The sequence below is a fragment of the Marivirga sp. genome (assembly GCF_051117495.1).
Taxonomy (GTDB): domain Bacteria; phylum Bacteroidota; class Bacteroidia; order Cytophagales; family Cyclobacteriaceae; genus Marivirga.
In genome coordinates, this window is sequence record NZ_JBNPEF010000018.1 from 57,672 (window position 1) to 143,296 (window position 85,625).

Consider the following 85,625-nt stretch of genomic DNA (forward strand, 5'->3'; position numbering starts at 1 on the left):
AATGTAGCATTTTCTAAAATTTTTCCTTTTGCTTCTAACAATTCACCTTTAGCTTCAATATGAAGAATATATTCCTCTCCAACAGTAAGTTCTATTGGACTATTAGATTTATAGACACTGTCTTCATTATAATAAACAAATTCCTCAATTAAATTATAATCACTATCCAGCAGACTCACTTCAGCTTGTGTGAACGGAGGCATTCCAGCAGTATCATAGTAATTCAAGCTTTCCGATATTTTTACTTTCTGAAAAGACTGCTCATTTATTAATTTACCTTCAATCACCAACTTTGGTTCTGACTGTTCCAAATCCAAATCAATTAATTCTTGACAAGACCAGCTTAATAGAATGGCCAAAAGAAGGCTTAATATTTTAAATTTATTCGCTTTCATTAGTTAAAAGAAAAATTATAGGTAACAGATGGAATAATACCGAATAAAGCAGTTTTTACTGCAGCTGGTCTTGTGCTGGTAATCGGTCCATCTTGTGATTCATTAAAATTGGGGTCATTATTGTTGACCTCCCTGAATTCTATAGAAAATGGATTCTTACGATTATAAACATTATAAAAGGAAACATTAATCTCGTGATTATAACGCTTCCATCTGCTTTTCAATTGGTAAGTCAAGCCTAAATCCATCCGATGGAAATCCGGCATTCTACTAGTATTTCTTTTTGAGTCATCATAATAGGGTATGTTTTGTCCATTCATGATATACCTCCCCTCAGGAAAAGTAACTGCCGCCCCACTTGCATAAACCCAATTACCAGAAAAAGATAATCTTTCAGAAAATTTGTGTGACACAACCAAAGCCACATCATGAGGTTTGTCATATCGTGCCAAATAGGGGTCTCCACTGGCCACACCTTCAATTTGTCTTTGGGTTCTTGATAAGGTATAACTCAACCATCCCGTTGTCTTCCCAATATTTTTTCTGAGCATAAATTCTGCTCCATAAGACCAGGCAATGCCATCCGCCACAGCTGTTTCAATTCTATCATTTAAAAGTACATCTTCTCCAGGTAGAAAATCCACCACATTTTGTAACCATTTATAATATCCTTCTACCGATATTTCCCATGCGTTATCCTTCAGATTTCTGAAATAGCCAATTGCCACTTGATCTCCTATAACAGGCTTTATGTGATAATCAGCTGGAATCCATCGATCAGTAGGAAAACCGGCAGTTGCGTTGGTCGCAACTTGCAAATATTGTCGCATTCTATTGTAAGAAGCTTTTAAACTCGTTTTAGAATTCATCATATAACGAATACCTAATCTAGGTTCAAAACCACCATAGTATTTCACTAATTCTCCATTATCATATACGTCAGTTCTGATTTCATTTTCCGGCCTTTTTCTTTGGCCTTCAGCATAAATAGAAACAGAATCAGGCCCCACTTTTGCAAAAGAGGAGTATCGAATACCATATTCCATACTCAATTTGTCTGTTATGGTATGTTGATTACTTATATAAAGTGCAGTTTCAACAGCATAATCATTTTGAAGGTTGAAGTCTTGCACATTGGAATCTTGAGACCTTATTTCCGCTGGCGCAAAAACATGGTAAATAGCATTGGCTCCGAAAAAAAGCGTATTATTATTATTTAAAAAATAGTCGAAATCAAATTTTAAATTATACTCTTGTAAACCTGAATTCCAGTTAAAACCGGAGCCAGCAGTATTAACATCAAATCCATAATCAAAATTGCTATAAAGCATGGTTGTATTCAAAAATAGTTTATCATTAAAAAGATGGTTCCATCTTGTTGAAACTGTTGCATTACCCCAATCGAAACCGAATAAATCTTGAAAGCCTAAATTGTCTCGGCCAAAATAACCAGAAACAAAAATTTTATCTTTGTCGCTAAATCGATAATTAAATTTGGTATTGAAATCATAGAAATACAGGGTGTTATTTCTGATATTCTCATCTTGAGCAAAGGTCAAAAAAAGATCGGCATAAGTTCTCCTTCCCGATAATAATAAAGAAGATTTATCTTTCACAACTGGAATTTCTGCGGTTAATCGGCTACTAATACTCCCAATCCCACCGGAAGCTTCAAATTCCTGATTATTCCCCTCTCGCATTTGAATATCCAAAATAGAAGAAATTCTACCCCCATATTTGGCAGGAATGCCCCCTTTGTAGATTTCCACATTTTTAACTGCATCCGGGTTGAAAACTGAAAAGAAACCTAATAAATGGCTGGCATTATAAACCGTTGCCTCATCAAGTAAAATAAGATTTTGATCTGAACTTCCACCTCTTACAAACATTCCTGATGTACCTTCTCCAGCGGTGGAAACGCCCGGTAATAATTGTAAACTTTTGACTATATCAACTTCCCCAAAAAGTGCAGGCATAGATTTAATCCGCTCAATTTGCAATTTTTCTGTGCTCATCTTGACCGAGCTGACATTTTCATCACTCCTTGTTGCAGAGACCACAACCTCCTCCAAACTTGAGGTTTCTTCCTCTAGGTTGAAATTGATTGATTTATCTTCAGTAAGATTAATCTTGATTTCTTTTGAAGCATAACCTACATAACTTGCTTTTAAGGTATATTCTCCTTGTGGTAAGTCAAATGAATAATAACCATATACATTGGTAGCCATGCCATTTCCTGGCTGGTCTTTGTCCACAACCGTAGCGCCAATTAATACTTCACCTGAACCTGCTTCTTTTACATAGCCACTTATAGTATATTTTTGGGCAGGTAGCTGAAAGGCAAATAAGATCAGTAATATTAATAATTTGAATTTCATAAAGGTCGATAGTAGATAGCTTACACTGACCGAAAAACGATAGGTTCCTACTTTTGTTAGTTAATTCATGAAAACTTAACAATAGTTTATATGAATGGAGTAATATGAGGACAAACAAAAAACCGATGGTTCATAATAACTTACCATCGGTATTAAATCCAGATTAAATTATAAAAGAGCTTTTAGTCTGCAGACTGAATTTTCTCATCTATATATTTAACAGCCTGATTAACAGTAGATAATTTTTCAGCATCCATATCCGGAATTCTGATATTGAAATTTTGTTCGAATTCCATTACCAATTCCGCATAGTCCAATGAATCTATTCCCAAATCTTTGATAAAACTAGCATCGGCAGTCACTTCTGAACTGGCAATCCCTAGTTTTTCAACCAATATGTTTGTAATAGTTTTTTGAATTTCTTCTTTTGGCATTTTGATTATTTTTTCCACAAATATAACTTTTTAAAGGGTAATCACTAAAATTTTAATACAAACTCTGTACCTGTTCCTAACGTTGATTGAACTGATATATTACCTTGATGTTTTCTCATTATTTCTTTAGATAAACTCAACCCAATTCCAGAACCGTTTTTCTTGGTAGTAAAGAACGGAATAAAAATTTTCGTTAAGGCTTCTGGTTCTATTCCTGCTCCATCGTCTTTCACACTGATAACGACTCTTTTTTTGGCATCGAGGTTGGAAGTGATCCAGATATTTTTTTCATCCTGTGCTGAATCGAACGACTCTGAAGCATTCTTCACTAAATTGATAATCACCTGCTCTATTAATTCACGGTCAATTGAAATTTCAGGAACTTTTTGATCAAAAGACTTATGAATTTTTATTGATTTCCCTTTTAATTCTTTGCTCATTAATAAACAAATCCCTTCTAAAAGCACATTGATGTTTTCACTTTTTAATTTTGGAGTGGGCGTATGAGTTAAATTTCTAAACTCATTTAAAAATCTAATTAAGCCTTCACTTCTGTTTTCAATGGTTTTAAGTGAATACATTAAATCCTCCATGTCATCTTTTTGGATAGCAACTTCTTCTTTATCATTGGCTTTATATTCGCTCAGCATTTCACGAGTTGTACCTGTTAAGGAAGAAATAGGTGTTACGGAATTCATGATTTCATGGGTCAATACTCTGATGAGGTTTCTCCAAGCCTCCATTTCTTTTTCATCTAATTCTGTTTGAATATTTTGCAATGACACCAATTTGAAATGCTTATCATGTAATTGAAGTTCTATAGCATAAACAGATAATTGTCTGCTCTCCTCACCTATATTGACTTGAATTAATTTACTTCCTCCTGTTTTGAGTTCGCGGAAGGTCTCCACCAATTCCTCACTTACTTTTGACAATTGCTTAATATTATTGACTTGATAAGAAGTATTCAATAATTTTTTAGCGGCAAAATTATATAATTGAATATCTCCGGATTTATTAAAAGTAATAATGCCAATTCCTACATGCTGAACAATATTGCGGAAATATTGGTATTCTGCTTCCTTTTCTTTTTGCCTTTCTTTAATTGAATTGATGATGGCCTTATATTGATTTTTGAGATCCTCGTTTTTTTCTTCCGGCTCAAAATCTATCTCATTCTTTTTCAACTGATCTAAAAAACGATTGATGGACAGTTCATTGGCCGCTTGTTCTTTAAATAAAGCCCTGGATTGAATCACAATAAGCACCAAAAAAACCAATCCCAAAAAGAAAGATTCATTATGAACAGAAACAATTGCCCATACAAATATTGTCAAGATCAACAATATCAACCGAATTAAAAACCTTTTGAGAAGTGGATTATTGAAGGTCATATTTGCTTAATCTTCTATATAAAGAGGCCCTAGTCAGCCCTAATTCATCCGCTGCCTTTGAAATATTACCTCCATGAATCTGTATTGCTTTTTGAATGGTTTGTCTCTCTACATCCTCCAAATTAAAGCTATCATCCATTGTTGATGATTGCTGTGTATTTGAATTACCGCCTTTTGATAGAAAGAAAAAATCATCCGCTTCTAAAGTGGAATTATCCGCCATGATTAAAGAACGTTCTATGGCATGTTGTAATTCTCTGATATTACCTGGCCAATGATATTTCTGTAGTAACCTTAAGGCATTTTGGCTGATCTTCATATCACCTTTTTTATATTTTTTGGCATAAATTCCAATGAAATGTTCTGCCAACAAAGGGATATCCTCAATCCTTTCTCTCAATGCCGGCAAATGAATCTCTACCGTATTGATTCTATATAGTAAATCTTGTCTAAAATCCCCCTCATTTACTCTAGCATTAATATCCTCATTAGTTGCACAAATCAAACGGGTATCAAATGGAATTTCTTCATTGCTTCCTAAACGGGTTACGGTTCTGTTTTGTAAGACATTCAATAATTTTGCTTGAAGCGGTGCACTAAGATTTCCTATTTCATCCAAAAATATGGTGCCTTTATCCGCTATTTCAAATCTTCCTGCTCTGTCAATTTTAGCATCAGTGAAAGCGCCTTTCTTATGACCGAATAACTCGCTTTCAAATAATGAATCGGTCAATGCCCCCATATCAACGCTCACAAAAGAATTATCCTTGCGGTTTGATTTCTTGTGTAAAGCACGGGCAATTAGCTCCTTTCCTGTTCCATTTTCGCCTAAAATCAAAACATTGGCATCTGTGGCCGCCACTTTATCTATTATAGTGAAAACATTCTGCAGGGCTTTACTTTCCCCAATTATGGATTTAAAGGGTGCGTCTATAGATTCCTCTAATTGTTGCTTTTCTTGTTCTAATCGGCTTACCTGATTGTAGGAATTTTTCAGCTGTGAGGCTGCGTGAATAGTCGCCACTAACTTTTCGTTCTGCCAAGGCTTCAATACAAAATCCGTTGCCCCTTTTTTCAAGGCATTTACGGCAGTTTCCACATCTCCAAATGCAGTGATTAAAATCACCACTGCTTTAGGGTCCCTTTCTTTGATTTGTTCCAGCCAATACATTCCCTCTTTTCCACTGGTAGTGTCTTGACTAAAATTCATATCCAATAAAATGACATCATATGTGGCTTGATTTAAAAGAAAAGGAATCTTACGAGGATCTTTTTCGATGATCACTTCTTTTACATGCTTTTTTAATAGCATTTTGGCCGCGAACAAAACATCCTCATCATCATCTATTATTAAAACCTTATTTATTTCTTTTTCCATAATTTTTTGATTGTATTGATATTAGATAAAAACAATGCCAAAGACCAAAAACGTCTCAAGTGTTCACAATTTAATAAATCATCAGCAAACACTGTTCATTATCGTACAAAATTGTTACAGAAACGAACGATTTTAGGATTTAATGGAGAATATTTTTTCTTTAGGGAATGATAATGGTAGCTTTGCAGTTTATAAAAGCAAATTACAAAAGCAAAAATTATGTCAACAGCAAAAAAAGGCGACAAAGTAAAAGTTCACTACACAGGAAAATTAACTGACGGTACCGTTTTCGATAGTTCTTTAGAAAGAGAACCAATTGAATTTGAATTAGGTGCAGGTCAGATGATTGCCGGTTTTGACAAAGCGGTAGATGGTATGGCAGTTGGAGATAAGAAAACTGCAGATATCCCTAGCGCAGAAGCTTATGGTGACAAAAGAGATGATATGATGGTTCCAGTTCCTCATGACAAGGTTCCGGAAGAAATAAAACCAGAGGTGGGCATGCAATTATCAATGCAACAGCCTGACGGTCAAGCTTTACCTGTTTTAGTAGCAGAAGTGAATGATGACCATATAGTTTTGGATGCTAATCACCCATTAGCAGGAAAAGACTTAAATTTCGAAATCGAATTAGTTGAAATTAGCTAATCAGTATTTTAACAACATTAACTTAAAGCCCGATTGATTCGGGCTTTTTTTATTTACCTCACACTACTCTTTAATATAATCTTAGCAAATAAATTAGGAAATAACCTTTTCACTAACACACCAAATCTCTCCGCTCCTCCGATTACGGCTTCCAGTTTATTTTTTTCAACTGCTCTGATAATTCTCTTGGCACATTCTTGTGCAGTCATTCCATTGGCTTGAGCATCATCCATTTCGCCAGTGGGCTTTCCGTCAGAGCCTAAAGCATTAACCGAAACATCCGTTTTGATAAAACCAGGACAAATCATGGTGACTTTGATATCAGATTCATGAAGTTCAGTTCTCAGGGAATCAAAAAAACCGTGCAGTGCATGTTTAGCTGCGGCATAAGATGAGCGCCAAGGCGAACCAAATTTTCCCACCAAACTGCTGGTTACGACAAAATGTCCTGATTTCTGATTGACCATGTGCGGAGCCACAGCTTTTGTAAGGGCAATCGTACCGAAATAATCGATTTCCATTATTTTTCTATCCACTGATAAATCCGTCTCCAGAGCCATTCCTCTTTGGCTGATGCCGCCATTATTGAACAATATATCAATCCTTCCATAGTGATCCAATACCTCTGCAACTTTGGAATCAAATGATTTCATATCGGCCAAATCAAGCGGCAGAATCATAATATTTTCAGGTTTGGATGATTTTGCTCTCACTTCCTCTAAAACTTCCTTACGCCTTGCAGAAATTACCACTTTTGCTCCTTTTGCTATAAGTTCATAAACAATGGCCTCTCCTATTCCGGAACTTGCACCCGTTACCCATGCTATCTTATCTTTTACTTTTGTCATTTTATATCAATCATCAAAACACTAAAGCGAATTTACATTTTATCAGCTTCAAATCTTTGGAAAAACCAAAAGAAATTTAACTAATATTTTAGTATATTTTAAAATTATTATACCTTCAAGCCTTCGATCCGAAAATCAAAAACAAAAATGAAGAATATTATCTATTTTATTTCATCCATTATTATCATTTCCTTTTCGTCCTGTGGTGGGGGGTCTGAAAACGGTAAGCAAAAATCAGTTATCAATATTTCCATAGATTCTGCAATGGTGGATGCCAAAGGAGAAATCATTGATACAAAATATGGACTGCAGTCATTTGATTTTGATGATGAGAATAACTTCATGTTTAAATTTAACACCAATAACCGACATGGCTTGGAAATTATTGATATGAATAAAATGGAATTGGTCGATTTTATTCCATTTGAGATTGAAGGGCCTAATGGGACTGGTTCCAATGTAAGTAATGTAAAATTCGTTACAACAAACAAAATTGCGATACAAAACTCAAAAGACATCTTGTTATTTGATTATAATGCAGAATTAATAAACCAATATGAAATAGCGAACAATCAATTTAAAGGAGACTCAATGCCAGCTGGTTATCGAATGGAAACCACTGGCCTATTTGTTCCTTCAAAGAAAACTTCAATTAACTTAGTAAATAAGGTTTTTAGCTACCTTAGAGGCTTTGCTAAGCTAGATTTGAAGAAAAACACCAGAGAGATTTATTGGATGGATGATTTAAAACAGCTTGATGCATATCGCGTATCCTTGACAACTGGTGGGAGTGTAATGAATATTAGAACCAAAGTATATTCGCTTTTCAATGATAATAAATATATTATGTGTAATGATATGTTAAATGAACTTCATTACTATGATATGCAACTTGATAGTGTAATTCACAAAACATACCATAGCCAATTAAGCGGCAATAAAAATGAAATTGCTGGTAAGATTGAAGTTGAATCAATGGAAGAATTAGGGAGAATCATGTCTTCCAGAAAAAAAAGTAATTCTTTTGGAGAAATTGTCTATGACAAAACTAGAAAACAGTATTACCGCTTTTCATCATTTTCAACTACTCCAGACCAAGAGGAAGAAAACTGGAATATCATCTTGACCATTTTTGATGAAAACCTTAATCAAATACATGAAATAGGGAATATTGAACTAGATAAAGTACCAGAAACCTATTTTGTGAAAGATGGAAAAATCTATATTTACAAAAACATGGAAGATGAAATGGGGTTTGTGATAATCAGTCTAAATTAATTACCTAAATCTTCCCTTCGTGCAAATCCCAAATAGGAAAACACATTTCATAATCATTCCAATTAATGTCTCCATAATCAATAGTAAAGCTTTTAAACAATTCTTTATCCAAATATTTTTTAGTCATAGGGTTTTTGGAATTCTTTAGAAAGTTACTAAAGTCTATATCTCTTTCAATTCCATCTGAGAATTTAAGTTTAATTGTATAATCTCCTTTATATTCCGCATTTTCAATTGACACTACCATATTTCAAATCTTTTTTGTAATTCGTTCTGACACTACTGGTTTATTATAAACAAAGAAATCTATCCATTTTCTAACAATATCATCTCGATAAACCTCAACTAATTTTTTGAACTTTTTCAAGTTTTGAGAATCTAATGGGTCTTTTCCTGAAACATCTGAAATTCTCACTTCAACAAATTTTCCGTTTTTATATATTAGTTCCGCTTTCCTTTCCTTGAAATTTGCAATGTACGTGAATTGGCTCATGTTCATTTGAATAAAACAGAATTATTAGTCCTAAATATTCATATAATTTTGGCATGTTTTTGTTCTAATATAATAAAATACACTCTACTATGTAAAATAATTTCATTCAGTAGCCTTTATATTTAAATGTTACCCATTCATTATCAATGTTTTAAACCTTGATGTTAATTTACTTTCTTAGCTTTTTGAAAAAATTAATTACAAATAATTTAATTACTCCTAATACCTAGTCACAAAAGCATCAGGAAAACGATCATTTATTTTTGCTTTTAGCTTATCTGCCTTTTTTCTGTTTCTGTAATCCCCTAAAATGATGGCATACACTTTCGAGTCATTCAATTCTTTAATTTCTACATAAATTTTAGCTCGGTATGACTTTTCAACATTTTCAGAAAGTTTCAGCATATTATCAAAACCTTGAAAGCTTCCAATCTGGACTCCATATCCTGAAGGCTCTTTTCTTTTTACTTTGATTTGGAAGTGGGTGTCCCTATCAATTTGCTGATCAATTTGAACCGGTCTATTGCTATTGGTTCTGCCATCACCTGCATCAACCACTTCTATTTGTACTTCTGCCAAACCCTGATTGACGAATTTCAATTTTTCTGCAGCAGAACGAGATAAATCTATCACTCTACCGGAAACAAAAGGTCCACGGTCATTTATCCTCACTTCTACGGTTTCCTGGTTTTCAAGATTGGTTACTTTTACAATGGTGCCAAAAGGCAATGTTTTATGGGCTGCGGTTAAGTTTTTATGCTTATATTTTTCACCACTGGCTGTCTGCTTTCCCTCAAATTTATCTGCGTAATATGAAGCCGTTCCCTTTTGGATTTGAGCAATAGAAGATCCAAGCGTAAATAAAAACAATGAAAAAATAATAAATAGCTTTTGTAGCATTTTGAGTTCTTTTTTTGTGTGCATGAATTTAATGTTTGTAAAACTATTTTCACAATAATATTTAAACGCTTATTTTGCCAAAGTTTAGAAAAATAAAAAATTGATTTCAGAAAAAGGACTTTTACGCCTCACAATACTATTTGCAATACTCTGCTGGCTATCATTGGTGCTGGCTGATTTATTCTTGCTATTTGCTGAAATCAATGGTGCCAATGCTGGTATCACTGAGGAAATCCCTCAATTATTGCTTTCCCTTTACATTATTTTCTTCTATTTCTTTTTCAAAATTAGAATTCAAAAGGCGGAGAGCATCAATTTTATAGATTTGCTATGGCATGTTTTTTCAACAGGGCTCATTGTTTCCCTAGTACAACTTTCAGTCAGTTTATTTTTCTATTTATTAAGTGATAGCAAATTATTGCAAAACCCGCTGACGGTAAATTTCTTTTACCACATAAACCTCGGTGCCATCATAATATTCTTGGTTTCCACCTTTATTGTTTGGAAAAGGCTCATTCTTTATCAAAAAAACAAGCGCTTATTAATCATTTGGCAAGTATTTGAATATTCTTTATTGGCATCATTGCTTTACAGCTTTTTTCAAACGGGCACTCAACAATGGTTATTCAATGGCCTATTAGGAGTTTTCATACTTTATGGTTTGGTTTTATCATTCAACCTTAAGTGGATTGCCTACCTCAACTTTAAGCAAAAATGGAGAAGCATATTGCTATTGGCCCTAGTGATTTTGTATCTCTATTATTTTATCAATAACCTTTTCGGTTTTTCTCAGGAGTTCAATTTGGTTATGGACTTACTGGACAATATTTTTATTCTGGTCATTGCGGGCTTTATCTTTATTTATGCATTAATATCCATTTTGGTTATTCTTTTCAACCTACCTACTTCCTCTGTATTTGAACAAAAAATTAGCGAAGTATTAAATTTCCAGCGTTTAAGTCAATCAATTCAAAAAGGAGATAGTGAAAATCAGGTTTACGAAGTTTTATTGGAAAGCAGTAATAACGCGGTTTTCTCAACCAGTGCATGGTTAGAGATTTATGAAAATGAAGAAGCTAGTAGAATTATAAAATCCAATATTTCCGATTTAAAAATCACGCAAGTTCGGAAAAGCATACAGGATAGTGGGATTTTTTCATATTTGAATAAGCATAAGGCGAATAATTTTAAAAAAGATTTAAATCTCACTAAGCTTACTTCTAACTTAAATGACCCTGATTATGGTTCTGTTTTAGTCATGCCTTTAATTATACAAGATCGCCAAATTGGGCTATTGGTAGTTTTAAAGGATGTTTCTGATGGTTTCAATAAAGAAATGGTGAATATCATCAGTTCATTTGTAAACCAAGCATGTATTTCAATAGAAAATTTTGAGTTGTTAACTGAGGCATTAAAAAATGAACGATATAGAGAAGAATTGAAAATTGCCTCTAAAGTACAAAAAAGTCTTTTACCCCATTCATTAATTTCAGATACCGAATTTGAAATGCATGCATTTTATGAATCTGCCGATGAAGTCGGGGGTGATTATTACGATTTCTTTAAAACAGCCGATCATAAAACTGCTGTGATTATTGGGGATGTATCCGGAAAAGGAACTTCCGCTTCATTCAATATGTCTCAAATGAAAGGGGTTTTTCACAGTTTGGTCCAATTTGATTTAGATTCTAAAACTTTTTTCACCAGGGCAAACCATGCTTTAAGCCATTGTCTTGAAAAAACCTCATTTATAACCGCAGCTTATTACACCATTGACTCAAATGAAAAGAGCATCACCTTTTCTAGAGCAGGACATTGTCCCGGATTATTCTACAGCCATAAAGAAAAGAAAGCGGATTATTTCCATAATAACGGAATGGGGCTCGGCATAGTCCGAAATGATAGTTTTGAGAAATTTATTGACATCACCAAGATACATTACAATAGCGGGGACATCCTATTTCTATATACTGACGGAATAATTGAGGCAAAAAATACTGCAGGTGAAGAATTCGGTTATGATAGGCTTTGTGCCTATTTAGAGCAAAATAGCGATAAAAATCCTAAAGAAATTCAGGATGGTCTTATTAAATATTTATATGATTTTATCGGTACGGAAAATCTGGATGATGATTATACTGCTTTAATAATTAGATTTTTATAACATGGCAGTCAACCTACTGAAAATAAGCACGTAATAAAGTTTGTATGATAAACATAACAACCAAAATAGAGGGAGAAGATCACATTTTAAAAGTAGAAGGGGATGTAGATGCCAGTTCTAGCATTCACTTGGATGAAGCTTTGACCGAATTGGCAAATGATGATGCCGTTAAATTCATTTTAGTGGATGGAACGGATTTAAATTATATTTCATCTGCGGGACTGGGTGTTTTTATGTCATACATAGATGATTTTAAAACTAAAAACATCAAAATGGTTATATATGGCCTGAGTGATAAAGTTTTGAATGTATTTCAAATATTAGGCCTAGATCAATTAATGGTAATAATGACCAACAAGCAGGAAGCGAAGGAGAAGTTACATGAAGTTCAATCTTAAAGTATATTGTGAAAAAACGCGCCTAAAGGATATTCGGGAGTTTATAACCGAAAAATTGAAGGCCTATGTTCATGATGATTTGGAAATCAACCAAATGGTTTTGGCGGTGGATGAAATCTGTGCCAATCTGATTATCCATTCCAATTATTGTAATGCCAATGAAGCCATCAATCTCGAAGTTTTCGTAGAGAAGGATGGGGTTACCTTTGAGATTTCGGATGAAGGCGAAAAATTCGATATCAAAAAATACAAAGAACCTTCCATTCAAGAAGTGGTGCAAACCAAGAAAAAAGGTGGAATTGGCTTAATGCTGGTCAGGCGGATCATGGATAAAGTAGAATTCACTAATAAAGAAGAAAAAAATACCTGCATTTTGCATAAAAGATTTAAATCTGAATAAAACTTATTGATTATCCCGCTCATTTTACCCAATATTTTCCTGTGTGAATCCATTTGCATAAATTGCCATCTAAAATTCACTTAAGCCAAATGAGGAACATTAAAGGACTATTAATCCCAATTCTTTTTATATTCATCAGTTCTTGTAAAACAACCCAAAAAACTTCCATATCGGAGGTTGGCAAACCATTGTTTACGGTAGATTCTATAGCCGTTTATCCCGATGAATTCATCTATGCCTATGAAAAAAGCAATAGAAATAAAGGAGAAGTTGAGCCTATTGAAGATTACCTTGATTTATACATTAACTTCAAATTGAAGGTCACTGAAGCCAAAGCGGAAGGTTTGGATACCACCAAAGCTTATTTGAATGAACTGAACGGATATTTAGAAGAAATCAAAAAACCTTATCTTACAACAGAAAAGGTAAATAAAGAATTAGTAAAAGAGGCCTACGATCGATTACAACAAGAAATTAATGCTAGCCATATTCTGATAAGAGTGGATAAAGAAGCAAAAGCTGATGACACCTTAAAAGCTTTTCAGAAAATAAGTGAAATAAAAGAGAAATATGAATCGGGTGAAAGTTTCGAAGCTTTAGCTCGTCAATACTCGGAAGATCCATCTGCACAAAGCAATAATGGACTTTTAGGTTGGTTTACAGCCTTTCAGATGGTTTACCCATTTGAATCTGCCGCCTTTGAAACCGCTCCAGGAGAGATATCTCCTATCATACGCACTCAATTCGGATATCACATTGTAAAGGTAAACGATAAAAGAGAAACATTGGGTAGGATAAAAATTGCCCATATCATGAAGCGATTTCCTCCGCAAGCAACTAAAGAGGATTCCCTACAAGCAGAGAAAGAAATCGAAAAGATTTACACAGAACTACAATCAGGTGGCAATTGGTTTAGTCTTGCCACAAAAGAATCGGAAGATTTAAATACAAAAGATAATGGAGGAAGTTTACCTTGGTTTGGAGCCGGAAATTTACCTCCTTCTTTGGAAACGGTCGCTTTCGAACTAGAAGAAAAAGGAGATATTTCTCAACCCGTAAAAAGTCCTTATGGATGGCACATTTTGAAATTAGAAGACAAAAGAGGCGTGGGAAGTTTGGAAAGCATGCAAGAGAGTTTGAGTAGAAGGGTCCAACGAGACCAAAGATCCGATTTAAAAGAAGTGGAAGTCATTAAAAAATTAAAACAGGAAAACAATTTCAATAAAAATGTTGAAGCCTACAGCTTATTAAAAGAAAAAGAAGAATTGAGCATAGAAAACTTCAAAAAGAAAGAATTGGAAATGAGACTTTTCTCAATATCAGGAAAAAAATATTCCATCAATGACTTTTTAAACAAATATGATTCAACTAAAGAATTTAATGCTGAACTTGAGCAATATGAAAAATCCTCATTAATTCAATACGAGGAAAACAATTTAGAAATTAAATACCCTGAATATAGACTTCTAAGACAAGAATATAAAGACGGCTTATTACTTTTTGAGATTATGAATCAAAAAATATGGAGTAAAATTGGACAGGACAGTTTAGCGCTTAAAAAGTTTTATGAAGAAAATAAAGGGCAATACAAAAGCAATAAGCAAATGAAAGTTGCCCGCATTATATTTTCAGACACCTCCGCAATAAAGCCATTCAAAAATCCAATAAAAGGAGCTTATTTTCCGTTGACACAAGAGTTGGAATATGACTTAAGCAAAAAATTGAATACGCAATTAAAAATTAATGACAGTATTGACCAAAAATATTATATAAGTTTAAAAATCCCTAAAAACATAAAGGAAAGCGATTCCTTAAAGCTCTTTGGAGATTTAAATCAAACATTTAGCAATAAGGAAGTGGTGAATCTTACCTATTCCGATGAAAATAAAATATATTTGCAATTGCTTTCAGAAGCTAATGAACTTTTGGCACAGTATAATAAAAGTATTGAATCAGCATCAACCGATATAATTGATGTAACGGAAGATTCAAAATGGAAAAATAAAAACCAAGATGAATACTTCAAGAGTGTGACTCAAAAAGGAATGATAGAATTGAATTATTCTTTAGAGAGTTTCCCTTCAAAGCAAAAATCTTATGAAGAAGCTCGGGCAGATGTTATGGAAGATTATCAGAAACACCTTGAAGAAAAGTGGCTCAATCAGCTGAAAGAAAAATATGAAGTCTCTGTAAATGAGACGGTCTTAAATAAAATTAAAACTGAAATTGAGGAATAAATTATTAATCATATTGTCCGTTTGTTTTTCTGTTTGTTTTATGGGTTGTGATTACATTAACCTTAAAAATTTTGAATCAGAAGAAGAAAGCGAAGAGGAAATTCAAGTGCCGGTAGCTAAGGTTGGAAACTCCACACTTTACCAAAAAGATTTAAATGGTATAGTAGGAAACGAAATAAGCCCAAAGGACAGCGCCAACTTGGTTAATAGATATGTCAACTCATGGATTAAAAAACAATTGCTCATTTCTGAAGCTGCAGAGAAAATTAATTTTGATCAAGCCTCTATCGAAAGGAAAGTATTGGATTACCGCTATGCTTTAATGGTTCATGAGTACAAAAAATATTATGTAGATAATAATTTGGATACCCTAGTAAGCCAAGAAGAAATTGAGAATTACTACAACGAAAACAAAGATAATTTTGAGTTAAAACAAAATATCATCAGGGGCTATTTCATTACCGTTACTAAAGATGCCCCTAAAATAAACCAACTCAAAAAATTGATTAATTCAGACAAGGCTGAAGATTTTAAGGAATTAAAATCATACTGTTTTAGATTTGCAGAGACTTATTTTCTAGAAGATTCAGTATGGATAAATTTTGATGAAGCTATAAGAAACACCCCATTTGTAAGTGTCACCAATAAAGTTGACTTTTTAAAATCAAACAGTTTTGTGGAAGATTCAAATGATGAAAATTTATACTTCTTAAGAATAAAGGAATACAAAATATCAGATCAAATTTCACCTTTGGAATTTGTCAGAAATGATATAAAACAAATTATTTTAAATAAAAGAAAGGTGGCCTTGGCCAACCAATTAGAAGAGGAAGTTTTTGAAAAAGCGAAGAGTTCAAATAAATATGAAATTTACAAACAGTAAAAATAAATCCATAGCACTTTTAGTGGCATTTTTAATGATGCCATTTTTATCTAATGCCCAATCCGAAGGAGAAGTGGTAGATAAAATTATAGCTAAAGTTGATAATTATATTATTCTAGAATCCGACTTATCACTAGCCTATAAAGACTTCTTATCAAGGGGCAACATGACCAGAAGCCCAGAAGCCAGGTGTGAGGTCTTGGAGAATCTCATCATCAATAAGTTGATGTTGGCCAAAGCTGAGATAGACTCTGTTACGGTATCGGAAGCCCAAGTAGATGCACAAGTTCAAAACCGCATGAAAATGATGGTGCAACAAATAGGGTCGGAAGAAAAGATAGAAGAATACTACGGGAAATCCTTGGAGGAATTTCAAGTTGAGATCAGGGGTGATGTAAGGGAACAAATGATAATTGGCGAAATGCAACGTACCATTACTTCTGACATTGAAGTGACACCAAGGCAGGTGAAAAACTTCTTTGACAATATCCCAAGAGATAGTCTTCCATTTTATTCAACTCAAGTTCAGGTAGGGCAAATAGTGAAAAAGCCTACCATGAGTAAAGATGCAAAAGACAATATTAAAGCTAGATTAAACGGATTGCGAGATAGAATACTGGAAGGTGAGAATTTTGAGGATATAGCCAGATTATACTCACAAGAACCAGGGGCAAAACAATCAGGTGGGAACATTGGTTTTTTTGAACGAGGGCAATTGGCACCAGAATACGAGGCAACTGCTTTGAGGCTTAAACCGGGTGAAATCTCTAAACCGGTTGAAACAGATTTTGGATTCCATATTATAGAATTATTGGCGAGAAGGGGAAATGAATTCAATACACGTCATATTTTAATATTGCCAAAATTTACTCAAAAAGATATGGATAGGACTGTAAATTTCTTGGATAGTATCAGAACCTTAATCATCAACGATAGTATTACTTTTGAGGCTGCGGCCGCTGAACATTCTGACGACATGAATACTTCTTCAAGTGGTGGTTATTTTATGGAAAGTGAAGAAGGCGGTACCAAAATTTCTGTAGATGAGCTGGATCCTAATGTGTTCTTTACTATAGATACTATGGAAGTGGGAAGCATAACGAAACCGCTTATATTTAGACAACAAGATCGCTCTGAGGCTGTAAGAATATTATATTATAAAGATAGAATCAGACCTCATAGAGCTGACATTAGGATAGATTATCAAAAAATTAAACAAGCGGCTTTAAATAAAAAAAGAAGTGAAAAATTGGCAAAATGGTTTGAGGAATCAAAAAGTGATGTATTCATTGTTTTGGATGACCACTATAAAAACTGCCAAATTCTTAACTGATTAATATGGAGAAATTTGAAAATGAAGTAGAAGCAGCCAATGCTTTACATGAGAAATTTGAGAATTTAAAAAAAGAGATTTCTAAAGTAATTGTTGGACAAGACGATGTTATAAAATTAGTGATCAGTTCATTTTTTTGTCATGCTCACAGCCTTTTAGTGGGCGTTCCAGGATTGGCCAAAACTTTATTGATCAATACGGTGGCTTCTGCCATGAACTTGAAATTCAATAGAATTCAGTTTACCCCGGATCTTATGCCTTCCGATATAATAGGTGCAGAAACACTGGATAAAGACCGTAATTTCAAATTCATTAAAGGTCCAATATTTAATAATATAATTCTGGCAGATGAAATTAACAGGACTCCTCCAAAAACGCAAGCCGCTTTATTGGAGGCCATGCAAGAAAAAAATGTGACCGTTGCCGGGGAAACCTATGTTTTGCCAGATCCCTTTTTTGTATTGGCTACACAAAACCCGATTGAACAAGAAGGGACTTATCCACTTCCGGAAGCGCAATTGGATAGATTTATGTTCAATATCACTTTGGACTACCCTTCCTATGAAGATGAGTTAAACATAGTAAGAAATACTGGACAAGAATTAGAAGGGGTAAATGCTGTGATGACTTCGGAGGAAATACTTTATTTCCAAAAATTAGTAGATAAAGTGCCAGTTACCGATAATGTTGTAGAATTTGCGGTAAAATTAGTGCACAGCACAAGGCCTAACACTGAGAAAGCATTCAATATCACTAATGAATACTTAGAATGGGGAGCAGGACCTCGTGCTTCCCAGTTCTTGATTAAAGGAGCAAAATGCAATGCATTATTAAACGGAAAATACTCTCCTGACATTGAAGATGTAAAAGCGGTGGCAATTCCAGTTCTTCGTCATCGATTGGTGAAAAATTTCAAGGCTGATGCCGAAGGCATGAGTATTGAAAAGATTATTGAAGAGCTTATTTGGAAAGTGGAAAATAATTAATCTCTTAATTATTTCTGCTTAATCGTATTTATACTTTTCTCGAATACTGTAATGTTTTCAACTAAGGTTTAAATGCTTGGTGTGCCACTAACCTTGGAATCTACCACCGGTTGGTGGCACACCTACCGGAAACCAGAGAGCAACTAACTTCTTTCAGTAATTCTATATAACCCAATGGCTAAAGCATTCACCACATTAATGGAAGAATTTTCTCCAAACATAGGGATGTGATAATGATGATGACAAAGCTGGAGTAGTTCTTCCGAAATGCCTTGTCGCTCAGAACCAACCACCAATACTATTTTTTTTTGAACATCAGCCTTAAAATTATAAAGGGACTGACTATTTTGGGTTATTTCCAATGCAATGGATTGATATCCAGCATTCATTAATTCAGTGATTTCGCCTTTCCCATCCTTTTTGAATTCATAGTGCATCGTTTTGTACGTATTCCGAGAAGCTCTCTTGACCTTGGTTGTCAAGTCAATTGCATGTTCACCCACAAAAAATATCTTCTCAATCCCAAAAGCATCGGCCAAGCGCATGATCATCCCGGTATTTTCCGGGGTACGGATATTTTCGGCCACTATGACGATTTTTAAATTATGCCTTGCATTCTGTATATTTTCATGTTCTTTTTGAATCATTGTCAATTCCTCTAATAAGAATGACAAAATAAAGGTTTTTCAAAATCAATTGGGTATAAAAGCTGACGATTTCCCATGAATTCTTTTTACAAATGTCATAATGTCAGATAAAATATCCCCATTGTCTATTGGCACATCCATTGTTATGTATTGTGAAAAATGAATTTAGAATTAGAAAAATAAATAGATCATGGGAAAAATTATTGGAATTGACTTAGGTACTACCAACTCCTGTGTGGCGGTAATGGAGGGTAATGAACCCGTTGTCATCCCCAACAGTGAGGGTAGAAGAACTACTCCTTCAATTGTAGCGTTTTTGGATGAAGGGAAAGGCGAACGAAAAGTAGGTGATCCTGCAAAACGTCAAGCTATTACCAACCCTGCCAATACAATTGCATCAGTGAAAAGATTCATGGGTAAGAAATTCTCCGAAGTATCGGAGGAGAAAAAAATTGCTTCTTACAAAGTTGAATCTGGAAATAACGATACAGTTAGAGTAAAAGTAGGAGACAGAAATTATACTCCTCAAGAATTATCTGCAATGATTCTTCAGAAAATGAAATCGACTGCAGAAGATTATTTAGGACAAGAAGTAACAGAAGCAGTTATTACAGTTCCTGCTTACTTTAATGATGCAGAGCGTCAGGCAACAAAAGAAGCTGGACAAATTGCAGGTTTAGAAGTAAAAAGAATTATCAATGAGCCAACTGCTGCGGCTTTGGCTTACGGATTAGATAAAAGAGATAAAGATCAAAACATTGCCGTTTACGATTTAGGTGGTGGTACTTTCGATATCTCTATATTAGAATTAGGTGATGGTGTTTTCGAAGTAAAATCTACTAATGGTGATGTTCACTTAGGTGGTGATGACTTCGATCAAGTAATCATTAACTGGTTGGCTGATGAATTCAAAAATGAGCAAGGCATTGACTTGAAGCAAGACCCAATGGCATTGCAAAGATTGAAAGAAGCTGCTGAGAAAGCTAAGATTGAATTATCAAGCTCTACTGAGACAGAAGTGAACTTACCTTATATCATGCCGGTAGATGGCGTGCCTAAGCACTTGGTTAGAAAATTAAGTCGTTCAAAATTCGAGCAATTATCTGACGATTTAGTGAAAAGATCAATGGCTCCGGTTAAGAAAGCTTTAGAAGATGCTGGTTTATCTCCTTCTGAAATTGATGAAGTAATCTTGGTAGGTGGTTCAACGCGTATCCCAAGAATTCAAGAAGAAGTAGAGAAATTCTTTGGCAAAAAACCTTCTAAAGGTGTAAACCCTGATGAGGTTGTAGCAATTGGTGCTGCGATTCAAGGTGGTGTTTTAACTGGTGAGGTAAAAGACGTATTGTTATTGGATGTAACACCATTATCATTAGGTATTGAAACTATGGGTGGAGTCATGACTAAATTGATTGAATCAAATACTACGATTCCATCTAAGAAGTCAGAAACATTCAGTACGGCCTCTGACAATCAGCCTTCAGTGGAAATCCATGTATTGCAAGGTGAAAGATCTATGGCAAAAGACAACCGTTCAATCGGTAGATTCCACTTGGATGGTATTCCACCAGCACCAAGAGGGGTTCCTCAAATTGAGGTAACATTCGATATTGATGCCAATGGTATCTTGAATGTATCGGCTAAAGATAAAGGAACAGGAAAAGAGCAAAAAATCAGAATCGAGGCTTCTTCAGGATTGTCCGAAGAGGAAATCGAAAAAATGAGAAAAGAAGCGGAAGCCAATGCTGAAACCGATAAAAAAGAGAAAGAGAAGATTGACAAAATCAATCAAGCTGATTCTTTAATTTTCCAAACTGAGAAGCAGATGAAAGAATTTGGCGATAAGCTTTCTGAAGGCAACAAAACGGCCATCAACGATGCTTTAGCTAAATTGAAAGAAGCACATAGCAGTCAAGATGTTGAAGCAATTGATAGCTCAATGGAAGGCTTGAACACTGCATGGCAAGCAGCTTCACAGGAAATCTACCAAGCACAGCAAGCGGCTGGTGGTGCTGAAGGACAGCCAGGCGGAGACGCTGGGCAACAAGCACAAGGCGACAGCAGTGAAGGAGTAGATGACGTGGAATATGAAGAAGTAAATGATGATGATAATAAAGATTCTAAATAAGAATCAGTAAATCATAAATTTTAGCGAAAGCCTCTTGGAGAAATCCGAGGGGCTTTTTTTATTACCTCTATTTAAAAACTAAAAAAATAATCCTTCTTTTTTAGTTGAATCCTTGCATATATATATATATATTTAAGTTTGGTTTTTTCAACTTTAAAATTGTAAATATTATGAAAAAACTAAAATTAGTAACATTAATGATAGCATTAATGGGAATTTCGTTTGGATCATATAGTAGTGATCCTTGTATCAAAGAAGCAAAGCTTGGTGAAGCAGGTACTGATTTAGAAGGAAGTTGTTATGACAGTGGAAGTAGTTGTACAGCTGATATTTGTCAAAATGTAATTATTAAGAAAGAAATAGGTTAACCAAAAATAATGAGGCTTGATTTAAAGCCTCATTTTTAAATCCCCATTATGAATATAAAAATACTTTCCCTTATAGCAGTCCTTTTCTGCTTAGGATGTAGCTCAAATCAAGATTTCGAGCATAAAAGCAAATTATTAACTGACAAAGTAAAAGTTAAGATCCCTATTGATAACAATACTTCTTTTTCACCTTTCACAATGCAATATTTAGGTGAGGGTAATTTAGATTTATTAGCTGTTAGTAATACTTACACAAATTCAATTGATTTGTACGATTTAAATAATAGAAAGCTATTCAAAAAAATATCAATCAATGATAGCAATCGCCAATATTTAGACAACTTTCATGGTTTTTACTTTTCAGATCCCAATACTCTAATGGTTTATAAAAGAATGTCTATTGCTAGCATTCTATCTATTTCACTAAACGATAATTTTGAACCAACGGAAAAGAAAACCATTACTGCTAAAAATGCCTATAATGGCTCTACATTTTTAAATCATGCAAGCATGACGGCTTCTCCCTCCATTTATTCCGATAACAAATTCCATTTTACCATTCTTCCGCTTGGAATGCATGAAAGGTTTGGGTTAGATATGGAAAGAGAACCAGTTGAAATGATTTATGACATAAACATGGATAGTGCCTATTTCTATAACGTGCCTTGGCCAGAGGTATACAATACAAACAATTTTGAAAGCCCAACCAATATTTCATTTAGAACTAAAGGACACAACAATCATTTCGTATATTCTTGGCCAGCATCTGATAGTTTGGTAGTGCGAAAACCTAATGGCAAATACATGAAAGTTAATGCCAAAAGTAAATATTTCGATGAATCTCCCTATTATGATAATCGAAGCTTGAAGAATGGACAGAATATATCACAGCTTGAGAGTAATTATTATGTAAAGGTGCTATATGACCCTTTTAGAAAATTATATTATAGATTAGGAAGAATCGGTTTAAATAATGTTGGTAAAATGGATAACCCAACCCATTACAAACAAGAAATTACCATCACTATTTTAAATGAAGACTTTAAAATTATAGATGATGTAAGACTTCCAGGAAATCAATATCTAATCAAAGATACTTTTATTGGAAAAGAAGGCCTTTACATATCCAATCATAATGCCTTTAATGAAGATGTATCAGAAGATGAAATGAGTTTCACAATTCTAAAGGTAGAAAATGAGAATTAATTTATTTCTAATAGCTTTTTTGCTTATTTCAGGCTGTTCTAAAAAAGCAGAACTATCAAATGGTGACAAAGATATGTACTCCACAAATTTTACTAAATGGGTAAATGAGCATACAGTAAAAAACGATAAAATAGCGGTATTGAATTATGGACTTTGTCACTATTGTGATAATAAAATCAATCAAGTCTTAATCAACAGTAATTGCTTGAAAAACAACGACATATCATTTGTGCTAGCGACAGATAAAAATCTCCCTACTATGCTAGATACTCTTAATCAACAGTATACAAATAGATTCTATCATTATAAAAATTATATAAAAAAACCAGTTGTTGGGGAATTCCCAAGAATCTATGAAATAAATGATAGAAATGGTAAACGAATACTGACCTTCACAGAATATTCCTCGGTGGATTTTGCAAATGAGCTTGATCACTTATGTACAATCAGGTACAATAAAAAGTATATCATGAACGAAAGAATATATTATAAAGGCATGCCAATCCCTGGTGATGAGGGCTTTATGATGATTGATAAGAAAAATGGCATCTCTTATGAAAATATAGATTGTGTGGATAAATACTATTTAAATCGTAATGAAATTATTCAATAAATACATCATATTACTCATTAGCTTTATTCTATTTTCTGCTTTACTTGCTTGTGATTCACCTGAAATTCATGTTAAGGTTGACGACCGGCTTATACCTTATCCATTTTATGGAAAAATTAAGCAAATTGATGAAAGTGAATATTTGATTTATTACAGTCAATTCACATCAGGTCTGATCGTTTATGATATAGAAAGGGAAATCATTAACAATGATATTTTATATGAAAATTACTATTTAAAGAACGGTCACTTTCAAACATTTACTTTATCTGAAGACTATAGATTATTTATGACCCCAAAAGGAATTAGTGATATAATAGAATTCAATATTTATGGCATCAAAAACCATCATTATTGGTCTAAGGAGCGAAGTTTTAATCATTTTTCAAACTATAGAAACCATCCGATCTTCTATAAAAATGAAATCTTTCAAACGTCAATAGATTCTCTAAAAAATAGAGATAAAGGCTATCTGATTGAAAAAATAACAGATATTAAAAATAAGAGCACTAGACAAATTAAAATACATTATCCCAAAAATAATAGCGATTTGCCAATAGCTGGAATGTTCCCTTCAAAAATAAGAGTAGGTCAATCAATAATCTACAATTTCCCTAATTATTCTGCTTTTTTGATTTACAATTTAAATGATCAATCTATTGAAGAGAAGGAATTATTTCTGGAAAAAGAGCTAAACGTATCAAAAGAAATACTTGATGATGACTATGTAAGTGAAATAGATTTTTATAAAAATTCAGATTTAATAAGGAAAGTGGTTTATAATAAAATCACCAAAGAATTTATGTTAGTACTTAAAAGAAATGGTTTTAAGCAATATACAATTGTTAAATTAGACGAGAATTATCGCCAGATAGGTGAAGAGCAACATTTATCAACTTCTTGTTATTGGGAATCATTAATTCCAAATAAAAATTCCTTCATTGCAATTGACAATGTGAAAAGTCTAGAAATGGAAGGCTTCATTTTTAAAGATGTAAATACTTTCACTTTATGAAAAACTTAATATTTCTCTTTTTACTATTTTCTTCTGTTACTCAGGCTCAAAGTATAGTGGTAGGACCAGAAGCAAGGGGTATTGATGTAAATAATATTCTTGATTATGATGATGGTGAAGCTTATTCAGGTGAATCTGAGGATATATTAAATTATCTGGAACAATTAGGGATCGAGTACAATAATGAAAAATACATTATTCTATACCCTTGGGGTAACGATGCTTATAGCGACCATCATTTCACTCAGTTTCTTACTGCAGAATATGATTATAGAGATTTAATTTTTATATTCATTTATACAAACCCTTTTATTAAATTAAACATAGAAGATATAATTAGCAAGCAAAATAAGTATTTGTATTTAGATAATGATAATCTATATAGACATCAACAGTTTTACAATTACACTCCAGTAGTCATTCAATTTCATGAAAACAAAGTATTTCAAAAATGGCACATGAGTTTTAAACACGCTTTACCCATAAAGAGAGATATTTTTGTGGAATTGAAATAAAGTGTCCTTTCGAAAAATTATAAATTCTTATTTAATTTATTTATAAAACAGTGATTTCTTTAATTGTTCTCAAATGTTAAAAACTAATGAAAATTCCCTGCTTATAATCCTGAATTTAATAACTTTCTCACTCCTTACCTCCTGCCAAAAATCGTATCAAAAAGCAGAAAACTCACAAACTAACTTTGAACTTGAAATTGCAAGTACACTGACTTTTGATTTAGATAATACCAAAACTGCCTACAACAGGGGTGTACAAGTATATCCAAGTCAAAATCCTCAATATTTGTTATTCTTCCATTCTAATGGAAAATATACTTCCATCTATGATTTAAAATCGCAGGATTTATTAAATGAAATCCACTTTGATTTTGAAGGGCCTAATAGTGTCCCCAAAAGTATAAACTATGCCTATACTCACAATTTTGACTCCATCTTTTTATTTGATCCATTACCTCAACAAATTTATCTTGTAGATTCTGCCGGCAATAATATTGATCAATTCGATCTCCAATTAGAAGATATGATGCATTATACATATCCAGATGGAATTCATCCTGCATATTTTAAAAAGGGCAAACTTTTTCTACCAACATATCCCTCTCCAATGGAAAATGCTACCTCTTCAGATTATGGCATGATTGAATTTGATATTGATAGGAAAGCTTTTGGCACCCAATACAATTTATCTGAGAAATACGATGAAGGTTTTTGGGATAAGCATAGCTATAGAAATGCTGTATTTACCTATAATGAGGATAAAGATGCAATAATCATGAGCTTCCCCAATGATGAATATATTTACGTGACAGATGCCCAAGGTAATAAGTCAAAGCATTTTGCTGGCTCTTCTGAAATGAAAACCCTAAAACCTCTGGCCAATGAGCTTTACAATGATGATGGGAAAACCTATAGAATGCAGGCTGAACAGGGCTTTTATTCAGGACTAAAATATGATAGATGGCGTAAAGTGTATTATCGTTTTGCTTATAATCCCATTAATAAATTTGCAGATCGAACTACATTAGGAAAAAATGCCTCTATTATTATTTTGAATAATGAGTTTGAAGTAATTGGGGAAAGCCCCATTAATGCTAAAAAATATTCATTTGGCATCAATTTTATCAATGAGGATGGCTTATATTTCTTCAATAATTATCAATATGAAAAAGAAGATGACAGCCAATTTTCTTTTGATTTGTTTAAACTTAAAAATGCAACACCATGAAATTTATATTGATCTTTTTAAGTATTATCATTTTTCAAACAGAGTACACACATACTGCCCAAAACAAGGACTTTATGGTAAAATATAAGTTTGAAAAAAAAGATAATGGGAAAACCTATATGCTTGGGCATATAACACAATAAAAATGGCATCAATACCAATATGATTGTTGAAGGTCACAGAATTGGTACTGTTCCACAAATGGATGGCACTTTTGAATTAGAACTTCCGGATAAAAAAGGTGAAATTTTAGTTTGGAACTCCAAATTTAAAGGCAAATGGAAATTTGAATACGAGGTGGAACTAAGCCAGGATAAGGATTTTACTATTGGCGATAATTAGACAAATTTATTCATGAAATAAGCATAAATCTAGAGTCCTTAATTTACCAACCGAGGGATGAATAGATTTATGAGAATTCTCCCTTAGGGATCCCAATGGGGCATGTGGTAATTTAAAAGCAGAATAAACAGATGAAAGATGTGGTTATTCAAGAAGAAAGAATTGTAAAAGCTTTAGCTAAATAGTTAAAAACCTTTCTCTATAAATTAAAACAATGCTATAAACATTACATATGTGTCGATTAACAGTTTATTTTAATCGATAAATAAAATATTGTCCGCAATTTTCGGTTATCAAACTGTAAACAAAACAGGTAAATATTATGAAAAATTTGTGGAAAATTTTTGGATTAGTCGCATTAGTACTTTTTTATGGCTGCGACAGAATTGAAAGCGGGAACGGAAGAGCATCATTTTATTTGACTGATGGTCCGTTAGAGGCAGAAAATGTATCCGAGGTTGTAATTAGTATCTCAAAGGTGGAAGTTTTCGGTCCTGAAGGTTGGACTACCGTAAAGGAATATGAAAATCCGGAAGCTATTAATTTACTGGAACTTCAAGGTGGTGAAACTTTCTTTTTGGACGAAAAGGAATTAACCAGCGGTTTATATGACCAAATACGTTTAGGCCTTGCTGCTTCTGCAACTTCAGAAGCTAGTCAAAACCCTCCTCATTATGTAAAATTCAATGATGAATCTGTTGAGGAAATTTTTATCCCTAGCGGAAATCAAACAGGCTATAAAATAGTTGGGGATTTTACGATTCCTGATGGAGGGGTAACTTCTATTATTATAGATTTTGATGTTAGAAAATCTGTGGTGAAAGCAGGTAACTCAGGTCAATTCATTTTGAAGCCTACGCTAAGATTAATTGAAGATGCTGATGTAGGCTCTATTGAAGGAAGTGTAACAGGTGAATTTGATAGCAATTTAGTAGTCTATGCCTATAATGATGGCGAATACAGTGAAAATGAAAAAGAACCAGATGCTGATGGGGTTGTTTTTGCCAATGCTGTAACAAGTTCGAATGTAGATGCTGAAGGAAATTATAATTTATCCTTTTTGCCATCAGGCACTTATGATATAGTAATTGCTTCTTTTGATGCTGAAGGTAATTTTATAGAAGTAAAAACCCAAGAAAATAATGTGGAGTTAGAAGCTGGAGTTAAGTTAGATTTAAATATTGAACTTACGCTTTAAATCAATTCTTGTCTATTTCTATTATTTAGAAGAACAACAAAAAAGCCATTCATCCTAATTGATGAATGGCTTTTTTTATGAAAAAACAATCTACTTTTATCCATTTGATTTAGCTTGAACAACAGTATCAACTTTTTTTCTGAATTCCTCATCTTGCTGATAAGCCATCATAATTTGTTGATACTTCTCTTGGCTAATATCGTGCTTGTCCAATGCGGCAATCATTTTCGACTGCGTTTCCTGATTATTGGCCATAATTTCCTGAGCAGCGGCATTAAAGGCCTCCATTTCTTCAGGGCTGGCTTCCTCATCAGACTGACCTTGCTGAATAGCTACAATCTCATTGAATCTTTCCAATTCTAAATCATTCTCTTCAATGATACCCATCGCTTTCTTTTCAGCCTCTTGTTGAACTTTGGTCACATCCAAATTCGCCTCTACAAATGTCTCAATTTCTTCATCGCTATAATCTGTCGATACTTCCTGTTGTTGTGGCATTGGCATTTGCTGCTGAGCAAATACTACTACTGCAAACAATGACATTATAGCGGTTGCAAAAATTTTTCTCTTCATCATTTTATGGTTTTGTTCAAATATAATTTTACACCCAAAGCAACGAAAGAGAGGTATATTGTTGCCTTGAATTGTGAAATTTTTAAAAGTTCTTTATATTCTGAAATAGAATGTTAGAATTCTGAAATCAAGTTTCTGACTCAAGCAGCCATTTTGGGGTTTCTGGTGCTTGGTATTGCTCCATTTTAGTTAACAAATTATCAATACTTTCATCGCTCAAAAGCATTCTTCTATTTATATCCTTCAAAAAGTCTTGTGCTGTCATTTGAGAAAGCATATCTAAAAGTGGTTGATAGAAATTTTCCATATTCAATAAACCTACTGGTTTTTTATGTAAGCCCAATTGTCCCCAAGTCAGGATTTCGAATAACTCTTCCATAGTGCCAAATCCTCCTGGCAGAGCTATAAAACCATCTGCCAAATCATGCATTTTTAGTTTTCTTTCATGCATAGAACTAACCACTATCATTTCAGACAATTCGGTATGCGCAACTTCTTTAGTTTGCAAAAAATCGGGTATAACGCCAATCACTTCTCCCTTTTCACTGAGAGCGCCATCCGCAACGGCACCCATTAAACCGATTTTTGCACCACCATAAACTACACCTATATTTTTTTGAGCTAAAATTTTACCTAAAAGAAATGCTTCCTCACTATATTTTCCGTTTTTACCTGCGCTTGAACCGCAGAATACTGTAATTCTTTTCATGTCTAATGATAACTTAATTTTAAGTGATATCAAATGATTTTTCGTTGCTTTCCATAATCCAAAAGGCCTTGATAAGGATCTCCTTTCAAATTTAATAGTCGTACAAATGCTGGCTCTGTTTTCATACCCGATTCCTTTAAGCTGATAATTTCTTTTTTGAAGTCTTCACCTCTAGCATTTAATACCTCATACTCAATTAACATATGCTGAAATGCTATTTGTTGATTGGGAGGCTTTCTTTGTGCAAATATTTCTACAGGAAAATTGTCCATCATAAACCGCACTATAACAGTAGGTTCATCCTGAAATATTTTTTCCATCGTAGAAAATTGGGGATAATTGCTAAAATGTTTTTGAATATCATCTTTAAACACCTGCTTATCTTCGAATGAGCATACAATATCTAAATCACTATCCTTTATGGCTATGTCAATTGGAATGGTCCCAACTAAAAGTGGATGAAAATTTGCCAGTTTATCCATGACTTTATTTTCAGCCAACACTTCATAAGCTTCTTTTTGAAGAAGGCTTCCATTTTTAAGATAATCAATGGACTTGAAATTCATTTTTGTTGTTTTGATTTAACAATTATGTATTTTGTTAAATATATAAAACAGTTTTACTTATTGTTGTTTGAAATTAACATTTAATCAAATGAAGATAAGCGATAAATATAGGGTAAGCACTCCAAAGCTTTGTGATTTCATGGTGGGTGATCAATATATTTTCGAAATAGGTGGGGCAAATAAAACCAGCAAACAAATAAAAGGATTGCCAAATTCTTATGTAGCAGCAGATGAAATTAGATAAAACAATCCCTTTGTTGTTGTTTGGGTTTTTTTATTAGTTGAGATTTATCCTTGCTTTATTAAATCTTCTTTTTGTTCAGAGACTAATTTATATAAAAATTCAGGAGCGAAATCGGCTCCGCAATCCCAGTAAATTGTCCATCTATCTTTTTGGAAATTTTTGAAATAATTTATATTCCTCAATGGCTCAAAAACCTTTCCCCAGATTTCATTTTTCAAATCAACAATACCCGACATGCCATCATCAAAAACGAGCTCTATTTTATATTCTTCAACATATTCAGCTTTTTCTACCTTTCTTACCATTTTATTAAATTCATTAGTTAAGCGGTTTTATCTTATTTAAAGGTTCACGCTTTTCAAATAATGCTTCTTTATTTAAATCCAACCATTCGTAAACTAAATTTAAAGCTTTTCTGGACATTTTACCGGTTAATTCTCCATCTTCAATATTAATGATAGCTTCATAATCCTGATATTCTACATGAAAATGAGGAGGATTATGGTCATTATAATACATTTTAATGATTATACCGAAAAATCTAGAAATCTCAGGCATATAGGTTCTATTGATTACTTGAAATTAAACTAATTACTACACCTTAAACAACATCCTCTCTCCCACTCCTGCTTCAATTACACCACCATTCTCATAAACTTTATTCCCATTTACAAAAGTGCTATGAACAGATGAAGGAAAAGTATGCCCTTCAAAAGGAGACCATCCGCATTTAGCTAAAATATTATTTTTGGTTACTGTATATTCCTTTTCTAAATCCACTAAAACACAATCTGCATGATAGCCTTCACGGATATAACCTCTCTCATCTATTCTGAATAAAGTCGCCACATTATGAGAAGCTTTCTCAACTATCTTTTCAAGGCTGATTTTTCCTTGCTTATAAAAATCAAGCAATGCCATTAAATTATGCTGAACCAATGGTCCACCAGATGGCGCTGAAAAATATTTGTTTTGTTTTTCTTCTAAAGTATGGGGTGCATGGTCAGTTGCTAAGACATCAATTTTATCATCCAACAAAGCTTGAAATATGGTTTCTCTATCATTGGCAGTTTTTACAGCTGGATTCCATTTAATGAAAGTGCCTTTTTCTTTATAATCAGCATCAGAAAACCATAAATGATGTATGCAGGCTTCTGCTGTTATCTTTTTCTGCTCTAAAGGAATGGAATTATCGAATAATTCGGTTTCTTTTCCAGTCGAAATATGCAGTACATGCAACCTAGAACCATGCTCTTTTGCCAATTTTACTGCCAAGGAAGAAGATAAATAACAAGCTTCTTCAGATCGAATGATAGGATGCATCTCAATTGGGACATCCTCTCCATATTCTTTTTTGAATTTTTCAGTATTAGCTCTTATTGTTGCCTCGTCTTCACAATGCGTGGCTATCAGCATCGGTACTTTTGAGAAAATATTATTGAGGGTTTGCTCATTATCTACCAACATATTTCCAGTTGAGCTACCCATAAAAACTTTCACTCCGCATACTTTCCTTGGGTCTGTTTTTAAAACCTCCTCAATATTATCATTGCTGGCACCCATAAAAAATGAATAGTTGGCAATAGAGTTTTTAGCTGCAATCTGATATTTATCTTCTAATAAATCCTGAGTCAAAGCATTAGGTACTGTATTCGGCATTTCCATAAAGGAAGTAATGCCACCTGCCACAGCTGCTCTTGATTCTGTGAAAATATTGGCCTTATGTGTTAAACCTGGTTCTCTAAAATGCACCTGATCATCAATTAAGCCTGGTAAAAGGTATTTTCCATTGGCATCAATTACTTCATCTGCCTCCTCAGCATTGATGATGGAAGCAATTTTTTCGAAGCGACCGTTTTTCATCAGCACATCTAACTGCTGAATTCGCCCTTCATTTACTATATTTGCATTGACAATCAGAATGGTTTTCATAATTCAGTTAATTTTTTTCTAAAGAACAGACTTCATGTCGCAAGATACCGCATCCTTTCAAGATTTTAAACTCAATAAACAATTATTCAATGCCATTGATGATTTGGGTTATCAAAAACCTTCTGAAATACAAGTTAAAGCTATTCCAAGGATTTTAAATGGGCATGATGTAATCGGCATAGCCCAAACTGGCACAGGAAAAACAGCTGCTTTTGTCCTTCCCATGTTAATGAAATTGAAATATGCGCAAGGACACGATCCAAGGGCATTGATCATAGCCCCTACTCGAGAATTGGCCATGCAGGTTTATGAAAATATCTTGGAATTAGGGAAATACACTGATTTGAGAACTGTCTGCCTGTACGGTGGAATTGGCCCGAAAAAACAAGCCGAGGAAGTTGCCCAAGGATGCGATATTATTGTAGCCACTCCGGGAAGATTATTAGATATTTATAATGCTGGGGTTTTGAAGCCAAAGCAAATAAAAACTTTTGTGTTGGATGAAGCAGATCGCATGATGGATATGGGCTTTATGCCTCAAATTCGCAAAGTATTAGAGCTTTTGCCGATGAAAAAGCAAAATCTATTTTTCTCTGCCACATTCCCTGAAAAGGTTGAAAAATACGCTTATGAATTCACTGATTTCCCTGAAAAGGTAGAAGTAACTCCTGAAAATATGACTGCTGAATTAATTGAGCAGTCAATGTATCATGTCCCAAATTTCCTTACTAAAATCAATTTATTGAAGTATCTGCTTGACAAAGAAGAATTTAGCAAGGTATTAGTTTTCGTCAGAACCCGAACCAATGCCAATAATGTATTCAATTTTGTTGAACGAAAAATCACAAAAGACTCGCGCGTTATTCATGCCAACAAAGCGCAATCTACCCGAATTAATGCCATCAAAGATTTTAAAGAGGGTAATATAAAAGTGTTAGTAAGTACAGATGTGAGTGCAAGAGGAATTGATGTAGATGAGATCAGTCATGTAATCAATTTTGAGGTGCCCAATAAATATGAGGAATATGTGCACAGAATTGGCAGAACAGGCAGAGCTGAGCATCATGGAATTGCCATCAGTTTTGTCGATCCTTCTGACATTTATCATATAGAAAAAATTGAGGAGCTAATCAGCCAAAAGATTACCGTTAAAGAGCTTCCCAAAGAAGTGGAATTAATGGAAACCATGCCCTCAGAAAAAAAGGATATGGAGCAGGAAATTGACCGCCAGAAACATTTAGAAAATCCTGACTTTAAAGGCGCCTTTCATGAGAAGAAAAAGAAGAACCTGAGCGGAAAAGCAAGGGATAAGGCTTTTGGGAATAGGCCGAAGGATAAGCGGAGGAAGAAATGATTTGTTGATGTGTTGATGATTCAATATGCTGATGAATTGATTTTCTGACTGTATCTCCCTTTTTAAAGTTGAGTTATAGAAATAAATGGAGATAAGTTGTAGGCTATCTCATATGCTATCTTTAGATTTTTTCAGGTTTATCTGTCGATTTTGAGTTGTAAATTGATATAGTAGAAATAGAATTTTAGCACTGGATTGAGCAAATACCTTTTTTCAATTGATTTTTGTCAATTGTCTATTTATTAGAAATATCAGGAGAAGTTAGAATTTGTGATAAAGCAGTCTAGATTCTAAGCTCTTGATTCTTAAAGTCTAACAAATGAGTAAGTGGAAAACATTATTTACTGAATATAAATATATCCTAAGTTTAGGATTTGTCTTTGCCTATTTCTCGAGTTTTGGGCAGACCTTCCTGATTTCGCTTTATGTACCTGACATTGAAAGTTGGTTAGGGCTCAACAACACTACAATGGGAAGTTTATATGCAGCAGCGACAGTTGCTTCAGCTTTTACATTGCCCACTCTGGGAAGTCTATTTGACCGAATGAAGTTGGGCAGTTATATGGCCATGATTTTGATTGGTTTAATGACTGCCTTGCTGGTTTTATCTTTCTCTATGCATATCATCATGGTTTTTGTAGGTCTTTATATGTTAAGGCTTTTCGGACAAGGACTGATGAGCCATACAGCGGTTTCAACCATGTCAAGATACTTTGACACCAATAGAGGAAAAGCCATTGGGATTGCAACCACAGGTCATCCGTTTGGAGAAGCTACCATGCCGGTTGTCATTACATTAATAATTGGATGGCTAGGATGGCGAGGCTCATTGCAGTTAAATGCCGCCATAGTTTTAGCCTTTATCATGCCCTTGGTTTATTGGTTATATAGTAAAAAGAAGAAAGAAAAGGTTCAATCAGAACCTGAAGTGAATTTGGGTAAAAGCAAAGTCAGCGCTTGGAAAATCTTGAAGCATAAGGCATTCTTAATCATTGCCCCTGCTGTTTTTGCTTTGGGATTTACTAACACCGCTATTTTCTTTTTCCAATTGAAATTGGGAGCGGCAAAAGGCTGGAGTGCCGCTTGGGTTTCTTCTTCATTGGCGGCCTTTGCAGGAGCGAGTGCATTAGGTATGTTTATGGCTGGCCCCTATATTGACAGGCTGACTGCCAAAAAACTTTTCCCATTTGTGCTTATTCCTTATGTTATAGGTGTTTTGACTTTATTGGTTAGCGATGCTCCCATTATTTATCCTTTAGCATTAGCGCTCATGGGTTTTGCGAATGGTTTCGGTGGAACAGTAAAGAATGCACTATTCGTGGAAATTTTCGGGGCGGATATTATCGGAAAAGTTAGGAGTTTATTTGTGACCGTAATGGTGTTGAGTACTGCCTTAGGGCCTTTGTTTTTTGGAGTTTTGGTTGATCAAGGCTATACTTTTAATGAGGTTTTTCTAAGAAATGCCGTTGGGATTGCCGTAATTATTCTTTGGAGTTTCAGGGTAAAGAAGATATGAATATTTAGTTTAGTAAGCTATGCTAATACCTGGAACCTATCCAAATAAATTTATAAAATGCTATGCTAGGGGCAATTCCTGACATAGCATTTTACTTCTATTCTACATAGAAAACTGACAGCTCTTGATTCCGATTAAAATATTACTAATTTACTAGTTTATAAATAGGGATGTGACTTGTCAGGTTTGCTTAAATTATTATTAATGTTTTCCGGTCGGTGTGCCACCGACCAGGGGTAGATTCCATGGTTGGTGGCACACCGACCATTTAAATCTCTGTTATACACCTGACAGTATTCGATAAATGAACAAACTTGACAAAGTAGGAATAAAATTAAAACAAATTCATAAATTCATTCACAATCTGATCTTGGAATTTTTTGTTTACGCCAATCGCTAATAATACTGAAAGAACCAGTCCTATGGTGGCATAAAGGAAATCTCTTCCCACTATTTTGCTTGCACTTCTAAAATTTTTAATTCTTTTCTTATATCTTTTTTTGCTTACGGCAATGGCTACTTCTCTACCACCTAATAAACCTATAAAAACCCAGGTTGTACTTATAGGCACTGTACTAATTACTTTAAAATAGTAAAGTAAGATAGCATATACGAAATCCACTATAGTGGCGGCTCTAATATCCGTAACCCCTGCTTTTTCATTTACAATACTTTGTATTTTATCTCCTTTAAGGAAAAATAAGATCCCCAGACCTATAAATATAAAGCCGGCAAAGCCTATAAATTCATAAATATTTAAGCTCCTCGGAAGAAAAACGGCAATATTGGCGGCATCTTGGGAAATCCAAACTGACCATAAGGCACCACTTATAATCCATTGAACTGGAGTCCAGAATTTAGCGGGCTTCTTACTTTTGAAATATTTTGATACAAACTTGGAAACAATAAACCAGACAAATATGGCGGAGATAAAAGCCAATCCATATCCTGTCAAACTTTTTCCTATCATGGCCCCAATAGAAGATGCCTGGGTTGAGAAGGCACTTAAAAGCAAAAAGGTGGTGGAAACCGGCATTCTAAAGCGGGTCAGCACTAGCAATAAAATTGGCGCGGCTAATTGTAAAAAACTAAATGAAGTGGGCGCTTTATCAAATCCTTTGGTCAATAATCTTTGACTACTCACATCTCCATCAAAAACAATCCAACTGTACAATACGGTAGCTAAAAAAATTAGGCCCATGAAAAGCCATAAAATCCACCAAGGTTTTTTACTATTAGAGGCAATGAATGTACCAATGGTTTGAATACTGTCATTGGCAATAGCTGAATAGGCGGCAAGTCCAAAGCCAACCCACATGGCAATTTGCGGGTATGGGGTAATAAGTCCACAAACAAAAGTAAAAATTGCAATCAGCGTAATGAAAGCCTTTTCTTTTTTTGCTATTTCAAAGGTTTTGTAGGTTACTTCAGAAACGGTATTTCTGTTATACTTTAAGAATGGTTTTTTAGCCATAAAAAATTTGATTCAAAAATGCCTGATGGCAAAATTATGTTTCGGGTACAAAGCTAATTATTCTTAATGAAACAATGAGTTAAAAAATTGTTAACTATATTACTTTAATGTTAACAGTAGTGATAATAGCTCAAATTTAATAATTGAGTAAATAAAGAATGTTAAGTTTAAGTTAACTGAAAGCCTATTTTATTCTTAACAATTGTTTTACTTTGCAAATGCCAATACTCAACTCTAAGCTGTTAATTTTGCACTTTAAATTACACTCAAATAAAATAAAAAAATCAAGACTCCAATATTAAATACTGAAAATAAATGGCAATCAACCTTAAAAAGGGTTGTGTTAATAGTATTTAATATATTCTTATTCTTATTAGCAATAGATTTTATTGGTTATTCTTTTCGATTATTGAATAAAGATATTGCAGAATCAATCATAAACCTTACTTCAAACCCATTTATCAGTCTTTTTATTGGTTTGCTTATTACGGCCATCATCCAAAGTAGTAGCACTAGTACTTCCATGATTGTGGCCATAGTAGCTTCCGGCTCAATTGAGTTTTCTGATGCTATCCCAATGATTATGGGAGCTAATATTGGTACTACATTGACCAGTACTTTGGTCTCCTTAAGTTTTATAACCAATAGAGATGAATTTAGGAAAGCTATTGGAGCTGGAGTAGTACATGATTTCTTCAATATTCTCGTAGTTGCCTTATTATTTCCTTTGGAGTATAATTATGGAATATTGACAAATCTGTCATCTGGTGCGTCCAATTTTATTTTAGGTGCTGATTATGTTGGTCAGGATAACGAATTTAGATATTTTCTATTGACCAAACCCGTTGTGCTTTTTATTGGAAATTTGTTACCCTACCCTATAGTTTTGGCAATATCCTCATTTGTTTTGTTAGCTTTCTCTGTTAAATTTTTAGCTCAAACATTATATAAGTCAATCACAGGGGGTTCAAGGGAATTTTTACAAAAATATTTCTTTGGTAGCCCATATCGATCATTTTTCTGGGGAATTGTTTTTACGGCTGGTGTACAAAGTAGCTCCGTAACCACTTCCGTTATTGTTCCTTTCGTGGCAACCCGTAAAATCAGCCTTAAGCAAAGCTTTACTTTTATTTTAGGTGCTAATATCGGAACAACTATTACAGCATTGATTGCGGCACTTTTTAAATCAGAAGCGGCCGTTAGCATTGCCTTGGTTCATTTATTCTTTAATTTGATTGGGGTATTGATCTTTCTACCATTTCCAATTATTCGAAATATACCTGTTAAAATGGCTAAATCATTTGGCAGGCTTGCCATGAAATTCAGGTTAGCAGGATTTGTTTATATCATCATTACCTTCTTTTTGATTCCTTTTGCCTTGATTTCAATTAATAGGAATGAAGGAAATGATGACAACCAAAAAGAAAAAAGGGAAGAAAAACTTGATGATTTGCAGAAAACCGATTCATTGAAGTAATTCGCCTATCACTTTCAATTTTTCAAATACCTTTTCCGTATGAGGGGCGTCTTTCAATTCATCAGTCAAATCTTGTCCAGACCAATGTTCATAATGGGTTCCGTTTTTCCATAGTTTGGAATCGGTAACATCATAAATAATTCCCTTATAAGCAATCCATATCTCATCTTTGTCCTGACCATTTCTTAAAGAAAGCTGTTGAATGCTATATTTCTTCATTTATTATTTTATATGGATTCATACATTAAGTTATTCAATATCTGATCATTTTTCTTTAGTAGCTCGACTCTAAGGATTCTTCTTTAGTTGCATGCAAGTTCAATTTTGTCAAGTTAAAACCTATGTTCTTGATTTGTGCCTGTTTCTATATGAACAAAACAATCTTATATTTTTTAGAGCTGTGAATACACAGCTTCTGGCGACAATTGAGTAATAGGAGAAAGTTGGCCTAAGTACTATTTAATCTCAAATCTAATCAATACAAAATTTTATTACATGAAATATTAGTTAATAATTCAGAATAAAAAGCGGAATCATCTACAAATGATAAAATATTATAGCTCTTAACTAAACTTAACCTGCCTGTAAAATAAATAGATTTCAAAAATGAAAATGTAAATTTTACAAAAAGTTAAAAAGACCTACTTCTGTAACTTTGATGTGTATTAAAATTAAACACTCAGATAAAAGTCAACTATTTTTGCAAAGTATAAAAAATTATAAAAATATGTCAACTTTAGTTTCACAGACTGAAAAAGTAACCATTGAAGAACAATCTGATGTTCAGGCAGCCATGATCACTTTCCATGGGAGTTTAAAAAGTGAAGAGTACCGCGCGGCCATGTTGGCCAATTACGATTTATGCAAACAACCTCAAATTAAAAATTGGTTGCAAAATAATTCGGATGCCAGTGTGCTTTCTTTGGAGGATCAAAAATGGGTTTCTGAAATCTTGATTCCTCAAGCCGCTCAAGAGGTAGAAAAAATTGCCGTAGTGGTTTCAAAAGATGTATTCAGAAAATTTGCCGCCAAGAATATTTTAGAGAAACAAAAAGGCAAATTAAATTTTCAATATTTCAATAGCCTACAAGACGCCAAGGCTTGGTTGAAGTCTTAAGGTTTTAAATAAAAACAGGTGATAGTTTAGGTTAACAAAAAGGCAGGAGTGGTTCCCTGCCTTTATTTTTTCTTTTTAAATCGGCTTAATGTTTTCTTTACAAAGCCTGAAAAAAATTTACTTTGCCCAAATATGAAACCGTAAAAAAGCAGTATCAAAAAATAAACCGGGAAAATTAGGATATAATAAATAGTAGTAAATACCCAATTCCGCTCTTCTTTTGTAGCTATTAATGACAAAATGGGTTCTTTTAAAAACATCACTGTAAATCCTGTGCAGGCAAATACCAAGAGTACAATCACTACTTGCCATCCTGACTTTAATTTCCACCTTTGTTTTAGTTTTTCAAACATTTACTTTGGAGTTTGCCAAAGTTAAAGTCAAACGATAGCAAAGTGAAATAAAATCAAGAATTAATTGACCGTGTCTTTATTAAGTAAATTCCCACTAATGGCCAGAAGATTAATTTCGGCTTGCTTAGCTAAAAATATGGCATTTAGCAATCTGCTTTCGGCTTCAATTGCATTGAGTTGGAATTCCCTCAATTCAATGGCATTGGAGCGCCCAACCCTATATCTTTCAATGGCTATGGTCGCATTTTCTTTTGCTACCTCCAAATTATCTTTTTCCAATTCAATCAAATCTAGCTTGTTTCGATAACGTACGTAAGCAGAAGACAAGTCACCAGTCAATTGATTTTCCAGTTCCGAGATAGCAATGGCATTATTATCAATGGCTATTTGAGTGGTTTGATTTCTTCTAGCCCGGTCTAACCTGTCAAAAATCCTCCACGACAAACTCAAGCCATAATTAACACCAACGGATTGGTTTTGAAGTAAAAAGCCAGCCTGTGAGTTAAAATTGGTATAGCCATAACCCAAATTGAAATCAAGCTGAGGCAATAATTCCGTCATTACAGACTTATTTTGCAATTGCAGAATATTTTCTTGTTGCATCAATGCCAATAACTGCTTGTTCCTCACAGTCAAATCATCAATTAACATATTGAGCTGGAGACTTTCATCAATCTCCATACTGTCAGTCGCCAATAGTTCTTGATTTGGATCCTCTCCCAATAGCAAATTAAGTGCTACCCTAGCCTGTTGTTTTATTTCCTCTTGATTTAATAAATTACTTTTATCTGTATTGAGATCCACTTTTGCAGATAGCAGTTCAGTTTTAGAAAATTTACCAACTTCATAATTTGCTTCAGCAATTTCTAATCTCTGTTCGGATAATTCCACCGCTGATTCCAGAACGGAATATTGATATTGTTCAAAAACCAATGCAAAATATGATTGTATGATATTGCCTAAAGTATTTTCTACAACTGCTTGGGTTTCAAATCGGCTTTGATTTCTTTCTATTTGAAGACTTTTATAATCCAAAAACATTTTCGTTCCGTCAAATAAAGTCCAAGTCAAATCACCTCTCACATTAAAATTATTTGAGCGTGCTCCATCCAATTCATTGGTGTCTCCGGTTCTAAATTGTTGTTCTACATTTTCAACATCGAAATTTCGAGCCCCGGTTACATCAATTACAGGCAAAAATCCCGCATAAGCATAGTTAGAATTAATCACAGCCTCTTTTTCAGTATTCTTGGCAGTCCTGATGGAGAAATTCTTCTCCATACCAATGGAAATAGCCTCATTAAGGCTGATATCTTGGGCATTAAGTGAAAGCCCAAAAAGCATCAAAAAAGTTAATACTCTATATTTTATCATAAAAAATTAAGATTCAATTCGAGAAACACGCGCTCGTTTACTTGCGAAATACGAATAAATTGATGGTATAACATATAGCGTTAGACCCGTTGCGAAAATTAGGCCACCGATAATGGCTATACCCATTGAAACCCTACTTTCAGAACCAGCACCTAGAGCCAATGCAATAGGTAAAATTCCTAAAATAGTAGATAATGCGGTCATCAGGATAGGTCTGAATCTAGATTTTGCCGCTTCCGTAATGGATTCATTTAATCCTAAGCCCTGAGCTTTTTTCTGATTGGCAAATTCCACTATCAAAATGGCATTTTTTGATACCAAGCCAATCAACATGATAATACCGATTTGACTAAATATATTTAAGGTTTCACCAAATAACCACAGAGATAAGAACGAACCTCCAACCGCCAATGGAACCGTAAAAAGAATAATTACCGGATCCCTAAAGCTTTCAAACTGTGCCGCCAATACCAAATAAATTAAGATGATGGCAAAGCCAAAAGCAAATAATAAACTAGAGGAACTTTCAAAATAATCTAATGATGCTCCCGATAAAGATGTGCTATAGGTTTCGTCCAAGACTTCAGCTGCGATGGCATCCATGGCCTCTACTCCATCTCCAATAGTTTTACCCGGAGCTAAACCTGCTGATAATGTTGCGGATATATATCGGTTGTATCTGTAAAGCGATGGCGGGGTTGAACTCTCGCCCAATGTTACCAAATTATCCAATTGAAGCATTTGACCATTTTCAGCTCTCACGTACAAGGATCTCAAATCAATAGGAGCGTTTCTATCATTCCTTTGAACCTGACCAATTACCTGATATTGCTTTCCATCCATTATAAAATAATCAAAGCGCTGCCCACTTAAGCCTAATTGCAATGTTCTAGCAATATCGATTACAGAAATTCCCAGCGATCTGGCCTTTTCTCTATCAATTTGTATATCAATTTGAGGTTTGGTGAACTTTAGATCCTGATCTACCACAGTAAAAGTAGGATCATTGCTAGCTTTCTCTATAAATTCTGGCAAGGCAGCTTGTAATTTATCCAGAGAAGTAGCCTGAATAACATATTGAATGGGTAATCCACCTCTTCTGCCCCCTATGGTTTGTTGTTGAAAGGCAAATGCTTTGGCAGCAGGGAACTCATTTAATATTGGAGTAAACTCATCATAGAGCTGTTGCTGGCTTTTTTTTCTTTTATCTGCATCCACTAACATAATTCGCATAAAGCCTGAGTTTGTACCTTGCGTGCCAAAGCCTGGAGAGGTTACTGAAATCAAACCATCAGTTGGTAGGGTGTCCATAGTGACCTCTACCAAATTATTGATATATTCATCCATATATTCAAAAGTGGCACCTTCAGGTCCCGTGGTACTTACGGAAATCATCCCTCTATCTTCAAGAGGTGCTAGTTCAGAAGGAAGCGTTTTAAACAGTCCGTAGATTAAAGCAACCGCACCTAAAAACAACATGATACCCATCCATCTTACTCTCATGAAGGCATCCAAACTTCTTGCATATCCATTATTTAGCCATACAAAGAAAGGCTCTGTTTTTCTGTAGAACCAATTATGCCTTTCTCTTTTTTTCAAAATTCTGCTGCTCATCATCGGAGTTAATGATAGTGCCACAAATGAAGAAATCATTACGGCTGTGGCCACTACCACTCCAAATTCGCGAAATAGTCGTCCAGTAATCCCTTCCAAGAAAATTACGGGCATAAATACAGCGACTAAGGCTACTGTAGTGGCAATTACGGCAAAGAAAATTTCTATAGCTCCTTTTTTGGCCGCCTCCATTGGCTCCATTCCATCTTCCACCTTGGTATATATGTTTTCAAGCACTACAATGGCATCATCCACCACTAATCCAATGGCTAAAACTATACCTAATAAGGTTAAAACATTGATCGAAAAACCGGCCAGGTACATAAAAAAGAAAGTACCAATTAAAGCAACTGGAATAGTGGCTATCGGAATAACAGTAGTTCTCCAATCTCTTAAGAAGGCAAAAATGATAAAGATTACTAAAAGAAAGGCAATAATGATGGTTTGCTGAACCTCATTGATGGACTCCCTAATATATTCTGTTTGATCAAATCCAATTCCTAAATTGATATCTTCTGGAAGATCTTTTTTGATATTATCAACCCTCTTGTAGAATTCATCTACTATATCGATGCTGTTAGAACCAGGTTGTGGAATTAAGACGACTCCCACCATTGGAATTCCATCTCTCTTTAAGACAGTTCGCATGTTTAAAGGACCTAATTCCGCGTATCCGATATCAGAAAATCGGACAAAACTATTATCGCTTTCAGCTACAATAAGATCATTAAAATCTTTTTCGGATGTCAACTGACCCTGCGTTTTCACTACCAATTCAATCATATCACCTTCAATACTACCAGAAGGCAATTCCACGTTCTGACTTTCAACTGCATTTAAAACATCCAAAGGAGTTAATTGATAAGCGGCTAATTTGATGGGATCCATCCATAAGCGCATTGCATAACGCTTTTCACCCCATATTCTCACCTCACTAACACCCGAAATGGTTTGCAATCTTTCCTTAAAAGTGTTTTCAGCTATGGCTGATAATTCTAAAAGACTTCTTTCTTCACTGTTGATATTCAGGAAAACAATAGGATCGGAATCCGCATCTGCCTTGTTTACAGTAGGCGGTTCGGCATCTTCTGGTAATCTTCTCCTTGCTCCGGAAACTTTATCCCGCACATCATTTGCGGCCGCTTCTAAATCTTCACTCAAGTTAAACTCGATTGTAATTCTACTTCTGCCTTCTGCACTGGTGGAGGTGATTGTCCTGATACCGGCAATACCGTTGACCGCTTCTTCCAATGGTTCAGTAATCTGAGATTCAATTACATCCGCATTAGCACCTGCATAATCTGTCGTGACCGTAATAATAGGTGGATCTACCGAAGGATATTCCCTTACTCCTAAGAAGTTAAAACCTATAAAGCCAAAAATCAATATAACCAATGATAGCACAATGGCTAAAACGGGTCTTTGAATACTTACTTCTGATAATGATGCCATATCTCTATTTTTCCAGCTTCTTAATGTCTATTTCTGCTCTATCCTTCAACTGAGGAACACCCGCAATTGCTACCGTATCTCCCTGATTCACTCCCTTAAGTATCTCAACTCTATTGGCAGTTCTAGCGCCCAGCTGAACATCTTGAAGATGTGCTTTACCCTCTTTGATAATAAAAACAGTATGACCATCTGCTTTCGGCATAATAGCAGTAGTTGGGATCAATATTGCATTTTCCCTGTTTTCTAGACTTAAATTGATCCGGATGAACTGTCCTGGAATCAAGGTGTTATTCGGATTCGGTGCTTGAGCCCTAGCGGATAATGTACGTGTAACTGGGTCTATTTGTGGCTCAATGGCATAAACTGTAGCTTCTCTATCTTTATTTTCGGCTTCTGATGTAAAAGTAATTTTACTTCCTTTTTTAACCAGGCCACTGTATCTGCTTGGTACTGAGAATTCCACTTTTATGGGATCAACATTATATAAAGAAGCAATTTGAGAAGTGGGCGTAATATAGCTCCCCTCACTTACATAGCGAAGTCCAATATATCCCGAGAATGGGGCTCTGATCCTTGACTTATCAATTTCAGCTTGCAAAGCATCCATTTCGGCCTGGGTAGTTTTGAGATTAGTAAAAGCAATGTCATATTCCTCTTTGCTTATGGCTTCCTTTTCCAAAAGTTGTTTTTGCCTTTTTTCGGTTTCAGCATTTAACTGAGCAGTAAATTTTAGACGCTGCAAATTGGCTTCTAGATCGGCTACATTGGTTTTTACCAGTAATTTCCCCTCCTTGACATATTCGCCTTCCTCAAAATAAATATTATCAATTTTACCAGATATTTCACTAGCCAATTGAACGGATTCATTGGCCAATAAAGATCCAGTTAGCACAATGTCATTTTCAAAAGTTTCGAATTTTACCACTTGAGCATCAATGGAAATTTTTGTATTGCTTTGTGCAGGTGCCTGATTTTCATTTGCATTTTCTTTTTCTGAGGATAAAACGCTAGGGAAAACCAAATAAATAATAATTGCCAAAACGGCCACGGAGGCTATAATCCGAATTATAATTTTGTTCATGATAAGATGTTAAAAAAATCTAAGCTTAATTAATGTATAAACATACAAAGAGTTAAAACTTGCTGAAAGCGATAAGGTTACTGAAAGTTAAGGCTTTCTCTCAAACGGTAGGAAATGGGGATGATTGGGTATAAAAAACCCAACTCAATGAATGAGTTGGGTTTTGAAAATTTTAAGAGTAATTTTTCTTATCTAAAAATATAACGAAGTCCCACTCTAGCTCTCCATCTTGACGCTCTATTTACAATATTGTATCTCTCTAAACCTAAATCAGGTTCTGTAAAAGTGAATTGTGGAGTTGTCCCATCAGCTTCATATCCTTCAAAGTTCAAAAGTTCGTAGTTAAATGGATTATTGTAAACTACACCCCAGTCGCTATTGATTAGGTTTGCAAAGTTGAAAACATCAAACTCAAACTGGAATCTATGATTTTTACCTCCAGCATCAAAAGCAAAATTTTGAATGAATTTGAAATCGATTTGATTAACAAAAGGAGCTCTTGCACCATTTTTCTCTGAATATTGACCTCTTCTTGTAGAAAGGTAGTCATCTTCTTCTATGAAGTTATTTAATGCCTCCCATTGCTGAGCAGCAGATGGTCCACTCTCAATATCCACTAAAGAAATATCTGACTGATTAGCAGGAATATAAACTAAGCTGTAAGTTCTTCCAGTACTTCCTCTTTCATTATTGATATTTCTTGCATCTGCATTTCCTGAACCATATGTATAGGAATAAGGTTGTCCAGACTCACCATTATAAAAAATACTAAAAACTGAATTGAAATTATTATCACCACCCCAATTAGCGTTATAGTTTAAACTTGCAATTACTCTGCTACCGATTGAAAAATCAGTCCTTCCGTATTCAGCAAAATTTCGTCCATCAACATTAAAAGCACCTCTCCATTGAGAAGAGTTTTGAGAACTTGTGCCTTCAAAGATTGCAAATCCATCACCATATGTATAGGCTACATTTGCAAATAATCCAAAGTCAAAATTCTTTTGAACCTGACCAGTAACAGTGTAAGTATAACCTTCGTTAGTATTGCTTGCTAAGTAAATAGAATTGTACCTTCCGTCAATATTATCACCTACATATACATTTCTATCATCTCCCCCATTAGTCCACTGAAAATCAACAGTTGGGTCAGTATTAATGTTTTGGTAATAAACATTATTCAAATTTTTAGTGAAAATTCCTTCAGCATTTAAGAACCAACCGCCATCTAACTTATGGTCAATTGCTAAACTAGATCTAAAAACCTGTGGAAATTTGAAATTTTCTGTAAATAAATCAACTTGTCCTTGTGGAGTTGGAACTGGAAGTCTTGGTTGGTCAGCCGGTGAAGGGATGAATTCATTTACTGGAGCTCCAGCATCTTCTGCGTCATTTTCATCAAAACCACCGACAGTTAAACCATTATTGTTATACATTCCACCTGGCCATACAAATGGAATTCTACTTGTGAAAATACCCAAGCCACCTCTAATAATAGTTTTATTATTATCGAAAACATCATAATTGAATCCAACTCTTGGTGAGAACATTAGCTGACCATCAGGTGCTTGACCACCTACAGCCCCTTCTAAATCATAACCTGCTGCTTCTATGAATGGCAATGTTTCTGAATTGAAGGTTGGATGAATTACTGGATCATCAGTTAGAATAGGAATATCTAATCTTAACCCAGCTGTTAAAGTAACTCTATCTGATAGTTCGATTTCATCTTGAGCATAAAATCCAAGCTGCATTGCATTGAATTTAGCTGCCGCTTCAGTATCGTCACCAATCCCTTCGTCAATTAAAGAATAAGATCTATCATAACCTGTGGGTGCTTCGTTATTTAAAAACTGATCGATATTTAAATAAAAATATGAACCATAATTTTGACGTATAAATACGTTATTAAAGCTCATAAATTCATTGTGAGTACCAAACGTCCATGTATGTTTACCTCTATACAAGTTGAAGTTATTTGTTAGTGTGAAAACTTCCTGTTCTAGTAAGTTAGCTGTTGAAAATGCTTCACTACCAAAACTTATATCACCATCACCATCAGCAATAAAAACCGTAGGGAAATCTTGACCAATTGGATCTCTATCATCTCTTACAGTGGTTAATCCTAGAATTAATTTATTTGAAGCATTACTTCCAAAATTTGAACTTAACTCTAATGCAGAAGAATTAGTAACCGATGGGAATGATATCCCGTTATTTCTAAAGTTAATCCTTCCTTGGCTTGAACCGTTTCTGTTAGTCTGAAGAATATCGGTATAGTTATGTCTGAATAATAATTTATGAGTGTTATTAATATCCCAGTTCAATTTCACAAATAATCTAGTTGCATCTAATTGATCGCTCGTGCTTCCAAATCCACCTGCATCGTAGTTATAATTTTCTTGTAAATAATTCCCAAGCGCATTTAAGTCTGCTATTGAAGTATTTCCTTGGTAAGCACCTGGATCAAATGGTGATGGCGTTTCCTCTCTTTGTAATTCGGCATTAACAAAGAAAAATAATTTATCTTTCACAATTGGACCTCCTAAATTTATTCCATAAAAGTTAGTAGAAAATTCATCTAATGGTTCAGGTTCACTACCTGTCCTTTCCGTTAATGAAGTATTGGTTTGTCCAGCAAGACTTTCATTTTGAGTATAGGTGTAAACACCACCTTCAAAATTATTAGAACCACTTTTGGTAACTGCATTAATTCCTCCTCCTGCAAAACCACCTAGAGAGACATCATACGGAGAAATGACTACTTGTATTTGCTCAATGGCATCAATACTGATAGGAGACGCACCTGTTTGTCCACCGTTAGTACCGTTTGCAGCTAAACCAAATACATCATTATTCACAGCCCCATCAAAATAGATAGCATTATATCTATTGTTAATACCAGCAATAGAGAAACCTCCACCAAAAGATTGTTTGGCTTGAGGAGTTAGTCTAGTGAAATCATTTAAATCTCTATTAAGTGTTGGCATTTTTTCAATATTCTCCTGAGATATCTGGGTTGATGCACCCGATTCCTCACCCGTAGAAAGTCTAGATCCTCTAACTTCAACTTCTGAAAGCTGTACTACAGTTTCACCTCCAAAAGCAAAATTTAGTTCTCTTTTTGCTCCTAGTTGTAGGTAAATATCATTTTGCTTTATCTCATCAAAGCCTACAAAACTTATTTTCATAGTATATGGTCCACCTACCTTTAAGTTAGGTAAGGTGTATTTACCATTTAAGTCAGACACAACTCCGTATTGAGCACCAGTTGGAGTATGCGTTGCGATTACATTCGCACCAGGAACTGCTTCACCATTATTATCTTTGATGGTTCCTGTAATAGTTGCACTTGTCGTACCTTGAGCAATAGCCGATCCTGTGGCAAAAGCCAACAAAATCGCTAGTCCACATAAACTCTGTAAAATTTTCTTCATTTCTTTAAAGTTTTATTTTTTGATTTGTTGCAAATTTAAACTGCTTATAATTCTATCGCTCTTTAAAAAGATTAATTATTGATTATAATTCTTCGATAGAAAATTAATATTAAGTTAATATTAAAATCGAGGGATTTAAGTTTTAATTTATAAGACAATAAAATAGCCGTTTAAACAATAAAGAATGGTGGTCTCATGATTTTTCTGTACTTTAAAGTTTAAGTTTTTCAAACAAAATCAATCCTATTAAATATGAAATATTTAGCAAGCATTATTTTTATCTTGTTTTTAGCTAATAGTTCCATTGCTCAAAACAAATTATCCTACTTTCTGCCGGATAGTGTAGAATATAATTCTTCCATTCCTACGCCTGAAAGTGTAATTGGACATCAGGTAGGAGAATGGCACGTGACGCATGATAAATTAGTCTATTATATGAAGACCTTAGCAGATGCATCGGATAGAATTACGCTCATTGAATCAGGCAAAACTTATGAAGACCGACCTCAATTATTACTGACGATTACTCACCCAGATAATCTGGCTAATATCGATAAAATTAAGAGGGAACATAAACTGTTAACTGATCCGAGTTTCTCTTCGAATTTAAATGTTGCCGAAATGCCTTCGGTAATCATGATGGGATTTTCCATTCATGGGAATGAGCCTAGCGGAAGTAATGCTTCTATGTTAACCGCTTACTATTTAGCGGCCGCCCAAGGTTCAGATATAGAAGATAAACTCAAAAATGTGGTCATTTTATTAGATCCTTCTTTTAATCCAGATGGCTTAAATCGATTTGCCACTTGGGCGAATATGCACAAAAGCGAAAATTTAGTTACAGATCCTAATGACAGAGAATTTAATGAAGTTTGGCCTGGTGGTAGAACCAATCATTATTGGTTTGATATGAACCGTGACTGGTTGCCGGTTCAATTAGCTGAATCGCAAAATAGAATTGCGCAATTCCATGCTTGGAAGCCTAATATTTTGACCGACCATCATGAAATGGGTACGAATAGTACTTTCTTCTTTCAACCGGGAATACCGGAAAGAACACATCCAATTACTCCACAAAAAAATCAGGATTTAACCGGGCAAATCGGTCAGTATCATGCAGAGTTTTTAGATAGAATAGGTTCGCTTTATTATAGCAAAGAAAGCTTTGATGATTTTTATTATGGAAAAGGATCTACTTTCCCAGATGTGCAAGGAGCAATAGGAATTTTGTTTGAGCAGGCAAGTTCTAGAGGTCATGCACAAGAAAGTGTAAATGGCGTTTTAAAATTTCCATTTACTATTAAAAATCAATTTACAGCTTCATTGAGTACACTGCAAGCAGGCTATGAAATGCGAGAGGAGCTGCTTGGCTTCCAAAGAGATTTTTATAAAAACTCGGTCAACATGGCTTCCGAAGCTAATGAACAAGCTTGGGTAGTTTCTGACCAAGATGCTTCTAAATTGTATCGTTTTGCAGAAATGCTGGACAGACACGAAATTGAGATTCATAAATTGGCTAAAAGTACCAATGGTTTTCAAGCGGACAATAGTTATATCATCCCAATGAATCAATATCAAAGCAGGTTGATTAAAGCTATTTTTGATGTGAGAACAAGCTTTACGGATAGTCTTTTTTATGATGTTTCAGCTTTTAATATGGGAATGTCATTTAATCTCGATTATACAAGCCTTGATAAAAGAAGTTTCAATAGCGGATTATTGGGTGAGAAATTTGAAGCTACTATGCGACCTGAAGGAAACATTAAAGGTGGCAAAAGTGAATATGCCTACATCATGGAATGGCATGATTTCTACTCCCCAAAAGCTTTATATAAAATACAAGAAGCTGGTATCAGAACTAAAGTAAATACTAAGGAAATTATCTTAAAAGATGGTAAAACTTTAGATATTGGTTCTATTTTGATTCCAGTGAAACAACAAGAGCAAAGCCCTATTCAAATTTATCAGATTTTAGAAGAGGCTATTGAAGAATCTGCAGTAAATATTTATGCTGTAAAATCCGGAAATACCAACGGAATCAATTTAGGAAGCCCTTCATTCGAATCCTTGAGTCAACCCAAAATTGCCATGATCATTGGTGATGGAATTAGTCCATATGATGCTGGTGAAATTTGGTTCTTAATGGACCAGCATTATGAAATGCCGATTACTAAAATAGATGTTAATGATTTTAGCCGAGCCGATTTAAGTAGATATAATGTATTGATTATGCCCAATGGCTGGGGTTATGGAAACATTGGGAGCCAAAAGAATAAAATACAGCAATGGGCACAAAATGGCGGAACCATCATTGCCTATAAATCGGCTGCGAAATGGCTTTCCGATCAGAAAATGACGAAGTTGAAATTTGTTGAAAGCAAGCCTGATACCACTGGTTATGAAGCTTATGAAGATTTAGGTAATAATAGGGGTGCCCAAGTAATTGGTGGAGCCATTTTTGAGGTGGAGTTGGATTTAACTCATCCGCTTACCTATGGATTGGAAAAGGAGAAAATGCCTATCTTCAGAAATAGCACTCTATTTATGGAGAAATCTAAAAATCAATATGCAAATCCAATTAGATATACCCAGTCACCTTTATTGAATGGTTATATTTCCGAAGAGAATGCAGAGAAATTAAAAGGAACTGCAGCCGTAACTGTCAGTGGAGTTGGTAGAGGTAAAGTGATTTCATTTACTGATAATACTAATTTCAGGGCTTTTTGGTATGGCACCAATCGATTGCTGATGAATGCTATCTTTTATGGTCAGACTATTAGTGGTAGAGCAGGGGAGTAAATACTACAGTTTAGGAAATGACAAGAGGATCGTATTAAAGCGGTCCTTTTTTATTTTGGAGAAATTACACTAAAGTAGAATAAAAATATTTTTAGTAACTTTAGTATTCTTTTTAAAACTCTTAAGTAAAAAGTTGATTGTAATGTTTTTCATTAAATCAATTATTAATATAATAATTTTTAACGCACTTTTGAATTGTTATTTAGCTTAGTATATCACAAATAACAAAATATAAACACTTAAATAGGGGATATTTGGATAAATTAATTGGTTCATTATACTAAATACTACTGATCACCTTTAAAATGAAAAGAATTTCTTTAGTAATATTCTTGTACTTATCAGTTCTTTCTGTCTTTGCTCAGAATAAAATCTTAAGAGGAACGGTTACAGACGCAATTACAGGAGAGCCCTTAGAGGGGGTGAATGTATTGTTGAAAAATGCAGGTAAAGGCGTTATGACTAATGATGATGGAAATTTTAAAATTTCTGTGCCCCAAAATGATAATTTCATTCTTTTCATTTATCCAGGAAAAGCTAGAAAAGAAGTAGAAATTAATGATCAAGCTTTTATTTCGGTTGAGTTAGGTCCCATCAGAAGTAAATTAGATGAAGTCGCTCATTTTTCCTTTGGTAAAGAAAAAAGAAAATACCTGCAACCTTATACTTATCAAGAACTCCAGCCCAATTCTATAGCTCAAAAAGGATCGCAAAACTTAGCTACAGTTTTAAAAGGGAAAGCTTCGTCTTTATATGTAAATGAAAGTAGCGGAATGCCAGGCTCTTCAGCTAGTCTAAGTATCAGGGGCAATAATTCTATTTTCATTGACAATGAGCCATTAATTGTATTGGACGGGTTACCCATGATTTCGGGTTCTGCTTTTTCCGGGCTTTCCAGTGGTATGGACTATAGCAGTAGAATTAATGATATCAATCCCGAAGATATTAAATCAATAAATATTCTAAAAGGAGCATCTGCTACTGCACTTTATGGAAGTACAGCGGCAAATGGGGCACTTATTATAACTACTTTTAGTGGTGAAGAAATAAAACCAAATTCTACTAGAATTAAATTGGGGCAAAGTTATTTGGTCAATCAAGTAGTTGGTCTTCAAGAGCAACAAAATAAATTTGGCAAGGAACCGATGGACAAACTGTTGTTGACAGCCCATATACTTGGGGACCAAATATTGCTAATTTAATTGATGGTGAATTGAATGATAATTTAAATCCTCTATTTCAAGATGGCTATACGGCAATATCAAATTTTGATATATCTGGCAGAAACCAGAAAGGAAATTATAATCTAGCACTTTCTTATGCCGATCAAGAAGGTATAATCCCTAATTCAGGAATGAATAGAATAACAGGTAAATTAAGAGGAGAGTTGAAATTAGGGAATAAATTATTTATGGGAGCTGTTGCAAATTTGGGGCAAAATGATATTTCAAAATTAGTTGGCGGTAATAATAGCTCAAGCGTTTTGAATGGTGGTTTTTTAAGTCCTCCTACATATAATCTATGGGGAACTGCATTTTCAGATGAAAACGATCCTAATCAACAAGAATATTATCATGATGGAGCTGACAATCCCAGATGGTCATTGGTCAACAATCAATTCAGTGAGTTAACTCAAAAGGCTTTTGGTAATTTTTATATGAAATATGAACCTGCAAAATGGTTAGAATTAAATTATAGAGGAGGTGCGGAACTTCTATTAGAAGAGATGAATGAGGTTTATGGAATCGGCTCTAGTTTTTCTAATGGAAGAACCGTACCGCCATCGGCAGGAAGGATAATTAATGGCCAGAATGTTAACCAACAAATAAATTCCAATTTTAACCTTAAATTAAAATTTGGTAATCCAAAAGCTTTGGCATTTGACTTATTGCTAGGCAACGAATTTGTGGACACTCAATCTGAATCCATCGTCCAACAGGGTTTTGGCATTACTGAATCAGGAACTGTGGATATCGATAATACTTCAATTCAATTAAATGATACTGCAAATTATAATAATAGGATTCTCGGTTTTTATGCAAATGCCAGTTTTTCTCTTTACCAGATTCTTTTTCTTGACATAGCGGGACGTCAAGATTATAATTCAAATTCTAGATATGACAATAGCCAGTTCTTTAACCCAACTGCTGGTTTGAGTTTTGTTTTTTCTCAACTTATAGAAGAGAATGATTTTCTAAATATCGGAAAAGTAAGTGCTAGTTTTACTGAAATAGCTCAGGTACCTTATATCAATCAAAGTATAAACAGTGGATTTAATATGGGTTTATCAAATCCTTATTTTTCTCCTTCAAGAACAGGATTTCCATTACCTATTCAGGAAGGAAATTTCATTGTGAGTGATAATTTAAATCCCCAAATCTCCCAAACAATGGACGTTGGTTTGAATCTAGAATTATTAAATAATCAAATTGGATTGCAATTTAATTATTTCCAAGAAAACAATAGTAATCAAATATTATTCATACCACAATCGCCTAGCTCCGGTGTGAGTTATACACTTCAAAATTCGGGCGAAATACAAAACAAAGGTATTGAGTCTCATATCAACATCAGTCCAATAAAAACGAATAATTTGGAATGGAATATTAGCGGGAATTATACTACCATAGAATCGAAAGTAAAGTCAATTGCGACAGGGATTAGTAATATTTATTTGGGTAATAATAACGAAAGCCCGGAGGTCCGATTAATTGAAGGTTCTGAATTTCCGGTTCTTTATGGCTATGGTTTTTTGAGAAATAATGAGGATAGAATAATTGTTGACAATAGGGAGTTTATAAATGGAAATGCCAACCCAGCATTTGGTATGCCAGTTCGTGATCCAAACCCAAAGGAATTAGGGAAGATGAACCCTGATTTTTGGGTGGCTTTATCTAATGAGTTCAAAATTTACGGATTCTCGCTTCATGTACAATTTGATGGCCAATTTGGAGGACATGCCTATTCTGGTAATACAAAGATTATGAAGGAATATGGAATGGATATAGCCACTAATGATAGAGACCAAGGAGTTGTGCTTGATGCTGTAAAAGGATATTATACTGTTGATGGGAATGGGAATACGGTGCCAAATGTAGAGGCCGAGAATAATATTGTCATCAATAAAGGAGAGTATTTTTGGTCGGAGGTAATGGCCGATATAGACGAGGCACATATTTACAAGACTAATTTTATTAGATTAAGAGAAGCTAAAATCAGTTATACCTTTAATCATGATAATAGAAAGGATGGCTTTATAAAGAAGGCCAGCATTTATGTGGTTGGGAGAAACTTATGGATAAAAAGTAGCTTCCCCAATGCTGATCCTGAAACCCAATGGAATGCAACAAGCCCGTATTATGGATCACAGTACTTTCATTTTCCGCAAATGAGATCATTTGGAGGTGGTATTAACTTAATATTTTAATGGGAAAGGAGATGAAAAAATTAATGATAAATTATTTGACAATAGGCCAATATCTATTGATAATCTGGAGTATTATATTTCTTTCTTCTTGTCAATTGTTAGAACCAGAAGAAAATTTCGCTATTAAAAATGAGAATACCACAATTGCAAAATTGGAGGTAAGCTTTGGTACATCCTCTGAATTTAACCTGTCAAGTTCGAACGGGGCTTATGTAGATCTTATTTTTCAGACCAAAGGTGATTTTAATGGAAATGTAGATGTTTATGCTTCTTTAAATTCTTCAGAAAATGAACCTAAAATAGTTTCTACTATAGAATCGATTCCATCTGAGATTAAATTAGATATAGAGGATATCAGGCAGGCTTTCCAAAACCAAAGTGCTGAATTGGAAAGCGGAGTTTCATTGTTTTTCACTTTTCATTCTACAATCAACGGGAATGATTATCAATTTAATAACACTGCATTATCATCTAGTATCATTTGTAATTCAATGATTTCTACAGCAGAGGATAACTGGACTGGGACTGCAAATGCAGATAATGGAGCTAGTTTCCCTTCTACGGCCACAGCTGAAAACGTTAAAATAATTCCACTAGGTGATGATAATTATTTAATTTCAGATATATCGGCCGGTTGGTATGAGGCAATAGGTTTTAGACCCCAGCAAGAGGGTATTTATAATGATAACTGTAATCAATTATCCTGGATAGGACCTGGAGAAAATAGACAGTTTGATTTTGTTGATCCAGAACTTACCGGTATGTATGATCCGGAAACTCAAACCTTAACTATTTATTGGTTTGATGCGGGCAATGAATTCAGAGGAGAATCCGTATTCACAAAAAATTAATTCATGAGATTATAATTTCACTCAATTTGATATCTTTTCTGGTATTGATTTAAAGTATAGCATTAATAGGAATTTTATTTGGGAATGTTAGTTAGGTATTACCGCATTTTAGTAGATCAAAAAAAACATCTGTCAAATTCTCAAAACTATTGCCTTTTATCAAGTATCCCCTCCCAAATAATTTTGTAGAAATAAGCCAAGGGTCAATTATTTAATCACTCCCTTATTTTTCCAAATATAAATTGAGCAAAAAAAGGCTGACTAATCATAATAAAAATATCAGTTAAGCAAATGCTTAAGACTTTTAAAATATCCCTTTTAAGTTAAAATAGTGCATATTTTCCGGTTTAAATCCAAAGTAAAGCATTAAAATATAGGAATTGTATAAAAAAATATTAAATTAGTGTTATGTTTTAATATGTAATTCCTGATAAGATACTTACATCGTTAGTTTATGTAGTTTAATCAATTTATTTACAAAAATATAGTGTTTAGCTTTAATTATATGGCAAAGATTTGGAACATAGGTAATGATGCATGGAGTAAAGAAGTAAGGCTTTATCGAAAAAAACATATTGTACATCTAAGAAAACATATAATTAGTATGATAGCAGTAAGTAAGTTTGTAAAATCAACGACTATTGCAACCTTATTCCTATTCCTCTTGCCATTTCTTACATGGTCTCAGGATGCAGATGACCCCACATTAGTTCCTGCCGCTTGCTACAACTTTGTAGATGACTTTGAGAATGATAATGGCGAAACAGGTGTAGAACCATTAACTCCAATTGGAGGAACTGGTGATTTTATTGAGTCAGAAGAATTATGTTTAAACAGCAATAACAAGCATTATTCCATGTCTGCTAATCAAGGTCTTGAGGTTGATAATGGATCTCTGCTTGATAAAGATAATTATACAATTGAATTATTATTCAAAATAGATAGTATTCCTCCATCAAATCCAGACGGTACAGTTTTGATAATGAATTTTTCCAACCAAAGTGGAAAAGGCTCATTAATAATAGATGAAAACGGTTTTGTCTGTTTAGATGATGGCTCTGGAAATAGAACCTGTGGTACTGATAAAGTATCTCCAAATTATCCTGATGATGTACCCACCGACTGGATAAATTTAGCATTTGCTTTTGACGGGAACGATCTTACAGTTTATTTTGATGGAGAAGAGCAATTTACCGTTACTTCTGGCGGAGGAGCAGGTGATTTTACACTTCAAAACAATACCGAATATTTCAACCCTGCACAAGGCGGAGGACAAAGTGGATTTAGAGATGCTATTGCTGACGTTACAGTAGATTATATCCGCTACTTCGATCAAGTATTGGATGCCACCGCTATAGAATCTCTAAATCTTGCTGCTATTGCTGGTAATGACATTGAAATCCAAGCTTCTGCCACTGAAGGCTGTATTGGCGATGAAATTACTTTAACTGCAACAGGTGGTGATCGATCTTACTATATTTGGAGTACAGGTGACACTACAGATACCGATGTTTTAAATTATACTATTTTTCAAGCAACAGATACAATTTGGGTGCAAGGAGTAGCTGTATCTCCCTGTGAAAGACAATGTTTTGATATAGCCGACACTATCGTGATCTCAGGTTTTCCTAATCCGGAAATGGGCATAGTAGGACCAACGGAAATGTGCGAAGGAGATCCAGTTACTTTCTCGGCTTCAGAAGATCCGGCAGGAGGTTCGACTGAATATTTTTGGTCAACAACTGGCCCCACTTCATCAGAGTCGGGTGCAGATACAAAAGACTATTCCGTTACTTTCGATGATAATGGAGTATTTGATTTAAGCTTACAAATTGAAAATGAATATGAATGTATAGCGGATACCACCATTCAAATAACGGTCAATAATGTCCCCACTACTGGCGTAAATTTGCCTGCCACTGCATGTGAAGACCAAACCATTAATGTGGAATATACAGGTGATGCCACATCTTCTGCCATATTTACTTGGGACTGGGACGGTGGTACGGTTGAAAATGTAAATGATCCGGGAAGAAATTTTGATGTGAGTTGGGCGGATTTAGGAACCAAAACTATTCGATTTGAAATAGAGGAAGGAAATTGTTTAGTGATAGATTCTGTCACCATTGATATTACCCGAAGACCAACCCTTGATTATAGTGCCCCTGATAGTGTATGTGCTACAAACACTGTATTTATTGACTATTTGGGGAATGCTGATACTTCAATTGCCACTATAAATTGGGACTTTGATGGAGGAATTAATTCTGGAGATGATCTAAATGCTGAGGTAGTTTGGGATACGCCCGGAACCAAAAATATTTCTTTATCAATTGATGAAGGTGGTTGTATTAATGATTCTACTTTCACCATTGAAGTATTACCAGTCCCAACCACGGATGTAAACGTTCCAGCTAATGTATGTTCTGGCCAAGTGGCAACTTTTGAATATACTGGTACTGCAAATGCATCCGCAGAACTTGTTTGGACACTTGATGGAGGTACTGTTTCAAATGTAGTTAATCCTGATAGGGAATTTGATGTTAGCTGGTCAACCTTAGGCACAAAGATCATTACTTTAAGTGTCAACCAAGATGGCTGTGATACTGATACCACCTTTACCGTTGAAGTTGGCAAAACACCTACTGCAGACTTCGACCTACCGGCAGGTGCTTGTACCAACGAGGATGTAGTTGTACTTTATACTGGTACTGCCGATTTAAACCTATCTTCACCTGATTTGGTGTTTGATTGGGATTGGGGAGTTGATGGAACTGCAGTAAAGAAATCAGGGGGGCAGGAAGCTTATGATGTGCAATGGAGTTCTTTTGGTACTAAAACTGTCACTTTACAAGTAACAGAAAATGGTTGTACGAGCACACTAGTATCCCAAACCATCGAAATAGCCGAAAAACCAATCATTAGTTTTGACCCAGCAATTCCGGCTTCTATTTGCATTGATGAAACTGTGCCCTTTGTATTTGACGGAACTACAGGTGCAAATGGAACTTTTACCTGGGATTTTGATGGAGGGTCTCAAATAAATGTTAATAATGCCAATACTGATTTTGAATTAGAATGGGATTCTGCTGGTACAAAAAATGTAACCGTATCTATAGATAATGATGGTTGTGTAACATCAGAAACCTTCGAAATTGAGGTTTTAATTCCTGCAACAACTGATTTGACATATCCTGACTTTGCCTGTGAGGGAGAAACCGCAAGATTTATTTATACAGGTACTGGCGATACTAATGATCCTGGAACTACTTTTAACTGGACCTTTGAGGATGCCGATAACATAGTGGATTTAGGTAATGAAGTTTATGATGTTACTTGGAACAATTACGACCCTGCAGATAATATTAAAACCATTACTCTGGAAATAGATAAAGATGGGTGTACAGTAATAGAAACTTTTACCATAGAAATCTCCCCTATTCCTCTCCCTGAAATAACAGCCCCTACCGAAGCATGTTTAAATGAAGCTGTAACGGTAACATTTGATAGTGATTTAGATGGTGCAACTCTAATAGGATACGATTTTGGAGAAAATGGAACTGAAACAGCAACTGGTGATCCTGAGGTTTTTGAGGCAGTTTGGTCAACAACCGGTACTAAATCCATTACGGTTACTTATTCCATAAATGGATGTGAAGCTACGACTACCCAAGATATAGAAATCTTTCCTATTCCATCCAGTAATATGGATACTGAAACCCAAATATGTGACAATGAAACAGCTAATTTCACATACCAAGGAGATCCAACTAATACGGTAACATGGACCATGCCTGCTGGCGTAACTTATACTCAAGTTTCAGGCAATAATAGAGATATTGATATTTCATTTCCTGTTACAGGCACTACTCAAACTTATACGATTGAAGCAGAGATTTCAAATGGAAATTGCCAAATTCAATTTTCTGAAGACGTCACTGTTTTGCCAGCTCCAATAGCTAATATACCAGCTTTAGGCACTATTTGCACAACAGAACCTGTTACCATTGACTTAACCGCAGATTATGATTCAAATAATTCATATTTCTGGGATTGGGATGGCGGAACGGTTGAAAATTATAACGGATCGGGCATTTGGACTGTAAGCTGGGCGGATTCAGGTAATAAGGATATAATATTAACAGTTCAGTCCCCAAATGCTTGTCAATCTGTGGATACTCAAACTTTGAATGTTGGTTATTTGCCACAGTTGGAGGATTTGGATGTTCCAGCAAATATTTGTGAAAACGAACCTTTTGAGATTACTTATTTAGGAAATGCCAGTGAAATTACAAATTTCACATGGACAGAACAGGCTGGAGGCACTTTTGCTTTTGATGGCACGGATAGCTGGACGGTTGAATTTGACAGCCCAGGTGAAAAAGAAGTTACCTTAGAAATGGAAGGTGGTACTAGCTGTATAGTAGATACCACCTTTACGATCAATGTAAATTTTTATCCGGAATTTGATTTATCTTCTAACAATACTTGTACAAATATAGCCGTGTTTGTGTCTTATCCTGATGTATTAAGTACAGACATTGATACAACTTGGAATTTTGGTGATGGGGCAATTTTTGAACAAGTAAATGACACCACTTTTAGCATAGAATATGAATCTCCCGGTACCAAAACCATTAGTTTGACAATAGATGGTGACTGCGGACAAGAAGTACAAACTGCTGAGGTGGAAGTATCTCCAGGCCCTGAATATTCTATAAATGCCGCTGATAAAGTATGTATAAATGATCCTAATCCTTATGAAATTGTTTTGGCTGAAGCAGCAGGGACTGATGTTGAAATAATAGGATTTGAACTTCTCCCTAATGATGATAATGCTTCAGCAACAATATCAGCAAATGGACTAAGATTACTAATAAATGGATGGGATTATGGGGGCTTTAAACAAGCCATATTGGAAGTAGAAGATGTTTCTGGCAGCGGTTGTCCAGTTAAATTTGAAACGATTGATTATGCCGTTTATAATTTTATTCAATTAGATGCTTTTCCGGATAATGGATGTATTAATGACCCAATCACCATAAGATTTTCAGGTGTGGTAGAAGACGGTGCGACATTCAATTGGAATTTTGATGGGGCTACTGTAAATGAAATCATTGAAAATGAAGAGTACGAATTGATTTGGAGCACTGCTGGCACCAAAAATGTAGAATTAGAAATTTTAGGAGAGTGTAATGATATAACAGAAAGTATTGAAATAAATATAGGTGATCCTGCCGATACTTCCCTCGATTTTGATGGGGAAGTTTGTGAAGGAGAGACTGCAAATATTACCTACGATATGAGTTTACTCACCACATCCAGTAGTCAAACCGGGGTGAGCATTACTTATCATGATGTGCCAAATGACACCAGTAATGATGATCCTGACAATGGAACTTTCGCTCCAGTTTGGAATACAGCAGGAGTAAAAGATTTCACCTTAACCGTTAATAATGGCGGTTGTATTGAATCTCAAGACTATCAAATTACCGTTTATGAAATTCCTGTGGCCTCATTCACTAGAAGTGATAATATCGTTTGTGTGGGCGAATCAGTGGATTTTAATTTTAACGGAAGCATGCCGAGCGGAACAGTAGTAGATTGGGATTTCATGGAAGATGATGCTAATGATGTTACAGAAAACACTCCTGATAGAAATTATACAGTTGAATGGCAAACTCCAGGCATCAAGACCATCAACTTGATTTTGGATAACGGAGGCTGTATTGATACCGCTAGTCGTGAAGTAAATGTTTTACCATACCCTGATTTTGAAATTGATCTACCGGATGACGTCTGCAGAAATGCACCAATTACAGTTAGTTTAATAAATAATGGAACAGGAACTATAGCTGATTTTGATTTTAATTGGGATTTTGGAAATGCATCGGTAACTGATTTGGGAAATGAAGAATATGAGTTAGTATTTCCAACTGTAAGCACTCAAACCATTAGCGTGGATATTACTGGAGCAGGAGGATGTAATAATGCTATTTCACATGATATAACTGTAAACCCTGCTCCAGATTTAGTATATACTGCTACACCAAATCCAGTTTGTATAGAAGAGGATTTCACATTTGAGTACACAGGGATTTTAGGTACCAATTATACAGGAAGCGTAAATATTAATGTGATTGATCTTGACGGAGGTACTGAGATTAGCTCTACAAACAGAGAATCTGTAATCAGATGGTCAACATCAGGTAATAAGCAAATCCGAGTGGAAGTGGAAGACGATAACAATTGTCCGGCAATAGCTGTGGTAGATGTTGAAGTATTACCATTGCCAACTATGACTTATGATGCACCAACTAATTTCTGTATTGGAGAAGAATTTATTGTAAGATATACTGGAGATGCAGATCCATTTACAGACTCATTTACTTGGACTTTTGATCCTTCCGGTTTGGTATCAGCTACGAAAGTGGCCGGGTCTCAAGCTTATAGAGTTATCTATAGTACTAGTGGCTCTAAAACGATTGATATCGCAGTAACAAACGGAAACGGATGTGCTAATACGGTAAGTTTAGATATTGGAATTTTTGCAGGACCAAATGATTTCACTGTTGACCAAGGACCTGTATGTGCTTTTGATGAATTAGTGTTTTATCTAGGTACAGATGATGTGGTCAATATTGACCCTGGTATTGATGGAAGTTGGGATATTAGCAATCCAAATAATATTACATGGTCAACCCCAGGTATTAAAACAGTAGCACTTACCTTGACTAATGGAAATTGTGAAATTACCCGCGAATTTGATGTTGAAGTTGAGCCTACTCCTCTTGGAGAAATAACAGTAGATGTTGGCTGTGTCGGTCAAACTACTTTGGTAAGCTATGGTGGCGCTGGTGCAGCCAGTATTTTTGCCGATTATGACTGGGGAACAAGTTTTGATGATGCGGTTTCAGTTTCAAAGTTATCAGGACAAGAAGCTTACGAAGTAGTTTGGGATACTCCAGGTGATTATGACATTTCTGTAGATATTATTGGAGAAAACGGATGTGAAAACACTATCAGTTTACCAACAATCACAATTTACCCATCCCCAACTGTGGACTTTAGATTGCCCGCCACAATTTGTGAATTTGTTGAACAAGAACTTGCGGTTAACGATCCGGATTCTGCCTTTCAATATTCTTGGGATTTAGGAGCTGATGGGGTCATTGTTAATGCAAATGAGGATAGCAGTAGAATTACGGCAATGTGGGAAAACATTGGAGATAAAACAGTTATGGTCTCTGCTTCACAAAACGGTTGTATAACTACTAGAAATAGAACTATAAGAGTACTTAACTCTCCCGATCCTTCATTTGATATCCCTTTATTTTGCTTAGATGAAGTAACTGGAGAGGCAACTGGTACCATTACTTATACTGGTGATAATGATTTGGTTAATGATACTTTTGAATGGGATTTTGATATAGATACTACGGCTGGGGAAAGTGCTACTCAAATAGGGTCAACTCAAAATTATGATTTGGTTTATACCACTCCCGGAAGAAAAGAAATCACATTAACTGTAACCAATGAAAATTGTGGAAGCCAATCTTTTACAGATATTCTTGCCGTAAATAACTTGGCAGAATTTGAATTATCATCCGCAAATGATGAGCTTTGTGAAGGAGCTATTACCCGTGTTTGGTTTACTGGGGTAGTAGAACCTGGCGCTACTTATGATTGGGATTTTGATTTGGAGTCTGGGGATGTAGTAAATGAAATTGTGGCAGATTCATTATTTGAAATTACTTATAATTCCACCGGTACTAAAGTTATCAAATTAAATATAACAGGTGAAACTTGTAATGATGATGAATTTGAAAGTAGTTTTATTATTGGAGAAAAACCTACTTCTGATTTTGATTTAGAAGCTACAGAAAATTGTCTGGGCGACCTTACCAACATTACCTATACTGGTACTACTTCGGATGGAGGTGAATTAGTTTGGGATTGGGCAGATGGAATACCTACTCAATTAAATGATTCTACTTTTGAAGTAAGTTGGCCATCACCGGGACTTAAAGAATTAAGTTTGGTAGTGGAAGATGGCGGATGTATTTCCGATACTACTTTCCAAACTGTCCAAGTCTATGACAATTCTGCATCTACTCTATTCATTGATACGGATTTATGTCTTGATTCCATTGGAATGGCATCAATAAACCCAGAGTTTTTCGATCCTAATGCAACTTGGAGCTGGGATTTCCAAGGTGTCGATGTTCTTAATGCAAATGCTGATTCCACAGAATTTACCTATAGTTATAATTCTACTGGGGAAAAGCTAGTGAATTTTAGCATAAATGGGTCGCTTTGTAATGATTTTGATACTACCATGGTCATAAACGTAGGGGATAGAATACCTTTTAGTGTTTCAGCTGATACTGAAATATGTTCAAATGACAGCTCTAGGATTGTATTTACTTTACCAATTGTAAATGGGCGTGAACTGGAATGGGATTTTGATAATCCTAGTCAGGTTACTAAAATAAGTAATACCCGTGAAGATTATTTTGTGACTTGGAATACATTAGGAATAAAAAATGTGACTGTTAGTATTAATAATAAAGGTTGTATTAGGGATAGTACTTTTCAAGTCAATGTAAAACAACTACCGGATGCTACTTTCCAAACGGATGACTTCATGTGTCAAGATGATAACTTAATGTTGGTGCCTAATTGGGATATTTCACCTTTTAGTATTGTCACTTGGAATTATAATTATAATGGGAATACTGGAACTCAAAATGAAGCTGACTTTGAATTACTGTTGGATGAAGCAGGTTCTATAGAAGTTTCTCTAAGTGTTTTGGAAAATGGTTGCCAAGATACCTATACAACCACCATAGAAATTAGGGAAAAACCAGAAGCTTCAATTAATGCACCTGATTTTATTTGTTTGGAAGGTACTGCAAACATCAATTTTGCAGATAGTCTGATCAGTGGGACAACTTATGATTGGGGATTTGACGGGGTAAGTACCATTAATGACTTAGGGAATGAAACCTACGAATTGGGTTGGACAGATGGGGGCGAAAAGACTTTATTTGTAGTTACGAATAGAAATGGATGCCCTTCTGATACCGCCTATCATACATTGAATGTATTTAGTATTGATAACTTAGAAGTCGAATCAGATTCTATCTGTCAACATCAAACTGCAACCGTTAATTTCATTAATGAAGGCTTGGATATAAATGGTTATTCCTGGGATTTTGATGGTGCTGAAGTAATCAGTGGTTCGGGTTTTGGTCCATACGAACTGTTTTGGGAAACCACTGGAGTAAAAGAGGTGGCTATAAATATTGATGGCTTTATTTGTAATACCAATCAATTATTGAAAACCATTACAGTTGAGCCATCTGCTTTCTCTGAAATTAGTATTTCGGGACCTGATATGGTCTGTGAGAACACAGATGTGTTCATTGATCTTATTCTTGAAAATGAGGGAGATAACCCAGAATTTGAATGGTATATAAATGGGGAATTTGTAGGCAATGAATTTGATAGCACCCTGCTTGAGGATCAGGATGTAATAAGAACAAAATTAATTTCAGATGCAAAATGCGCTATAAATTCTGAGGCTATGTCCAATGAGTATGTGGTCAATATCTTAAATTATCAATATGATGGAAATACTATTGTAAATCCTAGCCCTGTTTGCATAGGAGATTCTGTAGTAGTTAGCTTAGAGCCTGGTAATTATGAAATTTTGGATTGGGAAATAAGTACAGATTTAAATGATTGGACTAGTTTGGGAGTATCAAGTACTGAGCTTATTGATTATCCAGAGGAAGACACTTACTACAGAGCAAGAATTGTAGATTTACAAGGCTTATGTCCACAAACTACACCACCTGGTACTGCTAAAGTAGTCCCTTATGAACCTATTGATGCTGGGAATGATATCTCTATTAGAGAAGGGGATACAAGAATCTTGGAAGCAACCAATGGCACCAACTTTATATGGCGAAATGATGTTTCTATTCAAAGTGATGTAAGAAATGCAAGAATCCAAGTAAGCCCGAAAAAAACGACCACTTTTATTGTGGATGGATTAACTATTAATGGTTGTCCTGATGTAGATTCAGTTACGGTTATCGTAAGACCTCCAGTGCTTCCACCAAATGTATTTTCTCCTAACGGAGATGGAGTAAATGATGTGTGGGAATTACCCGCCATTGAGGAATATCCTGATGCTGAAATCAAAATTTATAATAGATGGGGTAAGGAATTATTTTTCTCAATAGGATATAATGAACCTTGGAACGGTTTCTTTAATGGTGAATTATTGCCACCAGGAGTGTACTATTATGTTATTGACCTGAAAGATGGATATGAAGCAGTAACAGGAACTATAACTATATTATACTAAATTTGAATAGATTAATAATTATATCGATTTTCATTATTGGGTTAATATCTGAGAATGCTTATGCTCAGCAAAGGCCTCAATATACTCAATATGCCACTAATCAATTTTTGATTAATCCTGCAATTGCAGGGTCACAGAACCTGGATGAGATTAAAATTGGCGGTAGAGTACAGTGGATTGGATTTCAGGATGCTCCACAGACCGTTTTTGCCACTTATCATGCACCATTTAAAAAAATGCCTTTTCAAACCACTATGAGGCAAAGAGGTCATCACGGTTTTGGGGCTATTTTGATAAAGGATATTACTGGGCCAGTAAGCCAAACATCAGCCCACATTAATTATGCTTATCAACATCCATTTACATCTAATTTAAGTGGTGCTGTGGGTGCATCCATTGGCGTTTTACAACATTCAATAGATATGGGAAAGCTGAATTTCCAAAATGCTAATGATGTGATTATAGATCGTTTAATCCCGAATAGATTTGCTCCTGATGGGTCTATTGGTATTTGGCTATACAGTGATAAATTTTATTTTGGAGCTTCCATTACACAGATTATCAGTAATACTACCATGTTTATGCCTACTGGGGAGAGAGAGATTGAAACTTTTGATTTGAAGGCACACTATTTTGCTAATTTAGGCTACAAATTAGATATCGGTCCTGAAACTTCTGATTGGTTTATAATACCTTCAGTATTGTTTAAATCTATTAGGCCTGCTTCCGGCCATTTTGATTTAAACATTAGAGCTCAAAAGTCAGATAATTTCTGGTTCGGTGCTTCTTTTAGGCAAGATGATAGCTTTAGTGGGTTAATAGGATTTTCTGCCATGCAAGATTTTGCTTTTACCTATTCCTATGATTTTATCATCTCAGATATTGGACCATATAGCGGAGGAAGTCATGAACTCACCATGACTTTTAAATTCAAAAAGAAACAGAAAAAAATAATATGCCCTGATTCATTTTGGTTATAAAACTAAGGTTTAATCTCCGCATTCTCCCCGAAATAGTCCGTCAATTCCTGTAAAGTACGATCTGTAACCTTTAAATCTTTGACTATTTCTCCTTTATCCAATATCACGATGCGTTCGCAAATTTCGGTAACATGATTGAGGTCATGGCTAGAGATTACAAAAGTTACTGATTTTTCAGCCTGAAATTGTTGGATGATCTTCTTCAATCGGATTTGACTGGTCGGATCCAAATTTTCAAATGGTTCATCTAACAAAACAAGCCTTGGATCTCCTAAAAGAGCTGCCGCAACGCCAACTTTTTTCTTATTTCCTTTTGATAAATCTCTGATGTATTTTTTCTTTCCAAAGATTTCGTCATTGAAAAGCGATTCAAATAAATCCAAGTGCTGATCTAAATCGCCCTTGCTTACTCCTCTAATTTTCGAAATAAATTGAAAATATTCTTCGGGCGTCAGATAGCTTATGAGAAACTTCTCATCTATGAAAGAGGCGGTAAAGTTCTTCCATTCCTCGCTTTTATTAACAGCTTGTCCATCGATTATGACTTCTCCTTCACTGGCTCGAATTAGATCAAGCATTAATCTTAGAAGAGTGGTTTTCCCTGCGCCATTATTCCCTACCAATCCAAATGATTGTCTTTCAGGAATTTCAATTTCTTGAATATTTAAAACCGATATTTTTTTATAGCTTTTTTGAAGGTTGTTAATTTTGATCACAGTTCTATATCGTTAAATCGTGAATGAGTTTATATTTTTCTTTTTTTAATTTTTTGGCAATCGAATTGAAAAAGGCTTTTCTAAAAATTAAACCAATTAGCCCCGCTAATGCAATAGCTAAAACACCTATTTGTCCGTTCCAAATGCTTGAAAATATAGCATATACTGCCACTGGGCCTACAATCAGTGGGATTCCTACTACAAATTGTGCCGCTCCTACCCCCTGATAGTTCATCATAGAGCTTTTATCCAATTCAATTGGTTTGGGTCCCCAAAGACTCATCCGCATAATCAACATGCTGTTAATTCCTACATTATAAATGGCCGTGGCTCCCATAATCATCATAAGTTCATAACCATAGTAAAAGTAGGGCAATGAAAGTACCGCGGTAATCACTACAGAATAAATTAAAAGCCTATATCGGGATTCTACCCAATGGGTATAGGGATTAATTTTGGTCAAGAAGAAATCCATTTGGTTAGTATTCCAACTCCATAAAAACTGACCATATTGAATAATAAATATTCCAGTGAAAAAGATGCTGACAAAAATAGCCATAGCGCTAGATTGTTGCGTTTCTCTGCCCATACTGAAAATAAATAATGGGTAGAATAGGAATATTCCTGCCATCATAATACTTGACCTACTCCTTTTGTGTCGTAGGATTAATTTGAGCTCTTGAACAATTAAAGTATTAGTTAATCCTTTATTTTCCCAGTTGCTAAGTTTACCGGTTATTTTCTCCCCTGACATCATTTTGGCATCAAATAAATCTTCTACATAAAGATTCTGATTAAAAAACTGATAGCTAGTGTAAATCAAATAGCCTAATAAAGCTACAGGGATCAGCAAAAGTAAAGGTGAATTATAAATGGCAATGGCCCAATTTCCCAATGGGATTAAAGTAAAGTTAAAATATTGATTACCTGCATAATTTACTACGATTATTAAAGCGAAAATGACCCAAACTATATTTTTACTTTCCAATTTTTTCTTCAAAAGAATATTGAAAAAATGTAGGCAAAGTGACAAGATAAGCGTGAAAGCTAGCCATATTAATGATTTTTCCATTCCTATAGCAGGAATAAAGGTGCTAATGGTTAGTGGGATGAAAACGGCAGGTGCAATCAGGTTATAAGGGTTGATAATTGATTTAAAAACCAAGAATCTGGTAATTAACTTTCTTCCAATAGGCAAATGCAAATAAGGTTCAATGTCCAAAACCGGAACTGTCTGCATAATATACCTTATCGCTAATTCACTTATGAAATAATAGAGTAAAAATTGATTCACCAATTGAGCAGGTTCAGATTCTACTCCCAAAGCCGCTAAGGTTTCATTCAAATTGGCACTCACAAATATCAGGTTCATTAAGACTAAAAATCCAAGAAGTGCCAGAAAAATCTTAATGCCAATGTCTTTTTCAAAAGATGGCGATCGTCTAAAACTTAACCATTGATGCTTTAATATCCAGTTCATTATTGTTTAGAGTTGACAGTAAATGTGAAAGCTAGGAGAATCCCCAAAATTTTCAAAGGATTATTTGATAATTGGGATATTTTTATTTGTCTAAAAATAATGACCTGATTTTGTTCGAAAAATTGTGATAGAGTATAGAAACAAAGCTATATTATTATGAGAAGATTATCATTTACAGTTATTTTAGTTGCATTTGGATTATTTTACAGCTCTTGTGGTGGGGAAGAAATTGATGCTTGTGTGGGTGCATCTAGCGATCCTGTAACTTATGTTGAAGACTGTCAAGAATGCTGTGAGAACAATGGTTATAAACGAGGGATCACATCCACTTCGGGAAGTACTAGAACTTGTAAATGCAGTGGAGACCCTGATTAAAAACATGCTAAGCTGTCATGACATAATAAAGGATTTTCTCCATATATTTAAAATGTAATGACAGCTTAATTATATTTAAATAACGCCCTGTGCTTTCATAGCATCTGCCACTTTTAAAAAACCGAAAATATTAGCCGAAGCTAAATAATCATGTTGATTAAGCTCATATTCTTCAGCAGTTTTCACGCAATTATCATGAATGTCTTTCATAATATTTTTCAGCTTTTCATCCACCTCTTCTCTCGACCAATAAACTCCGATTCTATTCTGGCTCATTTCCAATCCTGAAACAGCCACACCGCCAGCATTTGTAGCCTTGCCTGGAGCGTATAAAATTTCAGATTCGCAGATGATATCAATTGCCTCAGGAGTCAATGGCATATTGGCGCCTTCGGTTAGTAGTTTTATACCAGTTTTTTTGAGGTTTTCAGCATCCTTTTCGTTGATCTCATTTTGAGTGGCACAAGGAAAAGCGCAATCAGCTTTAGTTTTCCATAATGGGTTATGGTCTTTTTCACCATCTACTTCTTCATATTTAGCATCGGGGTATTTTTCTAGATATTCCGAAATTCTGCCTCTATTAATATTTTTAATTTGCTTAATATGTTCTAGTTTTTCGGTGTCAATTCCTTCTTCATCTATAATGTATCCTGAAGAATCCGAAGCCGTAATTGGTTTAGCACCCAATTCTATTAATTTTTCCAATGTAAATTGAGCCACATTGCCAGAGCCTGAAACAATGCATTTTTTGTCCTTCAAACTATCGTCAATTTTTTCTAACATGTATTGAGAAAAGTAAACTAGCCCATAACCTGTAGCTTCTGGTCTGATTAAGCTGCCGCCCCATTCTCTGCCTTTTCCAGTTAGTACTCCTGTAAATTCGTTTTTCATTTTCTTGTATGCCCCAAATAAATAGCCTATTTCTCTTCCGCCCACACCTATATCCCCTGCAGGGACATCCGTAAAATGACCAATATGACGGTAAAGCTCCCCCATAAAAGCTTGGCAAAACCGCATGATTTCAGCATCGGATTTTCCTTTGGGATTGAAATCGGCACCGCCTTTACCACCACCCAGAGGCAAGCCAGTCAATGCATTTTTGAATATTTGTTCAAAAGCTAAAAATTTGAGAATACTTTGGTTAACTGAAGGATGGAACCTCAAACCTCCCTTATACGGGCCTAAGGCACTGTTCATTTGAACTCTGAACCCTCTATTTACTTGGACATCCCCATTATCATCCAACCAATTCACTCGGAATGAAATTAACCTTTCCGGTTCAGCCATTCTTTCCAAGAGCTTCAAACGGTGATATTCAGGATGTTTTTTAAAAACTATTCCAATGGAAGAAATCACTTCATCCACCGCTTGAATGAATTCCGGTTCGTTAGGATTTCGCTTTTTTATTTGCTCTAATAATTCGTTCTCAGACATAAAAATTAAGTTGAAGGATTTTGGATTATTAAATATGGGAAAAATTATTAAACCAAACAGATTCTGTGTACGTTTGTTGCTTCAAAAATTTATAGTTTTGTCTTTAAATTGAAATTCATTCGGAAAAATATCGCTTCTAGAAAAGGCAAAGTAGTTTCTTCTATTTTACTCCTTTCTATTTTACTTAACAACATTTTGATACCCGAAATGAAGCGCTTCAATCCACATATGGAAATTGAAAATAATGCAGCGGGTATTTTAGAGATATTGGTTGAAGATGCTACCAATTCAGATTTATTTGAGACAGATGAACATGATGATAGTTCGGATAATTTAGTGGATAGCATTCAAAAATTTGTGTCCACTACTTTGGAAATACCCTTAATTAAAAAAAATAATCATATCAATGAGAATCAATCTATTTATCCTAATTTCAGCATAGCTAAAGGGTTTACGATGATTGACACCCCTCCACCCCAGTTTTGTAAATCATAATCTTAAGAATCAACTCTTCAGTTGATTGAAATTTATCAACAACCCTATTCTCGGGTTTAACTCATTAAATTTATTTTAAAATGATTTACAATAAATCTATAGCTATAGTTGTAGCAATACTATTATTATGCTTAATCAACTCTGTAAGCGCACAAGAAACAGATCATGCCCATTCGGAAAAACCATTAAAAATTGAACATGCGGAACCTCTTTTTATAGACCTTATTCGTGATTTGGGAGCGAGAAAAGGCGAAAATGAATGGAATGTGGGCTTGGGAATGTTCGACAGACTAAATTATGATAAATACGAAGCTCTGGTAGAATACGAATGGGCTGTTCGAGATAGACTAGGTCTTGAAATTGAGGTACCCGTTTCTATTTATACTTCTAATGGATTAGAAAATGCAAATGGAATGAGACCATCAAACAGAGTGGAGTCAATCAAAAAAGCATTTCAGTGGACCTTTTTGGTGTCCGAAAAAATGAACACTTCAATGGCAATCGGAGGAATAAACGAGTTTGTATTTATACCTTTGGATAGTATCTCCAGCAGCTCCATATTTCAAGGAGACATTATCAATCCATTTTTAATTTCAGCGACAAACTGGAGAAATGGATTTCATTCCTTGATTTATACTGGACCAAGATGGTTTATACCTTTCAATAATGAATTGGAAAAAGAATTTGAATATGAAATCAATACCAACTTTCATTATATGATACCCAATACTAGGAATTTTATTGGGGTGGAATTCAATAAAATAGTCACTACGGATGATTTCGCTATGGTGATTAAACCTCAAATGAGAGTATCTATTTCTAATAATTTATTGGTAGGTATTGTGGGTGGAATACCCATAAACAGAGAAAGAGAACGCTTGAGCAGTTTCATCAGATTGATATATGAGCCTGGTCATAAGCATAAATAAAATTCAAATTGGTCTGATTTTTGGTTTAGAAAAATTAAATCAAAAATCAGACCTATGAAAAAGCTATATTTCTTTTTACTGATTGTTATTTTTATTTCTTCATGTACCGACAGAGGTAGATTAGAAAGAAGAGAAAACCGAATTGAAGGCAAGTGGTATTTCCACAGAGCCTTTTATAAAGGTGATTTAGCACTCTTTCGAAATAATATTATAGATGAATATAAAGGTGATGAAATTACGTTTTATGAAGATGGCTTTGCAGAATATTATGATGCTTCATTAGATGCCTATTTTGAAGGGGATTGGTTCCTAACCCTCCATAAAACCAGAACAAGCCAAGGCAATGAAAGACTTTATACTTTGGATATGGAATTCGTTGATTATATCCACCGCGAAAGATTCGGTTTTTACAGTAATGCTACCAAAATTGGCTTTAATAATTTAAACTTGGAGGTATATGATGACTATGGGTTCTATACATTCAAATTAAATAAAATCGATTGATTTTGCTTAGAAAATCATGGTTAGTGTGCTCACCAACCATTTTAATTTGAAACATAACCGATTTTATTAGACCATAAGTATTTTATAAAAGCATCAATCCTACTTTATCAACTTCAGAATAGGGATGATGGAACTTGTCAGGTTTATTTAAATTATAACCTGAGTTCGATTATTAGAAGCAACGTTCCCGCAATGCGGGACAGGCTATACCGGAAAATAAATACTTAAATTTCAAAAAGTATTTATTTATCAGGTATCTTCTTCAAAATGCTATCCGAAGATTTCGGACAATTTTCTGTTTTTTAAATATAATCCCGATTTATCGGGACCGAAATGACGCTTTGAAGATGGTTTTACAGAGATTTAAAGTCGAACTCAGGTTTATACATCACGGTTTCCGGTCGGTGTGCCACCGACCGGGGTATATTCCATGGTTGGTGGCACACCAACCATTTTAATTTGACATAAAACTGATTTTATTATTTTATAAGTATCTGATAATAATATTTACCCTACTTTGTCAAGTTTAATAAGAATTAAAGTAAAACACCCCCTTGCAGGTGTTTTCACCTGAAAGTTTTTATGAGATAAAATTTGCCATGAAGGTCGTTGTTTAGGTGAAAACACCTAAACAGGGAAATTATAACAAGACCAGCCAGGTTTTTTTTCTAACTAAATATGTCAAAATAGGGTTAAGCTTTATCTGATAGTTTTTTCACCAATGCGGTCACCCAGCTTCTAGGGGTAAAACGTACGCTAAAAGCCATCAACTTATTCTGGAAACCGTGTATAGCAACCCTTTTTCCTTTCATCATGGCTTTATAACCATATTTAGCGACTTCAGCAGATGTAGGTAATTTTTTGTCCTTTACTAATTTAGATTCGCCTAAATCAGCTGCGTTTTGAAAGCCTGAAGCTGTCGGACCTGGGCAAAGAGCCGTAACACTTACACCTGATCCTTTCAGTTCTTCCGCTATGGCTTCTGAAAATGCCAATACATAATGCTTGGTGGCATAATAAACCGCCATCAAGGGGCCAGGCTGAAAAGAAGCAGTAGAGGCTAATTGCATGATTTTTCCTGATTTTCTTTCCAGCATTCCATCTAAATATAACTTAGTCAAAATAGTTAAACTACTAATATTAAGGTCAATCATTTGTTGAGCCTTATTTAAATCAGACTTGCTGAATTCTTCAAAATCACCGAAACCGGCATTATTAATTAAATAATCAACTTTTATATGATGTTTTTCAGTTAATTCAAAAAGATGATAAGCTGCTTCAGGATTAGAAAGGTCTAAAGCAATAACAGTTGCCGTAATTTTGTAATGGTTTTCTAATTCTTTTTTGAGTTCGTTTAGCTTTTGTTCTGATCTAGCTACCAGAACCAGATTGTCTCCTTTTTGTGCGTGATTTTTAGCTAACTCCAGACCAATACCTGAGGAAGCTCCTGTGATTAATGCAGTTTTCATGTTATTATGATTATTAGATTGAATGTTCATTCGGTTTTTAGTTAAAATTTTTATGCCTTAGTAGCTTGCCAGGCAAATTGCGCCAATTCTTCTATAGTCTTTTTAGTAAGCCCTTTTTGTTGATGAAATATTTTTGCTGCTGAAACTACTGTTCCATGCACCATTTCAGTTAGTATTTCTACATCCATTGACTTTAAAAATTCCTTTCTTATACCTTCACCGAGAAAGTCAATGATAGGCTGATAGTGTTTTCTTTGCTCCTCTTTGGTTTCTTTTCGGATAAAAGGTGATTGTGCATATTGTTCTAAGAATTGAAATGTCTGGTTATTCTCAGCATAGAATATAAAGAGTGAAATCCATATAGATTTAAAATCTGCCTCATAATCTTTGCCCGTTACTGTAGCCAATTGCATGGCCCTACCCATTTTCCTCTTTGATTCTGCATATAAACCTTCTAGCAACACTTCTTTATTTTCAAAGTGGTGGTAAATTGTGCCTGCTGCAACTTTCGCTTTTTTGCTGATCATTGACATAGGAGTAGCATGAAATCCATTCTCCGTTACCAACTCTAAAGTGGCTTGCAATATGAGTTCTCTTTTATCCATTGATACAAATATACGAATGAATGTTCATTCGGTTTTGTTTTATTCAATTTTTTTTAGATATATAAGTTGTATGCTGAAATTCTATGCTGATGTCAGACATTGAAAAGGTCGGACATTTGTTTCCAGAAAGACATAAACCCTTTTAGATTCCCAATGTCGGACATAAAAATTGTCCGACATTTCTGGAGTAAGTTATGGCTTTTTCTTGGGGCATTTTGAATTATAACTTCCCCCTCAAAAACTCAGCTGTATAATTATCTTTAAGTTTAGCCATATCTTCAGGAAGCCCTTCAAAAACTACTTTTCCGCCTTTTTCACCTCCTTCTGGACCTAAGTCAATAATCCAATCAGCTGTTTTGATGACTTCCATATTATGCTCAATAATAATCACAGAATTTCCTTGCTCAATTAAGGCATTGATGGATTCTAAGAGTTTTTTAATGTCATGAAAATGTAAACCTGTTGTGGGCTCATCAAAAATAAATAAATGATGATCATTCTTTAAGCTACCTCCTTTACCTAAATAAGAAGCTAATTTCACTCTTTGTGCCTCTCCCCCACTTAAGGAATTGGAAGATTGTCCTAATCGGATATAGCCTAAGCCCACATCAAATAATGGTTGCAATTTATTGATAACGGGATTATTGCCTTCAAAGAATTTCAAGCTTTCTTCCACAGTCATATCTAACACTTCCGCTATGTTCTTACCTTTATATTGTATTTCGAGAATTTCATTCTTGAATCGCTGTCCCTTACAACTTTCACAAGTCAGCTCGATATCAGCCATAAATTGCATTTCAATTTTCTGAATGCCTTCACCCTGGCACATTTCGCATCTTCCACCGTCCACATTAAAACTGAAAAAGGCAGGTTTATAACCTCTTTGTTTGGCTAAAGTCTGATCGGAGAAAAGCTGACGAATGGCATCATAAGCTTTTACATAAGTAACCGGATTGGACCGAGAAGATTTTCCTATTGGGTTTTGATCCACAAACTCTATGGATTTTACTTTTTTATAATCCCCTTCCAGTTTTTCAAATTTCCCGGTGGCTTCACTGCTACCTTGACCAATCATTTTGGCTAAAGCCGGATTCAATATTTTCTTGATCATAGTGGATTTTCCGGAACCACTAACCCCAGTCACTACAGTCAAAATTTCTAATGGAATTTTGACTTCTTTTATGTTGAGATTATTCTCCTTGGCTCCTTTTATGGAAATACTGTTTTTCCATTTTCTCCTGCTTTTAGGAACGGCCACTTCATTGCTTCCATTAAGGAAACGAGCAGTATGGGTATTGTCAGCTGTTTTTAATGCTTCAAGATTTCCTTGAAATACCAATTCTCCTCCATGTGCTCCGGCATCAGGCCCAATATCAATGATTTCATCCGCTTCTATCATCACCTCTTCCTCATGTTCCACTACTATTACGGTATTACCCAAATCCCTTAAGGTTTTGAGCACTTTCACCAATCGAGCAGTATCTCTAGGGTGCAAACCTATGGAAGGTTCATCCAAAATATACATAGAGCCCACCAAAGCACTCCCTAAAGAAGTTGCCAACTTAATCCTTTGAAATTCACCTCCAGACAAAGTAGAAGTTAAACGATTAAGCGTAAGATATCCTAAACCCACTTCCAGTAAATATTCCAAACGGCTATTGATTTCTTTCAGGATTCTACCTGCTATTTTTTGTTCATTTTCAGATAATTTGATTTTCTCAAAAAATTCCAACAATTGGTCAATAGGTTTCAATACCAATTCAATAATGGAAGCATCATTGATTTTAACATAGCCTGCATCTTTTCTTAATCGTGTTCCTTTGCAATCCGGGCAAGTAGTTCTTCCTCTGTAGCGGGAAAGCATCACGCGATATTGGATTTTGTGCATTTTGGACTGTAAGTGGTCAAAGAATTTATTTAATCCTTTGAAATATTTATTGCCTTCCCAAAGCAAATCATATTCTGCTTGAGTTAATTCTTCAATAGGTCTATGGATAGGAAAATCGAATTCAATTCCATGTTTCAATAGCGGTTCTGCCCATTTTTTCATGGTTTCACCTTTCCAGGGTGCAATGGCGCCCTCATATACCGACAATGTTTTATCGGGAATTACTAAATCTTCATCGATACCTAATATTTTTCCAAAGCCTTCGCAAGTTCTGCAGGCCCCGTAAGGATTATTGAAGCTGAATAAATTAATGGTAGGTTCCTCGAATTGAATACCATCCAATTCAAATCGGTCATTGAATGCTTTTTTCCCTTCAGATTCTACATAATCAATAATACATTCACCATGACCTTCAAAAAAGGCTGTTTGTATAGAATCCGAAATTCTGAATTGATTATCCTCGTCTTCTTTTTGAACCGAGGCTCTATCAATTAAAATATATAAATCCTTTCTTTTTAGTTCCTGCTTTTCAGCTATAATATCTTCTATAAATAGCACATCATCTTTATGAACAACCCTCGTATAACCTTTACTTAAGAGCAATTCTAACTCCTGCTGAAGGGTTCTTCCTTTAGGGACAATCAAAGGAGCCAAAACCATAAATCTTTCTCCTTCTTGGTGGCTATGGATTTCATCTGAAATACTGCTTACGGTATCTCTAGTTACTCTTTTTCCGCTTTTAGGTGAATAGGTAATCCCTATTCTGGCGAAAAGCAGTTTCATGTAGTCGTAAATTTCGGTAGTGGTACCCACCGTAGAACGAGGATTTCGAGTATTGACTTTCTGTTCGATGGCAATGGCAGGGGAAACGCCTCTAATAAAATCGACTTCAGGTTTTTCCATTCTGCCCAAAAACTGACGAGCATAAGAGCTTAAACTTTCTACATACATTCTTTGGCCTTCGGCAAATAAAGTATCAAATGCTAAAGATGATTTCCCGGAACCGGAAAGCCCAGTAATGACCACTAATTTATTTCTTGGAATGGCAACGCTAAGATTTTTTAGATTATTAACTCTAGCGCCTTTAATGATGATATATTTTTTAGGGTCAAGGTTTTCAAAATCAACCTGCCCATTTATTTTTTCGACTACTTCCATAAGCTTGCAAAGATAAAAAGCTAACCCGAGAAAAGTGAATTTGTTAGACTAAGAAAAAATTTTAAATTAATTCATAAAATATGACCCAATTAAGAAAAAATTGGTGTCTATCATGTTGAAAAGAAAAAACTATATCTAAACAATTATGAAAAATTTAAAACACTTAAGAAAATGGAGTATGCTAATTCTAGCACTCCTAGTAATGATTTCTTGTAAAGAAGATGAAACCGTAGTGGGGGAACCACCCATTGCAGATGCAGGAACGGATATTAATGCTTTTGTAGGAAGCACAGTAACGCTTAACGGAAGCAATTCATCAGACCCTGATGGGGGTACTTTAACATTTAGCTGGGAATTGACACAAACACCGACAGGTAGTAATGCCAGCTTATCAAATGCATCCAGCGAGCTCGCAACCTTTGAACCCGATGTTGCTGGTGATTATGCTGCAACTTTAACAGTGGAAGATCCTGATGGAAATTCCGCTTCGGATGATGTATTGATTACAGCAGAAGTGAATGCGAATGAAGCACCTACGGCTGTTATTACTGATACAAACAATGAATCAATTGCCCCGGACAATAACAATAATGTTGTCAATGTTGGAAACACTTTCCAGTTGTCAGGAGCTAATTCATCAGATCCTGAAGATGATGATTTAACATATTCCTGGGAGGTAACTTCTGCACCGAGCAACAGTACGCCTACTTTGGCAAATGAAGAAACCGTAACCTTGGATTTTGTAGCAGATTTGGCAGGGGAATACACCATTGCTTTAATTGTGGATGACGGAGAAGGTAATCAAAACACTGCGGAAGTGACTATTGAGGCTGAAGTTTCGCCAGTTATCATTGATGCTGATGTTATTGAAGACACTACTTGGGAAGATATATATGAAGATCCAAGCCTGCCAGATTATCAAGTAGTAGGTAGCATTAGTATTACAGCTTATTTGACCATTGACCCAGGGGTAAACGTGATCTTAGATGAAAATGTACAATTATATGTAGGTTCGGGTGGTGTATTTGATGCGAATGGAACTGCAGAGAATATGGTAAAATTTACATCATCTAATATAGATGCAGGACAACTTTGGAAAGGAATCTTTATTCAATCATCTGATCAAAGGAATAGTCTGGAACACACTATAGTTGAGTATGCAGGAAATTCAGAAATGTCTTTTGGAAGCAGTGCAGATTATAAAGCCAATATTGGATTAGACGAAGGTGGATTTTTAAATATCGAAAATTCTACCATCAGCAATGGTGCAGGATATGGGGTTCACGTAAATGATGATCAAAGTGATTTAGGTGCTTTTGCTAACAATATTTTTGAAAATAATAGCAGAGGTATTTCATTAAGAGCTATAAATGTAGCTAAACTAGATGGTGCTACTTCTTTTAATAATAATGCAAATGCAGATGTTGAAATTTTTGGTTCGACTCTTCCAGATACTGAAACTGTAACTTGGAATAAATTGAATGGTAGCACTCAGTATAGAGTAAGTGGAGATGTAAACATAAATGGAAATCTTACTATTGCTGAGGGATCTAATTTTGTTTTTGATCAAGATGTTTATTTCTCAATCAACTCAGGAGCTAGTATTTTAGCAGATGGAGGAGAGTCTAATACCATTACTTTCACCAGCTCCAATATCTCAGGCGGACTACATTGGCAAGGGATTTATATCAGTTCTTCTAACCAAAACAATACCTTGAATAATGTAGAAGTCTCTTACGCTGGAAATTCAGAATGGGCTTTAGCAAGTAGCGCAGATTATAAAGCCAATATTGCGTTGGATGCAGGAGGATTTTTGAATTTGACGAATTCATCTATTTCTAATAGTGATGGCTATGGGTTGCATGTGAATGATGATTTGTCTGATTTAGGAACTTTTTCCAGTAATAATTTTTCAGATAATCAAACTGCAATTAGCTTGAATGCATTTCATGTTTCCAAGATAGATGGAGCCACAACTTTTTCCGATAATTCACAAGGTGAGGTTGAAATCTTTGGCTCTTCACTAGTGCCAGAAGAAACTGTAACTTGGAATAAGTTAAATGGCACTGCAAAATATATTATTGATGGAAATCTTGATATAAATGGAAACTTAACCATAGCTGCCGGAGCCTATTTTGAAGCAAGAGAAGATAGACACATCCAAATTGATGGTTCAATTATTGCCGAAGGGAGTGATGGAAATGAAATAACATTTACATCTACCAGTGGAATTAAATGGGAAGGTTTAAGGATTGCCTCTTCCAATGCCAATAATAAGCTAGATTATGTTATCATCAGTAATGGAGGTTTTTCAGAAATGCCTTTCCCAAGCAATGCTGATTTTAAATGTAATCTTGGCGTTTTCACAAATTCGGTAATTAGTATCACCAATTCGCAATTTACAGATTCCAGTGGTTATGGTATAGCAATTGACCAATCTGGAGGAGCTTCAGTAAATGATGTTCAGGCAGGAAGTGCTAATAATACTTTTTCTAATAATACAGCAGGTCCAGTACTCATAGATTAACAATAGTCAATGGGGTAGTAAATAATTCTACCCATTAATTTAAATTTTATAATATGAAAAAACTAACAATAATATTAATAGCAATCATTAGCCTTTTTGCATTCGATGCTAAATCGCAATCATTTGAAAAAGGCGATAATATCTTCAATGCCGGCTTAGGATTCGGCTATTATGGATATGGATATGTTTATGGCAGAAGCTTTTCAATTCCTGCTATCACTGCCAATTATGAGGTTGGCCTTGGTGATTTTATTGGCGTTGGTCCTTATGTGGGCATCGCTAGTTGGAATTATTCTGGAACTGGTTTCAATGGTGGCTACTCCATATTTGCTATTGGCGGAAGAGCGAGTTTCCATTTGACGGATATTCTATTGAATGATGCCTTAGAATTGGACGTGAACGAGAAATGGGATATTTATGCGACTCTCATTATGGGATTAAACTTTAATTTATATTCAGGTGATTTTCAAGACCTTGAAACTAATGAAGTGCGATTAAACCTTGGACCCATTCTTGGTTTTAGATACAATTTTAGTAAAAGTTTTGGCCTATATCTGGAAGGCGGAAGAGGATCATTCAGCTATGGAACTATTGGACTCAGTTTAACAATGTAATTGAACATGAGAACGAGACCTAAACAAAACAGGTGTTTGTTTAGGTGTTGTTTTTTCATTTTAAGCCGGAAAGCCGTCTCCTTTGGGGGCGGTTTTTTTAGTTTATAACAATACCCTTCAGGATTAAAGTGCCGGTCTGACTATCGTCTGACCTAACTGCTTCCCTAGGTCAGACGATAGTCAGACCGGTTTTTGAGTTTAAAGTTTTAATATCCCAATTCCTCCTTTTATCAAATATCATTTCCGCATTTACTCATAAAAGTGTAGTTTAAACTTCATTTTTAAAATTCCATCTTTTATGAGAAAATTATATATCAGTTTTTGCTTCTTCATTCTTTTTTTATCAACATCCATTGCTCAGCAATTAGAAGAATTAAGTGTCCATAAAATCATGCGAGATCCTGCTTGGATCGGCCATTCACCCAATAATTTTTATTGGGGGGAGAATAGTAGCCAATTATTTTTCAATTGGAATCCGGATAATAATCCTGAGGATTCACTTTATGCCTACAGTATCGAATCCGGAGAGATTAATTCAATAAATCATGAGCAGGAAATGAGCTTTACTGATAGATACGGAGTTTATAACAAAGCCAAAACAAAAAAGCTGTTCACCAGAAATGGAAATCTATATTTAGCTGATACTAATTCAGGAGAAATTGAAGTTTTAATTGAAAATTCACAAAGAATCTCAAATGCAGGTTTTTTCCCAAATGAAGACAAAATATACTATTCTATTGATAATAACATCTTCAGTTGGGATCAAGCAAGTGGAAAAACCCGTCAATTAGTAGAGTTTAGCAAAGAAGGTGAGCCGAAAGAAAAATCAGCTAAAAAATCCAACAAAGAAGAATGGTTGAATAATCAGCAACTCGAATTAATCAGTGTATTAAAGAACAGAAAAGATAAAGAAGAAAAGTCCGAAGAATATAAAAAAAGCATTGAAGCAACAGGAATTCCCACTTTTTATTTAGACGGAAAAAGACTAATAGAGTCCAGCATTAGCCCTGATGGTAATTATGTAATTTATAGACTATATATTTCGCCCAATGGAAATGACAATACCATTGTGCCTGACTATGTCACTGAATCGGGGAATACGGAAGATTTAAGGGCGCGATCTAAAGTAGGCGGAGAGCAGGCACACATGGAGTTAGGGGTTTTCAATCTCAAAACCAGAGAAAATAAAATGGTGAGTACTGCTGAAGTGGAAGGACTTGATCAAATACCAGCCTATTGGGGCGATTATCCTGAAAGGAAAGAGGAAGATTTTGAAAAAAGAAAAATGATATTCCAATCCCCTTTATTTTCTGAAGATGGAAATTATACAGTTATTGATGCCCGGGCTACGGACAATAAAGACAGATGGTTGTTTTTATTAAATCCTGAAACTGCTGAATTAGAATTAATTGACCGCCAAAGAGATGAAGCATGGATTGCCGGACCAGGAATTGGTTATGCTTGGGGAGGCTCCACTAAAGGATTTTTGGCAGACAATAAAACGCTTTATTTCCAATCGGAAGCAAGCGGTTACAGCCATCTTTATTCAGTAGAGCTGAGCAAAACCAAAAAGAAGAAAAAACAACTGACAAAAGGTGATTTTGAAATTTATGATGTGAACCTGTCCAATGATAAAAATCACTTCTACTTCTTGGCAAATCCTGAAACTCCAGGGATTCGAAATTTGTACAAAATGCCTGTTGAAGGAGGAAAAATGGAGCAATTGACTTCTGATAAAGGTGGAATGGAGTATGCCATATCTCCGGATGAAAGTAAAATTGCCTTAAGGAAAAGTACGGCTACTCAGCCTTGGGAATTATATGTAATGGACAATCAACCCAATTCGGAAGCCCAAAAAATTACCAATTCCATTTCAGATGAATTTCAGTCTTATGAATGGAGAACTCCGGAATATATCACATTTGAAGCGGAAGATGGTGCGGAAGTGCATGCTCGCCTTTATAAACCTGAAGGTGGAAGTAACGGCAAACCAGCTGTTATTTTTGTGCATGGAGCGGGATATTTACAGAATGCACATCAGTGGTGGAGTTCTTATTTTCGGGAATATATGTTCCATAATTTATTGGCTGATAATGGCTATACGGTTTTGGATATTGACTACAGAGGAAGTGCCGGTTATGGCAGAGATTGGAGAACGGGAATCTATCGCCACATGGGAGGAAAGGATTTGAGTGACCAGGTTGATGGAGCTAAGTATTTGGTCGATGAATTGGGCGTAGATAAAGAGAATATCGGGATTTATGGAGGTTCTTATGGTGGTTTTATCACTTTAATGGCTTTGTTTAATGAAGCGGAAACATTCAAATCTGGTGCGGCTTTGAGATCGGTAACAGATTGGGCGCATTATAATCATGGCTATACCAGCAATATTCTGAACACGCCAGTGGAAGACCCAATTGCTTATAAAAGAAGTTCGCCCATCTATTTTGCTGAAGGCTTGGAAGGTCATCTTTTGATTTGCCATGGCATGGTAGATACCAATGTGCATTTCCAAGATGTGGTCAGGCTGTCGCAAAGATTAATTGAATTAGGTAAAGAAAACTGGGAAATGGCAGTATATCCGGTTGAAAGTCATGGCTTTGTTGAGCCTAGCAGTTGGACAGACGAATATAGCAGGATATTCAAGCTTTTTGAGGAAACATTAAAAGAATAAAATATGAAGCTTTTATATTTATGACAAACTGCTAAAAAGAAAGCCTGTAAATGAAGTGAACCCCAAAAGTTGGACATAATTTTTGGGCTTTTTTGTATCCGGTTTTTAAGTTAAGAATATGTGGCGTTGGGCATTTCAAGGCTCCAATCTACTAATTCACCAAATATTCTCTTAAATGTAATCATTTTCAACTTTAGCACTATTTGCCCAACGACCTATATTTAGTGTTTTAGTGTGTTTTGTTATATCCATCTAATTGATGTGAGTGGCCTAATATAAAATTAACTTTCTTACGAGAGACAGCCTCCAATTCACTTTTATGATCAAATCTCCAAACCACCAAAAAATTATTAATAACCAAATATTCTGTCAATTTCTTTTTAGAGGATTCGTCATCACCCCAGAGCAATGCTTGTAATAGATCGTCTGTACTCAAATTTTCTTTAAACTTAAAATAAAAAATTGTTCCAGCCCCTTTAGTACTTAAGAATGCCTGGAAATCTTTATCGATTACTTCACCAATGATGCTATTGTAAGTCTTTGTATATCGATAATATGTTTCAGCTCTTGATTTATATTTAGGGTAATTTATAATTCTGTAGTTAATAGATATTTCACTTGAATCAAGTTTCAGGTCATCAATATTCTGAGCTTGGACAATTGAAGCTACGAGCAATAGTTTTAAGAAAATTATAAGTTTCAAAAAGCTTTCTGTTTTAAGAATTAATTCGATGTGAAATTATGACTAACGTAAAGTTATAATATTAATAGTCAACTATATATATTTAAAACCTGTTCATTTTCAATCAAAGTTGTCCCTCCATTTTTTACGTTAACTTTAGAAAATAATCAGAAGTTTGTAATGTGAGGAATGTACTACAACGCCACTTAATAAATTCGCGGCAGATTAAAAGTATAAAAATTTCAGTTAACTACCGAGGCAATCCGCAGGATTGGCTTATTAAATTAATTCCCAACAATAAGTCAATCCTGCGGATTGACGGACTTTCTACAAAGAGCCTGAGTTTCTTCTTGCACTGAAAAGCCATGATTTATACAGAATGTTAGCAACTTCTTTTAATTGAAATAGCTCAATACATCATGATTCCATACAAAGAAATTTACTGCTAAATCACAGAAATCATCTTGTTTAAGTTCAAACTCATTATTGTCTTTACTATCATATTGAAATATTTTAATTCTTTTACCTACCTTTCTTGCTTCAGGGTCTTTTACTTGAAATTGAACTCGGTGTATTAGCTCATCTTCTGTGTAAAATCTGATGGCCCCATCGCAATGATTAATTCTACCGGTTTTTTTATTAAATATTGCATGAAAATATCTACTTGATCGAATCCCTAAATACCCAGCTTTAGGTACTTCCTCACAAGTAAAGTGTATTGTACCATCTTTTTTAGGTGACCATACGTAGTCAGTAAATCCAGCTTTGTCATATTCATTTTCATTGAACCACTGTCCAAAATCGTCAAACCTTAATGTTTTAAGGTACTCCCAATCCAATGGTTTACCATGTACATGCATTCTGTACATCATTGGATTATATTGACTTAATGGTATTTCTTTAAGTGGGTCTAGACGAATTTTAAAATTTACTTTATTGGTTATCTGCTGTTTAAAGATTGCTTGTGATATCCAATAGCTAGAGTTTGAATTTTCATTAACTGGACATAACATATAAACCATCCCCCCATGAGAGATGCTGAAAAGGGACAAATCAAAATCATCCATCATCACTAATTGATTTTTGTTGAATTCAATGTTAATTAAATTTGAAAAATTATAAGGGGCAGGCCTGGTTGTTGGTTCTGTTAGTTTGTCTTTACGTTTTAGATTTATTTGATATTGAAGTATGTAAACTAAAAAATAAGCCCTTTTAGCTTCGTCCTTATCCTCTTGGCTACCAATCAGATGTTCTATATGATGCTTCTTAACAAATTCATCTACTTCTTTAAGGTTAAGAGATTTCAGGTCATATTGAAGGTTACGATGTTCATCATGGTTTTCATTATCTAAAATTTCGAAAACCTCAAACATCGGATCCATCAATGAACCACAAAAATATTTTAAAGACTTCAGTTCCCGCATTTGTTGTTGCTAACAGCAGGCTATCGATCGTTTTGATTGGGAATCTTAGTAATTTGATGACCTTTCATTAATGATTCGATAGCTGATGTTGTGTTTAGTATGTTTTCAATTCCTCCTAAAGTAGTAGAAATTTTGG

General features: G+C 34.9%; 68 protein-coding genes (1 of these 68 only partly in view). 36 read left to right on the top strand and 32 right to left on the bottom strand.

Annotated features, from left to right (window positions below; all coding sequences use genetic code 11):
• The 5 genes from ACFE0M_RS10015 to ACFE0M_RS10035 all read right to left on the bottom strand — a co-directional run.
• Positions 1–395, bottom strand: partial view of a DUF4249 family protein gene (locus ACFE0M_RS10015; protein WP_434545622.1) — the beginning only. It extends 469 nt beyond the left edge of the window; only the first 395 of its 864 coding nucleotides appear in the window; it begins with the start codon at positions 393–395; its stop codon lies beyond the left edge, outside the window.
• Positions 395–2,773, bottom strand: a complete 2,379-nt coding sequence (locus ACFE0M_RS10020; RefSeq protein ID WP_434545623.1) for a TonB-dependent receptor — start codon at positions 2,771–2,773, stop codon at positions 395–397. Before ACFE0M_RS10020 ends, ACFE0M_RS10015 begins: the two co-directional genes overlap by 1 nt.
• Before the next feature lie 182 nt (positions 2,774–2,955).
• Positions 2,956–3,225 carry an acyl carrier protein gene (locus ACFE0M_RS10025; protein WP_434545624.1) on the bottom strand — a complete coding sequence of 90 codons (270 nt, stop codon included), beginning with the start codon at positions 3,223–3,225 and terminating at the stop codon, positions 2,956–2,958.
• A gap of 26 nt (positions 3,226–3,251) precedes the next feature.
• The gene (locus ACFE0M_RS10030; protein ID WP_434545625.1) at positions 3,252–4,544 is read right to left on the bottom strand and encodes a sensor histidine kinase; all 1,293 of its coding nucleotides are present in this window, start codon (positions 4,542–4,544) and stop codon (positions 3,252–3,254) included.
• Positions 4,545–4,587: 43 nt separating this feature from the next.
• A complete protein-coding gene (locus ACFE0M_RS10035; RefSeq protein ID WP_434545626.1) occupies positions 4,588–5,979 on the bottom strand; it encodes a sigma-54-dependent transcriptional regulator in 1,392 nt (463 codons plus the stop codon).
• A gap of 219 nt (positions 5,980–6,198) precedes the next feature.
• Here ACFE0M_RS10035 and ACFE0M_RS10040 point away from each other — a divergent pair, with 219 nt between their 5' ends.
• Positions 6,199–6,627: an FKBP-type peptidyl-prolyl cis-trans isomerase gene (locus ACFE0M_RS10040; RefSeq protein ID WP_434545627.1), complete on the top strand. Its 429-nt coding sequence runs from the start codon at positions 6,199–6,201 to the stop codon at positions 6,625–6,627.
• A 53-nt stretch (positions 6,628–6,680) separates the two neighbouring features.
• Here ACFE0M_RS10040 and ACFE0M_RS10045 read toward each other — a convergent pair whose 3' ends face one another.
• Positions 6,681–7,475, bottom strand: coding sequence for an SDR family oxidoreductase (locus ACFE0M_RS10045; protein ID WP_434545628.1), 795 nt, complete (start codon positions 7,473–7,475; stop codon positions 6,681–6,683).
• 147 nt (positions 7,476–7,622) lie between these two features.
• Between ACFE0M_RS10045 and ACFE0M_RS10050 the strand changes: the two genes are divergently transcribed.
• Complete coding sequence (locus ACFE0M_RS10050; RefSeq protein ID WP_434545629.1) at positions 7,623–8,753, top strand: DUF4221 family protein; 1,131 nt, start codon at positions 7,623–7,625, stop codon at positions 8,751–8,753.
• Positions 8,754–8,757: 4 nt separating this feature from the next.
• Here the strand turns inward: ACFE0M_RS10050 and ACFE0M_RS10055 are convergent, their stop codons facing one another.
• From ACFE0M_RS10055 to ACFE0M_RS10070, 4 genes are all read right to left on the bottom strand, one after another.
• Positions 8,758–9,000 (bottom strand): DUF2442 domain-containing protein, encoded by a 243-nt coding sequence (locus ACFE0M_RS10055; RefSeq protein WP_434545630.1) that lies wholly within the window; start codon positions 8,998–9,000, stop codon positions 8,758–8,760.
• A 3-nt stretch (positions 9,001–9,003) separates the two neighbouring features.
• Positions 9,004–9,168: a hypothetical protein gene (locus ACFE0M_RS10060; protein WP_434545631.1), complete on the bottom strand. Its 165-nt coding sequence runs from the start codon at positions 9,166–9,168 to the stop codon at positions 9,004–9,006.
• Between the two features lie 19 nt (positions 9,169–9,187).
• Positions 9,188–9,301: a DUF4160 domain-containing protein gene (locus tag ACFE0M_RS10065; protein ID WP_434545632.1), complete on the bottom strand. Its 114-nt coding sequence runs from the start codon at positions 9,299–9,301 to the stop codon at positions 9,188–9,190.
• A 164-nt stretch (positions 9,302–9,465) separates the two neighbouring features.
• Positions 9,466–10,170 carry a septal ring lytic transglycosylase RlpA family protein gene (locus ACFE0M_RS10070; RefSeq protein WP_434545633.1) on the bottom strand — a complete coding sequence of 235 codons (705 nt, stop codon included), beginning with the start codon at positions 10,168–10,170 and terminating at the stop codon, positions 9,466–9,468.
• A gap of 76 nt (positions 10,171–10,246) precedes the next feature.
• On the opposite strand from ACFE0M_RS10070, the gene ACFE0M_RS10075 reads away from it, so the two are divergent.
• The 7 genes from ACFE0M_RS10075 (at position 10,247) to ACFE0M_RS10105 (ending at position 18,547) form a co-directional block, all read left to right on the top strand.
• A complete protein-coding gene (locus ACFE0M_RS10075; protein ID WP_434545634.1) occupies positions 10,247–12,310 on the top strand; it encodes a GAF domain-containing SpoIIE family protein phosphatase in 2,064 nt (687 codons plus the stop codon).
• A 44-nt stretch (positions 12,311–12,354) separates the two neighbouring features.
• On the top strand, positions 12,355–12,708 hold the full coding sequence (locus tag ACFE0M_RS10080; RefSeq protein WP_434545635.1) for an STAS domain-containing protein: 354 nt from the start codon (positions 12,355–12,357) through the stop codon (positions 12,706–12,708).
• Positions 12,692–13,108: an ATP-binding protein gene (locus ACFE0M_RS10085; RefSeq protein WP_434545636.1), complete on the top strand. Its 417-nt coding sequence runs from the start codon at positions 12,692–12,694 to the stop codon at positions 13,106–13,108. The genes ACFE0M_RS10080 and ACFE0M_RS10085 overlap by 17 nt, the downstream gene beginning before the upstream one ends.
• An 89-nt stretch (positions 13,109–13,197) precedes the next feature.
• The gene (locus ACFE0M_RS10090; protein ID WP_434545637.1) at positions 13,198–15,345 is read left to right on the top strand and encodes a peptidylprolyl isomerase; all 2,148 of its coding nucleotides are present in this window, start codon (positions 13,198–13,200) and stop codon (positions 15,343–15,345) included.
• A complete protein-coding gene (locus ACFE0M_RS10095; protein WP_434545638.1) occupies positions 15,335–16,228 on the top strand; it encodes a peptidyl-prolyl cis-trans isomerase in 894 nt (297 codons plus the stop codon). The genes ACFE0M_RS10090 and ACFE0M_RS10095 overlap by 11 nt, the downstream gene beginning before the upstream one ends.
• Positions 16,209–17,561 carry a peptidylprolyl isomerase gene (locus ACFE0M_RS10100; protein ID WP_434545639.1) on the top strand — a complete coding sequence of 451 codons (1,353 nt, stop codon included), beginning with the start codon at positions 16,209–16,211 and terminating at the stop codon, positions 17,559–17,561. Before ACFE0M_RS10095 ends, ACFE0M_RS10100 begins: the two co-directional genes overlap by 20 nt.
• Before the next feature lie 5 nt (positions 17,562–17,566).
• The gene (locus ACFE0M_RS10105; protein WP_434545640.1) at positions 17,567–18,547 is read left to right on the top strand and encodes an AAA family ATPase; all 981 of its coding nucleotides are present in this window, start codon (positions 17,567–17,569) and stop codon (positions 18,545–18,547) included.
• Between the two features lie 143 nt (positions 18,548–18,690).
• Here the strand turns inward: ACFE0M_RS10105 and ACFE0M_RS10110 are convergent, their stop codons facing one another.
• On the bottom strand, positions 18,691–19,221 hold the full coding sequence (locus ACFE0M_RS10110; protein WP_434545641.1) for a TrmH family RNA methyltransferase: 531 nt from the start codon (positions 19,219–19,221) through the stop codon (positions 18,691–18,693).
• A gap of 163 nt (positions 19,222–19,384) precedes the next feature.
• On the opposite strand from ACFE0M_RS10110, the gene dnaK reads away from it, so the two are divergent.
• The 9 genes from dnaK (at position 19,385) to ACFE0M_RS10155 (ending at position 27,807) form a co-directional block, all read left to right on the top strand.
• Positions 19,385–21,322, top strand: a complete 1,938-nt coding sequence (dnaK, locus tag ACFE0M_RS10115) for a molecular chaperone DnaK (protein WP_434545642.1) — start codon at positions 19,385–19,387, stop codon at positions 21,320–21,322.
• Positions 21,323–21,492: 170 nt separating this feature from the next.
• Positions 21,493–21,690: a hypothetical protein gene (locus ACFE0M_RS10120; protein ID WP_434545643.1), complete on the top strand. Its 198-nt coding sequence runs from the start codon at positions 21,493–21,495 to the stop codon at positions 21,688–21,690.
• A 48-nt stretch (positions 21,691–21,738) separates the two neighbouring features.
• Entirely contained in the window at positions 21,739–22,896 is a 1,158-nt protein-coding gene (locus ACFE0M_RS10125) for a DUF4221 family protein (RefSeq protein WP_434545644.1), read from the top strand.
• Complete coding sequence (locus ACFE0M_RS10130) at positions 22,886–23,509, top strand: hypothetical protein (RefSeq protein ID WP_434545645.1); 624 nt, start codon at positions 22,886–22,888, stop codon at positions 23,507–23,509. The genes ACFE0M_RS10125 and ACFE0M_RS10130 overlap by 11 nt, the downstream gene beginning before the upstream one ends.
• The gene (locus tag ACFE0M_RS10135; protein WP_434545646.1) at positions 23,493–24,524 is read left to right on the top strand and encodes a hypothetical protein; all 1,032 of its coding nucleotides are present in this window, start codon (positions 23,493–23,495) and stop codon (positions 24,522–24,524) included. The genes ACFE0M_RS10130 and ACFE0M_RS10135 overlap by 17 nt, the downstream gene beginning before the upstream one ends.
• Positions 24,521–25,039, top strand: coding sequence for a hypothetical protein (locus tag ACFE0M_RS10140; protein WP_434545647.1), 519 nt, complete (start codon positions 24,521–24,523; stop codon positions 25,037–25,039). The genes ACFE0M_RS10135 and ACFE0M_RS10140 overlap by 4 nt, the downstream gene beginning before the upstream one ends.
• 73 nt (positions 25,040–25,112) lie before the next feature.
• A complete protein-coding gene (locus ACFE0M_RS10145; protein WP_434545648.1) occupies positions 25,113–26,267 on the top strand; it encodes a DUF4221 family protein in 1,155 nt (384 codons plus the stop codon).
• 162 nt (positions 26,268–26,429) lie between these two features.
• Positions 26,430–26,609 (top strand): hypothetical protein, encoded by a 180-nt coding sequence (locus ACFE0M_RS10150; RefSeq protein ID WP_434545649.1) that lies wholly within the window; start codon positions 26,430–26,432, stop codon positions 26,607–26,609.
• A 322-nt stretch (positions 26,610–26,931) separates the two neighbouring features.
• Complete coding sequence (locus ACFE0M_RS10155) at positions 26,932–27,807, top strand: DUF4382 domain-containing protein (RefSeq protein WP_434545650.1); 876 nt, start codon at positions 26,932–26,934, stop codon at positions 27,805–27,807.
• A gap of 96 nt (positions 27,808–27,903) precedes the next feature.
• Here the strand turns inward: ACFE0M_RS10155 and ACFE0M_RS10160 are convergent, their stop codons facing one another.
• From ACFE0M_RS10160 to ACFE0M_RS10170, 3 genes are all read right to left on the bottom strand, one after another.
• Entirely contained in the window at positions 27,904–28,383 is a 480-nt protein-coding gene (locus ACFE0M_RS10160; protein ID WP_434545651.1) for a DUF4168 domain-containing protein, read from the bottom strand.
• Between the two features lie 124 nt (positions 28,384–28,507).
• The gene (locus tag ACFE0M_RS10165; protein WP_434545652.1) at positions 28,508–29,089 is read right to left on the bottom strand and encodes a TIGR00730 family Rossman fold protein; all 582 of its coding nucleotides are present in this window, start codon (positions 29,087–29,089) and stop codon (positions 28,508–28,510) included.
• A gap of 29 nt (positions 29,090–29,118) precedes the next feature.
• Complete coding sequence (locus ACFE0M_RS10170; RefSeq protein WP_434545653.1) at positions 29,119–29,655, bottom strand: DUF4269 domain-containing protein; 537 nt, start codon at positions 29,653–29,655, stop codon at positions 29,119–29,121.
• Positions 29,656–29,743: 88 nt separating this feature from the next.
• Between ACFE0M_RS10170 and ACFE0M_RS10175 the strand changes: the two genes are divergently transcribed.
• Positions 29,744–29,899: a hypothetical protein gene (locus tag ACFE0M_RS10175; protein WP_434545654.1), complete on the top strand. Its 156-nt coding sequence runs from the start codon at positions 29,744–29,746 to the stop codon at positions 29,897–29,899.
• 44 nt (positions 29,900–29,943) lie between these two features.
• On the opposite strand, the gene ACFE0M_RS10180 is transcribed toward ACFE0M_RS10175, so the two are convergent.
• The 3 genes from ACFE0M_RS10180 to ACFE0M_RS10190 are packed head-to-tail and all read right to left on the bottom strand — an operon-like array spanning position 29,944 to position 31,831.
• Positions 29,944–30,204 (bottom strand): DUF2442 domain-containing protein, encoded by a 261-nt coding sequence (locus tag ACFE0M_RS10180; RefSeq protein ID WP_434545655.1) that lies wholly within the window; start codon positions 30,202–30,204, stop codon positions 29,944–29,946.
• Positions 30,205–30,217: 13 nt separating this feature from the next.
• Positions 30,218–30,457 (bottom strand): DUF4160 domain-containing protein, encoded by a 240-nt coding sequence (locus ACFE0M_RS10185; RefSeq protein WP_434545656.1) that lies wholly within the window; start codon positions 30,455–30,457, stop codon positions 30,218–30,220.
• Positions 30,458–30,493: 36 nt separating this feature from the next.
• Positions 30,494–31,831, bottom strand: a complete 1,338-nt coding sequence (locus ACFE0M_RS10190) for a dihydroorotase (RefSeq protein WP_434545657.1) — start codon at positions 31,829–31,831, stop codon at positions 30,494–30,496.
• 34 nt (positions 31,832–31,865) lie between these two features.
• On the opposite strand from ACFE0M_RS10190, the gene ACFE0M_RS10195 reads away from it, so the two are divergent.
• Together ACFE0M_RS10195 and ACFE0M_RS10200 are read left to right on the top strand one after the other, a co-directional pair.
• Positions 31,866–33,185, top strand: a complete 1,320-nt coding sequence (locus ACFE0M_RS10195; RefSeq protein WP_434545658.1) for a DEAD/DEAH box helicase — start codon at positions 31,866–31,868, stop codon at positions 33,183–33,185.
• 319 nt (positions 33,186–33,504) lie between these two features.
• A complete protein-coding gene (locus ACFE0M_RS10200; RefSeq protein WP_434545659.1) occupies positions 33,505–34,701 on the top strand; it encodes an MFS transporter in 1,197 nt (398 codons plus the stop codon).
• Positions 34,702–35,035: 334 nt separating this feature from the next.
• On the opposite strand, the gene ACFE0M_RS10205 is transcribed toward ACFE0M_RS10200, so the two are convergent.
• Complete coding sequence (locus ACFE0M_RS10205; protein WP_434545660.1) at positions 35,036–36,175, bottom strand: hypothetical protein; 1,140 nt, start codon at positions 36,173–36,175, stop codon at positions 35,036–35,038.
• Between the two features lie 340 nt (positions 36,176–36,515).
• Here ACFE0M_RS10205 and ACFE0M_RS10210 point away from each other — a divergent pair, with 340 nt between their 5' ends.
• Complete coding sequence (locus ACFE0M_RS10210) at positions 36,516–37,652, top strand: Na/Pi symporter (protein ID WP_434545661.1); 1,137 nt, start codon at positions 36,516–36,518, stop codon at positions 37,650–37,652.
• On the opposite strand, the gene ACFE0M_RS10215 is transcribed toward ACFE0M_RS10210, so the two are convergent.
• Complete coding sequence (locus tag ACFE0M_RS10215; protein ID WP_434545662.1) at positions 37,641–37,871, bottom strand: cytochrome b5 domain-containing protein; 231 nt, start codon at positions 37,869–37,871, stop codon at positions 37,641–37,643. The genes ACFE0M_RS10210 and ACFE0M_RS10215 overlap by 12 nt on opposite strands.
• A gap of 508 nt (positions 37,872–38,379) precedes the next feature.
• On the opposite strand from ACFE0M_RS10215, the gene ACFE0M_RS10220 reads away from it, so the two are divergent.
• Positions 38,380–38,769 carry an STAS/SEC14 domain-containing protein gene (locus tag ACFE0M_RS10220; RefSeq protein WP_434545663.1) on the top strand — a complete coding sequence of 130 codons (390 nt, stop codon included), beginning with the start codon at positions 38,380–38,382 and terminating at the stop codon, positions 38,767–38,769.
• Between the two features lie 62 nt (positions 38,770–38,831).
• On the opposite strand, the gene ACFE0M_RS10225 is transcribed toward ACFE0M_RS10220, so the two are convergent.
• From ACFE0M_RS10225 to ACFE0M_RS10245, 5 genes are all read right to left on the bottom strand, one after another.
• A complete protein-coding gene (locus tag ACFE0M_RS10225; protein WP_434545664.1) occupies positions 38,832–39,122 on the bottom strand; it encodes a DUF6787 family protein in 291 nt (96 codons plus the stop codon).
• Between the two features lie 60 nt (positions 39,123–39,182).
• Positions 39,183–40,496, bottom strand: a complete 1,314-nt coding sequence (locus ACFE0M_RS10230; RefSeq protein WP_434545665.1) for a TolC family protein — start codon at positions 40,494–40,496, stop codon at positions 39,183–39,185.
• 6 nt (positions 40,497–40,502) lie between these two features.
• Positions 40,503–43,562: an efflux RND transporter permease subunit gene (locus tag ACFE0M_RS10235; protein ID WP_434545666.1), complete on the bottom strand. Its 3,060-nt coding sequence runs from the start codon at positions 43,560–43,562 to the stop codon at positions 40,503–40,505.
• A gap of 4 nt (positions 43,563–43,566) precedes the next feature.
• Positions 43,567–44,643, bottom strand: coding sequence for an efflux RND transporter periplasmic adaptor subunit (locus ACFE0M_RS10240; protein ID WP_434545667.1), 1,077 nt, complete (start codon positions 44,641–44,643; stop codon positions 43,567–43,569).
• Positions 44,644–44,831: 188 nt separating this feature from the next.
• Positions 44,832–48,080: a TonB-dependent receptor gene (locus tag ACFE0M_RS10245; protein WP_434545668.1), complete on the bottom strand. Its 3,249-nt coding sequence runs from the start codon at positions 48,078–48,080 to the stop codon at positions 44,832–44,834.
• A gap of 252 nt (positions 48,081–48,332) precedes the next feature.
• Here ACFE0M_RS10245 and ACFE0M_RS10250 point away from each other — a divergent pair, with 252 nt between their 5' ends.
• The 6 genes from ACFE0M_RS10250 to ACFE0M_RS10275 all read left to right on the top strand — a co-directional run bounded on the left by ACFE0M_RS10250 (position 48,333) and on the right by ACFE0M_RS10275 (position 66,515).
• On the top strand, positions 48,333–50,879 hold the full coding sequence (locus ACFE0M_RS10250; protein ID WP_434545669.1) for a M14 metallopeptidase family protein: 2,547 nt from the start codon (positions 48,333–48,335) through the stop codon (positions 50,877–50,879).
• Positions 50,880–51,184: 305 nt separating this feature from the next.
• On the top strand, positions 51,185–52,081 hold the full coding sequence (locus ACFE0M_RS10255; RefSeq protein ID WP_434545670.1) for a TonB-dependent receptor plug domain-containing protein: 897 nt from the start codon (positions 51,185–51,187) through the stop codon (positions 52,079–52,081).
• Between the two features lie 11 nt (positions 52,082–52,092).
• Positions 52,093–54,306 (top strand): hypothetical protein, encoded by a 2,214-nt coding sequence (locus ACFE0M_RS10260; protein WP_434545671.1) that lies wholly within the window; start codon positions 52,093–52,095, stop codon positions 54,304–54,306.
• Between the two features lie 11 nt (positions 54,307–54,317).
• Positions 54,318–55,157 carry a hypothetical protein gene (locus ACFE0M_RS10265; protein WP_434545672.1) on the top strand — a complete coding sequence of 280 codons (840 nt, stop codon included), beginning with the start codon at positions 54,318–54,320 and terminating at the stop codon, positions 55,155–55,157.
• A 505-nt stretch (positions 55,158–55,662) separates the two neighbouring features.
• Positions 55,663–65,535 (top strand): gliding motility-associated C-terminal domain-containing protein, encoded by a 9,873-nt coding sequence (locus ACFE0M_RS10270; protein ID WP_434545673.1) that lies wholly within the window; start codon positions 55,663–55,665, stop codon positions 65,533–65,535.
• 2 nt (positions 65,536–65,537) lie between these two features.
• The gene (locus tag ACFE0M_RS10275) at positions 65,538–66,515 is read left to right on the top strand and encodes a PorP/SprF family type IX secretion system membrane protein (RefSeq protein ID WP_434545674.1); all 978 of its coding nucleotides are present in this window, start codon (positions 65,538–65,540) and stop codon (positions 66,513–66,515) included.
• A 2-nt stretch (positions 66,516–66,517) separates the two neighbouring features.
• On the opposite strand, the gene ACFE0M_RS10280 is transcribed toward ACFE0M_RS10275, so the two are convergent.
• Positions 66,518–67,231, bottom strand: coding sequence for an ABC transporter ATP-binding protein (locus ACFE0M_RS10280; protein ID WP_434545675.1), 714 nt, complete (start codon positions 67,229–67,231; stop codon positions 66,518–66,520).
• 4 nt (positions 67,232–67,235) lie between these two features.
• Positions 67,236–68,711, bottom strand: coding sequence for a DUF5687 family protein (locus ACFE0M_RS10285; protein ID WP_434545676.1), 1,476 nt, complete (start codon positions 68,709–68,711; stop codon positions 67,236–67,238).
• A gap of 156 nt (positions 68,712–68,867) precedes the next feature.
• On the opposite strand from ACFE0M_RS10285, the gene ACFE0M_RS10290 reads away from it, so the two are divergent.
• Positions 68,868–69,086, top strand: coding sequence for a hypothetical protein (locus ACFE0M_RS10290; RefSeq protein WP_434545677.1), 219 nt, complete (start codon positions 68,868–68,870; stop codon positions 69,084–69,086).
• Positions 69,087–69,161: 75 nt separating this feature from the next.
• Here the strand turns inward: ACFE0M_RS10290 and gdhA are convergent, their stop codons facing one another.
• The gene (gdhA, locus tag ACFE0M_RS10295) at positions 69,162–70,520 is read right to left on the bottom strand and encodes an NADP-specific glutamate dehydrogenase (RefSeq protein WP_434545678.1); all 1,359 of its coding nucleotides are present in this window, start codon (positions 70,518–70,520) and stop codon (positions 69,162–69,164) included.
• A 207-nt stretch (positions 70,521–70,727) separates the two neighbouring features.
• On the opposite strand from gdhA, the gene ACFE0M_RS10300 reads away from it, so the two are divergent.
• The 3 genes from ACFE0M_RS10300 (at position 70,728) to ACFE0M_RS10310 (ending at position 72,448) form a co-directional block, all read left to right on the top strand.
• Positions 70,728–71,015 (top strand): hypothetical protein, encoded by a 288-nt coding sequence (locus ACFE0M_RS10300; protein WP_434545679.1) that lies wholly within the window; start codon positions 70,728–70,730, stop codon positions 71,013–71,015.
• Between the two features lie 80 nt (positions 71,016–71,095).
• Positions 71,096–71,944 carry an HAEPLYID family protein gene (locus ACFE0M_RS10305; RefSeq protein WP_434545680.1) on the top strand — a complete coding sequence of 283 codons (849 nt, stop codon included), beginning with the start codon at positions 71,096–71,098 and terminating at the stop codon, positions 71,942–71,944.
• A gap of 54 nt (positions 71,945–71,998) precedes the next feature.
• Positions 71,999–72,448, top strand: a complete 450-nt coding sequence (locus ACFE0M_RS10310) for a hypothetical protein (RefSeq protein WP_434545681.1) — start codon at positions 71,999–72,001, stop codon at positions 72,446–72,448.
• A gap of 692 nt (positions 72,449–73,140) precedes the next feature.
• Here the strand turns inward: ACFE0M_RS10310 and ACFE0M_RS10315 are convergent.
• The 3 genes from ACFE0M_RS10315 to uvrA form a co-directional block, all read right to left on the bottom strand.
• Positions 73,141–73,917 (bottom strand): SDR family NAD(P)-dependent oxidoreductase, encoded by a 777-nt coding sequence (locus tag ACFE0M_RS10315; protein ID WP_434545682.1) that lies wholly within the window; start codon positions 73,915–73,917, stop codon positions 73,141–73,143.
• Between the two features lie 50 nt (positions 73,918–73,967).
• Positions 73,968–74,522 carry a TetR/AcrR family transcriptional regulator gene (locus tag ACFE0M_RS10320; RefSeq protein WP_434545683.1) on the bottom strand — a complete coding sequence of 185 codons (555 nt, stop codon included), beginning with the start codon at positions 74,520–74,522 and terminating at the stop codon, positions 73,968–73,970.
• Positions 74,523–74,742: 220 nt separating this feature from the next.
• Entirely contained in the window at positions 74,743–77,568 is a 2,826-nt protein-coding gene (uvrA, locus tag ACFE0M_RS10325) for an excinuclease ABC subunit UvrA (protein ID WP_434545684.1), read from the bottom strand.
• A 145-nt stretch (positions 77,569–77,713) separates the two neighbouring features.
• Between uvrA and ACFE0M_RS10330 the strand changes: the two genes are divergently transcribed.
• The 3 genes from ACFE0M_RS10330 (at position 77,714) to ACFE0M_RS10340 (ending at position 83,383) form a co-directional block, all read left to right on the top strand.
• Positions 77,714–80,095: a PKD domain-containing protein gene (locus ACFE0M_RS10330; protein WP_434545685.1), complete on the top strand. Its 2,382-nt coding sequence runs from the start codon at positions 77,714–77,716 to the stop codon at positions 80,093–80,095.
• Between the two features lie 53 nt (positions 80,096–80,148).
• Positions 80,149–80,709, top strand: coding sequence for a hypothetical protein (locus ACFE0M_RS10335; protein ID WP_434545686.1), 561 nt, complete (start codon positions 80,149–80,151; stop codon positions 80,707–80,709).
• 298 nt (positions 80,710–81,007) lie between these two features.
• Entirely contained in the window at positions 81,008–83,383 is a 2,376-nt protein-coding gene (locus ACFE0M_RS10340) for an alpha/beta fold hydrolase (RefSeq protein ID WP_434545687.1), read from the top strand.
• A 229-nt stretch (positions 83,384–83,612) separates the two neighbouring features.
• Here ACFE0M_RS10340 and ACFE0M_RS10345 read toward each other — a convergent pair whose 3' ends face one another.
• Together ACFE0M_RS10345 and ACFE0M_RS10350 are read right to left on the bottom strand one after the other, a co-directional pair.
• A complete protein-coding gene (locus tag ACFE0M_RS10345; RefSeq protein ID WP_434545688.1) occupies positions 83,613–84,086 on the bottom strand; it encodes a hypothetical protein in 474 nt (157 codons plus the stop codon).
• Between the two features lie 374 nt (positions 84,087–84,460).
• Positions 84,461–85,489, bottom strand: a complete 1,029-nt coding sequence (locus tag ACFE0M_RS10350; protein ID WP_434545689.1) for a hypothetical protein — start codon at positions 85,487–85,489, stop codon at positions 84,461–84,463.
• Between the last annotated feature and the right edge of the window lie 136 nt (positions 85,490–85,625).

Bases quoted from the DNA above. Each gene is read 5' to 3' on its own strand.
- ACFE0M_RS10145 (WP_434545648.1), top strand. From the start codon at position 25,113: ATGTTAAAAACTAATGAAAATTCCCTGCTTATAATCCTGAATTTAATA.
- ACFE0M_RS10310 (WP_434545681.1), top strand. From the start codon at position 71,999: ATGAAAAAGCTATATTTCTTTTTACTGATTGTTATTTTTATTTCTTCA.
- ACFE0M_RS10185 (WP_434545656.1), bottom strand. From the start codon at position 30,457: ATGCCTGAGATTTCTAGATTTTTCGGTATAATCATTAAAATGTATTAT.
- ACFE0M_RS10220 (WP_434545663.1), top strand. From the start codon at position 38,380: ATGTCAACTTTAGTTTCACAGACTGAAAAAGTAACCATTGAAGAACAA.
- ACFE0M_RS10085 (WP_434545636.1), top strand. From the start codon at position 12,692: ATGAAGTTCAATCTTAAAGTATATTGTGAAAAAACGCGCCTAAAGGAT.
- ACFE0M_RS10300 (WP_434545679.1), top strand. From the start codon at position 70,728: ATGAAGCGCTTCAATCCACATATGGAAATTGAAAATAATGCAGCGGGT.
- ACFE0M_RS10190 (WP_434545657.1), bottom strand. From the start codon at position 31,831: ATGAAAACCATTCTGATTGTCAATGCAAATATAGTAAATGAAGGGCGA.
- ACFE0M_RS10165 (WP_434545652.1), bottom strand. From the start codon at position 29,089: ATGAAAAGAATTACAGTATTCTGCGGTTCAAGCGCAGGTAAAAACGGA.
- ACFE0M_RS10055 (WP_434545630.1), bottom strand. From the start codon at position 9,000: ATGGTAGTGTCAATTGAAAATGCGGAATATAAAGGAGATTATACAATT.
- ACFE0M_RS10200 (WP_434545659.1), top strand. From the start codon at position 33,505: ATGAGTAAGTGGAAAACATTATTTACTGAATATAAATATATCCTAAGT.
- ACFE0M_RS10125 (WP_434545644.1), top strand. From the start codon at position 21,739: ATGAATATAAAAATACTTTCCCTTATAGCAGTCCTTTTCTGCTTAGGA.
- ACFE0M_RS10250 (WP_434545669.1), top strand. From the start codon at position 48,333: ATGAAATATTTAGCAAGCATTATTTTTATCTTGTTTTTAGCTAATAGT.
- ACFE0M_RS10195 (WP_434545658.1), top strand. From the start codon at position 31,866: ATGTCGCAAGATACCGCATCCTTTCAAGATTTTAAACTCAATAAACAA.
- ACFE0M_RS10315 (WP_434545682.1), bottom strand. From the start codon at position 73,917: ATGAAAACTGCATTAATCACAGGAGCTTCCTCAGGTATTGGTCTGGAG.
- dnaK (WP_434545642.1), top strand. From the start codon at position 19,385: ATGGGAAAAATTATTGGAATTGACTTAGGTACTACCAACTCCTGTGTG.
- ACFE0M_RS10080 (WP_434545635.1), top strand. From the start codon at position 12,355: ATGATAAACATAACAACCAAAATAGAGGGAGAAGATCACATTTTAAAA.
- gdhA (WP_434545678.1), bottom strand. From the start codon at position 70,520: ATGTCTGAGAACGAATTATTAGAGCAAATAAAAAAGCGAAATCCTAAC.
- ACFE0M_RS10285 (WP_434545676.1), bottom strand. From the start codon at position 68,711: ATGAACTGGATATTAAAGCATCAATGGTTAAGTTTTAGACGATCGCCA.
- ACFE0M_RS10050 (WP_434545629.1), top strand. From the start codon at position 7,623: ATGAAGAATATTATCTATTTTATTTCATCCATTATTATCATTTCCTTT.
- ACFE0M_RS10160 (WP_434545651.1), bottom strand. From the start codon at position 28,383: ATGATGAAGAGAAAAATTTTTGCAACCGCTATAATGTCATTGTTTGCA.
- ACFE0M_RS10270 (WP_434545673.1), top strand. From the start codon at position 55,663: ATGGCAAAGATTTGGAACATAGGTAATGATGCATGGAGTAAAGAAGTA.
- ACFE0M_RS10100 (WP_434545639.1), top strand. From the start codon at position 16,209: ATGAAATTTACAAACAGTAAAAATAAATCCATAGCACTTTTAGTGGCA.
- ACFE0M_RS10175 (WP_434545654.1), top strand. From the start codon at position 29,744: ATGAAGATAAGCGATAAATATAGGGTAAGCACTCCAAAGCTTTGTGAT.
- ACFE0M_RS10305 (WP_434545680.1), top strand. From the start codon at position 71,096: ATGATTTACAATAAATCTATAGCTATAGTTGTAGCAATACTATTATTA.
- ACFE0M_RS10180 (WP_434545655.1), bottom strand. From the start codon at position 30,204: ATGGTAAGAAAGGTAGAAAAAGCTGAATATGTTGAAGAATATAAAATA.
- ACFE0M_RS10330 (WP_434545685.1), top strand. From the start codon at position 77,714: ATGAAAAATTTAAAACACTTAAGAAAATGGAGTATGCTAATTCTAGCA.
- ACFE0M_RS10335 (WP_434545686.1), top strand. From the start codon at position 80,149: ATGAAAAAACTAACAATAATATTAATAGCAATCATTAGCCTTTTTGCA.
- ACFE0M_RS10215 (WP_434545662.1), bottom strand. From the start codon at position 37,871: ATGAAGAAATATAGCATTCAACAGCTTTCTTTAAGAAATGGTCAGGAC.
- ACFE0M_RS10235 (WP_434545666.1), bottom strand. From the start codon at position 43,562: ATGGCATCATTATCAGAAGTAAGTATTCAAAGACCCGTTTTAGCCATT.
- ACFE0M_RS10170 (WP_434545653.1), bottom strand. From the start codon at position 29,655: ATGAATTTCAAGTCCATTGATTATCTTAAAAATGGAAGCCTTCTTCAA.
- ACFE0M_RS10045 (WP_434545628.1), bottom strand. From the start codon at position 7,475: ATGACAAAAGTAAAAGATAAGATAGCATGGGTAACGGGTGCAAGTTCC.
- ACFE0M_RS10245 (WP_434545668.1), bottom strand. From the start codon at position 48,080: ATGAAGAAAATTTTACAGAGTTTATGTGGACTAGCGATTTTGTTGGCT.
- ACFE0M_RS10240 (WP_434545667.1), bottom strand. From the start codon at position 44,643: ATGAACAAAATTATAATTCGGATTATAGCCTCCGTGGCCGTTTTGGCA.
- ACFE0M_RS10070 (WP_434545633.1), bottom strand. From the start codon at position 10,170: ATGCACACAAAAAAAGAACTCAAAATGCTACAAAAGCTATTTATTATT.
- ACFE0M_RS10350 (WP_434545689.1), bottom strand. From the start codon at position 85,489: ATGCGGGAACTGAAGTCTTTAAAATATTTTTGTGGTTCATTGATGGAT.
- ACFE0M_RS10020 (WP_434545623.1), bottom strand. From the start codon at position 2,773: ATGAAATTCAAATTATTAATATTACTGATCTTATTTGCCTTTCAGCTA.
- ACFE0M_RS10290 (WP_434545677.1), top strand. From the start codon at position 68,868: ATGAGAAGATTATCATTTACAGTTATTTTAGTTGCATTTGGATTATTT.
- ACFE0M_RS10265 (WP_434545672.1), top strand. From the start codon at position 54,318: ATGAAAAAATTAATGATAAATTATTTGACAATAGGCCAATATCTATTG.
- ACFE0M_RS10105 (WP_434545640.1), top strand. From the start codon at position 17,567: ATGGAGAAATTTGAAAATGAAGTAGAAGCAGCCAATGCTTTACATGAG.
- ACFE0M_RS10120 (WP_434545643.1), top strand. From the start codon at position 21,493: ATGAAAAAACTAAAATTAGTAACATTAATGATAGCATTAATGGGAATT.
- ACFE0M_RS10035 (WP_434545626.1), bottom strand. From the start codon at position 5,979: ATGGAAAAAGAAATAAATAAGGTTTTAATAATAGATGATGATGAGGAT.
- ACFE0M_RS10255 (WP_434545670.1), top strand. From the start codon at position 51,185: ATGAAAAGAATTTCTTTAGTAATATTCTTGTACTTATCAGTTCTTTCT.
- ACFE0M_RS10340 (WP_434545687.1), top strand. From the start codon at position 81,008: ATGAGAAAATTATATATCAGTTTTTGCTTCTTCATTCTTTTTTTATCA.
- ACFE0M_RS10065 (WP_434545632.1), bottom strand. From the start codon at position 9,301: ATGCCAAAATTATATGAATATTTAGGACTAATAATTCTGTTTTATTCA.
- ACFE0M_RS10320 (WP_434545683.1), bottom strand. From the start codon at position 74,522: ATGGATAAAAGAGAACTCATATTGCAAGCCACTTTAGAGTTGGTAACG.
- ACFE0M_RS10040 (WP_434545627.1), top strand. From the start codon at position 6,199: ATGTCAACAGCAAAAAAAGGCGACAAAGTAAAAGTTCACTACACAGGA.
- uvrA (WP_434545684.1), bottom strand. From the start codon at position 77,568: ATGGAAGTAGTCGAAAAAATAAATGGGCAGGTTGATTTTGAAAACCTT.
- ACFE0M_RS10155 (WP_434545650.1), top strand. From the start codon at position 26,932: ATGAAAAATTTGTGGAAAATTTTTGGATTAGTCGCATTAGTACTTTTT.
- ACFE0M_RS10230 (WP_434545665.1), bottom strand. From the start codon at position 40,496: ATGATAAAATATAGAGTATTAACTTTTTTGATGCTTTTTGGGCTTTCA.
- ACFE0M_RS10135 (WP_434545646.1), top strand. From the start codon at position 23,493: ATGAAATTATTCAATAAATACATCATATTACTCATTAGCTTTATTCTA.
- ACFE0M_RS10205 (WP_434545660.1), bottom strand. From the start codon at position 36,175: ATGGCTAAAAAACCATTCTTAAAGTATAACAGAAATACCGTTTCTGAA.
- ACFE0M_RS10225 (WP_434545664.1), bottom strand. From the start codon at position 39,122: ATGTTTGAAAAACTAAAACAAAGGTGGAAATTAAAGTCAGGATGGCAA.
- ACFE0M_RS10140 (WP_434545647.1), top strand. From the start codon at position 24,521: ATGAAAAACTTAATATTTCTCTTTTTACTATTTTCTTCTGTTACTCAG.
- ACFE0M_RS10090 (WP_434545637.1), top strand. From the start codon at position 13,198: ATGAGGAACATTAAAGGACTATTAATCCCAATTCTTTTTATATTCATC.
- ACFE0M_RS10130 (WP_434545645.1), top strand. From the start codon at position 22,886: ATGAGAATTAATTTATTTCTAATAGCTTTTTTGCTTATTTCAGGCTGT.
- ACFE0M_RS10150 (WP_434545649.1), top strand. From the start codon at position 26,430: ATGATTGTTGAAGGTCACAGAATTGGTACTGTTCCACAAATGGATGGC.